This is a genomic window from Phnomibacter sp. (genome assembly GCF_036803085.1).
GTDB lineage: Bacteria > Bacteroidota > Bacteroidia > Chitinophagales > Chitinophagaceae > Phnomibacter.
The window spans coordinates 1-115,343 of the sequence record NZ_DAIRUZ010000001.1 but is presented as its reverse complement, the minus strand read 5'-3'; the positions used below and the strand labels follow the sequence as shown (position 1 = coordinate 115,343).

Genomic DNA, 115,343 nt, shown 5'->3' with positions numbered 1-115,343 from the left:
ATATTAACGGAAAGACATTTACGCAAGGCATTGTATTCGATGCAAAAAAGGGAATATCAAGCGTGGTGAAAATGGGCGACTGGCAGTTTAGCATCATTCAACGGGGTGATAAAACGGGTATCCGTTTGCGGCAGTTGAATCACCCTGCTGTGGCAGCTTTTCACGGCACAGATCGTTTTGCAACAGACACAACGTACAAAGTGCAGGCAACACTGATGAAGCCTGCTTTTCCCAAAACCATTGCCATCAGCAATGTGCTGGGGCAAACCAACGAGCAACCATTAGCAGGTACGTTGTTGTTTACCCTGCATGGCCAATCGTACAGCCTGCAGGCACTTACCGAAGGTGATGAATTGTTCATCTTGTTTGCAGATGACACCAATGGTGAAAGCACTTACGGTGCAGGTCGTTTTTTGTACGCTCCCATGCCCGATGGCAATGGCAAAACAGTGCTCGATTTCAACAAGGCCATCAATCCACCTTGTGCGTTTACACCATTTGCCACTTGTCCGTTGCCGCCCAAGCAAAATCAGTTAACGATGGCTATTGAAGCGGGAGAAAAAGATTACGGACATCATTAAAAAACAGATGGCAAGGCTTTGCTGTGCAAGCCTTTTTCTTGTAACCATGCCAAGGTAAGCGACAATGCTTCATGTAAGCGGGGCATGGCTTTGGCGCTATCGTGAAATACAATGATGCTGCCGGGACGGGTATGTTTTTTGACAGCAGCAAAACAATGCTGCCCATTTTTCTTCGTATCAAAGTCGCCGGTAAGCACACTCCACATCAGCACAGACATGTCAGGATATCGGGAACGGATTTGTGTTGCTTCATCTTTGGTCAGTTGCCCATATGGTGGACGAAATAGTTGGCTATCGATGACGCCGGCAGCTGCATCCACATCCGCCACATAATCACTCGTAGTAGCTTTTCTTCCATTGAGGTGATGCATGGTATGATTGCCCACCGCATGCCCTTCGGCCAAAATGCGTTGATAGATGTCGGGGTGCAGCAGTACATTTTTACCAATGCAAAAAAAGGTTCCCTGCATGCCTGCAGCTTGCAGTTGATCCAGCACAAAAGGCGTGGCTTCGGGGTGAGGTCCATCATCAAAAGTGAGGTACACTTCGTTGCCCTGCAACACCGGCCCCTGCCACTGCAATCCTTTCGGAAACAGCATGCGCAACCACCACGGTGTATGATGCAAGTAAAACATGGGCGCAAGATAGATGATAGATGATAGTTGGTGGTTGATGGTTTGTAGTTGATGGTTGGTCGTTTATCGTTTATCGTTTGTTGTTTGTTGTAAGACTTAGGGTTTCTATTTTACCTCTCCCGGCCTCTCCCAAGGGAGAGGTGACGTAGAATAGAGGCTATTATCTTCGGACTCAGGTCTACAAACTCCTGACTCCTGACTTTCAGTCTTTCGGACTTTCCCTCTTCCCGACATTTCATTACCTCTCCCGGCCTCTCCAAAGGAGAGGTGATGTAGAATGGAGGCTATTATCTTCGGACTCCGGTCTACTGACTCCGGACTCCCAACTTTCGGACTTTCCTTCTTCCCATCTTCCTGACTCCTTTCTACAAACTATCTTTGCCGCCTATGAGTCAGAGAGTAAGAGTTCGTTTTGCCCCGTCGCCTACGGGTGGATTGCACCTGGGTGGTGTGCGTACCGTATTGTACAATTACCTGTTTGCCCGCCAGCACGGCGGCGATTTTGTGTTGCGCATCGAAGACACCGACCAAACCCGTTTCGTGCCCGGTGCAGAAGCCTACATTTTGGATTGCCTGAAATGGTGCGGCCTCGAACCCGACGAAAGTGTGGTGAAGCCCGGCGCTTATGGGCCCTATCGCCAAAGCGAACGCAAGGAAATGTACCAGCAATATGCTCATCGTTTGGTAGAGCAGGGCGATGCCTATTATGCATTTGATACGCCTGCAGAACTTGAAGCCATGCGGGAGCAATACAAAACGCCGGAGAACCCTTCGCCTACCTACAACCAGCAGGTTCGACGACACATGCGCAACAGCCTGAATATGGAGCTGGAAGCGGCCAGAGAATTGATTGCTGAAGGCACTCCGTATGTGGTGCGCATCAAAATGCCGGTAGATGAAGTAATTGGTTTTACGGATATGGTGCGTGGCGAAGTAAATGTGAATACCAGCCAGGTAGATGATAAAGTGTTGCTGAAAGCCGATGGTATGCCTACCTATCATTTGGCGGTGGTGGTAGATGATTACCTCATGAAAATTACCCATGCGTTTCGTGGAGAAGAATGGCTGAGCAGTGCGCCTGTTCACCTGATGCTCTGGAAGAAACTGGGCTGGGAAGACAGCATGCCTGCATGGGCTCACTTGCCGCTGATTATGGGTCCTGATGGTGCCAAACTGAGCAAGCGCCATGGCAACAAATATGACTTCCCCATTTTTGCCATGAACTGGACCGACCCTTTGAAAAATGAATTCACCGAAGGCTTCCGCGAAAGAGGTTTTTTGCCCGAGGCATTTGTAAACCTGCTGGCACTCATGGGTTGGAACGATGGCAGCGGACAGGAAATTTTTACCCTCGATGAAATGGTACAACGCTTCAGCATGGAGCGGGTACACAGCGCCGGTGCACAGTTTGATTTTGAAAAAGCCAAGTGGTACAACCACGAATGGATAAAGCGCAGCACTGCACAGCGTCTGCTGCCTGAAGTGCAACAAGTACTGGCGCAGCATGGCATTACTGATTGTAACGATCAGGTATTACTGCAAGTGATTGACTTGGTGAAAGAACGCTGCACATTACTCCATGATTTTTACGAGCAGTCAGGCTTTTTCTTTCAGGCACCGGCCAGCATTGATACTGAAAGCATCAAAGGAAAATGGAATGAACAGAAGACTTTGTTCTTTACTGAGCTCATCCGCAACTATGAACTGACGCAACTGTGGCAGGCTGCTGATTTGGAACATGCGTTCAAAGAGATTGCTGCAGTGAATGGCTTAAAGCCCGGCGAACTGATGTTGCCCTTCCGCATCATGCTGGTGGGTGGCAAGTTTGGCCCGGCCGTGTTTGATATTGCTGCCATTATTGGTAAAGAAGCAACCATTGCAAGAATTAAACATACGTTGAGTTTGTTGTGAGGTTTTTACCACAGAGGCGATTGAGGTAAACACAGAGGAGAAGGAGTTTTATAATTCATTCACTCATTGACTTCTTTCACTCATTGACATAAAAAAACATCCCACCAGCCTTCGCCAGTGGGATGTTTTTTTATGGTGACTGTATTTCCTAATTAACCAGTCAACTAATTAACCGATCCACTCTATTTCACCGCCAATGCCTTCTCAATGAGGAATTGCAAATTGGCACGGTGTGCACGGCTTTGCTCATCGGGGCTTACAGCAGTAGCCAGTTGTGTTTTAATTTTCTTGAGGGTGCTCAATGCAGCGGCTCTAGAAGCATTGTCGTAGCCGGGAGCTGTGGTAGCAATACCGCTGGCACCTTTTACAAACTCTGTTTGCAAGTTTTGGCGGTACAGGTTTACACCGGTTTTTAAATCGGCGGTAAAAATGGCGCCTACCAAATCACTCATTACATCAGCTACGCTGTAGGTATTGCCATACAAGCTGCTGCTGTTGAGGCGCTGCAAGCTTACGGGATTGAGGATGCGAGACAGAACACTCATTTGCAAACCAATCACGGTGTTTTGTGGCTTAGGATCTTCGGTAGCACCAAAAAAACCGAAACCACGACGCTGTGATTGCAGGTAAGGAAACAGTTGTGCATCGGCATCAAAAGCGTTGGGCGCAAACACATTCTTCGCCAGCAGGCTCATGGCTTTTTTCTGATACGCCACAGGCACTGGTGTAAATGGTTTGTTACCGCTTTGCTGTCCGGGGAAGCTGCGGTCTACATACACACCACCAATGTAGTTGGCCACGGCACCGGCCATTTGACTACGCTGGCTGATAACAGTATAATACCGGCTGCGCAGTTTAGCCCACGATTCGTTGGGGTCTGTGTAACGGTCTTTGAGTTTGCCCAGCATGGTATTCACCAGCTTAAAGCGATCTTCGGCATAAGCCACCATATCGTTACTCATATCGTTCACCATTACACGGGGGTCGATACCGCTACCGGCGCCACGCATGTCGTCTGCATCGTTGCCAAAAGCCAGTTTGGGATCGTTGCTGCGAGACAGGATTTTCTTCAGGCTTTCCTCTTCTGTTGCAGCACTGAATGGCGTGTAACCATATTCAATCGCCCACACATCGTAAGGGCCTACTTTGGTGGTGTAATAATCGCCCTGCTTGCTGCGGTCCAGCGATACGTTTACGGCAGGATAATCCATTACACTACCCTGCAAGCCAAGGCTGCGGGTAATGCTCTTGTTGTGTACTTCGGCGGGGCTCAGCATTTGGCTGGCTTTCATATTGTGGTTAAGGCCGAGTGTATGCCCCATTTCGTGCAAAATGAGGTAATACAAAAACTGCTTGTGCATTTCCGGCACTTCAGCAGCATCTCCATCCAGCACTTCTACAGCAGTGGCGCCGGTCATAAACTGCATGGCCAACTCTTGCGCCATATTGCAGGTAGCCCAATGTTTGTGGGCACCGGCAGGCAGCAATTGCTGTACGGTTTTGTTTTGGGCAAACGCTTCTTCCCAAGAAGTAGCAGCAGCTTTTTCGTACAGCTCACTTTGGATGGGTGTACCGGCACCGCTGCGCCATTCTACGGTAATATCTGAACCCAAAATTTGGCCGGTGCGGGGGTTGGTAAAGCTGGGTCCGATGGCACCGTACGAAGGATAGGCACTGCTCACCCAACGAATCACATTGTAGCGGATATCGGCAGGATCCCAGGTGGCATCATCCGGCATTTGCTTCATCACCACGGCGTTTTTGAAACCCGCTTTTTCAAAGGCTTCGTTCCATTTGTTGCCGGCTTCCATTACGTATGGACGCAGCTCTACAGGCGTGGTGTTTTCTACCCACCACACAATGGGTTCTACCGGTTCGCTGATGGCTGCATTCGGATCTTTCTTCACTAAATGCCAGCGGTTGATCACGTCTTTAAATGGCGTTGGTGACAGAGACGTCATGTCGTCTATTTCCGAACCAAAATAGCCCACCCGTGGATCGTCGCGGCGGGGTCGGAAATCATTTTTCGGCACTTCAATAAAGGAGTGCTGCATCCGCACTTTATTGAAGCGGGCATCAGTAATGTCTTTACCACCCTGGTTGAAAGGCATGGGGTTGTCGTAAGCCAAATCCACCACCACATCGGTGTTGTTGGGATAGCTACGCACACCCGTCACACGGCTTTTCATGGGGTTGAGGCCACCCAGATTGAAAATGGCCGTTGGCGGCAAACCCGGAGGATTCAACGGCTTCACCGGATCGAGTTTTTCGCCTACAAACAAACCATCGGCGGCAATGAGGTAACCGGTAGAATCTTCACCGGCAATTTTTTCAGACAAGAAAACAGCTTCCTGTACATCCACATTGGCCGACTTGGTTACAGCATTGTTGGGGTCGTAAAAGAAGTTGGTGTTTTGAGTTGCAAACTCGACTTTATCGTACACTTTGCGGATAGCAAAAATGAGGGTAGAGCGGTGCATGCTTTGGTTGAGGAACAAACTGGTGGGGCCGCTCAGTGAAAAGCTCTGGTAAATGAATTCCTGACCGAGCTGGTCTTTGCGTACATACAATTGCGTGGTACCTGTGGCAGTATCCTGATACACGGTAAACAAGCCGGCGTGTTTTTTACTCGACTTGATTTTGTCGGCAATAGAAAGTGGTTTGGGAGCAGCCTTTTTAGCGGTGTCTGCCGCTGCGGCCGGAGGGGCAACTACGGCCGTTTTATCATTGCGCTGTGCCATGCTAGTCATGCTCAGCAACAATGCTGCCGGTAGCAACCATTGTGTTGTAGATCTCATAGAGGAATATTTAATTGGTGGACAAATTGCTACAAAATCGGTATTCCCCGGGCAAAATCGGTTAAAAGGTAAAATAGCTGGACAGTAGCCGCATTTCAGCGATGACCATTTGTGGTGAAAGCAATGAAGCAGCGGGTAAATGCAATGGCGGAAAGCAGTTGGCCTCCTACCTTTGTGCAGCTTTGTAACAACAGCACACAACGATTGCAACCTGCTGAGTGAGCATGTTGCTGCTGCATAAAAACTGTACATCATGAACAGACCAATACGGGTACTGGTAGCCAAAGTAGGATTAGACGGCCACGACAGAGGAGCGAAAATTATTGCCACTGCCCTGCGGGATGCCGGCATGGAAGTGATTTATACCGGCCTGCGCCAAACGCCTGAGATGGTGGTAAACGCTGCATTGCAAGAAGACGTGGATGCCATTGGTGTGAGCATTTTGAGCGGTGCTCACATGACCGTTTTTCCCCGCATCAAAAGCCTGATGGATGAAAAAGGCATGCACGATGTACTGCTTACCGGCGGCGGCATCATTCCTGATGACGATAGCAAAACCCTGCAAGACATGGGTGTTGGCAAACTCTTTCAGCCCGGCACCAATACACATGATATTGCCGATTTCATTTTGGCATGGGTGAAGGAGCATCGGAGTTTTTAGAGAAGACCGAAAGTCGGGAAGACGGGAAGTCCGAAAGAAAGAATAATCTCTTTATTCGTGGCAAGGAATTGTTTCGGCGCCTCTGCTGGCGGCGGGCAGTCCGTCTAATGCTGGCGAAATGTATGGTATGCCCAAATCGAGCCCACGAAGAATAAGCAGAATGGCTACAATGCCGGTAAACACAGGCAGCCATTGCCGCATCTTACTGCGATACTTGGCACTCAACTGCGCAGCAAATAATAACAGGAACAACATAAGCGGTGCCGTGGCTATGCCAAACACCGACATAAATGCAGCAGCCGATACTACGCTACCGGTTGCTACTGCTGCACTCAATGCAACATACACCAATCCACAAGGCAACAAACCGTTGAGCATACCCAGCACAAAAGTGGCAGAGTAGGCCCGCTTACCCATCATGGCTCCCATGAGCGGCGATAGTTTGTTACCCATGTAAATGGTAAGCTGATTACTGTGGAATATGGCGGGTTTGAAAATGGTCACAATCGCAAAAAACAACATGGCAACGCCCAGCACCAAACTCAGTGCCTGCTGCCATCCGGCCAGCACCAGTTGCTGGCCAACAATACCAAACAAAGCACCCAATGCCGCGTAGGTAAATGTTTTGCCGCCGAAGTAGGCAAGTATGCCCATACCTCTACCCCATCCATTGGCCGAAGCAAACGGCAGCGATAAAGCAATAGGACCGCACATGCCTACACAATGCAGGCTACCGGCCAGTCCTAAAACCAAAGCGCTGAGGTACAAGGCATCCATGTTCAAAAAGATTATGGTGCGTAATAAATTACCTCGTTGTAATACGGCTTACCTGCGTACTGATATCTAGCTTTCACCGTGTACTTACCAGTCTTCAATTGATTGGCAGGAATGTTCACTAATCCATCGCCTTTTACAGGCACTTTAAAATCGTAGCTGGCATTGTCGGGGCGGTAAAAATGTAATTCACCTTCACCTTCTACAGCAGCCACCGGCAATTGCACGGCTACACCATTATCAGTTGCAGCTATGGTCATGGCTTTGCCCAATTGATTGGCGTTGTTTTTGCCATCAATCACTTGCTGGTATTTCAGTTCTTGTGCGTAGTAATCGGTAGATACCAGATCGTAATTCTGGCGGGTACACAGGTAAACCATGCCGAGCATGAATACCACAAATCCTGTGTACACCAAAAATATTTTGGTTCCCCAGTTCCATTTGATGGTCATAGGCTTGATGTTTTATTCAGTGTATCCCAGGAAGCTGGTCTTCACTGTTCTGATTCGTTTTCCGTCTTTATACACACCAATTTTTACATCAGTGTCGCGGCGTTTAATGGCCGACTTGGGCAGCACCAAAAAGAACGTGCTTTCCGCTTGTCCTTCTGCCGGTGTATGGAGCTGATGGCCACCTACCAGTTTGATGACGCCGGGCAGTTCTTCCACCTTTAATACCACGTCAATATCTTTCACGGTTTTGTTCACCATGTTCAGGTGGTACAAATTACTCAAACTATCTTTTCCTACCTCCTGAAAGAGTTGGCCACGGGCCCGTAGCAATGTTACGTCCACATCGTTGCGGGTAAGCAAGAGCGTTGTTAAACCTGCCAACAGCAATACCAGCACCACCGAGTAAAACTTCATGCGGCCTGTAAACTTGAATGGCTGATTATCGGCCAGCTGTGCTTCGCTGGCGTAGCGTATTAATCCTCTGGGCGACCCCACTTTATCCATCACATTATCGCAGGCATCAATACAAGCGGTACAGTTGATACATTCCAATTGCGTGCCATTTCTGATATCAATACCAGTGGGGCAAACCACCACGCATTGCTTACAATCAATACAATCGCCAAGTTTATTTTCTTCCGTACGACGGCCTTTGCCACGAGGTTCACCACGGTTGTAATCGTATGCAACAATCATAGAGTTATGATCGAGCAACACACTTTGCAATCGGCCATACGGGCAAATAACGGTACAGATAATTTCACGGGCAAAAGCATACACGCCATAAAAAGCAAGGGTAAAAATGACGAGGGCAATAAATCCGCCAACATGTTGTGTTACCGGCTCCTGAATGATTTTGAATAAATCCTCAACACCAATTATGTAAGCCAGAAATGTATTCGCAATTAAAAAAGAGAAAGCAAAAAACAGAAAATGCTTTAGTGTTTTGCGAACAATTTTATTACCATTCCAGGGGCCATTATTCAGTTTGCGTTGTTCATTAGGATTGCCTTCAACCATCCACTCCATTCTACGGAAAATCATTTCCATGAAAATAGTTTGCGGGCAAGCCCAACCGCAAAAAACCCGGCCATAGATCATGGTAAACAGGTAAATAAAAATTACCATGGTTACCATGCCTACGCCAAAGATGAAAAAATCCTGAGGCCAAAAAATCATACCGAAAATCGAGAACTTCCCTTCAACCAAATTTATCTGTAGCGCAGGATTACCATTTATTTTTATAAAAGGCAAAGCAAAAAACAGCACCACATACAGCACACTCAGCACGGTACGGCGGGTGTACCATTTTCCTTTTGGCTGCCATGCATAAATCCAATTCCGTTTTCCGTCCTTGGTTACAGATGGCATCCTGTCGCGAAACGACTCTTCTAACTGCTCAACGGTTGATTTTTCTGTACTCATAATCTGGTATGAATGCCGGCTTGAGGCATTCGTGTGTCAAAGCTATTTAGCAGGAGCTGCGGCAGCCGTGCTATCAGTCACACTGGTTGCACCAGCGGCCTGATTTTCATCATATAATTCTCCTTGAGGCTCTTTGGCATTGGGCGGGTTGGTGCCTTTAAGTGATTTTACATAACTGGCCAGCTGTGCCATTTGCATGGGAGAAAAATCTTCTTTCCAACTACGCATGCCTTTTTCTACCCAACCATATTTAATACTCTTAAATACATCTTTAATATCGCCACCATGTATCCAGTAATTATCGGTAAGGTTTGGCCCAACAGCATTGCCTTCACCGGCGGTGCCGTGGCAGGCTATACAGTTTGCAGCAAACAAAGATTTACCGGAAGCTATGGCACCTGCATCCAGCATCACCACTGAGTTTTCATCTACGTTGCTCGATGTTTTTGCCAGGTATGCTGCCTTCTCTTCTTCGGCTTGCTTCATGGCTATTTGCAGTTCTTCAATTTGCAAAGGCGCAGTGTGAGAAACATGATAACGATACAGATACACAACGGAGAACAAAATGGTGAGTGCAAAAGCGGCAATCCACCATGGTGGAAGTTTATTGTCCAGTTCGCTAATACCATCATAATCATGGCTCAGGTCAATGGCTGCTTCTTCTTCAATCTTAGCCGATTTATTGATTTTGTCCCACCAGCTTACTTTGGGTGCTGCTACTGCATCAACTGTTGCTGCTGTTACTTTTTTCGATTCAATACCAACAAGAAATTTCAACTGATACACCAATACCACCAGAATGATAATTTCTACTGCTATAACCGACACCATCATGTAAAAGGTGAAGGGCGACAAACCGTTGATGCTATTGTCTACTGCAGGTGCAGCTGTAGCAGCAGCATCGGCTGCGGCTTGAGCATTGCCCGTGATGGAAGCCAGCAAACCGGCACCCAGCAACAGTATAACGGTAGCTGCATTGCCGCTGTTTTTTTCGGCACGGGCTTTCCGCAGTTTTGTTCTGAATAAATCGGCGGCATTATTTACCACATTGCCCAGCAGGGCTATGGCTAATGCCAGCATCACCATTATCAGTACCATCACCTGTGCCAGCGGATTGCTGAGGGTGCTGGGTTCTTTGGGTTGCGCTTCTGCTACCTGCGCCAGCAGCAGCATTCCGCCAAACATGGCGAGCCATTTATAATTGAATGTTTTAAGCCTCATATACTAAAGTATTCGATGGGTGAATGATGTTAGTTATCTAATGGCAGTTTACTTTTTTGCTGCCAGCTTTTTTTATCGGCTCCGTACACATAAAATGCAACGCCAATAAAAAAGGTTACAAACAACAGCAAACCGATTAAAGGGTAAATAGACACACCGGTTATGCTCTGCAGATAATTGATAAATTTCATAACTGCTTATTTAATGACTACGGTTTCGTCTTTCACTTTAATGTCTTTACCCAAACGTTGCAAGTAAGCAATCAAAGCAACAATTTCCTTGTTGGGTGCTGTATTGATCTTATCCTTTTTCAAACCATCAGCTATTTGTGCAGCTTGCTTATTCAGGTCGGCTACCGCTATCTGATCGTATCCTGCAGGATATGGCACACCCAATGTTTGCATGGCCCTGATTTTGGCACCGGTTAAGGATGTATCCAAATCATCATCGAGCAACCAGGGATAATTCGGCATCAAACTACCAGGGCTCATCAGCGTTGGCTTCATCATGTGGTTGTAGTGCCAGCTATCAGGATACTTGCCACCAATGCGGTGCAAATCTGGGCCTGTTCTTTTACTACCCCACTGAAATGGGTGATCGTACACAAACTCGCCGGCCTTGCTGTATTCGCCATAGCGGGCCACTTCATCGCGGAAGGGACGCACCATTTGTGAGTGACAGGTATAGCAACCTTCACGAACATAGATGTCACGACCTTCCAACTCCAACGGAGTATATGGTTTTACCGAAGCAATGGTGGGTACGTTTGATTTAATGAGGAATGTAGGAATGAGTTCGAGCAAACCACCAATGGCTACTACTACGAGGCTCACAATCAGCATTTGTACAGGGCGACGCTCAATCCAGGAGTGCCAGAAACTGTAACCGCCATGTGGTACAAAATTCTTTTCGAGTGCAGGTGCTTCGCCATATTCTGTAGGAACGAATTTGCCAGCAGCAATGGTTTTCCAAATGTTTACAACAAGCATAAGGAAACCAATGAAGTACAACGTACCACCTACGCCACGCAAAATGTACATGGGGCGAATGTTGGTTACCGTTTGCAGAAACTGATATTTCAAAGTGCCTTCTGGTGTAAACTCTTTCCACATCAAAGCCTGAGAGAAACCAGCCCAGTACATGGGGATGGCGTAGAGAATTATACCGAGGGTACCAATCCAGAAATGTTGTGCAGCCATCTTCTTGCTATACAAAGGTGTATTCCACAAGCGGGGCACCAAAAAATACAGGGCACCAAAAGTGAGGAAGCCGTTCCAGCCCAACGCACCTACGTGTACGTGTGCAACAGTCCAGTCGGTAAAGTGCGAAATGGCGTTTACGTTTTTCAGGCTCAGCATTGGGCCTTCAAAAGTGCTCATACCATAGCAGGTAAGCGCCACTACAAAAAATTTCAGAATGGGTTCTTCACGTACTTTATCCCAGGCTCCACGCAAGGTCATCAAGCCATTGAGCATACCAGCCCAAGATGGGAAAATGAGCATAACACTAAACACGGTACCGAGGCTCTGTGCCCAATCGGGTAGCGAAGTATATAACAGGTGGTGCGGACCAGCCCAGATGTACAAGAAAATCAACGCCCAAAAGTGTATGATACTCCAACGGTAACTGTATACCGGGCGATTAGCCGCCTTTGGTACAAAGTAATACATCACACCAATGAAAGGCGTGGTAAGGAAAAACGCTACCGCATTGTGACCATACCACCACTGCACCAGCGCATCTTGCACACCTGCATACCAGCTGTAACTTTTTAATGCACTAAAAGGCAGTTCGAAAGAGTTGACAATATGCAACATGGCCACAGTAACCCAGGTGGCTATCCAAAACCAAACAGCTACATACATGTGCCGTTCACGACGCTGAATAATGGTCATGAACATATTAATACCAAACACCACCCAAACAAGTGTAATGGCAATGTCGATGGGCCATTCCAGTTCGGCGTATTCTTTACCCGAAGTGTAGCCTGCCAGCAGTGTAACCGCAGCAGCTACAATAATGGCCTGCCAGCCCCAAAAGTGTATCCAGCCTAGCTTAGGGCTATACATGGATGCCTTCATCAACCGTGGCAATGCATAATAAATGGTCATGTAAATGGCGTTACCTACAAATGCGAAAATCACCGCATTGGTGTGTACCGGCCTTACCCTGCCAAATGTGGTGTAAGCCATGTCGAAGTTGAGTGCAGGAAATGCAATTTGGAATGCAATGAGCAATCCAACGAGCATACCCACCAATCCCCAGATAATGGTTGCGTAGGCAAAGGCTTTTACAAGCCTGTTGTCATAAGCGAATCTCTCAAGTGGTTGTTGCATATTTGATGTAATTAGAGTTTTGTTGTTGGTTGATCGTCGTACAGCATACGCATGGGTGGGCCGTAGCTGTCATCAAACTGACCGCTTTTGGCACTTACTAAAAAGGCTACCAGAAAACCACCTGCTACTAAAATGCTGGCTCCAAGGAGTATAAGTATTACTGCCATCGCTATGCGGATTGATTTACGATTAAAGAGAGTGGTTGGTGGGCTATGGAACGGGGTCAAAACTATTTGGACACACTACGCTGTTGGATGATAGCACTCACTGTGTGCTATGATTTTTGTCATGTTTTAGTCACAACGTGCAATCGAGATACCTTCTCTTTCTCTTTTGCTTCAACAATATAGGTTACTTTAGTTCCTGCGCTGCGTTTTATTGGTAGAACCTAACTTTCTGCGGCCGGTTTCTATACCCAGCCAGGTGATGATGATAATGGATATACTGCTGGATGGCATTAAAATGGCTGCCACCAACGGGCTCATCATTCCCTGAAAAGCAATGGATAAACCCACAACATTGTACAGCAGTGATATGATGAAAGAACCAATCACCACTTTACGGCCACGGTGTGCCATGGCTACAAAGGCATGCAATTTTTCCAGCTTACCGGCATCCAAAATGGCATCGCAACCGGGTGAAAAATTATTGACATCATCCGTAACAGCAATGCCCACATTGGCCACTTTCAACGCACCCGCATCATTGAGGCCATCGCCCACCATCAGTACATACTCACCGTTGAGCTTCAGTGCCTCTATATATGCCAGCTTGTCGGCAGGTGCCTGATTGAATTTTACATCGGCTGGCTTGCCCAGCAATTGCAGAATGTTGTTCTTTTCAGCATCATTGTCGCCACTCAGTACTGCTGTTTTTTTATTGTGCAGCAGTTTTTTCAGCATTTTATCCAATCCATTCCGGTAGTGGTTTTTCAGCAAGAACAGGCCCTGACGACCATCATCCAACTTCCAGGCTACAACAGAAGTATTGCGGTCGAAATGATCTTGCCCCCATACAAACATGGGGCTACCCAGTTTGATGTATTGGTCATTTACCCACGCCTCTACCCCACGGCCTGCATGCTCTTTCACATGTTGCAATGGCTGAGGTTTTACCTGCAGGTATTGTAGCACCGCTTTACTAAGCGGGTGTTGTGTTTGCGCCGCTACCGAAGCCAGCAATTGGCGAAGTTGTTCGTCAAGCGTATCTCCTTTATAGTTAATGTCAAACTGACGGCCATCGGTCAACGTACCAGTTTTGTCGAATACTACCGTAGTAATTTTTACCAACCGCTCTACCACGGCAGCATTGCGTACATACATGCCTGCACGGTCGAATGCCCGTATTACATGCCCGTTGGTAAATGAATTGCTGAGCAGCAAAGTGCAGGGGCATGCTACAATTAAAGCAGTTGTGATGGCTGGCCACATTTTCGTAGGGTCATTTATCCACCAGTAAATGCCTGCAATGGCAGTAAGCGTAAACAGCACCACAGTAAAGTAGCGACTCACCGGATGCACCCACGAATCCTGATTGCTGTCTTCGCTCCGCATACTTTCTTTATTCCACAAATTGGTGAGGTAGCTCTGGCTCACATCTTTCACCAACAGCAGCTCTATTTTACCAGCCATTTGGCGGCCTCCGGCATATATAATTTCGCTGATCTTTTTTTCAACGGGTACACTTTCACCGGTAACAAAACTGTAATCAATAGCTGCTTCGCCCCTTACTAAAATACCATCTGCCGGAATGATTTCGTGGCTATGGATAATAATGCTGTCGCCATTGCGTAATTCGGGCAGTGGCACCGGCACTTCTTTGCCATCCATTAGCTTATTTACGGCTATAGGAAAATAAGAGGTATAATCTCTATCGAAACTCAGTGATTGCTGGGTGCGGTCTTGCAGTATCCGACCAATGAGCATAAAGAACACAATGCCACTCATGCTATCGAGATAGCCGGCACCGGTACCCGAAAAAATTTCGTAGACGCTTCGTGAAAAAGTAATGAGTATGGCCAGCGCAATGGGCGCATCAATATTGAGGAAACGATTTTTTAAACCTGCCCAACCGCTAATGAAAAATTCGGACGCACTATAGAATAAAACGGGCAAACTCAATAACAGGTTGAGGTAGCGAAAAACCGGCGTTAAATCATATGCTTCTTTTACGCCATCGAGCCCAACATATTCCGGAAAGCTCATCATCATAATGTTGCCAAAGCAAAAGCCGGCCACTCCCAGTTTATAAATACGTTCCCGGTTGAAAAGGTTGCGGGGCTTTTTTCCTAAATCGTTAAGGCTGATGTGTGGTTCATAGCCAATGCTGGTAAGGATTTCCGCTACTTTGCGCAATGAAATTTTCTTTTCGTTGAACAGTACCGACACTTCTTTTTTCGGAAAATCGACTCGGCTGTGCGAAATGCCTGCATCCATTTTATACAAATGCTCCAGCAGCCACAGGCAACTGGCGCAGTGCATTTGTGGCAGGTAAAAAATCACTTGCGTTTGTTCGCCATCTGAAAACTGTACCAGCTTTTGACGGATGTCTTCATTTTCCAGAAAGGCAAACTTGTCTTTGCGCACCTGCACCCGCTGGTTAATGCCGGGTTTTTCGGAGCGGTCGTAATAGTCGCAGAGGCCGTGTTGGTTGAGCACCTGATACACAGTTTTACAACCGGCGCAGCAAAAATTTTTATCGTCGTATTGAATAGGCTGTGCGGGCAAATCTTCGCCGCAATGAAAACAGGAAACTTCCGTTTGGGTTGCTGTATCCATAAGTATTGCTGCTGCGTTGGGCTTTTTGTTGTTGTAAAAGAAACAGCCGGTTATAAGGTGCCGGCTGTTTACTGAAGGAACCACTCAACTCTACAGAATGGCTATCAATCGTTAATAGGTATTTAACCGGCCTGCTCCGATGCTTTTTGAATACGGGGCAGCAAAACATTTTCTTTCAGGTAAATGGCTTGTGTAATAAGCTGATCAAGGCTAAACAACTCTTCAAAAAACAGGCGGGTGTCTGTATCCCATTCTGGTTTGAGTATAAAGTTGTTGGCAATGAGGCGAAGCTTTTCTAAGAGGCTGAGAATTTTTTTATTCTTATCCCGAATCATTTGTGCGGGTATCGTTGCTTCTCTGATTCTACCCTTGGCATCGGCCTGTGCTATCAGGGGAAAAAGAATCATGCTGTCATTTCTGATGACTTGTTCCATTTCTTCTTTCAATCGGCCAAACAGCATATGACCAACGCTGAGCTTATCGGGCTCTACATCGGAGTGCTGCATCAGATTCGAATATTCCGCCAAGGTTATCAACGATTGACGGATGGGGGCATAATGCTTTTGTTCTATGTAATGACACAGTTGCGGTGGCGTTAATTCATTCACTTCTACCAGGTGGGATGCCATCATAACAAATAGTTTAGCTTGATACGAAACTATGTTGGCAAAAGCAAGTGCTGCATGACTGCACTCAATTTTCATTATGATTTTTATCAGTTCTGCCTCGGGGTGCTTCAACAAAAAAAGAGAAGCAAAAGCTTCTCTTTTCTATGGCTGGCAAGGCGTTGTATTGTCAGTAGTCAATCATTTAAGTTGGCTACCCTAGATAGTTCACGAACATCTTTAATCGATATTTTTTTACCTGAAAGTTCAATCACTCCTTCCTTATTGAGTTCGCTCAGCAAGCGAATGGCGGTTTCTGTGGCTGTACCAACCAGGTTGGCAATTTCTTCACGGGTAAGTTGTACTGCTATTTGTGTGCTATCAGGCTCGTAACCATAGGTTTCTTTCAAAAAGAGTAGTGTTTCGGCCAGTCTTTCCCGTACAGGCTTTTGCGCCAGGTGGGTCAGCTTTACCTCTGCTTCTCTAAGTTGGTTGCTCAGCAGTTTCATCATTTCAAAACTCAGCGATGAGTCGCTGCGCAAAGTTTTCATGAAAATTTCGCGGGGAATAAAGCACACTTGCGAATCTTCGAGTACAGTGGCTGTGGCATTGTACCGCTCATTTACCAGCATGCTGCGGTAGCCGAGTACATCGCCGTCACGGGCAAGGCGTACAATTTGCTCTTTGCCTTCATCGCCAATAATCGAGAGTTTTATTTTGCCTTTATTCACACAATAAACACCAAATGGATGACCACCTTCATGAAAAATAACCTGACCCTTTTTGTAAACTGAGCACGTTTTAGAATCACTTAAATTTTCTAATGGTTCACCGTGAGTATTGCAAAAAACAGAGCTTTGTCTTTTATCGCAACGGCTACAATCTACGTGCTCGAAAGTCTTCATGGGTTGATGTTTGGTGAATGCTGCTCTTCTGCTTTCAATCAGGCTGGCGCAAAGGAACAGGCAAATCGAATGTTAACCCGCGAAAGTTCATCCTTTCAGTGTAAAAAACAATCAACTGTTTGGTAAAAAACGACGTTAGTTAAACAAAACCTGCCTTTTGTGTCTTCGGCCTGTTGCTGTAGGTTTGAAAAAAAAATTTATGTACCAACAATTGCTTACGGAGATAGCCGAAAATATCCTTACCATCACCATCAACCGGCCCGAAAAACTGAATGCCCTCAACAAGGAAGTAATTACCGAATTGGGGCTGGCGTTGGCAGAAGTGTACACCAATCCAGAAGTAAAAGCAGCCATCATAACCGGTGCGGGTGCCAAGGCATTTGTAGCCGGTGCCGACATCAGCGAATTTGTAGCGTTGGATGCCAGTGCCGGCGCAGCACTTGCACAGCGGGGGCAGGACCTTGTATTTTCAACGATTGAAAATTCGCCTAAACCTATTGTAGCTGCTGTAAATGGTTTTGCACTGGGCGGCGGTTGCGAACTGGCCATGGCCTGTCATTTTCGACTGGCATCAGATAATGCCAAATTTGGCCAGCCCGAAGTAAACCTAGGTTTAATACCCGGCTACGGTGGTACACAGCGTTTGGTGCAACTCATTGGTAAAGGCAAAGCCATGGAACTACTCATGACCGGCAACATGATTAATGCTGCAGAAGCGCAACAATTGGGCTTGGTGAATCATGTAACAACTCCTGAAGATTTGCTTTCTCAAACAAAGGCTTTGTTACAAACCATCATTGCAAAGGCCCCGCTGGCTATTTCCCGCATTATTGATTTGGTCAACACCGCATCGTTTGCGCCAGAAGAAGGCCTGGCAAAAGAAGTCACCCTCTTTGGCGAACTCTTTGATACCGCTGATGCCAAGGAAGGTGCCACGGCATTTTTAGAAAAACGCAAAGCGCAGTTTAGCGGTCATTAGTATTTAAACAATTGCTGTGCATTGGTGGTGGTAGCTGTGGCAATAGCCTCGGCTTCCACACCGTACACCTGTGCCAATGTGCTCACCACATATTGCAGGTAGCTGCTTTCATTACGCTTGCCCCTAAAAGGCACCGGCGTTAAATACGGAGCATCTGTTTCAAGCACAATATGCTCCAGTGGCAGCTTGGCCAGCACCTCTGGCAAGCCGGCATTTTTATACGTAACCACTCCCCCAATGCCCAGCAAAAATCCGAGGTCAATGATTTGTACGGCACTCTCGTAGCTGCCGCTAAAACAATGAAAAATGCCCCTGAGTCCACGGCTTTTATACTGCTTTACCAAATCAATAGTTTCCTGCATGGCATTGCGGGTATGAATAACGATGGGCAGTTCATATTGCAAGGCCATTTCTATTTGCCGGTGAAAGGCATCAACCTGCTCATTGGCAAAGGTTTTATCCCAATAGTAATCGAGACCAATTTCGCCCAACGCTGGAAATGCCCGCTGCTCCAGTTGCCGGGCCACAATCGCCAGCTCATCCAGATAGTTTTCTTTTACCGAACAAGGGTGCAGGCCGGGCATCATGATACACTCAGGAAAAGCCTGCTCCACTTCTTCCATTCGCTGTATTACTTCGCTATCAATACCGGGCATATAAAACCGGGAAACACCAATGGCTTTGGCACGGGCAATCATGTCGGCACGGTCATTATCGAAAGCAGGCTGGTACAAATGAGTATGTGTATCAATAAGCATCATGCGGCGAAAATAAGGCAAACCATTACGGCAGCATTTGGATAGCCCAAGCGTCAAAAAATGTTTTTTATCTTTTTTTTGGCAAAATTTAAACCCTAAAGAAAGCCCTCAGTCCCATTAGCACAAAAACCAATTTAAATGATACGCAAGCCACTGCAACTTGCCCTCGCTGCAACACTGCTTTTTGCCACAGCTACCCTTACCAGCTGTCAGAAACAAATAAACAACGGCACCGAAACTGAAGATGCCAGCACACTCACTTTTGAAGCCACTGAAGACGATGCCGAAGCCGAAGTAACCTTTGGCGATGTAGGCGACCAGGCCATGGGCGCTGATGCCGAAGCCGGCTTGGGACAAATTGAATTGTTTGGTGGCGCCAACACCGGCGGCAACAGCGACCTGCCACTATTGGAAGGCGATGTAACCTACGACCCCAACAATCCCGCCAACCGCTGTTTTACCATTACCGTAGTTCCAAAAGACCCGGGTGTTTTTCCCAAAACCATTACTATTGATTATGGCACTGGCTGCAAAGGCCGCGACGGAAAATTGCGCAGCGGAAAAATCATTACTGTATACAGCAAACCATTGGTAGCACCGGGTGCACAAGCCGTTACCGAATTCAACAATTACTATGTTGATTCAGTAAAAGTGGAGGGACGCCATGTGATTAGAAACAACAGCACATCTGCCGTATTAGTAATGAGCCGACTGGTACAAAATGGCAAACTCACCCGCCCCAACGGTAGCTATGTAAAATGGAATGCTGAGCATACCATTACACAAGTTGCAGGCTTGGGTACTCCACTCTTCCCTCGTGATGACGAATGGAATATTACCGGTGGTGCCCGTGGAGAAACATTCCGCCGCAATATTACCACCACCTGGAGCCGCCAGATTATGGAGCCGCTGCATAAGGCTGCTACCTGCCGCTGGAAAGACAAAGGCGTGGTAAAAGTGACCCGCAACGATCAGACTGCCGTGCTCAACTTTGGCAATGGTACCTGCGATAATAAAGCCACCATTACAAAAGATGGTGTTGTAAAAGAAATCACACTGCGTTAATCCAGCGTCCTGTCTTACCCACAAAAAAACCGGCTCAGTGTTGAGCCGGTTTTTTTTATTTACGGTGCTTTTTCATTTTTCTGCGGATAAATGCTTTTAGCAATGCATAAAAACTGAGCCAGCTTGCCAGTAGCAGGGCCAGCACAATAATCCACGCAGTTTTATTGCCTTCTGTATACATCCGTTGCAGGTAATGCTTTTTCATGGGGGCTGTCCAACGCTGTTGGTATTGCAGATAAATGCTGTCACCCGTAAGCTCAAACAAGGTTTGCATTTGACCCGTAATTACTTTTTTATACTTACGGTCTGCAGGTTTATGCAAATGGTCGTAGTACATGTTGCCGTTGCCAGCATCGTAGAATGGTAAATAGTACCGCAGCGATTGAAGCCCCATTTCTGCTGCAATAGCGGCCATGGTATCTTGCTTTGCATTGCGGTATTGCAGCAATCCAATAATGGTGAAAATGTGCCCGTCGAGAATGCGGGGTGTAGCCACACCCGGAGCTGCAAGCTCTTCGTACCACCAGCCCTGTGGTTCTTGTATGGTAAAGCCACCGCTATCAATAGTACGAAAGCAGCCGTTTACCAATTGCCGGCCAAGTGTGGCATAGCTGGTATCGGGTTGTAATTGCTGCGCTTTAAGTAATACCTGCAACACCATGCCACTCGTCATGCCGCTGGTGTATGGCGCTGGTATAGCGGGGTACCATGCTTGCCGCCATGGGTATGTGTACAATGCTGTATCGCCTTGCACAGTAGCATTGGCCATAAGCCACTGCACACAATGCATGAATGATTTTTTTAGGGCTGCATCTTTTGTAGCCTCATATTGATTAGCATACTCCAATGCATAGTTGGCCACAATGGTAGCGTTGTATTGCTTGCCGGGTGTAATGCCGTTTTCCGTAGCATACACTACGTAGGGTATCCCTTTTTCATCAACAAACTCCGGCGCATAATTAGGAATAGAATCGCCTTTGGCGGCAAACAATAATTTTCGAACAGGTTCTTCCAACGAATCGCCATACTTACCCGCCAGCCAATAAGTAGCCAGTAATGCCAATGGGAGCACCAATATGTAACGAATGATTCTTTTCACGGACGGTTATTTACGCAGTTGCTTACAAAGCGCCCAGCATTTCACGGGCTATTTTGGCAGAAGCTTCGGTATGCTCATTGCCACTCAGCATGTGTGCAATGGTTTGAATCCGTTCATCTGTGCTCAGCACTCTTACCCCTGTTTTAATAGCGTTGTTTTTTTCTTGCTTGTACACAAAGTAATGCGCACCGGCACGGGCTGCAATTTGAGGCTGGTGGGTAATAGCAATCAGCTGGTGCTTTTGCGCCAATGATTGCATGATGATACCGACTTGTCGTGCAGCCTCCCCACTAATGCCTGAGTCAATTTCATCGAAGATTAACGTAGGCATATTTAAGCCACCTGCTACCAAACTTTTTATGCTCAGCATCAGTCGGCTAAGTTCGCCGCCACTCGCTACTTTTTCCAGCGGTTCAAAACGACCGCTTTTGTTGGCATCAAACAAAAACTGAATGGCATCCAAGCCATGCAGTGCCGGAGTAGCCAATGGTTCTAATTTTACTTTTAGCGCTGCATTGGGCATGCCTACTTGTTGCAGCAAAGCTTTTATTGCTGTTTCAAAGTTGGCCAAAGCCTTGCTCCGCAAAGCGGTAAGCTCTTTTCCTGTTTTGCGTACCAATTGCAATGCCGCATCCTGTGCTTGTTGCCATTGCTCAATTTGCTCACTCAAATTGGTAACGGCCTGCAGCGATGCATCCAGCTCCTGCTGAATGGCCAGCAACTCATTTGTAGTAAGTACGTTGTGTTTTTTCAGCAGTTTGTTGCCCATGTTTATCCGGTCCGACAAATGCGCCAGCCGTTCTGCATCCATCTGCACGTTTTCTTCCATGCTTTCCAACTCTGCCGCTATGTCTTTCAGTTCTACCAGGGCCGATTGCAGCCGCTCTTGCAAGGCATCCAACCCTTCAGGACGGGTTTTCAATTGCTGCAATTGTTGCACCACCGTTTTTACCTGTACGGTTACCGGCGCATCGCCATTTTGCATGGTAAAGGCTGCCGAAGCCAGCACCTGCTTGATGCTTTCCGCATTCGACAGTACTTGTATTTCTGTTTCGGCCTCTTCTATCTCATTCGGAGAAAAAGCGGCTTCTTCCAGTTCTGTAAACAGGAAGCGGTGATAGTCGAGTTCTTTACTCACCTGCTGTTGCCGGGCTTGTAGTTGCTGCAACGTACTTTGGGCTTGTGCAAATAACTGGTAGTGTCGCTGATACTGTTGCAGTAGCGTGGCAGTGCCCGCCAGTGCATCAATCACTTTGCGTTGAAAATCGTCTTCACCCAATTCGAGTGTATCAAACTGACGATGCAAATCGACCAATATACCAGCAAACTGGCGCAGCACCTGCAACGTTACCGGCGTATCATTAATAAAACTTCTGCTTTTGCCGGCCGTACTTATTTCGCGGCGTACCACCAGTTGATTGTCTTCATCCAAATCGTTGGCTTGCAACAAAGCCAGCATGGCAGCTTTATCTGTAGGTTGAAAGCTGGCTTCAACCACACATTTTTCTGTGGTGGTAAACAAAACGGCGCTATCGGCACGGTCGCCCAGCACCAAACCAAGGGCACCCATCAAAATACTTTTACCGGCACCGGTTTCACCCGTAATGATGTTGAATCCCGGTTGAAATTCAATCGTCAGCTCATCTATAATGGCATAATTGCGGATATGTAGCTTGCTCAGCATGCTGCGAAAATAGGTAACACGAATTACACGAATTAAGCGAAGGACTCGAATTATGCAAAGGAGTTAAGTATTCTTTGTTCGCCTTTGCGCTTTTGCCCATTCACCAACCGATAAATGACCATTTAACCATTTGACCATAAAAAAGCCGCCTGCAAGTATTGCAAGCGGCTCTTGTGTTGCTTCAGTCGAAGATTATAAATCTCTACCGTGGCACTGTTTGTATTTTTTGCCACTACCACATGGGCATGGATCGTTGCGACCAATTTTTGGACCCACTTGCACAGGCTGCTGTTTTACCGCATGGCCACTGGGATCGTGGTACTCATCGCCGCCAATTTCCTCAACACCGCGGCTATCAAGTTCGGTTTTTTGCTCCCGCAGTTTGCTCAGGTCTGTTTTTTCTTCGCGGCCTTCGCGGATGTCTTGCTGCTGCTCCAGCGGTATACCTGCATGGCAAAGGAATTGTACCAACTCTTTGTTGAGTTCGCTTTCCATGCGGCTAAACAAATTGAAGGCTTCAATTTTATAAATCACCAACGGATCTTTTTGTTCGTAGCTGGCGGTTTGTACGCTTTGCTTCAGGTCGTCCATGGCACGTAGGTGCTCTTTCCACGAATCATCTATCAAACCAAGGGCTACGCTGCGTTCCATAGCATTGGCCAGCTCAGCACCTTGTGTTTGCAGGGTTTTATCGAGGTTGGCCAATACCTGCATGCCTTTGCGACCATCGGTAAATGGTACAATGACATTCATGATATGAGCACCCTGCTGCTGACGAATATTGCTAAATACCGGCAATGCCTGACGAGCTATCTCACCTTTTTTACGCTGATAGTTTTGCATCGCCTCATCGTACAACTTTTGCGCAAGGTCTTTCTCGTTGTCTTTGTCAAACTCCTGCTCCGAAATTTTGGTATCGATAGACAGATTGACGATGGCGCCTAATTTAAAGCCTTCATAATCGTTTTGCTCTTTGAAGCCTGTTACGGTATCGGAAGCAGCGGTAAAAAATGCGTTGTCGATATCCAACGCCAGGCGTTCGCCAAACAGGGCGTGATGACGGCGGGCATAAATCACCTTCCGCTGTTTGTTCATCACATCATCGTATTCCAGCAAACGCTTACGGATACCAAAGTTGTTTTCTTCTACTTTTTTCTGAGCACGTTCGATGCTCTTGGTAATCATGCTGTGCTGTATGACTTCACCTTCTTTGTAGCCCATACGGTCCATGAGCGAAGCAATACGATCGCTACCAAACATCCGCATCAAATCATCTTCGAGGCTTACAAAAAACTGCGATGAACCGGGGTCGCCCTGACGACCGGCACGACCACGCAACTGGCGGTCTACCCGGCGGCTATCGTGGCGTTCGGTACCCAAGATGGCCAAACCTCCGGCATCTTTTACACCAGGTCCGAGTTTGATATCGGTACCACGGCCGGCCATGTTGGTAGCAATGGTAACGTTGCCCGGCATACCTGCTTCGGCTACAATTTGTGCTTCACGGGCATGCTGCTTGGCGTTGAGCACATTGTGCGGAATCTTTTTTACTGTGAGCATCCGGCTAAGCAATTCACTCACTGCTACATCGGTAGTACCAACCAGCACGGGGCGACCTGCAGCACGAAGCTTTTCAATTTCTTCAATTACCGCATTGAATTTTTCCCGCTTGGTTTTGTACACCAAATCTTCTTGATCTTTCCGAATCACATTTACGTTGGTAGGAATGGTTACCACATCCAGTTTGTAAATGTCCCAGAATTCACCGGCTTCCGTTTCCGCTGTACCGGTCATACCGGCCAGCTTGTGGTACATCCGGAAATAGTTTTGCAGTGTTATGGTTGCATAGGTTTGTGTAGCGGCTTCAATCTTCACATTTTCCTTGGCTTCAATGGCTTGGTGCAAGCCATCGCTGTAGCGGCGGCCATCGAGGATACGGCCTGTTTGTTCGTCTACAATTTTTACGGCACCATCCATCACCACATACTCCACATCTTTTTCAAACAGGGTATATGCTTTCAGCAATTGCTGTACAGTATGAATGCGGTCGGCTTTGGCAGAATATTCATTCAGCAGCACTTCTTTTTGCTGCATTTTTTCTTCGGGGGTAGCATCGGCTTTTTCAATGGCTGCCAGCTTCACACTCAGGTCGGGCAGTACAAAAAATTCGGGGTCTTCTGCATTACCGGTGATGTATTGCAAGCCTTTATCTGTAAGGTCTACCTGATTGTTTTTTTCATCGATGTAAAAGAACAATCCCTGGTCCACCTTGGGCATTTCCTTTTGCTGATCGGCGAGGTAGTAGTTCTCGGTTTTCTGCAGTTTTACCTTGATGCCGGGCTCACTCAAAAACTTAATAAGAGCTCCGGTTTTGGGCAAACCACGGTAGGCCCGCATCAGCGCCAATCCACCGTCTTTGGGGTCGTCGTTGCCTTCGGCTATTTTCTTTTTGGCTTCAATAAGGCTGCTGTTCACCACCTTGCGCTGCTCTTCTACCAGCTGCGCCACCCGTGGTTTCAGTAAATGGTATTGTTGTTCATCGCCTTTTGGTACAGGGCCGCTGATGATGAGTGGTGTACGGGCATCGTCAATCAATACGCTGTCCACCTCATCCACCATGGCAAAATGGTGTTTGCGCTGCACCATTTCTTCGGGGCTGTGCACCATGTTATCCCGCAGGTAGTCGAAACCAAATTCGTTGTTGGTACCATAGGTAATATCGGCGAGGTAGGCATTGCGGCGTTCTTCGCTGTTGGGCTGGTGCTTGTCGATGCAATCCACAGTAATACCCAGCCACTCAAATACTGGGCCGTTCCACTCCGAGTCACGACGGGCCAGATAGTCGTTCACCGTTACGAGGTGTACGCCTTCGCCGGCCAATGCGTTGAGGTAGGAAGGCAGGGTACTCACCAGCGTTTTACCTTCGCCGGTGGCCATTTCTGCAATCTTGCCCTGGTGCAGTACAATACCACCAATCAGCTGCACATCGTAGTGCACCATGTTCCAGGTAACGGTTCCACCGGCGGCAGTCCAGGTATTTTGGAAAACGGCGTTCTCTCCTTCTATGGTAATGTATTGCTTACCACGGCCCGCCAGTTGACGGTCGAGTTCGGTAGCTTTGGATACCAGCGTGGTGTTTTCTTTAAACCTGCGGGCTGCTTCTTTAATAGTAGCGAATGCTTCGGGCAGTATCTCTTGCAGCACTTCTTCTATTTGCTTGTCGCGGTCTTTTATCAGTTCGTCTATCTGGCGGTAAATGCCATCTTTCTCCGACAATTGGTCAGTAGGCAATGCCTCGGCTGCTTCTTTTTGGGCCGCTATTTCGGCGTTGATGTTTTCCAGTTTGGCTTTAATACGGGCACGAAAAAGCTGCGTGTTGTGGCGCAGTTCATCGTTGCTGAGCGACTGATATTGCTGGAAAAACTGGTTGATTTTGGCTACCAGCGGTTCAATTTGCTTGACGTCTTTTTCACTTTTACTACCGCCAAAAATTTTCGATAAGAATCCTAACATATAATCGAATTAGTGCCTGAGGCAATGTGTTGGTTATGGTTGAAATGCTGTTGCCCAAAAATCATGCTTCGGTTGGAAAATGAGCCAAACTGTCAGCCTTTTTTGAGGGGCGGTAAAGGTAGGGAAACAGGCATGGCAAAAAAGACCCTTAACGTCGCTTTTATACCCTGCCAAATGGCATTGTGTAAAAGGATGGCCATTTTTCAAGACGATTACTGCAATTTTTCCGATTGCAGGATGGTTGCTGCCGAATAATTTGCTATTTGCAACGGCAGCTGCCCAAGGCATGCTGATTTTTTTAGTAGCACTAAAAACAACCTCATGACAAGCATTCTCGATTTGGTAGGCAATACCCCCCTGGTAAAATTGCAGCACATCAACCCCAACCCCAACGTATCTATTTACGCAAAACTGGAAGGCCACAACCCTGGCGGCAGCGTAAAAGACCGGCCGGCACTCAATATGATTCGCAGTGCCGTGGAGCGGGGCGATATTCGACCCGGCATGCCGTTGATTGAAGCCACCAGCGGCAACACGGGCATTGCATTGGCCATGATAGCCCGCTTGTACAATTTGGAAATTGAATTGGTAATGCCCAGCAACAGCACCAAGGAACGGACGCTGACCATGGAGGCATTTGGGGCGAAAGTAACGCTGCTGGAAGGCATTGAAAAATGCCGTGACTATGCAGAAGCAAAAGCAGCGAGTGGTTCGCATTTTATTTTGAATCAGTTTGCCAACCCCGATAATTATTTGGCCCACTATAAAACCACAGGCCCTGAAATTTTAAGGGATACAGATGGTGCCGTAACACACTTTGTGAGTAGCATGGGCACCACGGGTACCATCATGGGCACTTCCATGTTTTTGAAAGAAATGAACCCTGCGATACAAATTGTAGGATGCCAGCCCACCGAAGAATCTTCGATACCCGGCATACGCCGCTGGCCTGTGGAATACCTGCCTAAAATTTATGATCCATCACGGGTGGACCGCATTATTGATGTGAGCCAGCAAGATGCAACGCTGATGGCGAGAAGACTGGCCAAAGAAGAAGCCATCTTTTCGGGCATGAGTAGTGGCGGTGCTGCATTTGCAGCCATACAACTGGCCAGCGAACTGGAAAGCGGTGTCATCGTATTTATTGCCTGCGACCGCGGCGACCGCTATCTGAGTTCGGATTTATTTGGATAAAAAATTCCTGGCTTATTTGCCTGCTGGTTGTGCTTTCCCATGCTGAATAAGTTGGGCTTCGATGATGCTGAATGCCCTCATAAGATTGAGATAATAGCGGTTGAGCATTTTGGGTATTTGGCGGGAATTGCGTGCAAATAAAGCCCCTGCCCGTGAGCCTACTAAACCGCGGCTATACTTTTCGGCAGACATATTGGGCGACAAGTCGGCACTGCTGGTTACTTCGTGCTCGGGCCAATACCAAAAGGCTATCACCACTCCTGCTTCTGCAGCAATCATTGCAACAGGTGCTCCAATCAACCCGATGGTTGTAACTGCATAACCCGCGGCTTTGCCCCCGGCAGAAACCTTTCTCACTCTAGTAAAATCCAGCGAAATAAAGTCTTTGTCTTTTTTACCCTTGAGGTGCAACTTCAGCTGACCATTTTTAGCATTGAAATCATCGATGGCTTTGCGCACCACACTATCTACCTGAGGTTGCAACTCCGGATTAATTTTTCCTGTAAAATCCCACTCTACACCGAGCGAAGGGGTATTGGCAATTGTCTTCGTTTCATTTACCTGTAAGATTTTGCAGGCACTCAAGAATATAAGGCTGAGTGCCAATAAAGTGATTCTGATATTCACTGTGCTTGAATTTTTCTGCAAAATAAGGGAGCCTACCTTATACAAACTCGTTATGAAAAAGATATGTGCATCAAAATAGCCCCTACCGCTGCATAGCAGCACGTTTCATTTGCGCTGCCAAATCGTGGCCGAGGTATTTTTCAATGGCTGCATGTACGGCGTAAATCACCGGCGTCATTACAATGGCTACTACAAATTTGTAGATGTAGTTGCCCGTGCCTATGCTGAGTAACATGCTCAATGTCCAAGGTGTGCCGTTGGATGGATCTAACGTGGGGCCAACATAAAACGCAATGCCCAGCACCACAAAACTGTCAATGAGTTGGCTCACTAATGTACTGCCCGTTGCCCTGGCCCAAATGGCTTTTTCACCTGTGATGCTTTTGATTTTGTGAAAGACCAGCACATCCAAAATTTGTCCAATCAAAAAGGCGGTGAGTGAACCAATGATAATCCACAAACCTTGCCCGAATACTGCGCCATATGCTGCCTGCATATCATTTACACCTGCATTGGCTTTGCTGCCTACCCACCAATCGGCAGGGGTGAGCCTGATAGCAAAAAAGAACAAGAGAAAAGCAAACGAAATCAAACCTGCTGTGAGGTAACTCAAAAATTTCACTCCTTTTTGCCCGTAATATTCATTGATGATATCGGTCATGATGAATACCACCGGCCAAAGCAATACACCCGCTGTGAGGTTGAAAGAAAAGTCGGAACCGAACAAGCGTAAACTCATGGGCTCCATGCCAAGGGTTTTTTCCAATGAAAAGATTTTGACGCCGATAAATTCAGCTATCAATGCATTGGCAATAAAGAAACCACCAAGAATGATGAAGAGCCGGGTGGCTTTGTTGCGAATGATGTCTTGTATCATGAGCGGGTAAAAATGAGGAGGTACAATTGAGCTAGTGAAGACAGCCCTATAAATGCCAAAAACAACCAATTGTTCGGTGTGCGGCGGCTTTTCCTTTTCCACCAAAACTGCGCCCAGAAATAACCGTTGGCCAACACCGACAATACCCCCAACACAATTACCGTGCTCACCAGCTGCTGCGGAAAGCCCCCGCTATGTTGCCACAGGGCAAACGACACCGTGAGCCAAAAGCAAGTATTGAGGATGATGAGTACTTTTTGCAGCTGTCCGTTCATAGCAAAGTGGATTAGCCAAAGCAGGCAAAATACTATTAATTTGCCTCGCCCCGCCGCAGCGGGTGCTAAATACACAAACAAATGGTGAAGATTGATTTCAAAAAATGGTTGCCACACTTGCTGGCCATCGGTATTTTTCTGGTAGTAACCCTGCTGTATTGCAAGCCAGCCCTCGAAGGCAAAGCCGTGGCACAACATGACCTTACGCAGTGGAAAGGCATGGCGCAGGATGCCTTTAATTATAGAGACGCAAACGGCGTCTTCCCGCTGTGGACCAATAGTCTGTTTGGTGGCATGCCTACGTACAATATTGCTTTCCCCAGCAATGCCTACGTTCCGGCACACATCATCAAAGCCATGTCGCTGTACCTGCCCGAGCCATTCAGTTATTTCTTTTTGGCCTGTGTGTGTTTTTACTTCCTGAGCCAGGTGTTGCGCATCAATCCTTGGATAGGAATACTCGGCAGTATTGGCTTTGCATTTTGCAGCTACGATCCTATCATTATTGCTGTTGGTCATCATACCAAAATGATCACCATGGCGCTGATGCCGGCACTGTTGGGAGCACTCATTTTACTATACAATAAAAAGTATTGGGCAGGCGGTGCACTTACGGCAGCATTTACCGCAGCCCTCATTGTAAACAACCACCTGCAAATCATTTTTTACATGATGATTGTGGTGCTGTTTATGACCATCGCTTATGTCATTCGTTGGATAAAAGCAGGTGAATACAAGCACATGTTTATTGCTGGCAGCATTGCACTGGCAGCTGCAGGCATTGGTGCTCTCACCAGCGCTGTCAACTTATTTACCACTTACGATTATAGTAAAGAAAGTATGCGTGGTGGCAAGGCCAACCTGTTGCCCGTAGCTAAGGCCGATGGAAAAGCCGCCGCTTCTTCAGGTCTCGATGCTGAGTACGCTTTTCGCTGGAGTTATGGCAAGCCCGAAACGCTAAGTTTGTTGGTGCCCAACGTAAATGGTGGTGCCAGCGAATCGCTGGGCGAAGACTCTAAATTTTATGAAGCGTTGATGGGTGCGTTTCAGTCGGGCCAGCTCGACCAACAAACGGCACAACAATTGAGCCGCTTTGGTACCGCTTACTGGGGCGATCAACCTTTTACGTCAGGCCCCGTGTATCTCGGTGCCATTATATGTTTGTTGTTTGCCTTGGGCATGCTCATCAAAAACAATGAGCACCGCTGGTGGGCACTGGCCGCTGTGGTACTTTCAATACTCATGGCATGGGGCAGCAACTTCGAAGGCTTCAACACATTCCTGTTCAACTACTTGCCCATGTACAACAAGTTTCGGGCACCAGCCATGATACTGGTGGTACCGCAATTGTTGTTTGCCATGATAGGTATGATTGGTTTGCAAGCCATTTTGTTTGGCAATGAAGATGCTGCTGCCAAATGGAAAACCGTTCGCATGGCGGGCATATTTACCGGTGGCGTATTGGTGCTGGCGTTGTTGTACTATTTCACCGCCAGCTTCCGTTCTGGCACTGAGCAGGAAATGATGTCGACCATCACCAAGAGTGCTCCGCAAATTGCCGAACCCGCCAAAGCCATCATCAATGCTGCCGGCGAAGACCGCAAGGAACTCTTCATGAACGATTTCTTACGCAGCCTCGCTTTTGCAGGTGCCGGATTCCTGTTGTTGTTTGCTTTTGTAAAAAACAAACTCAACCTGCGCATTGCTATGGCAGGATTACTCTTGTTGAGTTCATTTGATTTGCTGGCCATTGGTCGCCGTTACTTAAACGATGCCAACTTTGAAGAAGCCGACAACACAGAAGCCATGCAATTTGTGGCATCCAGCAATCCGGCACTCAATCAGGTGCTCACACAAATTAAACAAGATCCTGATCCACATTTCAGGGTGTTTAATGTAACCGGCGATGTGTTTAATGATGCATTGACTTCAGCGTTTGTGCGTTCTATTGGTGGGTATCACCCGGCCAAGCTGAGCATTTACCAAGACCTGATTGAATACCAATTGAGCAGCGGCAGTCCCAACATGCAGGTGCTGAGTATGCTCGATACGAAATACTTTATTGTGCCCGGTCAGCAAGGCCCCGAAGTACAACAAAACCCGTATGCTTTTGGTGCTGCCTGGTTGGCCAAACATATCGATTTTGTAAAAGATGCTGCTGCAGAAATGAATGCCCTCAAAGGCAGCAACCTGAAAGACAGCGTGGCGGTGCAAGACACATTCAAAACGCAAATTGCCGCATTGCCACAATGGGATAGCACAGCCAGCATCAAGTTGCAGCAATACCGCAACAACGACATCAGCTATGCAGTGAACACTGCCGGCAAGCCACAGTTTGCCGTGCTCAGCGAAATTTATTACAGCCGTGGCTGGAATGCTTATGCCGATGGCAAACAAGTACCCATTGTAAAAACGAACTACGTTCTCCGCGGTGTAGCCCTGCCCGCCGGTACACAAAAACTGGAATTGAAGTTTGAGCCGGAGAGTTATAAAATGGGATCAAGCATCACCACCATTACTTCTGCTATTGTTTTAGTGCTGTTATTGCTCGGTTTGTACATGCAGTATTTTAGAAAAAGAAGCGAATCATAAATACATGAACGCAACAAAAAGGCTGGATGTTACCATTAGCATCCAGCCTTTTTTTATGTTGTTGATTGACTACAACACTTTATAAAAGAAAGGTTGCTTTTGAATGATGGTTATCACAAAAGGCAATAAGCGCCATACATTTTTTGTGTAGCCCCATGTTTGTTTGAGCTGATTAAATCCTCCCAAAAAAGAATGTAAAAAAGCAATGGGTACCCCCATAATACTTGCCAATAAATGAATGCTGAGATGCAATAGAAACCAGTGCAACCCAAACTGTTTTCTGATGCGTACCATCATGGACAACAGCAATTGAAAACCTTTTCTATCAGACAGGTTGCTGTAGGCATTTGTCTTTGACTGGAAAGCAGTATTAGCAGAAGCACCTTCCAAATGTGTCACCCGCAAATCGCCATACAAACATAGTTTTCCGTACTGCTGCAATCGGCCACACCACTCGCTTTCTTCATGGTACAAAAAAAAGTCTGGATCAAGTGGTCCTGCCTGGAGAATAGCAGACCTTTTTACCATTAAAAAGGCGCCGCTAATCCAGTCTACTTCAGTATCAGAAACGGCTTCTGCTATGCTGGGTTTCTTTACCCCAATTTGCATGGAGAGCCAACGCAGCACCCGGCCGAAATAAGGAATGGCCATTAAAAAATTAAGCCCTCCTGTCAGGTTAAAACTCCCGCTGACCTGTGGGCTCCCATCTGCATATTCAAGTTGCACACCAGCAGCAATCAATTCATCTTTTTGTTGCAATCTTTCGAAGCAAACACCAATGGCATTTTGCCGAATGATGGTATCGGTATTCAACAACAATACTGTTTCGCTCTTGGCCATAGCAATGCCTGCATTGTTGGCTCTGGCAAATCCTTCGTTGGCTGGTAATGCCTGGTATCTAATCTGCGGAAATGATTGAAGCAACCCATTGGCTGCACCATCTTGCGGGCTATTGTCAATCAATATGATTTCATACTCCACCCCTGCAGTTTCCTGCACAATGCTTTGCACACAATTGTACATGAATGCACCAGAGTGGTAGTTGACTAATATGATGGATAAAGCGGGCTGCAATTCGTAAAGATTAACCGAATAATTGAGTAAAAAACAGCTGAACAGTCTTCACCATTTGCAATGCAAAACGCATAAGGCCTTTTACCGGCACGTACAATAAAGTCATCAGCCATTGACGAAATGAAACCTTACGCAGCAGTTGCATGTAATGCGCATACTTCACAGCATGGCCTTTGTTGACCATGTAATGCACACTCAGTTTGCGCAATAGTAAAGCATAATCATCGGGCTGTATTTTCTTTGAGAGTGCATCCAGTTGTTTTTCAATCACCAGCTTTTGCAATACCGCTACATAAGGCATGAACCGCCCGGTAAGTGAGGCCGGGTGAAACCGGTAATAATACAAATCGGCCCGCTGCAAATAGCAATATTGAAACTGCACAAATCCACGCAGGAAGAAATCGTAATCTTCAATCATGAACATGGCAGGATCGTAGCCCTTCAGCACTTGTTGCATGTTGCGTTTGTACAAGAAGCAACCGCCGCATCCTTTCCATGTGGCCACCTGTTGGTTCACATCACCCATTTGCCATATGCCAGTTACTTTTCCATCATCATCTATCAGGGTTTCATCGGCATACACCAGGGTTGCAGCTGGCTGCTGTTGCAATGTTTCCAGCATTACTGCCAATGCATCTTTGTTGTAATAATTATCATCGGATGTCCAGGTGAAATATTCACCATTGGCCAAACCGAACCCCTTGTTCAGCGACATGGGCAACTTCAGGTTTTGCTCGTTGCTTTCCACCCTAATGCGCTGATCTTTTTCGGCAAAAGCATTGGCTATCTCCAAGGTATTGTCTGTAGAACAATCGTTGATGATAATGAGCTCCCAATGCGGATAGGACTGTGCCATGCAGCTTTCAATGGAAGTAGCCAAATACCTGGATCCATTGTAAGTAGGTAGTACTATAGAAATCAACGCCGGATTGCTCATGCCAATTGGGCTTTTACATACTGAACAATGGTTTGCGAAGTAGTGCCATCACCATAAGGATTTACAGCGTTGGCCATGGCAGCGTAAGCTTCATGGTCATGCAATAGTTTTCTGGCTTCGCTTAAAATTACATCCGGATTGGTACCCACCAATTTTGCGGTGCCGGCAGCAATGCCCTCAGTACGCTCCGTTACTTCCCGCATTACCAATACAGGTTTACCTAAGGTTGGGGCTTCTTCCTGCACACCTCCAGAGTCCGTTAATATCAAATAGCTGGCATGCATCAACCAAATCATGGCCGGATAATCAACCGGGTCTATCAAATGAATGCGAGGATGATTGCCCAAGAAACGGAAAACCGGCTCCCGAACATTGGGATTGAGATGTACAGGATATACCATTTGCACCTCCTCATTTTCTTCTACCAGTTGTAACAATGAACGACAGATATCTTCAAACGCCTGCCCAAAGCTTTCACGTCGGTGACCCGTCACCAAGATCATTTTTTTGCTGGCATCAATAAAGGAAAAACGTGCTGCCAATGCCTTGTCATCCTTCACTTTTTCCAAGCCCATGAGTAGAGCATCAATCACGGTGTTGCCTGTCAGCAATACCTGTCCGTGAATATCCTTGTGTTGCAAATTTTCCACCGCCAATGGCGTGGGTGCAAAATGCCAATCTGCAATTTGTCCAATGAGTTTTCTGTTGATCTCTTCCGGAAACGGCGAGTAATGATTACCACTCCGTAAGCCGGCTTCCAGATGTGCTACCGGAATTTTTTTATAGAAAGCTGCCAGCGCCCCGGTAAAGGCAGTGGTGGTATCTCCCTGTACAATCACCAAATCTGGCTGCATGTCATCCAACACTTTTTCCAAGCCCAGCAATGCATCGGCAGTAATATGAAACAGTGTTTGATTCGGCTTCATCATGTTCAGGTCGGCATGCACAGGCAGGCCAAAAAAATCAATCACCTGATCCAGCATCTGACGGTGTTGTGCTGTCAAACACACCAAGGGTTCGCACCAATCATTTTCTTGCTGAAAGGCTTTTACCAACGGGGCCATCTTAATGGCTTCGGGCCGGGTACCGAATATGAACAGGATTTTTTTCTTCATGCTATTACTTCATCTATTTGCTACTTCGATTGCCGGGAAGCAACTATTGTTTCTAATTGTGTGAGTAGTGTTTGTCCCGGATGCGGGTCATACAAATGCATAGCTTTTTCGTGTGCCATTTGCCCAATGCGGGCCCATTCATGTTGCCGTTGCCAGGCCCTTTGCAACGCATCGCTCAGGCATTGTACAGAAGCGGCCGCAGCAATAAATCCATCCACATTATTGGTGATCCACTCAGTGTGTCCGCCTACATCTGTAGCCAGTACCGGCCTGCCGCAAAGCATGGCTTCTACCACTGCCAATGGCATGCCTTCCATTACGGATGGCATCAGCAACAAATGGTTCTGCGACCAAAGTTGCCGTATATCCGCCACTCGTCCATGAAAAGTAATTTTTTCGGCAATGCCGTATAGGGCAGCCAATTGCTCCAAGTAAGGTTGGTCCATGCCTTGGCCATACACGTTGAGGTGCCAGGGCAATTGTTTCCAAGTTGGTTGTGCCAGCGTTTGCAGCATCGTATCCTGTCCTTTGTGCATCACCAGCAGGTTGCCCACCATAGCCACTTGCACTACTCCTTTTTGAAAAGGAGGAAACGGCAACGCCGTGATGTCCGGCATATTCACGGGATTGCGAATGATGCTGCTGTTGTGCAACGCCACCGCCAATGCCTTTTGCGTATTTTGTTTGCTGCGTTCACTTACAAAAAAACAATGGGCTGCTTGCTGAAAAAAATCAGCTAACTGATTTCGCCTATGCGGATGCAAGACTGCATTGTATTCGGGCAAAAAATGAGACAATATAATTTTTGTGGCAGTCGATGTTTTCCACCAATCAAAAATTTCCGGATGCTCAATGGCTGAAAAAGTAGTGCCATTGTAAATAACAAGATCAGGCTTTGCATCCATCAATGATTGAAATGGATTGCGCCATTGGCTTTGCAACAGCAAGCCTGCTTTTTTCAATTGCCTTTTCCACGAAGCTTCAGGCTTTGGCACGTAACCCTTTCTGTACACCAGCTTCAAACCCTTTGCCTGCAAGGCTTTTACCTTGGTGGCTTGCCGAGGAAAACGCAATGTACAGTACAACACTTCGTGCCCTTGTTGCAAAGCTATTTCGGCCATGCTGGCCCATAGCTCTTCGCTGCCGCCCCAAGGTTCGTGTATGACTGAAATGATGCCGATTTTCATACCTGTTTTTTTACTTTTTTCTGGCCAACACCAGGTTGTTCAGGTATAAATCATTAGAGAAAGGAAGAATAGCATTACACAACCATGCAGCTGCGTTCATCATGCTATTGAAAAATAATCTTGCACCACTTCTTATCACAGGAATATTGCGCACCTTGTACAATACATGTAAGTTCCAATAGGTAATGCGCATTTGCCAGAGTGCTTGCACAGAGGTACCCAGTTTTTCTTGCTGTACTACTTCAAACCCATGCTGCTGTAGCAAATGCCGGATGGCAAATGAAGTATAACGGGCAAAATCGTTGGGTTGTTCATGCTCACAAATGGCAAAAGGACAGGTGATGAGCATTTGCCCGCCAGGCTTCAGTACCCGGTTCAATTCATCGAGCATCTCCGGCAGGTTGAATACATGCTCGAACACTTCTGTTGAAAAAATGCTGTCGAAACTATGGTTATCAAATGGCAATGTTTTGCCATCATAGTACACATCAATTTGTTCGTTGCTGTGGTCGTGCCCTTCTCCTTGAAAATCTACGCCGATGTATTCATCTACCGAAAACAAAGACCGGTAAGGTTTGGCACCGCAGCCAAAATCGAGCAGCTTGCCTTTGAGTGCAGGTGCATGTTGCAGCACGGCATGCAGCAAAAGTTTTCTGGTAATCCATGTGGGGGAAGTGATGCCCGGATTGAAAGCCTTTGGAACCGATGATATAGCGGCGGTATAATTCATGAGGGCCAAAACTAACGATTCCATTAATTTGCCCGAAAATCAGGCAATTCAATGGTTATCAAACTCGCCAATAAGGTGTTGGGCAAACTCGGCTACGTAATTACCAAAAAACAAATGGAAGAACCCGTTGCCGGCGATATGATGGGCGATGAACCTTTTATGGAGTTGTACCAACAGGTAAAACCCTATACCATGACCAGCCCCGAAAGGCTGTATGCATTGCATAAAGCAGTGCTCTATACCATTGAGAAGAACTTGCCCGGCGATTTTGTAGAATGCGGCGTGTGGCGGGGCGGCAGCAGCATGATGATTGCCCTTACATTGAAACAACTGGGTGTACAAAACAGGCACCTGTACCTCTATGATACATTTGAAGGCATGAGCGAACCTACCGAGGCCGACAAAGATTTGGCCGGTGGCGATGCAGCACAACTATTAGCTACGCATGATAAAACGGCCGGTATTTGGGCCTTTGCCGATTTACAAGATGTACAGCAAAACATGCAACTCACCGGCTACCCTACTGCAAATATTCATTACGTGCAGGGCAAGGTAGAAGATACCATTCCAGCTACCATACCAGCCGCCATTGCGCTGCTTCGACTGGATACCGATTGGTATGAAAGCACCAAACATGAACTTGAGCATTTGTATCCCTTGCTGGCTCCGCAAGGAGCACTCATCATCGATGACTTCGGCCATTGGCAGGGAGCCAAAAAAGCAGTGCTGGAATATTTTGACAAACAGCCTGTACTGCTGAACAGGATTGATTATACCGGCAGAATTTTAATAAAAACGACTGCATAAAAAACGCTCAGTCTAGTGCTAGTCCTGTCTGGTTGATGCTTTTAACCCGATAGGCTTAGCAGAGCTAAACTTTTGATGGCTGTTAACTCCTCATCTCCATTTGCCAATTACGTATCAAATGTTTTTGCGCCTGGTAAAAACGTATGCAACAGGGAAAGAAGATAAACCTTACCAATTGCTGCAAGTAGCATTTTTTACCCCAAATTCACGACATCATTTGTAAATAAAAAAGGCTTATTTCTCAATCAAACTTATCTTGCTATCAGAAAAAACAATTCCCTTTCCTTTAGTCCTTCCTCGATTTTACAGCTATCAAACATTTCGCACAACTACCTAACAAAATCACACAGTTATTGCAGCATTCATGAGGCCGACTTCATTATTTTGGATACTCTTTCTATTGCAATGGGTTGTACTGCCGGTAACTACAGCAGGACAGACAGCCTCTTTTGTAGCACCTGACACCGTTTGCGTGAGTGCAGCTGTTCAAATACAAAACACCAGCCCATTTGGCCAACCCTATTTCTGGAATTTTTGTGCCGGAGATCTCAATCAAATTCCAACCGCCAATAATTATTCTGTTGCACCCGAATCTACCACACCGGTTTTTATGGATTATGCTTTCGACAAAGGCGAATGGGTTGGATTGGTTGTAAACCATATTAGCGGAACCGTAACCAGGTTCCGCTTTGGCAACAGCCTCAACAACAACCCTACGAAAACAGAGCTTGGCAATTTTGGCATTATGCCACTTTATCTGGAAGGCATTCAAATTATCAAAAATGGCAACCAATGGCTGGCGTTTATTGTAGGTGGCCAGGGTCTTCAATCATCTTTTATCAAACTTGATTTTGGCAGTAGTCTTTTGAATGCACCAACGGCGATAAACTATGGAGTTATAGGCGGCATTGACTTTCCTGTAGACATTTCAATTTTCTATAAAAACGGCAAGTGGCATGGTTTTACTGTTAGTGCCAACAACAACACCTTAACACGTTTTGATTTTGGCAGTGACCTGAATAGTACACCCGTTGCTACCAACTTAGGCAATGTTGGCAACCTACGATTTCCTACAGGCGTTTTTGGCATTGACGACAACAGCAATTATTATTTGTTTGTAGTCAGTCAGGATGACAACCGGATCATCCGATTGAATTTTGGCAACGATGTGACTACTGTACCGGTTGTAAAAGATCTTACCATCAGCAACAATTCCCTCAATGCCCCGAGAGACATTACACTGATACGAGACTGCGGTAATAGTTTCGGCTTTGTGGTCAATGCCAATTCTTCGGCACTCACGAAACTTGATTTTGGCAACTCACTCCTGAATGATGCTCCTGCCGCCACTGATTTAGGTAATATCGGAAACATGAACTTTCCGCATAGTATTTCTACCATTTTCAGAACAGGTAATCAACTTAATTTTTTTGTAACCAATGTGCGTAATAACACGTTCACTGTGTTCTCGTTTGCCAACTGCTCCAGTACAAACATTCCGACTTCCGATGCTTTCAATCCGCCGGTTTATTCGTACAACCAGCCCGGTATTTATAATGTGACCTTACACATGAATGAAGGGCAGGCGAATCAGTCTGTTTTCTGCAAAACCATTGTTGTAATGGAAGCGCCATCAATCGATCTTGGAGATACGCTTACCCAATGTTCAGGCGAGACACTGACTATAGGAAAACAATTGAATGATGCGACAAACTATAGTTGGAATACCGGAGAAACAACAGCTTTAATTCAACCCACCCAACCGGGTTGGTATTGGTTAGATGCGCAATTTCGAAGCGGCTGTTCTGCCAGAGATTCCGTATTTGTTCGCCTGCCACCAAGTGCAATATTTGATTTAGGCATTGATACAAACATCTGCCAAAGCGGTCCTATTACCCTAGATGGCCCACCGGGTATGCTTCGCTATGTGTGGAATGATGGCAGTACTGCCCGATCTATCAACACTTCGGTTGGAGGCACTTTTTATTTAACCGTGACAGATAGCTGCGGCAAGCAATACTCTGATACGATTCGCATCAACAGAGCCCAAAACACCTCGCCTCTTTCTTTAGGAAATGACACTACTGTTTGCGTCAATAAATGGCCAATGTCGGTTCCCAATCAGTACGCAAGATATTTATGGAGCAATGGCGATACGACAAACTTTACCAGCAGTACAGCCAGCGGCACCTATTGGTTAACTGCCTGGGATATATGTGATCAAGCGATGAGTGATACGATTAACATTACACAACACGCTCCTGCTTACACCAATCTGGGCAACGATACATTGTATTGTGGAAATTTTTCACAGACACTCCATGCGAATATGCAAATGCCATCATTTACTTGGAGTACCAATGAAAACAGCTCCAGCATTACAATTACACAGCCGGGTATTTATTGGGCAGAGGTAAAGGATTTGTGCAACAATACTTACAGAGACAGTATTATCATTCGGCAAATGCCCAAGGCCAGTCCGTTTTCACTGGGCAATGATATCCGAAGTTGCGGTGACAGCAGTTTTACACTGACGGGGCCCTCTAATGCCGCCACTTATGCCTGGAGCAACAACTCGCAAAACATCAGCACCCGAATTACTTCACCAGGCGACTACTGGCTTACCATTTCAGATGCCTGCGGTAACAGTTTTGCAGACAGTATAAACTATAGTCAATTACAGGTACCCAACGTTTTCCTCGGTGATGATACCGTGCTGTGTATCAAAAATTCCTTTCCACTTTCTGCCGGAAACGATGGCACCAGCTATTTGTGGAGCACTGGTAGTACAACACAGAAAATTGACATCAGTCAATCTGGTACTTATTGGGTAAAAGTGGTGAATGATGTTGGCTGCGTAGCGGCGGATACCGTAAACTTAAAAATTTCAATGAGCCAGAATATGGGCTTATTTCAAATGCCAACAGCTTTTACTCCCAACAACGATGGGCTAAACGATTGTTTTGGTATAGGTAAATGGGGCGATGTAAAAGTGTACAAGTTTGAAATTTATAACCGTTGGGGAGAATTGATTTTTACCACCACAAAAGCGAGTGACTGCTGGAATGGCAAACGCAATGGTACTGCTCAGCCTTCCGGTCAGTATGCCTACATTGTAGTTGCAGAAACCGCCTGTGGAATTGTAGAGCACAAAGGTTTATTCTCCCTGATTCGCTAGCATTCTCTCGGCATATGTGCTGCTTTCTATTTCTTTGCAAGGCAACACTATGAGCCAAACCACCATTCAACGCCAATCAATTCTGTCTACGCTGGTTATTTTTGCCGGCTTTGGCGTGGGGGCTCTTAACCTCATTGTACTGCAGCCCAAAATTTTGAGTACAGAGCAGTGGGGGCTTACAAGAGTGATTACAGAAGCGGCGGTATTACTGGCCAATGTTGCCACGCTGGGCACTACTCCTGTTATTGCTAAATTCTTCCCCTTTTACAAACGCCACCTACGGCCAAACGAAATAGACTTGCCCGCCATTACCATGGGCTTTTTTGCCATTGGCATGGGCATGGTGTTATTGTTGTTACAAATACTCAAACCACAAATAGTCATGGTATTTGGCAAAAACAATCCGCTGTTTTCGCCCTACTATTTTACGTTGAGTTTGTTCATTCTTTTTCAGGGCACTTTTTTATACATGGAGTTGTATGCCTGGTTTGCCGGCAAAACCATTTTGGCCAATACGCTCAAAGAACTGGTGTTTCGATTGCTCACCACTGCATGCTTGTTACTTTTTGGCTGGCAGATGGTCAGCTTCGATGGCTTTATGCAACTCTTCGCTTGCATTTACCTGCCAGCTACAGCCATTCTCATTTACATGATTCGGAAGCACCATGGGCTCCCCCTCCACTTCCGCATCAGCAAGGTTACCCGCAGGCTCAAGTACAAAATGCTGAGCCTCGGCAGTTTTGTTTTCATGACCACCATCAGCCAGATTGCGTTTGTGGTGTGCGACACTTTGTTTTTGGCCAGCATGTACAATTTCAGCCAGGCGGGTGTGTATGCCGTGGCCCAGTATTTTGGGCAGGTGGTAGAAGTGCCGATGCGCAGCATGCAAACGAGCAGTGTGCCCCTTATTAGCGAATACTGGCGGGCCAAAAACATGACCGGCCTGCTAAGTGTGTACCGCAAAAGCTGCATCAACCTGCTGGTGGCAGGCATGGGTTTGGGCGGCCTTATTTTGGTAAACCTGCACAACATCGAACGCTATTTTCCCAGTGCCTACGCCGCCATGGTGATGCCACTGGCAGTACTCATTGTAAGCCGCTGGATCAACCTGGGCACGGGTCTCAACTCCATGCTCATTCAGCTCTCTACTTTTTGGCGTTTCGATTTTGCCAGCACACTGGTTTATTCTGTTATTGGCATTCCGCTCAACTACCTGCTCATCCGCAACTATGGCATGATGGGCGCTGCACTGGCCAATGTGATTGCCATGAGCATTTACAATGGCATCCGCTTTGTTTTTCTCTGGAAAAAATTCGGGCTGCAACCCTTTACCTGGCGCAATGCCGCCGTGTTGCTGGGTGGCAGTGCTCTCATTGCGGCAGTGTACTTCATTCCGGCATACAGCAATTTGTTTATAGATGGCATTTTGCGCAGCCTGCTGTTTGGTGCCCTCTTCGTGTTCATGGTGCTGCGGTTTCACCTGAGTGAAGAATTGCAAGCCCTGTGGGAAAAATGGCGTACAAAACTGTGGCCTCGGTAAATTGCAGGCCTATGCAAACTGCGCCCCGCATTTCTGTAGCAATCTGTACGTACAACCGGCAAAAATTTATTGGTGCATGTTTGGCCTGTTTGGCCGAGCAAACCATGCCCGCCCATGAGTGGGAAGTGATAGTAGTAGACAATGCCAGCACCGACGATACCGCATCAATCGTAAAGGCATTTATAGCGGCACATCCGCAGCTGCCTTTTAGGTATGTGCATGAGCCGCAAAAAGGTTTGAGCTATGCCCGCAACCGCAGCATTGCCGAAGCCCGTGCCGGCATTGTTACGTTTATTGATGATGATGCAGAAGCCGTGCCTCATTTTGTAGCCAGCATTGCTACTTTTATGGAAGCTCACCCCGAGGCCGCCGGTGCCGGAGGCCGGGTGCTACCCAAGTATTCCGAAAGCCCCGAGCCGGCCTGGATGAACAAATACCTCAACGGTTTTATTGGCCGGGTAGATCATGGCGAACCCATCCGCATTTTTGAAGGCAAGATGAAGTATCCCATAGGTTGCAACATGACCTACCGCAAAGAGCTAATGTTGCAAGCCGGAGGCTTCAACAATCAGTTGACTTTCCGGGGCGATGACAAGCATATCTATCATGCAGTTACGCAGCTCAACAAAGCCGTGTATTTTTTGCCCGAAGCATTGGTGTATCACAACATAGATGCTCACCGCCTCACGTTTGGTTATTTCAAAAAACTGTTTTTGAAAACGGGTAGTGAAGAACGCATACGGGTGGCCATGGAAAATGGAAAAACAGCCGTTGCAAAAAAAGCCGTGGAATATCTCATCAAATGGGGCGCTTCTTTGTTGTTATGGGTATTGTTTGCCCTGAGAGGACAAGAAATTAAAGGCCGGTATACCATGTACTCCCAATGGTTTACCTTAACAGGCTTCTTGAAAAAAGACGTGTTTGTGCGATAAGAAGGTTAATTTTTTGCCGCCTTATAACCGATGATACCAAACGGGGCTCAAATTTGTTATAGATACAACGGCATTGAAAAACGATTAATTGATGATTATGCAATACTTCCGCCATATTTTGACCCTCTGCAGCCTGGCTTTTATAAGTAATAATTTGCTGTCGCAAAAACTTACCTACAGTGAGCCCGACCGCGACGAGGCCCGCCAAATCAATTTTGAAATCATTGGTCAGTACAATAATCAATACCTGATTTATAAAAACTACCGCAGCATCAATTACATTTCGGTGTACAATCAGGAGATGAAGCTGGTGGCCAAAAACGACCTGACTTTTATGCCCGAAAAAACCATAGAAGCCAGTTTTGTAGCCTACCCCGATTATGCTTTTATGTTTTATCAGTTTCAGAAAAAAGGGGTGGTATCGCTGATGGCTGTAAAGCTGGATGCCAATGGAAAAAACCTGACAGAACCTATCACCATTGACACCACCATCATCGGCAATTTTTCCGACGAAAAAATTTACTCCGTTATTGCCAGCGAAGACAAAAGCCAGATCATGGCTTTCCGCATCAATACTAAAAATGAACGTCGCTATCAGTTCAAAACCTTACTGTTTGATAAAGAGCTAAACCTCAAGCACAGCACACAGCAACTGGGACTGAACATGAATGACCGCAACGATTTCCTCACCGACTTTGATATCGACAATAACGGCAACATGGTGTTTGGACGCGGCATCAGGGTGGGCAGCAACGATAACATCACCAAGTTTTTTCTGCTGTTGAAAGCTGCCAATACAGATTCATTTCATACCCGTGAATTGGTACTGAATAATTACAGCCTTGATGAGGTAAAACTGAAAATTGACAACTACAACAACCGGTATCTTTTTACCGGCTTTTACTACCCCGGCCGCAAAACGGTAATTGAAGGTGTAGCCAATGCCATTTTTGACAAAGCTGCCGACAACTGGGTGGTGCAAAACACCGTGCCTTTCGATGCACAATTAAGAGAAGATAACCGCGGCCCCAACACCGCTAAAAATGCTTTCAACGATTTTTACATTCACGACATTACCATCCGTAGCGATGGTGCTTTTCTGATGAATGCTGAAAGCAACTATACCACCAGCCGTGGCAGTATGACCTATAACCGTTGGAATATGTTTAACCCATTTGCGCCCCCTTTGGGTTATTATTCTTGGGGAGGCATGGGTTGGGGTTCACCATGGGGTTTGCGTTCGCCTTGGAGCTATGGCGGCAACGACATTACCCGCTACCACGCCGAAAATATCATCATTCTGGCCTTCGATAAAAATGGTAAAATGCTGCTCACCAATCAGGTGATAAAATCTCAATTAGATGATAACAACAGTGGCATGATTAGCTATCAGGCTGTCAATACCGGCGCTGGCTTGCATTATCTGTACAACGATCAGGAAGCCCGCAACACTGTTTTGGCCTATCAAACACTGACGCCGGAAGGCCGGGTGATTCGCAACCCCACTATAAAAAGCCAAACGAGAGACTATAAGTTTATGCCACGTTTTTCAAAGCAGGTAGATCGCAAAGTCGTTATCATTCCCACATTGTACCGCAATTCGCTGTGCTTTGCCCGTCTCGAATTTTTGAAATAAACGATTGTCATCTTCCTTCAAAGAAAGCCTGCTACCCTTTGTATCAATACCTACATTTGTGCCTTTCACAAAAAGCTGCAACCGTTGATTGGGTATTTTAAAGAAAGGAGTTCGCTGCAAGTGCCTGCACTGTTATTGCTGGCCATCTTACTAAAGGTGGGCTATGTATCGGCACCTGTATCACAACCCATGTACATGCCAGATGGTGGCATGCTGTCGCAATGGCTCAATTCGAATAGCGGCTCTTTCACTCCCGGTTTTTTATTTGGCTTTGGATTGGTAGCATTAATGGCTTCCGTGCTGTATGGTGGTTTTGTAACCAGCAATCGCCGCATGTTTGCACAGCGCCACGTGCTGGTACCCATGAGTATGCTGTTGTTCAGCTCATTGTTTCCTTTTAGCAATGTAATGTTACCTGCACTGCTGGTGCTGCCATTGCTCATTGGCACATTTGCTTCACTCACCCGCTTGTACCAATCAGAGCACCCACGTACAAGCATTATCAACGCAGGTATTTTATCGGGCCTGGGCTACTTGTTGTATCATCCTTTTATTTGGGTTTTGCCCGGTTGTTTTATCGGTTTGGCATTTATGCGGCCGTTCAGGCTGGCAGAGTGGGTACTGCTGCTCGCAGGCATGCTTACGCCGGTTTATTTTGTACTGGCCACAGAGTTTTTGACCAATCATTGGCACCCTGCTTCGCATTTGCCAACATTGGGCCACATACAATGGCCAACTGCCATGTCGTGGTACGGGTGGCTGTGCATCAGCATGGCATTGGTGTGGTTGCTGGCAGGCTTTAACAGTTGGCAGCAGCAAACCCGCCGCATGGTTATTCAAGGCAGAAAAAACTGGTACAGCCTGCTGATGATGGGGCTGTTCATGCTACCCGGACTGCTACTGCCGCAAGGCAATACAGCCGGCATGTTGGCCCTGCTCAGCTTTCCGGCAGGCAGCCTCATGGCCAATGCTTTCGTATCAGAAGGCAAAGGCTTTGGGCAATTGTTGTTCTTCTGGCTGCTGGTAATAGTGGTGGCCGTAGCAGGCTGGGGCTGGAAAACAGGCCTGTTGTAAAAGCCTCCGGAAGGCTACTCATTCTTATTGTTAGCGTTGCGGTTAATCCACAAATCATCGGGCTTGCGGGCCTTGTCTTTGGCGGTGTTTTGTGCCCCTGCCCTAAACAATGCCGTTTTACCGAATTGTTTTTTTATATCGTCAATGGCATTGAATAAAGGCTTGTCCTGCTCCGGATTGTCAAACAAATTCATTTGAAACACATCGGTATCCAGCTGGCTGAGCTTTACACCAATAAGCCGCACTTTGCGGCTTCGGTCATAGGCTTCATGAAACAAAGCCTTGGCTTTGCGGATGAACACCAAATCGGAAGCCGAATGATCAATCACCTGTTGGCGGGTATGGGTCTCGAAATTTTCGTAACGGATTTTGATGGCCACACAACCAGCCAGTTTACCATCCTGCCGTAGTTCGTAGCCTATCTTTTCAGCCAAGCGGCTGATTTCTTTTTCCAGAAATGCAATGTCATTGGTGTCTTCGCTAAACGTTTCTTCGCTGCTGATGCTTTTCTGTTCGTGGTAAGGCGTCACAGCACCATTATCCTGCCCCAGCGATTTGCGGTACAAATCGAGGCCCCATTTGCCCAGCCAATGCTCCAGTTTTTCCGGCCCGTTTTTTACTACATCGCCAATCAAGCGTAAGCCTTTGGCTTGCAGCAGTTCTACGGTTTTGCTACCGCAGCCAGGTATTTTGCCAATGGGCATGGGTGCCAGATAAGCCTGCTCGGTGCCGGCAGGTATTTCTATTTCGCCATTGGGTTTGGCTTCATTGGTGGCTATTTTGCTAATGAGTTTGTTGCTGGCAAGGGCAAATGAAATGGGCAATCCTGTTTCCTGCACTATCGTTTTTTTCAACGACAACAGATACGGGAAAACCGGATAAAACTTGTCCATACCCGTGAGGTCGAGGTAAAATTCATCCACGCTGGCTTTTTCTACCAGCGGCACTTTCGCCAATATAATATCCGTTACCATGCGGCTATAATGGTGATAATGGCCGGAGCCGCTCCATACAAAAATGGCTTGCGGTCAAAGCTTGGCAGCCTGAGCCGTGGGCATGGCACTGTGTACACCAAACTTGCGGGCCTCGTAGCTGGCAGAGCACACCACACCACGGTTGCTGGTGCCGCCCACAATTACGGGTTTGCCAATAAGGTCGGGGTTCAGTAGCCGCTCTACCGAAACAAAAAACGAATCGAGATCAATATGGGCAATGCGGCGGTTGATAGAAAAAGCTTTTATTGTTTGGGAGTGGTAGTTCGCAACGAGAGTTTGCAATTTGCAGTGGGCAGTTTGCAGGAACGCTAATCATCTGTCCAAAAGATAACTGCTGAAAATCCAAATACGTTGATGATTGGAAACTGCGAATTGCAAACTGCAAACTTATTTAGGCATTCAAATAAATCTCCAACAACCCTTCTGGCAACAGTACATGCACGTGCTTTTTTTGCTGATCTATTTTCAGCAGGCTGTCTTCGTGCAGGGGTATCAATACTTCTTTTTCGTTGATGAAAATGGTACAGAGCAATTGGTGCGGTTGTTCAATCACTTCCGCTATTTCGCCCAGCGTTTTCCCATGGTCAATCACCATAAAACCGAGCAGCGAGATGGATGCATGCTTGGCCACATGTTTGTCAAAATCGTCTTTCTTCAGCCACACTTGCTTTTGCAATAAAGCCGTGGCTTTTTCCCGACTATCGATACCTTCTAATTGCACCACTACTTCATCGGGGGCTTTGCCCTTGGCTGCCTGCAAAAAATAAGGCAGTTTGGAACCGCTTTTCTCTTCAATCATCAAGGCGGCCACCCCTTGCAAATCTGTTTTTTTGCCCAGAGCGTGTTGCAAAATCATTTCGCCTTTCAAGCCTACTACGGCTACCAACTTACCCACCGAAACTGTTTCTATCATGGTACAAAAGTATTGGCGATGCACATAAAAAAATCCCGCTCCGATAGAATCGAAGCGGGACGATAATTTGTCTGAACGAGTAATTATTCAGCAGCAGCATCTGCGGCAGGAGCCTCAGGAGCAGCTTCTTGAGCAGGAGCTTCTGCTACAGGAGCGGCGGCTTCTACCTTTTTAATTACTGGAGCCTGACGGCTGTCTTTCACCTGACGGCGATTGGCGGCTGAGCGGCGGGCGTTGTTGGCTTCATGTTCTTCGTGCCAAGCCTGGAATTTAACCATAGCAGTAGCTTCGTCGAACAGACCCAGCTTTACACCACGCAGCAGGTGTTTCAGGTACAATACGCCTTTGAAGCTCAGGATACGACGAACAGTGTCGGTAGGCTGAGCACCTTTGTGCAACCACTCCAATGACTTCTGACGGTCAATTTGAATAGTAGCAGGTACAGTCAGGGGATTGTAAGTACCTAATTTCTGAATGAACTTTCCATCGCGGGGTGAACGGGCATCTGCCACTACGATGAAATAAAACGGACGCTTCTTCGATCCGTGACGCTGCAAGCGGATTTTAACTGGCATCTTAAATAGACATTTAAATGCGTGAAACAATAAATTTTAAAACTCTCCCAATGATTTGGGATGGCAAAAGTAGCGCCCGACGATTATATGAGCAATTCTCTTTTAAAAATGCTTGTCGAAATGGCTATTTTTTGACATTTATCAAAGCGAAAAATTACCCCAAACCCGGCTGGCATGGTTATTCTACGTTGATAAAGGCCACTTTGCCATTACCCATATTAAAAAAGTACCCGCCAACGGCTACGTTGCCTGCATTTACAGTAACCGTAGTTCCGAAATTATTATTGGGGGTAGTAGTACCATCGGTAATAGACCGCTGACGAAGGCAGGCTGTTACTGTACCAAAAGCGCCTTGTGTGGTACCAAGTTTGTACACCAATGCCTGCCCTTGTGCCGCATAGCCATTTACATTTTTACCCGGCATACCTACCACCAGATAGTCTCCATTTAGTGAAACACTGGCGCCAATCATATCCCCATTTTGGGCATCGGATACGGCCACGTCGGCGTGGTAGTTCCAAGTGCCATACTCCAATTTGTACACGTATGCACGTCCTGCACCGGCGATGGAGCCTACGCCAGTTTCATAAGGAGAACCCACTGCCAGATAATTGCCTTTGAGGGAAACACTGGTACCATACTGGCCACCCGTAGCAACCGAGTTGGTATAAAAAGTTAATGCCCACTCAGGATTGCTCTGCCGGTACTTGATGGCCACCACGCCTTTGTTGCTGTTGTTGCCCGGTGCCCCAATGGCTGCAATACCCGTAGTAGCATCAATGGAAACACTGCTGCCGTATTTAGAATTCCCGGTTCCCTGATCCCAGATATCGCGGTAGTCCTGCACCCAATCGGGCAAAAACGAAGCGTAACGCCAAATGTAAATGGCGCCTTCATTGTTGCGGGTGGGCGGCTGGTTTACATACTCTTTGCCAGGTGCGCCAATAATGGCCAATGTGCCATCAAGCGCCACACTGGTACCGAAGTAATCTTCAGCCGCGGCATCACTGGCGGTCATTATTTTTTCCTGTACCCAAGTACTGCCATTGTAGCGAAAAGCATAGGCTTTTCCGGCATCAGCTTTGGAGGGTAAATCAGCGAGGCTGGCTCCTAATACCATTGCAGTGCCGTTTACACTTACACTAAAACCAAAGCGGTCGCCACTGGCACGGTCGCTGGCTTTCAGCAATTGGCGAAAGGTCCAGCTGCCATTTACTTTTTCGTACATAAATACAGCACCGTATTCGCCGTTTTCAAATTGGTCGTGGTGGCCAAAAGCACCTACTGCAGCCCAGTTGCCAGAGATGGATACACTACAGCCATAGCCCTGCCCGAAGAATGAAGTAGGTGGCTGACTATAAGCTGGTGGCAGAGAAGAAGGGTCTCCAAAAAGCAAGGCACTCCAACTGCTGCCATTGTACATCATTACAGTTTGTTTGTCGGTATCGTACACCAGCAAGCCTACGGCTTTTTTGGGCATGGCATTGCGCTGCGCAGAAGTCAGCCGGGGAATGAGCAGGCCCTGTGTGCTACTCTGCACATCGAGGCGGGCCGAAGAGTCTGGCGCATTATTGCCAATGGCAATATTGTTTTGGGCAAATAGCGTTGGTGCCAGCAACAGCATGCAGGCGGTGAGCAGTTGTTTCATGTGAAGATGCGATAAGATTTTTCAGACTAAAAAATGCGGCGCAATGGTAAGCAAAAAAAGAAGTGGCGCCGAATGATCCCGGCGCCACTTGCTTATTATTTTTCAACGACTTATCGACGTCCCATCATGCCACCCATCGGCATTTTGTTCATCATCTTCATCATCTGCTTCATTTGCTCAAACTGCTTCATGAAGGCATTTACCTCTTCCAGTTTTTTGCCGCTGCCTTTGGCAATGCGGTTTTTGCGGGAAGGGTTGATAAGATCAGGATTGGCTCTTTCTTCGGGCGTCATGCTGTGTATCATGGCTTCAATGCCTTTGAATGCATCATCGGGAATATCCAGGTCTTTTACCTGCTTGCCCAAACCGGGTATCATGCCCAGCAAATCTTTCATGTTTCCCATTTTTTTGATTTGCTGAATCTGCTGCAAAAAGTCTTCGAAGTCGAACTGGTTTTTACGGATTTTCTTTTCCAGCTTTTTGGCTTGCTCTTCGTCAAACTGAGCCTGCGCTTTTTCTACGAGAGTGGTAATATCACCCATGCCCAAAATACGCTGCGCCATACGGTCGGGATAGAACACATCGAGTGCATCCATTTTTTCGCCGTTGCTTACAAACTTTATGGGCTTATCTACCGTGTACTGTATGGAAATGGCAGCACCACCCCGGGTATCGCCATCGAGTTTGGTGAGCACCACGCCGCTGAAGTCGAGGCGGTCGTTGAAGGCCTTAGCCGTGTTCACCGCATCCTGACCGGTCATACTATCCACCACAAACAAAATCTCTGTGGGATTCACGGCGGCTTTAATGTTGGCTACTTCGGTCATCATCACTTCGTCTACCGCCAGGCGGCCGGCAGTATCGATGATGACTACGTTTTTATTTTTGGCTTTGGCTTCGGCAATGGCAGCTTTGGCTATGCTCACCGCATCTTTATTCTCCCTGTCGCTGTACACATCCACCTGTACTTGCTCGCCCAGCACATGCAGCTGATCGATGGCCGCAGGGCGATAAATATCGGCTGCTACCAGCAACGGACTTTTCTTTTGGCTCTTGAGATAATTGGCCAGTTTGCCACTGAAAGTGGTTTTACCGCTACCCTGCAAGCCGGCAATTAAAATAACTGCAGGATTGCCGGTGATGTTGAATTCGCTGGCTTTGCCGCCCATCAGTTCGGTGAGTTCGTCTTGTACAATCTTCACCATTTGCTGGCCGGGGCTCACACTCAGCAGTACTTTTTCGCCCATGGCCTTGTCTTTCACCTTATCGGTAAAATCCTTGGCTATCTTATAGTTTACGTCGGCATCTACCAGTGCCCGGCGAATGTCTTTTACCGTATTGGCTATGTTCAGTTCGTTGATGCGCCCCTGGCCTTTAATATTTTTAAACGCCGACTCTAACCGCTCCGATAATGATTCGAACATGAAACTTGATTTTTAATACACAAAGAAAAAAGGATGCAATCAAGCAAGATTACATCCTAAAAATGAGGTGCGAAATTAAGGGAAGGAACCGAACCGAATCAGGTTCCCAAATAAACTTTCAGCAGCTTGGATCGGTTGGTGCTTTGGAGTTTTGCCAGGGCCTTGTCTTTTATTTGCCGCACCCGCTCCCGGGTGAGGTGAAAGCGATGGCCAATGTCTTCGAGGCTCAGTGGATTATCGATACCGATGCCAAAGAAATAGCAGAGCACTTCTTTTTGCCTTTCGGTGAGGGTATTGAGGCTGCGGGTGATTTCTGTTTTCAACGATTCGTGGTGGTCGAGGTTGGCATTGGCCTGATCGGCATTGGGGTTGGCCATCAGGTCTATCAATGAGCCATCTTCACTATCAGAAACGGGTGCATCCATGCTGATATGCCTGCCGCCAATACTCAGTGTGGCAGCCACTTCATCGGTTCCCATTTCCAGCACATCGGCCAGTTCTTCCGGCGTGGGCTCCCGTTCGTACTCCTGCTCCAGCTGGTTGAAAGACCGGGTTATTTTGTTGGTGAGCCCCACTTTGTTGAGCGGCAGCCGTACAATGCGGCTTTGCTCGGCCAGGGCCTGCAAAATGCTTTGGCGAATCCACCAAACGGCGTAAGAAATGAATTTGACCCCCCTTGTTTCATCAAACCGCTGGGCGGCACGAATGAGGCCGAGGTTGCCTTCGTTGATGAGGTCGCTCAGGGTAAGCCCCTGATTTTGATACTGCTTAGCCACACTTACCACAAAACGCAGGTTGGCCCCTACCAGCCGGTCGAGTGCCCGCTGATCGCCTTGTTTAATGCGGATGGCTAATTGAACTTCTTCTTCGGGTGAGATGAGTTCCACCCGACCAATTTCTTGCAGATACTTTTCCAGGCTTTGCGATTCCCGGTTGGTAATAGATTTAGTAATCTTGAGTTGGCGCATACTCATAGAGCAGAATTTTTGGTGGTTGAAAATGTGTGTTTGTTATGGGTAGTAGTTAGTGGTCGTATGCCAAAATCTCGCACTCCGGGGCCTTACTCTCAGTAGGAAAGTTAAGGGATAGTGAAACCCCAATCCAAAAAAAACTAGTGATAAAACAGAAAAATAATCCCGCAAACCCTTGTTTGTGGAGGGTTTCAGGTAATTCATCTCAACAGACGGACCTGTAAAATTTATTTTGAGGCGTCGATTAATTTTCTATTATTGCACCGATCGCAACATTGAACCACAATAACTTCTGCGAGTAGATGACTAAGAAGCAAAAATTCACACTGGAATATCCTGTTAGGTGCTCACCCACCATTTTGTACGAATTTCTGGCAACCTCCAACGGTTTGCAGGAATGGTTTGCAGATAAAGTAGATGATAAAGACAACGTTTGGCTCTTTACCTGGAATGGTAGTACCGAAAAAGCCGAAGTAGTAGAGCAGGAACAAGACAAATTTGTAAAATTTCGTTGGCTGCATGCCCCTTCCGAAGAGTTTTTTGAATTTCGGATTGAAAAAACGGAAGTAAGCAACCAAACAATTTTGGTGATTACCGATTTTGCCGAAAAAAACGAAATCAAAGACCAGAGCCAGCTGTGGGGATATCAGGTGAAAGACCTGTTTCACCGCCTTGGCAACTAGCACTTTTGCAAAGCGGCTACCAATTGCTGGTATGCCTCCGCATAAAATTGAAATGCCTGTACCCATTGGGATACAGGTATTTTTTTTGCAGCTATGTAAAAAACGTTGGCTGCTGTGTCAGTGCAATCCGTATGCTCATTCCACTCAGCATTAGGCAACTCATAATTCCACGGATTGCTGGTGCTGCCGCAAAGCCAACCCTGCTGTTGTAGTTGTGGCAGTATCGGCCTAAATCTTGATGCATACTCACCGGATAGCTGCAAACGGATGCTGAAATGATGCCCCCACCAGAAAAAGCTACGGATGGCAAAATTTCCATGTTTGTCAAAACAACGGGGATAATCGAGCATTACCCACGGCATTTGTTCATACTGCTCCCCTTTCGAAATTTTGGGCTGCCCCAAAAAAGCCTGCGGGTGTTGCACAGTCAACGATGCCGCCTGCTGGCGATACACATCGGCCAGACATCCGAAAATTTCATACACATCAGCAATAATGCGGTGCTTCGTTAAAATGAAAGCATCCTGCGAAGCCAACTGCCATTCTGCAGCTGAAAGTGCTAATTTTGGCGACCTTACGGGCAAATCCATTACACGGAGTGATTAAACAATTAGACAAACTGATACTACGGGCTTTCATCGGTCCATTTCTTGCCACTTTTCTAATCGCCATTTTTGTACTCATCCTGCAATTCTTCTGGCTATGGATTGATGATTTTGTGGGCAAAGGTATAGATATGGCCACGCTGGGCGAAGTAGTGTTGTATGTAGCCGCCAGCTGGGTGCCTGTGGCATTACCACTGGCTATGCTGCTCTCCACCATTATGACCTTTGGCAACCTCGGCGAAAGCTATGAACTCGTTGCCATTAAATCTGCCGGCATATCGTTGCTGAGATTTATGCGGCCCATTTTTTTAGCCAGTTTACTTATTGTAGGTGTGGCTTTTTTATTCAACAACAACATCATTCCTATTGTCAATCTCAAACTGAATAAACTGAAGTACGAGATTGTGTATTCCAAACCAGCATTCGATATTAAGCCTGGTGTTTTTTACGACAACATAGAAGGCTATGTAATTAAACTGGGTAGCAAAGAAAACGACGGGCAGTTGATTAAAGATGTGATCATTTACGAAAAAGGCAACTACCTGCAAGATAATCTGCTGCTGGCCGACAGTGGCTCCATGACGGTGAGCAATGACAAGCGTTTCCTCAAGTTTCACCTGAAGCACGGCACCCGCTACGAAGAACGAGGCATGCGAAGCACTACCAACACTGAACTCATAAGGGTTGGCTTTGATGAATATGAAAAAATATTTGACCTCACCAGTTTTTTCAGGGTACAATCAAACGACAGTTTGTTTAAAGACAACTACCGGATGCTGAGTGTAAGGCAGCTCAAGCATTTTATGGATTCGGTGGTGGTAAAAAAAGATTCACTCAGCAAACGCATTCGCAATGAAGTGAGTGCCAATTTTAGTTTTGCTACGCAATACGACAGTGGTAAACTCAAGCTGCCCATTGTACAAAAAGCCCCAAAAAATTTGCAAGCTATTTTCCCCGATAGTACCAAAACAATACTGGCCGATATGGCATTGTCGAAAATTAATGCAGCTAAAACTTCGATGGATTTATTTTATGCAGACTACAATAGCCGCAGCCGCGAAATAAGGGAGTATATGATTGGCCTGCACCAAAAGTTTGCGTTATCTTTTGCATGCTTTGTAATGTTTTTGATTGGTGCACCGCTGGGCTCCATCATTCGCAAAGGCGGCATTGGCACCCCGCTCGTTTTTGCCGTTATCTTTTTTGCCATTTTCCATTTGCTCAATACTACTGGCGAAAAGCTGGCCAAAGAAGCGGTACTTTCTCCCTTTGTAGGCACTTGGTTGCCTTCCATTGTGCTGGTGCCCATTGGTATTTTTCTGGGTTACAAAGCCATGCGGGATTCGCAGCTTTTCAACAAAGAATTTTACTACAGAACAGCAGTACAATTTAAAAAATTCATCCGGCGCAATGCCACAAAAAATAACGCATGAAAAGAAGACATTTCTTAACCGAAGGTTCGAAAGCTGCTGCAGGTATTGTGGTAGCAGGTGGTGCATTGGCCAGCCTCAGTGCTTGTGGCAATAAGGCTCAAGCTACTGCCAGCAAATTCTATGCAGGCACCCCCGCACTCACACAACGTGCTTTGGGTTATGATTACAATGCTTTGCTGCCCTCCATAGATGCAGCTACCATGGAAATACATTACACGAAGCATGCAGCTGCATACACAAAAAATATGACCGAAGCATTGACTGCTGAAGCTCCTGATACCAAGCAATTAGAAACTTTGTTTGCCAACATGAGCAAGTACAGTGCAAAGCTGCGCAACAATGCCGGCGGCCATTACAACCACGAAAGTTTTTGGCGCTTTATGAAACCCGGTGGTGCGGCTATGCCTGCTGCACTCAAAACCGCCATCGAAAAACAGTTTGGTTCAGCAGCCGACATGCGAACTGCTTTTGCCGCTGCGGGTACGGGCCGCTTTGGCAGTGGCTGGGCTTGGCTGGTAGTAGATGCTAATAAACAATTGAAAATTGGCAGCACCCCCAACCAAGACAATCCGCTGATGGATGTGAGTGAATTGAAAGGCTATCCCATTTTAGGATTAGATGTATGGGAACATGCTTACTATTTGAAATACCAAAACAAACGGGCTGATTACATAGCTGCCTGGTGGAACATAGTAAACTGGGAAGAAGTAAATGCCCGGTACGAGTTTGCACTTAAGTAACGCATCTGTATTGCTGCAACATTAAAACATCAATAATAAACCAATGAAGACAATCACCCGATGGTCGAAAGACATGGCTTTTGAAAGTGAATATGACGGACATGCTATTGAACTAAATGGTGCTACCGGCCCCGACGGTAAGCGACTGGCCTTTAGCCCGAAAGCATTGTTGCTCAGCGGCCTTGCCGGCTGCAGTGGCATTGATGTAGTGGAAATTCTCTCCAAAATGAAAGTGCCTTTTACACAGCTGGAAATAGAAGCCGAAAGCGAACCTGTAGCTGAGCATCCAAAGGTTTTTCAAGACATTATTATTGAATACAAAATTGATGCCGCACCAGCAGATGAAGACAAAGTAAAAAGAGCAGTATCTCTTTCGTTGGAAAAATACTGTGGTGTAGCGGCCATGCTACGCAAAAACAGCGCCATCGTTCCAAAAATAACCTTGATATAAATTTACACAAATGCCTGCACGTGAAGCAACGCTACAATCCTTTCGGATACAACGCTGGATAACATTGGTAGGCGTTGTACTGCTGTTGCTCAAATTTGCAGCGTACTACCTCACCCACTCCGTGGCCATACTTACCGATGCACTGGAAAGTATTGTAAATGTGGTAGCCGGGGGCATCAGTTTGTACAGCTTGTACGTGGCGGCAAAACCCCGCGACAAAGATCACCCTTACGGACATGGGAAGGCTGAATTTTTATCGGCCGGTGTAGAAGGTACACTCATTGCCGTAGCAGGTGTTTGGATTATGTATGAAGCCATTCAAAAATTGTTGCATCCATCGCCTGTGCATCAGTTAGATTTTGGCATTGTGCTCATTGCTATAAGCGGGGTGGTCAACTATTTTGCCGGCATGATTGCTGAAAATACAGGAAGGAAAAACAATTCGCTGGCCATTGTAGCTACCGGTAAGCACCTTAAGAGTGATGCTTACTCCACAGCAGGATTGGTAGCCGGTTTATTGCTACTCATGTTTACCCAATGGCAATGGGTGGATAGTGCCGTGGCATTGCTGTTTGGCTTGCTCATCATCTTCACCGGCATTGGTATTGTACGCAAAAGCGTAGCCGGCATTATGGATGAAGCCGACACCGATTTGTTGCAACAAATGGTAACGCTGCTCAACAAAGAACGCCAGCCAAACTGGATTGACTTGCACAACCTGCGCATCATCAAATACGGCAATCAAATGCATGTTGATTGCCACCTCACCATTCCATGGTACCTCAATGTACACGAAGCCCACGCCGAAGTAGACCTGCTCACCAATGCAGTGCGGCATGAGTTTGGTAGTAGTTTAGAAATCTTCACCCACACCGATGGCTGCCTGCCCTTCAGCTGCCGCATTTGTCAGGTGCAAGAATGCCCACACCGCAAGCAACATTTTGTACGCAGCATTCCGTGGACGCTGCACAATCTTTTTGAAAACAAAAAACACCGCATCGAACATGAAGCATAATATAGCCGCCGCCGTTGACCATACATTACTCAAACCTGGTATGCTGGCCAGCCAGGTTGAGTTACTCTGCGAAGAAGCCAAAACACATGGTTTTGCCGCCGTATGTGTATCACCGCTGTTTGTAAAACAAGCCAAGCAGGCTTTGGAAGATAGCAGCGTAAAAGTGGCTACTGTTATCGGTTTCCCCTTTGGCTACTCGGCCATCGAAGCCAAACTGGCCGAGACCTTGCTGGCAATTGTAGATGGTGCCGATGAACTCGATGTGGTCATCAACTTTACGGCCATCAAAAATAACGACTGGACATTTGTGGCGAATGAAATCAACCACCTGATGCCAGTGATTACTGCCAACAACAGAACCATCAAAGTAATTATCGAAAGTGGCGTTCTCACCGATGATGAAATCATCAAATGCTGCGAAATTTATGGTGCAGCAGGTGTGCATTTTATGAAAACCTCTACCGGCTACGCCGAAAAAGGTGCCAGCGTTCATGCCGTTGAACTGATGCGCAAACACCTGCCTGCCCACATCCAAATCAAAGCTTCTGGTGGCATCAGAGATGCAGCTTTTGCTGAAGCACTAATGGATGCCGGCGCCACCCGCCTAGGTACCAGCAGCGGCATTGCATTGGCACAGGGCAAAGCATCCACTACCCAATATTAACAGGCTGCGCAACAGCTACTACACCCCCACCGTTAAATTTGCAGCTATGAACTGGACTAAATTTTTACCCGTCATTGCAGCCTTGCTCCTGTGCAGCTTCGCATTGCATGCTCAACAAACAGACAGCACCGCTACCGCAGTGGTACATGCCGACCCAAGAGTAAACTGGCTGGCAGAAAAGCAGGCGCAAATCAACAAGGTATCGGTGTACAAAAACAGCGCAGGCCAATGGAAAGGCTACCGGGTGATGGTGCTCAACAGCAACAACCGCGACCTGGCCAACAAAACCAAGGCCGACCTGCTCAAATACTTTCCCGACAAAGGCGTGTACATGGCCTATCAGGCACCGTATTTCAAACTCAAAGCCGGCGATTTTGTAAAACGGGAAGACGCAGAAAAATTCAGGAAAGAACTCAGCAAATATTTTACGGGTAGTTTGTTTGTGATGAACGACATCATTAAAGTAACTGCCGAAGAAGAAGCCAAAATATTAGCCGCCGAAAAAGGCGAAAAAGAATATTAAGGATGACTGTAACTCTACAAGAAATTATACAACAAAAAGCAGCTGCATATCAATCGGACTGCATAGCCATACGCCATCATTTACACAGCCATCCGGAGCTCAGCTATCAGGAATTTGAAACATCCGCTTTTATACAAGTCGAACTCAATAAGCTGGGGATTCCTTTCGTAGTAATGGCTACCACCGGCGTAGTGGCGCTTATAGAAGGCAAGGATCCCGACAGCCGGATCATTGCACTCCGTGCAGATATTGATGCACTCCCCATTCAGGAAGAAAATGATCTGCCCTACAAAAGTACCCGACCAGGCATTATGCATGCTTGTGGGCACGATGTACACACCACTTGCCTGTTGGGCGCAGCCCGCATTCTTCATGAAACAAAAGAACATTGGGAAGGCACGGTGAAACTCATTTTTCAACCCGGCGAAGAAAAAAATCCCGGTGGCGCCAGCCTCATGATTAAAGATGGCGTACTCAGCAACCCCAAACCCGACGGCATTATAGCGCTGCATGTACATCCGGGCTTGCCTACCGGTCAGTTGAGTTTTCGCAGTGGCACCGTTATGGCCAGCGCCGATGAATTGTATTTTACCGTGAAGAGCAAAGGTGGCCATGCTGCTGCTCCGCACCTCACCAGCGATACCATTTTGGCAGCCTCACACTTGGTGATTTCACTACAGCAAATCATCAGTCGCAACAACAATCCTTTCAACCCTTCCGTGCTCAGCATTTCCTCTTTTCAGGGCGGGCATACCACCAACGTTATTCCCAGCGAAGTAAAGCTCATGGGCACTTTGCGCTGCATGAACGAAGAGTGGCGTTTCAAAGCACACGCACTCATTCGCCGCCATGTGCAGCACCTCGGCGAAGCTATGGGTGTAGATATGAGTGTACATATCGATGTAGGCTATCCCACTGTGCTCAACAACGAACGCCTCAACAGCAATGCAAGAGTGTTAGCCGCCACTTATTTTGGCGACAGCCACATTGAAGAAACCGAAATGCGGATGGGTGCCGAAGACTTCGGCTATTATGCCCAGCAAATACCAGCCTGCTTCTTCCGCCTCGGCGTCATGAACGAATCCAAAGGCATTACCAGCGGCGTACATACGCCCACTTTCAATGTTGACGAAGCCGCCATTCAAAATGGCGTCGGCATCATGGCCTGGCTCGGCGCTACACTGCGGTATTAAGACTTTTTAGCTATTGAATAACTCAACATTAAAGCCCCTGTATATGCACGTTATACAATGCATACACAGGGGCTCTCTACTCTTGTACTCATAGCATCAGTCGTTCACGCTGCTCCGGGCTCCGCTACCGCTCCGGCCCCTCCTGCGTCGGGGCTCCCCCTGCACATCGTGCAGCCCTTCAGCTTTCGTAATTCTATTTTGCAAACAGATCTCCAGGCCAACAGCTGTTTTTGCCTGCTCAACATTTGCTATACTTGCAATGTACAACCAACCAGCCATGCAAATCAACGAAGCCCAGCAACAACGCATTGCCAACATGAGCTTTGCATCCGTTTACCCTCACTACATTGCCAAAGTTGAAAAGAAGGGCCGCAGCAAAGCCGAGCTTGATGAAGTCATTCTGTGGCTTACCGGCTACACGGCAGATGAATTGCAAGCCCACATCAACAACAAAACCAACTTCGAAAACTTTTTTGGACAGGCACGGTTACATCCCAATGCCCACCTCATTACAGGCGTTATCTGCGGCTACCGCGTAGAAGACATTGAGCACCCACTGACGCAACAGGTACGCTACCTCGACAAGCTTGTAGACGAACTTGCCAAGGGCAAAAAAATGGAGAAGATTTTACGGCAGTAAAATCAATCAAACCGGTGCACAGCGTATGGAGCCAAATCCACAGAAGTTGATTTTTCTGCAGCCAGTTCGCTTACCAGTTTACCCGTTGCAGCACCCAGGCTCATGCCTACCATGGCATGCCCTGTGGCTACAATACAGTTGCCATATTTTTCCGTTCGACCGATAAAAGGCATACCATCGGCACTGCAAGGGCGGTAGCCATACCATACATCTTTCAATTCAGGTGTCGGTATGTTGGATTCAGGGAAATACCCCTGTGCCGCTTTCACAATGCCCAACACCCGGTTCATGCGGGGCGGTGCATCCAGATTCGTTATTTCCATGGTGCCGCCCAGGCGGGTATGCTGTGCATCAAAGGGTGTCAACGCCACCCGGCCTTCCATCAGCACCGCAGGATGTTGCAGCGGTAGTTCGCCATTGCCAAATACCATGCTGTAGCCACGGCCGCCAACCAACGGCAGCGATACATTCACCAGTTTCGCTACTTCCCTGCTCCACGAGCCGGTGGCAATCACCACCACATCTGCCGACAACCATTCATTGCCTGCTTTCACTTTACTGATGCGTCCTCCCTGCTTCTCTACTTCATCAACTGCAGCATTCGGCACAAAGCGAACACCAGCTTGTCTGAGATGTTTCTGCATTTGCTGCATTACTTTATTGGGATGCAAATGCGCATCGCATTCAAAATACAATGCCCCTTTGATATTGAGTTTTACCTGTGGCTCCATGGCTTGAACTTCATCAGCCGTCAACACACGGGTACCAGCCAAACCCAATGCCAGTGCCTCTTTCACCGTGTGATGCGCATGATGTTCTTTCTCTGCCGTTTGAAAATATTCCAGCAATCCTTTGCGCTGATACGCAAACTCGAACCCTGGCAATGACAACCAGTCTTCATACAGTTTTTTACTCAGCAACGCAATGTCTCGGAGCGGCACCGCATTCTTCGCTACATTTTGCGGTGTAGCATGTTTTACAAATTTCAAACCCCAACTGATAAGCCCCCAATCGAGGCGGGGCTTGATATAAAAAGGGCTCTCCGGATTGAGCATCCAACGCAAGCCCTGGCTAATGATACCCGGCGACGCCAATGGCACAAAGTGACTGGGACAAACATATCCGGCATTGCCATAGCTGCAGTTGTCATTGAAATCGCCCCTGTCCACAATGGTTACATCAAAACCTTCCTGTTGTAAATAGTAGGCACTGCTCAATCCAACAATGCCGCCGCCAATCACTACTGCTGTTGCCATATCACTTGCTGATTAAAATTGTTACTCCACATTGGCCACTATAAATGGCTGTACTGAAATTTCTTGCCACACTCCCTGCTGTATGTATGGCTCATTGTTATACCAATGCTCAAAGTCGGCTTCGGTTTCAAACTGCACAATCATAACACTGCCATTCATTTGCCCCTGTTCGTTGAGCGTGGCGCCACCCACCACAAACTGGCCATTGGCTTTTAGCCGGCTGGCACCGGCCAAATGAAAAGGCCTGGCCTGCATTCTTCTTTCCAATGCATCCGCATCAACTCCATCCTTGGCTATTATCACATACTGTTTCATATCGCATCGTTTATATCACCTGAAATCCATACGCATACGGATCATCGTCAGTATCAATCCAAATATTATTGTAGCCATAAATACGGGCCCAACCTTCAATACTGGGACGCATGGCTGGCTTGCCATGCACCGTCAGTTCTTCCTCAATACGACCAATAAACTTACTGCCAATGATGCTTTCATGAATGAAGGCATCCCCTTTCTTCAATAAGCCTTTGGCATACCACTGCGCCATTCTTGAAGAAGTGCCCGTGCCACAAGGCGAACGGTCAATGGCTTTATCACCATAGAACACAGCATTTCTGGCGGTAGATGTTTTGTCTATCACAGCACCAGTCCATAAAATATGGCTGCAACCATGAATGGTGGGATTATCCGGATGCACAAATTCATATTGTGCATTGATGTTTTTGCGCAGCTCTCTGGCCCATGCTACCAATTGATCGGCGCTGTAATGTTCCAGGCCTTTGAAATTTTTTTGTACATCCACAATGGCATAAAAGTTTCCGCCATACGCTACATCAATCACCAGCTCTCCCAAGCCCGGACATTGTGCTGTCAACTCCGTACTATGCAAAAATGCAGGCACGTTGGTGAGTTTAACGGACTTTACCTTGCTGCCTTCTTGTTGGTATTCAATCATGACCAAACCCGCCGGTGCTTCCATTCGAACAATGCCCGGTGTTTTGGGTTGAATCAATCCTTCTTCAATGGCAATGGTAATGGTGCCAATGGTTCCATGGCCACACATGGGCAAACAGCCACTGGTTTCAATAAACAGCACCGCTACATCATTGGCCGGGTCGTGTGGTGCATACAAAATGCTGCCACTCATCATGTCATGTCCGCGGGGCTCAAACATGAGTCCTTGTCGTATCCAATCATACTCCTGCATAAAGTGCTGGCGCTTTTCACTCATATTAGCACCCTGCAACACAGGTCCACCTTCTTTTACCAACCGCACCGGATTGCCACAGGTATGTGCATCCACACAATGAAATACAGACTTCGGCATACTTATTTTTTCACTTGCTTTTCAGAACATTAAAATGGATACACGATATTAGATTTGCCAATACACGTTAGACTCTCAGAGCATGAACGACTACATCAATGCATGATCGTTCAATTAAGCAATCGCATCTTTCGACAACTGTCCATTAATGCTGCGCAGCAGCTGCAACGGATTGGCATTTTGCAGTTCGGCAGGCAGCCAATGGTCGGGCCAGCTTTGATAGGCAATAGGACGTGCAAAACGCTTGATCGCATCTGCGCCTACAGAAGTAAAACGGCTATCAGTAGTAGCAGGAAACGGTCCGCCATGATGCATGGCGTGGCAAACTTCTACACCCGTTGGCACACCATTCAAAATAAAGCGGCCACATTTTTCTGCGATGGCATCCAGCAAAGCAGTATGCAATTGCAAATCATTTTCCGTACCCATAACGGTAGATGTCAATTGTCCTTCCATAGCATGTGCTACAGCCAGGAGTTCCTGTTCATCAGCACACTGTACCAGCAAACTAAACGGACCAAATACTTCCTGATGCAACAACGGATTGTGTAAAAATGTAGCGGCATCTACAGTGGCAATAGTGGCCACTGCCTGCGCATCATCTGCACTTTCCAAACCCGCTGCCAACAGCGTAATGCCTTGCTGCGCCAATGCTGCAGCCCTTTTAGCCACGTAGGCTTTTTGTATGCCTGCATGCAGCATATTGCCTGCAGGGATAGCCGCAACAGCCGTAGCCAGCGCCGTTGCAAAATTGACTAACGCACTTCCCTTTATGCCCACCAAAATACCGGGGTTGGTGCAAAACTGTCCAACGCCTAATGTAATAGAACCGGCATATGCATTGGCAATACTCACAGCATCCCCGGCCAGTTTTTCGGGCAGCAAATACACCGGATTGACACTGCCCATTTCGGCAAACACCGGAATGGGTTCTTTGCGCTGATTGGCCAGATCGAACAAGGCTTTGCCACCGGCAAACGAACCCGTAAAACCTACAGCCTTGGTGCGTGGATGCAACACCAACGCCTGCCCCACTTCGAATGAGGCACCATGCACGTGTGTAAATACAGCCGCTGGCAAACCACAAGCAGCCACAGCCGCATGTATCATATCGGCAACCAGTTGGCTGGTTTGCGGATGCGCCGGATGTGCTTTTACTATCACCGGACAACCTGCTGCCAAAGCAGTGGCGGTATCGCCACCAGCAGTAGAGTATGCAAAAGGAAAATTACTGGAACCAAACACCACTACAGGACCAATGCCCACCAGCATTTTTCGGATGTCAGGTTTCGCAGGTACTTTCTCGGCATTGGCCGTGTCAATTCTTGCTTCGAGCCAATCGCCCTGCACTGTTGCATCGGCATAGCTACGCAATTGAAAGATGGTCCGCCCCCTTTCACCACGCAGTCTGGCTTCGGGCAAATGCGTTTCGGCCATGGCGGTGTGTATCAACCCATCGCCGCTGTTTTCCAGTGTATCGGCAATGGCATACATCAATGCTGCCCGCTGCTGCAGCGGCACTTTTCTAAATGCAACAGAAGCCGTGTAAGCGGCTTCCATTACGGCATGAATCAGATCAGCGGTAGCGTCTGTATAGTTCATGAAAAATATTTTATTGAATGATGCAGCAATGTAGGCAAATGACAGCGATTGCCCCTACCTACATGGCCTATAATTATACGAATGAGATTACAACGCTATCGACAAATAATCGGGCAACGTTGGACGCACTGCCAGGGCTTTATCGATCACCGATTCAATACGCTGACGCTCCTCACCTACGAGTGTAAGGCGGGGTGCACGTACATACTCGCTGCCAATGCCCACTTTGGCTTCGCACAGCTTGATGTATTGCACCAACTTGGCATGAATATCGAGCTCTAGCAATGGCATAAACCAACGGTAAATAGCCGCTGCTTCTGCAATGCGGCCAGCCTTAACCAGCCTGTAAATGCATACCGTTTCGGCAGGGAAGGCACAGACGAGGCCAGCCACCCAGCCATGTGCTCCCATCACCAGTTCTTCCATGGCGAGGGTGTCCACACCACACAATATTTTCAGGTCGTTGCCAAAACGATTGATGAGTCTTGTGACATTGGTAATATCACGGGTTGATTCTTTCACCGCCTGAATGTTTTTGTATTGCAGCAACGTATCAAACATTTCAGGAGTACAGTCAATTTTATAATCAACGGGGTTGTTGTAAATCAAAATAGGGAGGCTGGTATTTTTAGCCACCGAAGTAAAATGAAACAGGGTTTCGCGGTCGTCGCTTTTGTACCGCATGGGTGGCAACAGCATCAGGCCATCTACACCCCATTTTTCGGCCAGTTGTGCCTGACGAATGGCTTCGTTGGTGCTGCCTTCAGCCACATTCAGCAACACCGGAATTTTACTGCCAAAACCTTTCAGTGTCTCTTTTACCAGCACTTCTTTTTCTGCTTCGGTCAGGGTACTGGCTTCGCCCAATGAGCCACCAATGATGATGCCATCTACACCGGAGCTTACTTGCACATCAATATTATGCAGGTACAAATCCATATCCAGTTGATCATCGGCAGTAAACTTGGTAGTAATAGCGGGATAAACACCGTTCCATTGAGGTTGCATAGCAAAATGAATTTTAAAAGATGATACACAAAACTATTCCGGTTACAATCGTGACAGTTTGCGGCACTTGGTCAATCATTTACCGATATTAACCAGTTTTAGCAATCATTGCATACTTTGCGTTTATATTGGTGAAATGAAGATTATCCCGTTTACCATACCAGTGCCCGATGGCAGCAGCATTCATGTACAGCACGAAGCGTTGCCGGCATTTTATCCGCACCTGCACCGGCACAAAGAATGGCAAATCACCGCCGTTCTGAAAGGAACAGGAACGCTCCTAGCAGGCAATGTGCTCATTCCATTTGAACCCGGGCAACTGTTTGTATTTGGTGCCCAGCTACCGCATGTATTCAAAAGCGACCTGCACAACAATAAAACCAAACGCAAACAGATTTACGCAGAAGCGTACAGCGTATTCTTTAGTACCGATGCAGGGCTACAATCGCTATTGGCACTACCCGAAATGCGCAGCATCGACAAATGGCTGACTAAATACCAGGCCGGCTGTTGCATTCAGGGAAAACAAACCGTTGCTCTCACCGAACTATTGCAACAGGTAGTAAAAGAGGAAGGAGCCAAACGCCTCAGCAGCCTCATCGCATTGATGCATGGGTTAACTACTGCGAAATCGCCAATGGCTTTTGGCGGAAGTCAGCGGGTACTGAGCGATGCTGCGGGGCAGCGCATCAACAACGTGATACAATACACCCTGCAGCATTATACCGGTCATATTGCCATAGCAGATGTGGCCCGCACCATTCATATGACACCGCAGGCATTTTGCCGGTATTTCAAACAACATACCCGCAAAACTTACATCAATTTTGTAACGGAGCTGCGCATACAAGAAGCTTGTAAACTACTGCAACAAGCACAAACAGAAAATGTAAGTGCCGTGGCCTGGCAAACAGGCTTCAACAGTGTACCCAACTTCAACCGGGTGTTTAAAAAAGTAACCGGCACCACCCCGGGCTTGTATGCAGCGAGGTTTAAAACATTTTAATCAGGCTAATGCTGATCTGGATTCATTATCCTTTCAGCAACCAGTCAATACGTTGCGCTGTTTCGATACAGGCACGGCTGTTGTGATACGGACATTTCCAGAAACCGGCACGGTCTTCTTGCATGGCACGACCGCTTTCATCAATGCCCCAGTGCCACTCACCAGGTGATTCGGATTTCAAATGGTTACGGATATACAACCAGCTTTTCACCGATTGCTCCAGCATCAGTTCATTGCCCCCCATGCAATAGGCATGCATAAAACCAACCATGGCCTCTGCTTGTGGCCACCAATGTTTCTCCTTGTTCAATACGCCTGTATCCGTGTGCTGTTCATACCACATGCCGCCATCGTCATCCACACCTTTCATTGCAGCTGTAGCCATCGAAACCGATAACGATGCAACCTGTTGCATCAGCTCTTTGTCTGCAGTACAACAGGCAGCTTCGTACAACAACCATGATGCTTCTATATCATGCCCGTAAGAAATGATATGCGATTGAACCTGCCAATCAACATCAAAAAATAAGTGTTGAGTAAAACGCTGTGGAGAGACTATGTGCTGCTGAAAAAGATGCAACAAATCAATGATAGCCTGTCGTACCTGCTGATTGCCTGTAGCATGATACAGACTACTATACGCTTCCAGTACGTGCAGATGCGTATTCATAGATTTACTCACATTGGCATCTTTATCGCTCAGGCGCAAATCGTCTATGGCAGTAAAGTTTCGGGCAAAGGCTTCGATGTAACCACCTGCATGTACATCTTTACAACGCCCTTCAATCAGGAGAAAAACATCCATGGCAACAGCAGTGGCCTCCGCCGATTGAAAAGTGCTGGCGTAAGTGCTTACCGCATACAAGGCAAACGCCTGCCCATAGGTTTGCTTTCGGTCGTTGAGACATTTCCCTTCGCAATCAACACTCCAGTAAAACCCGCCAAATTGCGGATCGAAAAAATAGTGCCGCAGGTATTGATACAAACGATGTGCGGTTGCAGCATCAGACGCTTTCTTGCGAAAGCTATAAGCGGCTGAGTATGTCCACAGTAAACGGCTGTACAACACCAGGCCCCTTGCTGCCGCAGGTTCTATAGCGCCGGCATGCGTCATGCGGCCATGAAAAACACCTGCATCATCTTGCATATGTGTGCTCCACCAATCCACAATCTCATCCAGCTCTGCTATGCATTGCTGATGATAGGTATGCAGCAATTCCACTTGCAGCGGCGACAAGGGTGGCAGTTGCAGCATGGCTTGTTTAAACGCTTGCATAGAGTGTTGCAGCTACAACTGCCTGAGCATTGTTTTTTTGAATAAGCGACAAAATATTAGCTACCGAACCGGCAGAACGAAATGTGTCAGCAGGTGTATGCATCACATAATCCAGCAGTTGATCAATGCTGCTCACAGCTACATGCATGCGGGTGTCAGAGGAAGCATAATAAATCAATACACGACCATCCTCATCGGCAATCCAACCATTGCTGAACAATACATTGGACACATCACCAATGCGTTCTTCGCCTTCCGGCGCCATAAAATATCCGGCAGGTTTGTATATCACTTTGCCAATATCTGCCAAATCTGTCATAAACAGATACAACACATAACGAAGTCCTGCTGCAGTATTACGTACACCATGTGCCAGGTGCAACCAACCATGTGCTGTTTTGATGGGTGCTGGCCCCAACCCGTTTTTCAATTCATATACCGTATGGTACATTTTTTTATCCAGTAGTAGTTCTTCAGTAATAACCGCCTGTTCCATACTTGTCGCAAATCCAAGTCCGATACCACCACCTCTGCCGGCATCAATAAAGCCATCTTGCGGACGGGTATAAAACACATACTTACCATCCACAAACTCGGGATGCAATACCACATTGCGTTGCTGTGGAGAAGGCGTCACCAAATCGGGCAAGCGTTCCCATGTTTTTAAATCGGTGGTGCGTACAATGCCGCACTGTGCTACCGCCGACGACTGATCAGAAGCTGGTACACCTTTAGCTTTTCTTTCTGTACAAAACAATCCGTAAATCCAGCCATCTTCATGCTGCACCAATCGTATATCGTAAACGTTCGTATCAGGATCATACGTTTCAGGAATGACACAGGGTGTATCCCAAAAACGAAATCCCTGAATGCCATCCTCACTTTCTGCAATCGCAAAAAATGATTTGCGGTCGGCACCCTCTACCCTGGCCATCAGTACATATTTGTTTTGCCACTTCATGGCACCGGCATTGAGCACTGCATTCACAGCAATGCGTTCCATCAAATAAGGATTGTCTTCCGGATTCAAATCATATCGCCACTCCAGCGGCACATGTGCTGCTGTGAGTACAGGATGTGTGTATCGTTGAACAATTCCGTTCGTACCGGCACAGGCCTCATTGGGCCGATGCAACAGCAACTCATGCTGTGCAGTCAGTTGAGCCAAACGGCTGTAAAAGTTTTCTTTCATGCTTGTCTTTTTATGTGCTAATCTTCCAGTTTATTCCACCAGGTGTATTTCAGCACCATTACAATAACCGTTAATACTGCGATGGTGATGAGCAATGGCAGCTTCATCCACAATACAATGTACATGGGCAGTATGGTAAGGCAGCACTGTGCTATGATGCCCAACACCACATTGAACATGTCGAGTTTGAATCTTTTATTGGCTACAAAATCGGGCTGCTCTTTCAATAGCACTTCATGCACCGGCTTCCAAAAACCCCATGGTTTTACGGTACTGTAAAAACGTGTAAGCGTAGCCATGTCTGTTGCCGGCGCTGTGTAGGTACCTATCAAACAACCTGCAATAGAAATCACAAACAACAATGGCCAGATGTACAAAAACAATCCGTCGTACAGCTTCAAAAAAACAAGTGCCGAGCCAATGCCACTGGCCATGCCCCAAAAAAAGCCATTGGCATTAAAGCGCCACCAATACCACTTCATCAGGTTGGCCGCAATATAACCGCCATACAAACCGCCCACTATCCATTGCAACACACTGTTGACGTCTTTGGCAAAAAAGCCAAGTACAATGCCTATAACCACCACCAAAACACCTACGATGTAATTGGTACGAATGATTTGCGTGTTGCTGGCCTCCGGACGGATATAGCGCAAATACACATCATTGACGATGTAGGCCTGTGCGGCATTGAGGGTGCCGGAAAATGTACCCATAAATGCACCCAATAAACCTGTGAGTACAAGACCTAAAATACCTACGGGTAAAAACTGATTGACAGCAGCAGGCAAAATTCTTTCAAAGTCTGTTCCCGACTCGCCGGCCAAATTCAATTGCGGAAAATACAGCAATGCCAACACCGTTAATCCTATGACCATGGAGTAACGAACCGGGAGCAATATGATGGACACAAAACCGGTCATCTTGCTGGCTTCCTTTGGCGAACGGGTCGACAATATTTTTTGCATGTCGTAGTTCGGCGCCGGGCCGGCCAAACTGGCAAATACCCCTTTGAATAACATCATCATGAAAAAGATGCCGAACAATTCAAAACCATCGTTGGCAATTTTTTCATTGGCAGCAGGCACAATGGCTGACCAATCAAGATTGAGGTGCCAACCAAAAAACGGATTGAGCCAACCTTCAGGCACATGCAGCGGCTGTGTACTACTATGCAAATGTTGCATGGCAATGATGGCAATGGCCACACAAGCCACCGTCATGATGACGTACTTGATAACATCACCCAATACAATGCTGTGCATGCCACCCAATATAGAATAGAACATGGCAAACAGCGTAAATACAATTCCGTAGAAATGTGCCACATATCCTGCCGGCACATCAAAAGGCACATACCCTTTCACTACTTCCCACGGCACAAATATTTCCATGAATTTACCCAAACCAATAAAACCATAGGCCAGAAAACCAAAGCAACCAATGAGGGCAAATACCACCACCACATGGTGCGAACCTTTCACGCCCTTGCCTTGTGTACCAAAGCGGGTAGCCAGCCACTCAGCACCGGTATTGGCATTGGAGCGACGCAACCACTTCGATAAAAACATCATCATGAATACCTGATTGAACACAGGCCACAACCAAGGAATCCAGATACTCTTGAGCCCGTACACAAAACACAGCGACACCATCCACATGGTTCCGCTGATGTCAAACATATCGCTGGCATCACTCAGGCCCAACATATACCAGGGCAGTTTTTTGCCGCCCATGAGGTAGCTCTCTTTGTTTTCACGTGCTTTTTTGCGCATGTAAAAACCAATAAACACCATGGTGGCGAGGTAAGCCAGCACAATCGAAATATCCAGCCATTGTAATTGTATCATCTCTTACGCTTATTCACTTTTTGATTGGCCAGTTTTTGTTGAAACAACATCACGGGGTGCTGATAGAATCGAAGAAAATCGGCCGCCGATACCTGCCCTGCATAGGGTCCGTAATAATGCATTTTGCCTGTGGAAGGCATATAACCATGATTGCGCCACACCAACACATACGACAATGGATACCTTTCCACAATGGGCAACAACACGGTTGTCCACCATTGCGGATCGGGTACAGCTTCCATGCCTGTTTCAGCAAGAGCTGCAATTTTCTTGTGCGACTGTGCCGTAGCACACAATACCTGCACCCGCTGCTGCATGATTTGTATAAACTGCTGCTTTTGTGCTACCGGTTCATGCTGATACTGATCGAAGCTCATCACATCCACCACATCATCACCGGGGTAATATTGTAGGAAAGCCTGTGCATCGGCAAACTCGGCTGTGTTGTATACATACAGCAAATGATGGAGCTTTTTTTGCTCCCGCAAATACTGTACCGTATAGCGCCACAATTGCTGTATATTTTCTGCTGTTGCATTGTTTTTACACCACCAAAACCAGTTGCCCGTTACTTCATGAAAGGGCCGAAACAACACAGGAATATACCTGCCGTTGTCATCTTTCAGGTCTTGCATAAATACAGCTACTTTATCGAGCCAGCTATTGAACACTGCATGCTTACTGCCACCGGGTAAAATGGATGCAACAGTGCCATGTGTGGTATCCCATGCCGAGCCACCTGTAAGCGGATTGCGCAAATGCCAGCTGATGGTGATAACAGAACCGGCTGCATGCACCTGACGGATGTATTGCTTCATGCTATCAAAGGGTACATCATCCAAATTTTTAGCAGCATCTAATTCCAGGTGACCAATATCCCAGCCCATCAACCCCGGATGTTCACCTACCACTGTGGCCACATCACTTTTACCCGGAATGCCTTTCCAGCCTACACCATAGGCCAGTGCATCCTGATGGCCAAAAATGCGGTACTTCGACTGCAAAGTATAGAGCCGTTGAAACAACCGCTTGGCTTCTTTGGTAGCATGCTTATCCGACACCTGCTGTGCGGATGCCGGCAATAGCCAGCCTGCACAACAGCCTACACACAACACAACCCAAAACTTCCGTATCCTTTTCAGCATTCTGTTATTTTAATACAAGCCAATATCATCTACATAAATCTGACGGGGGAAAGTGGCCGTTCCGCTAAACTCATTGAAAATAATCTGCGTAATGGTAGCCGGATTATTGAAGTTGGTAAACGGCAACTGATAATCTATCCATTCATTCGTTTTGGTAACCGTAATGGTGTAAGTAGCCGCTGTAGAACCGTTGAGGTAAATCCGCACTTTCTTGTTCAAAAAATTATCCGGCGCATACATCGAAAACTTCACTCCCTGATAGCCAGTAGTACTGAGTGCTGCTGTTTTCACCAAGCGTAAAAAAGACCAGGCAGCTTTATACTCAATCTTCAGGGCGTTGGTTCCTCTGCGTACAGGCGTCGTCACAGTAGCATCATAGGTTACATTGGCCGATGATGGGCTGTAAGTCCAGCCAGCGGGCAAGCCATCGGTAAACACTTCGTACTTAAACCCGAAGATTTTGGAAAATTGAACCGTACCACTGGGCGTCGTTACAGTAATATAAGCCGTCGTAATGCCAGCAGGAATTTTCACTTTGATTTCCTCTTTGGTATTGCTTACAATTTCGGCCGGCGTATCGCCAAACTTCACACTGGTAACACCACCAAAATAATAACCGCGGATGGTGATTTCCTGATTGGCAGCACCCGCCATCGGCTCTACAGACAATATCTCAGGAGCCGGTTGCAAAATGCGGAAATTGTAAGTAGCAGTCCCATACTTGGTAGTGACAGTGATAGGGTTATCGGCAGGTGCCGGCAGTGTGGGAGGAATCTTCACCGTCACCGATGTATCATCGGCATAGGTCAAGGAATCTGCAGCTAATACTCCACTAAAATCAACCTTGTACGTGGTGGCCAAATGCTGGCCTTTGATGATGATCCAATCGCCATAGTTGACAGATGTCTGCTGCACTTCACGATTGGTGAGGTACGTAACACCTGAGATTTCTGGTGGTGCGGCTGACGCATCCAGCTTGTCCTTATCGCAGGCATTCAATGCACTGAGCAGTAGCAGCGGCAACAGCCGGTAGAGGTTATGCAAATTGTTTTTCATAAATAAGAAGGTAGTGATGGATGAAGAAATTTACCAACCGGGATTGTTTTCTGTAATCATCGGATTGGAGTTCAGTTCAGCCTGCGGAATAGGCAGCAACAGATTGCGCAAACTCCGCACTTTGGAAATATTGTTTTGTCCTGCAGAAATTTTGTTCATTACCTGCAGGTAGATACCCCAACGCATTAGATCGAAGCGACGAACACCTTCGAGGGCAAATTCCCGGGCTCTTTCAGCAATCACAAAACTTCTGAATTGCTCCTGCGTCATACCGGCGGGTGCTTCTGTAGCGGCTGCACGGGTACGTACAGCATTCAACTGCTTGTAGGCTTCTGTTGTCGGGCCGCTATTGGCTTCATTCGCAGCTTCTGCATACGTAAGCAAAACTTCGGAATACCGCATCAGCGGATAATGCGCATCACTGTTGGCCACAGTGGGATCGTTCACATCGGCGTATTTGATAACATATGCCCTATTATCTGTTGTGCCATTGTTGTTGTAGGTTACACCATTTACAATACGGTACAAATCGGCCTGCCACGAAGGGTAGTAATACTTAGTGCCCGTGTTGGTTTCATAGTTGTGTGCTACACCATCCAATGCACGTTTGTCTTTGTCTTCGTAATCGGAATAATGGTTGTTGGTTACCCACACCGCACCACGGCCAAACGTAGAGTAAGCAGAAAAATAAATACTCAGGTTATTGACAAACTGGGTGCCTGCCTGCGATTGCAGCATCCACATATGTTCCTGCTTGTTGCGGCCCGCCTTGCTCCACAGTTCTTTCCAGCTGGTAAACAAACTGTATTCACCACTGCTGATTACTTCCATGGCTTTATCCCGTGCCAGTTCAAAATATTGTTTGGTATCGAGACCTTCTAAACCTGCCACCACATTTTTTGTATGCACATACACCGCATTGTCTTGACCACCACGCACCGATACCGTGCCCGATGCCACGCCACCCGATGCCATAGTGAGATACACTTTGGCCAGCAATCCCTTTGCCAATCCACGGGTGGCACGGCCGGGCTCACCAGCCTTGCTATGACCAACCGGGAACAACATCGTTTCGGCCAGCTTCAACTCATCAATAATTACCTGGTACACTTCTTTCACCGGTGTACGGGGCACAGCAGCATTCGCATCTGCCGACAATGATTTCAAACGTACCGGCACAGGCCCGTACAACTGCACCAGCTGAAAATAAGACCATGCCCGCAAGAAGTGGGCTTCACCCATAATGCGGGTTTTAATCTCGGGGTCTATTTGTGTTTCAATATTGGCCACATTTTCCAGCACGGTATTGGCACGGGCAATGATGCTGTAGCACCCCACCCATGGTCCGTTCACACCCCAATAACCTTGCGGGTTGCCGGCGCCACTGGTACCCAAAAACCAGTCTACACCAGATACATGATCGTCATCCAACACCGTAAGATTCCAAAACGGCTGTAGATACATATCATAGGTGTATAGAGCGTTGTACACCCCATTGATGGCGGTTTTAGCGTCGCTTTCATTTTTGTAAAAGTTTTCCGGCGACAAAAACGAAAACGGTTTTTCTTCCAGCTCTTTGCTACAGGCGCTGAGCAACAACATGCCCGTGAGTGCAGCCAGTATCGTTTTTATTTGTATACTCTTTTTCATTCCTCTTTCTTTTTTTGACGTGCACAATTAGAAGCCGCAACGAATGGTCAAATTGTAGGTTCTGGCATTGGGATAACCACCCAGGTCTACACCAAACAAAGCAGGATTATCACCATAGCTGTTCACTTCCGGATCAAAACCTGTGTACTTCGTAAATGTGTACAGGTTATTAACGCTGGCTACCACCCGGATGGAGTTGATACCCTTCACCAGCTTCTTGGGCAACGTGTAGCCCAATGCTACATTCTTGATGCGGACAAAACTGCCATCTTCAATAAAACGGCGGGAGAACAACAGTGTACGCCAAAACTGACGGATGGCCTTGGGTTCAGTAGCCATGCTGTTGTCTTTGCCCTGCGTCCACGCACCAGCCAGCATCTCTTCGCTGATGTTTTTAGACGAACCGATATTGCCATTGAACACTTTGTTCATGTTCACCACGTCATTGCCCTGCACCCCATTGATAAAAATGCTGAGGTCGAAATTTTTGTAGCTGAAGTTGTTGATGAAACCAAAAGTGTAATCGGGGTTTACATCACCAATCACCATTCTATCAGTGGCCGCAATGGAAGTAGGATCATTGTCGAGGTTCAGATATTTCACTTCACCAATCATACGGCGTATGATGGCCCAGGGCTGATTCACATACACCATCGAATTACGCACTTCTGCTTCGTTGTCGTAATAGCCGTCTTCCACATAGCCATACAAAGCACCAATGGGCTGACCCGCTACCTGAATAAACGGTGCATCACGGGTAGAAATATTGCTGGCAAATTGCTCCTTCACATCGCCACCCAAACTCAGGATTTTATTGCGGTTGAAAGCAATATTGGCATTGGCTTTCCACTGAAAGTTTTTGTTTTTTACAATCAAACCTTCTACCGACAACTCAAGGCCTTTGTTTTCTACAGAACCAGAGTTGCGCAGCTGGCGTTGAAAACCTGTAGAAGCCGGCGTGGTGATGTATTGCAGCAAATCATCTGTTCTTTTTACATACGCATCGGCATGCAACTGCAGGCGGTTGTTGAACAAGCCCAAATCGATTCCGGCATTGTACGCAGTAGTGGTTTCCCACTTCAATCCGGGGTTCGCAGGACCGGCATACACGTCATCGGCCAATCCGGTTTGTGTAGTACCGTTGAATGTGTAGTTGTACACTGCCAACTTCGACAGCGAAGCATAAGAACCAATACCCTGATTGCCGGTTTGACCATAGCTCAACCGCATGGTGAGGTTAGAAATTGCTTTTGATTTTTGTAACCAGTTTTCCTGATGCAACTTCCACGCTACTGCAGCAGACGGGAAACCAGACCACTTGTTGTTTTTACCAAACTTGCTGGAACCATCCTGCCGGTATGAAAGCGTTAGCAACAGTTTGTCTTTGTAGGTATAATTGATACGGCCCAAAAATGAAATCAGTGTAGACTGATACTTGTTGGTAATGATGGGCAACACCTGCTCAGCAGATTGCATGTTTTCATTTTGCAACAAATCGTTGGGGAAAGTTTTCGCTTCCGCTCTTTTTGATTGACCATTGGTTCTTTCAAATGTAGACGCACCCATTACATTAATGCTGTGATTGTCTAGTTTCTTGTTGAAAGTCAGGATGCTTTCCGACACCATGCTGGTCCAGATATTATCCGCCTTCAATGCCGAACCTTTTACGCTAAATCCTTCAAACACAGTCCGGGGATAATACTGATCTCGGGTGTTGGCACCGTAGTTAAAACCCAGGTTCTGCCGAAACTTGAAGTCTTTCAAAAAACTGACTTCAGCATAGTTGGAAGAAAAGATGGTGTAACCCGTCACCCGGTTGAGTACATCTCTTGAATAAATAACGGGGTTCGTAATGAAGAAGCCTTCACCGGTACCATCAAATTCTTCTTCTTGCTGAATGGTAGGCGGATAAGTAAGTGCAGAACGAATAACGCCGGCACTGGCCGCATCCGATTTATCTGTACCGGTTTTTACACCATTGGTTCGAGAGTTGGCAATAGACGTACTGGTGCCCACTTTCACAAATTTGCCTACGTTTCGATGCAGGTTGGCATTTAAACCAATCTTTCTGAAATCAGATTGAATGATTGTACCCTCCTGATTGAGGTATTGAAAAGACAAACTGTGGCTGCCAGACTCTGTAGCACCCGATACATTCAATGCATACTGCTGCGAAAACCCTTTTCTGAAAATGGCATCCTGCCAGTTGTTCTTGTCGCTACCCAACGAATCAATTTGCTCGGGTGAGTAAGGAATGTTGTACGAAGTGCCATCATAATAGTTGGCATTTTCGTACGAGAGATTTTGATAGCGGGCAAAGTCTTGTGGCGACAGCATCGGTAGCTTGCGGCTTACTTCTGCCATGCCCAAATTCACCGTGAGTTCTACACGGTCTTTGCCCAGCCTGCCCTTGCGGGTGGTAATGAGCACCACACCATTGGCACCACGAGAACCGTAGATAGCCGTTGCCGAAGCATCTTTCAAAATGTCGATGGATTCAATATCGTTGGGGTTAAGAAAGGCCAACACATTCAGCGTTTGCTTTTCATCTTCACCTATAGATGCAGGTGTGCCACCACTGTTGCTGTTGTTGAACGGCACACCGTCTATCACATACAAGGGTTCAGTACCACCTAAAAAAGAATTGGAACCACGCACCCGAATGCTGAGGCCGGCACCTGGTGCACCATCATTTTGTGTCACGTTTACACCGGCCAGCTTTCCCTGCATGGCTTGTAAAATATTAGTAGGGTTGTCCCGCAACAAATCTTCTCTGGTAAGGCGTTGCACCGCACCGGTAGCATCCGTTTTACGAACACTACCATAACCAATCACCACCACATCACCCAAAGCACTGGCCTGCGTTTTCAATTGCACGGTTACATTTGTTTTTCCCTGAATAGGCAGCTCCACCGTTTCCATGCCCACATACGACACCAGCAATATTTTGCCCGTGGCCGGCACTTCAATCGTAAACGCACCCTTGGCATCGGTGAGGGTTGAAATGGCTATTTGCTTTACCGAAACGGTAGCACCACTCAATGCAGCGCCTTGTTCGTCAGTAACCTTACCGGTTACTTTTCTTATTTGCGCCTGAGCTTCGTATAGCACGAAAAGACACAGCAGCAAACAACACGACATGAATTTTCTCATACAGCAAGATTGTTTGTTCAAATGTAGATTTCGAATGAACCTATTAAATAGTACTATTTTATCCAATAATTGTACTTTTCTGAAAATCAGCATCAATCTCATCGCAATTATCTTACTTCACACACTGTAATAACAGCCTAATTCAAGCTCATTCCGTCAGGTTGATGTAGCATTCAAAAATGATATTATTTTATCATGGCCAATCAACGAAACATCCTGAAAGAAATTACTCCGCTTACGGCAAGCGACTGCTTTACCATTTTCGAACGTACCAAAACCGAGTTCGATTTTCCCCTGCACTATCATGAAGAATATGAACTCAACTGCATCTTAAATGCAAAAGGAGCCAAACGCGTCATTGGCGATCATATTGAAGTGATTGACCAGGCGGAGTTGGTATTGGTGGGCCCTAACCTGCCGCATGTTTGGAAAACACATCAATGCAAAAGCCGTGATATACAAGAAATCACCATTCAGTTTCACAAAGACTTGTTTGACGACAAAATGCTGCGACGCAATCAACTGCATTTTATCCGCGACATGTTCGACAAATCCACACGGGGCATTCTCTTTTCCAAATCTACCATTCAGCAAATCAGTCCACGGCTGAAACAACTGCGCACCAAACAAGGGTTTGATTCGGTGCTCGAACTCATGTCCATTTTACACGACCTCTCCATTTCCAGAAACATGCGCATTTTATCCAATGGCAGTTTCAACAATGTACAAAGCAGCTACACCAGCCGCCGCGTAGAAAAAGTGATGGAGTACATGAAGCAAAATTTTGACAAACCCATAGCCCTCGCTGATGCCGCCAAACTAGCCAACATGACACAGGTTTCTTTCAGCCGCTTCTTCAAATCTCACACCGGCATCAGCTTTATGGACAACCTGCTCGAAATACGACTGGGCCATGCCTCAAGATTACTAATAGATACGCATCAGCCCGTTGCTGAAGTAGCTTATCACTGCGGCTTCAACAACATATCCAATTTCAACCGCCTGTTCCGCAAAAAGAAAAACTGCACCCCAAAAGAATTCCGTGAAAATTACAGTTACGAAAAACGTGTGTTTATATGAGAAAGACATTAGTACAATGCAATTGGATATTACCAGCCCTCTGCATGCTGCTGGCCACAAAAACCTATACCACACATGCACAAACCGCCGCACCATTTGCCAATGAAATTGCGTGGTTTAAAAAACAGGATTCTATCAAACCTACACCACGCAAACCCATCCTTTTTATTGGCAGCTCCAGCTTTACCAACTGGAAAGATGTGCAGGATTATTTCCCGGGCTATCCCATTCTCAACCGCGGCTTTGGCGGTTCTTCGCTGCCGCACTTACTGCTCTATGCCGATGAGATTATTTTTCCATACAATCCCAAACAAATTGTGATTTACTGCGGTGAAAATGACTTTGGTGGCGGCCCACACATTACTGCCGACAGCATCCTTACTCGCTTCAAAAGATTACACGATTACATCCGCAGCAAAATGCCCAAAGTGCCCATTGTTTACATCTCCATGAAGCCCAGTCCCTTTCGGCAAAAAGTACTCCCGCAAATGCAAGCCGCCAACGAGCTCATCAAAGCCTTTGCCAACCGCACCAAAAGGCTCGAATACATTGATGTGTACAGCCACATGCTCAACGCAGATGGCAGTATTAGGGAAGACATTTTTCTGTCGGACAAATTACACATGAACAAACAGGGCTATGCCATCTGGCAACCACTCATCGCCCCTTATTTACGTCGATAATTGTTGTTATATCAGTACATCATGATTCATCGTTTTTTATGGAGCAGCATGCTGTGTATGGGCATGCTCACTGTTGTAGCTCAAAAGAATGTCAGCAAGCTCTATGCAGCCAATCATCCAAACATCCGCATCACCGGAAGAGTGAGTGATGAACAACCGCAACAGCCTCGTTTTTGGGCACCGGGTGTGTATATTGAATTGGCATTTCGTGGTGATACCTGCACCGTGCTGCTGGGCGACGAAATGAAATGGGGCACCAGTCACAACTGTGTGGAAATACAGGTAGACAATGAACCCTCATACAAAGTATGGCTCAAAGAAAAAGATAACGTACTACGCATTACAGCCAGCAAGAAACAACCTGCACACCGTGTAATCATCACCAAAAACACAGAAGCAGAAATGGGCTACCTCGAACTTCGGGGTATTCGCTGCAACAAACTGCTCCCCTTGCCCAAAGCCCCCACTCGCCGCATCGAATTGTATGGCAACTCCATTACCTGCGGCTCCGGCATGGACATGCAAAACATACCCTGCAATACTGGTCAATGGTACGACCAACACCGGGCCTACATGGCATACGGACCGCTTACGGCAAGAAAATTGAACGCCCAATGGCAACTCTCATCCGTGTCTGGCATTGGGCTCATACACAGCTGCTGTAATAAAACAACCGTTATGCCGCAGGTGTACGACAAAATCAACATGACAGACAACGCCCTGCCATGGAGCTTTAGCCGCTACCAGCCCGATGTGGTAACCATTTGCCTCGGTCAAAACGATGGCATTCAAGATTCTCTTGCCTTTACCAACGCCTACCTACAACTGCTGCAACAAATGCAACAGCATTACCCCAAGGCTACATTTATTTTACTCAATAGCCCAATGGCGCATGCAGAACTCAACACTGTATTGCAACGCTACATACTGGCGGTGGTGCAGCAAAGCCGGCAACTGGGCATCAGCCGCATCACCCATTACTTCTATCGCCAGCGCTATGCCAGCGGCTGCGATAGCCACCCTACCATGGCAGAGCATGCACAAATGGCCGAAGAATTGAGTGCATTTGTAGCACAAACAATGGGCTGGAAATAAACAGGCGAAACAACTTACAGTAGCTATCAAAGGCCAGATAAAAAAACGATCAACTGCAGTGGCTAAAACTTAATCATTAGCCACAAGCCCTGCAGCTACAGTAAATTATTTGCAAAAAAGTATTGCTTCTTACAACTCATTTGCACAAGTTGGTTTGGCAAATACCGGGAATAAAGAAGAAATGTCTTTTAACAAATCCTACCACTTGCCAGTCATTCATTCGGTGTCCAATAGCAGTCTTAGTATTCAGAAATCCATAAAAAAATGACACCATGTACAACAGAATCTTTTCCAATCAGCTCCGTTTTTTTATACTCACCTGCTGTTGCTTTGCACTCTCCTTTCAGGGTATAGCACAGGAAAAAACCTACCAGTTATCGAGTCATATTCTGGACATCTCGACCGGCAAACCAGCGGCAGGTGTTACCATTACCCTTTCTAAAAAAGAGAACAATGATCAATGGAAAATCATTGACGAAAAAAAAACAGATGCCAATGGGCGGATTAAAGATTTTCTACCGCAAACGAGCAATAATCTTGGTATTTACAAACTCACCTTTCACACCAAACCTTACTTTAAGCAACTTGGTCAACAGTCATTTTATCCCTTCATTGAAGTAGTGTTTGAACTGGCAGACAATGAACATTATCACGTTCCTATTACCCTCTCAGCTTACGGTTATGCCACCTACCGGGGTAATTAATGGTGGGTATCATCTTGAGCCTTCCATCAACAGTCATCACACAAACATGATCAGCAGTTCAAAAGCCAGAAGCAAGTAAACACGAAAGATTATTTACCAAATCTCAAAAAGACCAATGCGAACATACGCATTGGTGTTTTTTTATAGCGGTAAAAGTCAGCCCGTGTATTCTTATTCGCCAGTAAATGTTTATTTTAACCCATTGATTAAAAAAACAAGCAAATAGCCCTGAAATACCAGCTACGGTGACCATAAAAACACTTGCAGTCATTTAGGCGCAGTTTTTGTTTCAAGCTTCCTTACAACCTCAACAAACGCTGTTTCGGCATGCTGCTAACCTTTGTATTCTCTTCAATACTACCCCCACTGCGGACATCTGTGCTGATATGTATTTTGGTGTGCTATGTAAGCACCGCCTTCGCACAGCCCCCCGGCCCGGCCGATACCATCCGCAGTAGCTTTGGCTTTGCCCTGTGCCCCGGCACCAGCACCCAACTCAGCCTCAACCTGCCCAATGGACCTGCCAACCCGGGCTACTTATGGCAAAGCGCCGCAACACTTGCCGGGCCTTGGACAACAGTTAGCTCGATAGCCACGGCCACGGTAAGTACGCCACAGTGGTACAGAGTCTCGCTTATCATCGGCGGAAATCCAATTCCTTACGATACCATTCAAATCACCCAATTACCCAAAACAACACCCGACTTTACTTTTTCACCTGCTGGCAGTTGTGCCAGTGTGCCCGTCTTTTTTACCAATACCACGCCGGGTAGCGGCAATACCTATGCATGGAGTTTTGGCGACCCCAATTCGGGTGGCAACAACAGCAGCAACGCCACCAACCCCAGTCACCGCTTTGTGGGCACTGTAGGCAATAGCACTCAAAATTTTCCCGTAAAACTGGTGGTCACCAACAGCAATGGTTGTAAAGATTCGGTTACCAAAACAGTGAATATGTTGGAAACACCGGGAACTCAGTTAGGAGGTACTGGGAATAGACAATATCAAGGTAAAACCTATTTTGCAATATGCACCAACAATTCCGGAACAATCAGTGTAACGAATCAATCTACGACCAACAATACAAACTACAAAATCATCTGGGGTGATAATTCAACCGACTTTACTAGTAATTCTTTTGCAACCACTTCTCATCTATATGCCGTTGGTATCTACAATTTGAAGTTTATTGTTACTGGACAAAATGGTTGCGTTGACACAACAGATTATGGAGTTTTTGTAGGAAGTAATCCAGCGGTAGGATTAGGCAATCCTGGTAACACATCAATTTGTACTGGCAGTTCTCTGACTTTCCCAATCTTTAATACAAGCCAAAACACACCAGGCACAATATATACGGTCACTTTCAATGATGGCAGCAATAGTCAAACTTTTCCTCACCCTGCACCAGCTAGCATTACACACTTATTTACTAAAACCTCCTGCGGCACCACCAGCGGACAGTTTGCTAATTCTTTTTCGGCTTCCATTACAGCATCTAATCCTTGTTTTCAATCATCCGCTACCGTTGAACCTATTAGTGTATCAGACAGACCCCAACCAGATATTGAAGTTTTACCAAAAGACACCGTTTGTGTTGGTGTAGTACAAATAAGAGCCAGATTAGGATCTGGCAAATATGTAAACGGAAGTAATTGTGATAATGGAAAAGTAATATGGAAAATTGCTCCGGCAACTGGATTTACTATTTCGGCTGGTTCTCGGGGGAATGATTTCGGTCAAAATGATCCCGATTTATGGCAAAGTGGAACAGAGAATATTTCTGTTAACTTCAATACACCTGGTATCTATCAAATTACCTTACGTATCGGAAACCCTGTTTGTGGATTTAAGGATACCGTAAAAACCATCTGCGTAAATCCAACACCCGTTGCAGCCATGAGCCTCGACCAAACCGAAGGCTGTGCCCCCATGGTAGTAAACGCCAGCAGCGTGGGCAATCAACCGCTCTGCGGTGTGATTGGCTACAACTGGACGGTGAGCTATGCTTCGGTAGCTGGCTGTGTGCCAAGCGGCAGTAATTATAGCTTGCTCAACGGCACCACGCTTACCAGTGCAGCGCCGCGGTTTCAGTTCAATAATCCGGGCCGCTATCGCATAACCCTCACCACCAATTTTGGCAATGGCGCTTGTACATCTGCGCCTGTTTTCATGGATGTACTGGTAAAAGCGAAACCTGCTGCCACGCTGGCTTTCAGCAATCCCATTTGCCAAAATCAAAGCATTACGCCTACCGCCATTACCAACCTTTGTACGTCAACCAATCCTGCCACCTATGCCTGGAGTTTTCCCGGCGGCAATCCCACAGGTTCTACACTTGCCTCACCGGGCAATGTCATCTACAATACACCCGGAAATTATACCGTAAGCCTTGCTGTAACCAATGATTGCGGCACTACAACTGTCAGCAATCCGTTGACCGTGAATCCTGCCCCGGATGTAACCGTTCCTGCCAACGTAGTGGTTTGTGCCGGGCAAACGGTGGGTCCGTTTACTTTTAGCAGTACGCTTGCCGGCACCAGTTTTACCTGGACCAACAACAACAGCAGCATTGGCTTGGCCGCCAATGGCAATGGAAACATCGGCAGTTTTACAGCCATCAACAACGGCACTGCGCCTGTAACTGCCACCGTAACCGTTAGGCCGGTCAATACTTGCAACGGCCCAACACAATCTTTTACCATCACCGTCAATCCACGTCCGTTAGCACCGGTTGTCAGCAACCTCAATTATTGTGTGGGTGATGCCGCCACGCCATTAACAGCAACTGCTCTCAATGGCCACAGCCTCAATTGGTATACAGTAGCAACAGGTGGTACCGCATTGGGCACAGCCCCAACACCCACCACATCAGCACCGGGTACTTTCACCTGGTGGGTAAGCCAAACCAACAGCGCCAACGGCTGCGAAGGCCCGAGATCTTCCATCACCGTCACCGTACGCATGGTGCCGGTCATTACCATTACCAGCAGCAACCCCACCACTTGTGGCTCATCCACAGGCAGCATCACGATTAACGGATTGACGCCACTCACTAGCTATACGGTTTCCTACACCCGCAACGGTGCTCCCGTTAGCACCAATACATCATCCGATGTATCAGGACGCATTGTACTCAACCTGCTCAATGCAGCCGTGTACGACCAAATTCGGGTAGCCACCGGCGGCTTCTGTCCTTCCTTGCCGCAAGGCCCCATATCCCTCAGCGATCCTAATCCACCAGCAGTACCCGTAGCAGCCAACAATGGCCCGGTTTGCTCAGGCAACAACCTCAACCTCACTGCCATTTCATCTACTACGGGTGTAACATACAACTGGAGCGGCCCGGCCGGCTTTAGCAGCAATCAGCAAAACCTGGTCATCAACAATGCACAACTCAACCGTGCCGGTACTTATAGTGTTACGGCCATTCTCAATGGTTGCGTTTCTGCAGCAGCAAGCACAACAGTCGTCATCAATCAAACACCTGTACTCACAGCTGCTGCCAATAGCCCGGTGTGTGAAAACGGCACCATCCAACTCAATGGCACTGTGGCACCTACAGGTGGCATTGTGGTTTGGAGCGGCCCCAACGGGTTTAATGCCACCGGTCTCAACGCCAGCATTGCCAATGCTTCGCTGGCAGCCAGCGGCACCTATACTCTTACGAGTTCTTTAAACGGATGCCCGGCCACTCCCGCAACGGTCAACGTATTGGTGCGGCCAACACCTGGCATCACCAACACCGTTGTTACACAGCCCACCAGCTGTACCGTGGCCGATGGCAGCATTACCCTGCAAGGGTTGATCGCTTCCACTACTTATCAGGTCAACTATACTTTCAACGGCAATCCGCAAACCCGCAACCTTACCGCCAACGCCAGTGGCCATGTGGTCATCAGCGGATTGGCACCCGGCAACTATACCAACATTCGGGTAACACTCAATGGTTGTGTGTCGAACAATGCGAATGATGCAACACTCGTAGCCCCCAACCCGCCACCGACGCCTGTAGCGGCCAACAATGGCCCCGTATGTACCGGCAGCAACCTGCAACTATCTGCCACGAGCACAGCTACGGGCATCACCTACAGCTGGACAGGTCCCAATGGTTTCAGCAGCAATCAGCAAAATCCGGTACTGAGCAACGTAACCACCAACAACGCTGGTATCTACACCGTTACCATTACACAAAACGGTTGTGTATCTGCCCCGGCTACCACCTCCGTTGTGATTCAGGCTGCTGTGAGCAACAATACCATTGCGGCCAATCAAAACATTTGCATCAACACTACACCAGCGCAGCTTACGGGTAGCACACCTGCAGGTGGTGGCGGTACCATGCTGTATGCCTGGGAAATGAGTACCGATGGCGGCAACAGCTGGCAAACCATCCCCGGCGCCAACAGCATTAATTACCAACCGGGCGTATTAACGCAAACCACCCGCTACCGCAGAGTTGTCACCACATCGCTGTGTGCAGGCCCGCAAAGCAGCAACAGCAATACAATAACCGTTACAGTCAACCCCAATGCAGTGGCCGTGTTGAATGCCAACCAAACATTGGGTTGTGCTCCATTCATCTTAACGCCCAACAACATTTCGGTGCAGCACTTTGCTACCCGCAATGGCAGCTATCGCTGGTATGTCAACAATGTATTGATTGGAAGCAGCCAAAGCTTCCCCGGCTATACCATCAGCGGCAGCGGACAAACCGTCACTATCAAAGTAGTAGCACAGAGTTTGTTTGGTTGCTTGTCTGATTCCGCAACTGTTAACATATCAACCTTTGCCGGCCCTACACCGTCATTTACCCTGAGTGATACCGTGGGTTGCGGGCCGTTCGATATTACCATCAACAACACAACGGCCAACAGCAGCGCCTTTACCTACCGCTGGGATTTTGGCAACGGACAAACCAGCACCGCTGCACAGCCGGGCACCATTCGCTTTGCCATCAACCCCAACCGTGGGGATACCGTGTACACCGTTACACTCAAAGCCACTGCCGGTTGTGATACCATCGTGGCCACACAAAAAATCAGGGTTCGTGCAAGACCAAGAGCATTGTTTACACCCGACAAAAGCATTGGCTGCAGCCCTATGACCGTTACATTCAACAACAACAGCGCCGGCAGCAATGCCAGTTTCATTTGGGATTTTGGTGATGGCTCACCACGCATTTCCAGCAATGCGCCAAGCCTTTCGCATACGTTTACCACAGGTGTGCTCGATACCTTCTTTGTTCGCCTCTTTGCCAGCAACGATTGCGGCACCGACACAGCCACTTTTGCCATTGTGGTCAATCCCAACCGCATCCGCCTCGACATGGCCGTGAATGGCAATGAACTCTTTGGTTGTGTGCAACACACCGTTCGGTTCATCAACAACACCACTGGTGCCAACCGCTTTGTATGGAATTTTGGTGATGGCTCTCCCATCCTCACCAGCACCAAAGGGTTTGATACGCTGGTGCATGTGTACACCCAGCCGGGTACCTATACAGTTACGCTTGATGCCAGCAATGGTTGTAGTGATACCAGCACTACCGAAACCATTACCGTGGTGCAAGGACCCACCGTTTCCTTCACCGCAATGCCTGCACAAATCTGCATTGGTGATTCTGTAAGCATCACCAACACCAGCACCGAATCGCTGGCATGGGCCTGGAGCTTTGGCGATGGCAGCAGCAGTAGCCTGCGCAATCCGGGTAAGCATTTGTACACGCAGGCAGGCAACTACCGCATTGTATTGCGTGGCACCAAAATTTTCCCGCAGGGTTTTGGCTGTACCGATAGTGCAGTAGCCAACATACAAGTGCAGGCGCCTACGGGCAGCTTCCAATACCGCAGTGGTTATTACTGCCAAAACCAAAGCATACAACTGGAAGTACTCAACAGCAATGGCAACAGGTATATCTTCTATCCCGGCAATGGCGATAGCATCATCAGCAATGCCAGCAACGTTACCTATCGCTATACTGCTCCCGGCAGGTATGTTCCTTCGGTAAAAGTGTTTGCCGGCAATTGTACCATATTACTGCCCGGAACCGATACAGTGTTTGTTGACCGTATCAAAGCCGGCTTCCGCTACAGCATCAATCAAAGCTGTGGCAGCACTACAATAAGCTTTACTGATACCAGCAGTGTATTTCTCGGCCGTGCACAAATCAGCTGGCGCTTTGGCGATGGCAGTACAGCCTCTTCCCCAACCGTCAACAAAACATTCCTGCAGGCGGGCACCTATCGGGTAGTAATGCGCATTACGGGCATCAGTGGTTGCGAAGACTCTGCCCTGCAAGTCATAGATGTGCCTGTACAACAGGTGCCTTCCATTGCCATACAAGGCGATAGCACCGCTTGTATCGGACAGCCATTTATGCTGCAAGCGATGAGCAATACTGTAGGTAATATTCAATACAACTGGAACTTTGGCAACAACCAGCAAGCTACCGGCAGCACTGCCAGCACCCGCTATTTTACTGCAGGTACCGCTACAATCCGCATGATTGGCCGTACCGATTTTGGCTGCGCCGATACGGTGTACAAAACCATCCGCATCAACCCCACACCTGTAGTGGTAGCCAGCAACGATGCGAAAATTTGTTTGGGACAGAGTACGACGCTGCAAGTTCGGGGTGCCAACAGTTATACCTGGAGTCCGCAGCAATCGCTGAGTTGTAATGATTGCAGCAGCACCGTTGCTTCGCCCACACAAACCACGGCCTATGTGGTGACTGGCAGCAATGCTTTTGGTTGCAGCAATACAGACACCGTGCTGGTAACGGTGGTACAACCTTTCCAGGTAAGTGTATCGCCCAATGATACCATTTGCTTCCCGCAAAATGAATCGGCCCAACTGTTTGCCACTGGTGCCAAGCGTTATGTTTGGTCGCCTGCTGTGGGTTTGAATGCGAGCAATATTCCCAACCCCATTGCACGGCCAGCCAGCACCACTGCATACACCGTGATTGGTTATGATGACGACAATTGCTTTACCGATACTGCTTTTGTAACAGTAGCGGTGGGCTACCTGCCCACACTGGAAGTGGGCACAGGTAGTCTTGTTGTTGCAGGTACTGCGGTTACCCACAATCCCATCATTACCAACGGGCCCATAAAGCGCTATACCTGGACACCAAACAAAGACCTGAGTTGCAATAACTGCCCCAATCCGGTGGCCACCATCAACAACAATATTTTGTATCGCCTCAGCATTGAAAACATTTACGGCTGTTTGGCAACAGACACGATTAGCTACACGGTTCAGTGCAAGCAAAACGAACAAGTGTATGTACCCAATGCGTTCAGCCCCGATGGTGATGGGGTGAATGATGTATTGATGGTACGGGGCAAAGGCCTGAGCATGGTGAAATCCTTCATCATTTTCAACCGCTGGGGACAGGTGGTGTTTGAAGCGCAAAATTTTGCTGCCAACGATCCTACCGCAGGTTGGAATGGCATCATGAAAAACACGGGTAAAAAAGCAGCGCAGGATGTGTATGTGTATCGGGTGGAAACCATTTGCACAGCAGGCGGCACTTTTACCCAAACCGGAAACGTTACCTTATTTTACATGCAATAACAGCAGCCACACATGCGTACACTTTTCATACGACTACTGATGCTGCCACTGCTGTTGGCATCGGCGCCACTGCTGGGGCAAGACATTCACTTTACCCAATTGTACGAATCGCCGTTTTTGCGCAATCCTTCGCTGGCGGGCATTTACAACGGGCAGCTGCGGGCATCGGCTGTGTTTCGCAACCAATGGCAAAGTGTAACGGTGCCGTACAAAACCATGGGTGCTGCGGTAGAATACAAACTCAATGGTTTGTGTGAAGATGATTTAGAAAACATCAACCTGGGCATACAGGTAATGCGGGATGAAGCCGGCGACAGCAAACTGCAACGGACGCAGCTACAGGCAGCCATCAGCTACCGCCGCAAACTCAGCAACCAACTCTACATAGCCGGCGGTTTTTTGGCGGGGCCGGTAAGCAGCAGCTTCGATCCTCGTGGCTTGAAATGGGACGATCAATTTGTCAATGGTGTGTTCGACCCAACACAACCAACACGGCAACCCATCATCAACTCTGGCAGAAATTATTTCGATTTGAGTGCCGGGCTTTCGCTCAATGGTGGTAACCAGTACGCATCTATGCAATGGTATACAGGTGTGGCTTTGCACCACATCAACAAACCATCCGTTGGCTTTGGTGCTGCCAACAGTATTGATAGCAAACTGCCCATGAAACTCACCCTGAGTGGCGGCTTGGCTACAGCCATCAATGATATGGATGACCGCATTATTTTTCATGCCGATGTGATTTGGCAGCAGCCACACAACGAAGTACTCATCAGTACCCTGTATAAAAAATGGCTGTACAACGAAACCGGCGAAAGCGACCAGGGCGTAAGCCTTACCATGGGTGCCATTTATCGTTGGGCCGATGCGATTTGCCCCGTCATAAAACTCAACTTCAATCAGTGGAGTGTGGGGGCCAGTTATGATGCCAATATTTCAAAGCTCACCGTGGCTTCACAATTGCGGGGAGGCTTCGAATTTACTTTGCTCTACCGCATCATGGGTGGCGCCAGAGATTGCGTTCGTACGGGTTGCAAATTTGATTAGCGCTTCCAGGCATTAAACCACCAAGACACAAGGATTGCACGATGAACACAATGTCAATTAACTCGAAAATACTTTGTGCCCTTTGCGCCTTCTTCGAGTCTTCGTGGTCAAGTATTTACTGCAATGCCAGTCCTTTGTAATCTGGCACATGGCACAGTACTTTTTCAAACTGTGCAAACTCATGCACTTCATGCAGGGTAAGCAACACCACAGATGACATACCGGCCCTTTCAGCACTCTCCACTCCTTTGGGCGAATCTTCGTACACCACACAATGCTGTGGCGCCACCTGCAATGCCGCTGCACACTTGAGATAGGTTTCCGGGTCGGGCTTGCTTTGCTGCACATCATCGGCACTTACCAATGCATCGAAGTAGTGCCGGATGTGCAAATTGTCCAACACAAAATCGATATTGAACATAATAGCGGCAGAACCAATGGCCATGCGGATTCCTTGCATTTTAGCGGCTTCCAGATAATCGCCCAAACCATCGAGCAGTTTCAGCTGCGGTTTAAATGCGGCCTGATATGCTTCTTCTTTGGCATAGCTCATGGCTGTTTTTTCTGCAGCTGAAAAACGACCGGGGAAAATACGTTCCAGCAATTCATCATTCTTGCCATAGCACTGCAGTTTTACTTCTGCAAGGCTCAGCGCAGCGCCATGCGAACAAAGTATTTCATGCCATGCTTGTATATGATAATGCATGTCATCAATCATGGTACCGTTCAAATCGAACAGGTAAGCTTTGGTATTGCTGGCGTTCATAGTGGCGCAAAGAAAACAAGATGCAACCGCTCTACAAAACCACAACGCCTGCCATCAGAAGACAGCAGGCGTTGTTGCATGTATTCAATCTACGTATTTACCAGAGATAAGCATACAAGGCAGTAATGATGAGCAAAATGGCTACAATCATGACTGTATGAATGGGCTGTACTTTGAACATGGCTTTATCCAGTACAAAGGCTTTTTGTTCGCCACCTTTGCCTACCAGGCTCAGTACAATCATCACCAGCATGGTAAAGAAGAACGACCAGCCCATGTTGATTTGGAACGGAATTTCATAAGCCCCTTTACCATTCGGGAAAGCGGTGTACAGCAAGGTTTCTGTACCAAAAATATTGATGGCATAGCTGTTGAAGAATATTGCCAGCAAGAAACCGGTAAGCAAACCGGCCACGGCTGCAGTACCCGTAGTACGCTTCCAGAACATACCCAAAATAAACATGGCAAATACACCCGGACTAATGAAGCCGGTATATTTCTGAATGAAAGTAAAACCACCTTCGCCACCAATGCCCAACAGGTCTTTCCAGGTAAAGGCAATGGCCAATATCATAGCTACCAATACCGTTAATCGGCCAACCCAAACCTGTTTGTTTTCATCCGCTTCTTTGTTCAGGTATTTCTTGTACACATCCAACGTGAAGATGGTAGAAATGCTGTTGAGCTTACCCGCCAATGAGGCAACGATGGCAGCGGTTAAAGCCGCTACAGACAAGCCTTTCAGCCCTTCGGGCAAAAAGGCCAGCACAGAAGAATAGGCGGTGTCTTTTACACCATTAAAACCTTCGAGGCCGCCATTGCGATGCAACACATACGCTGCAATACCGGGCAACATCACGATGATGGGCATCATCAGTTTGAGGAAGGCGGCAAACAAAATACCCGTACGGGCAGTTTTTAAATCTGCGCCCAAAGCACGTTGGGTAATGTACTGGTTACAACCCCAGTAATTGAGGTTTACAATCCACTGTCCGGCAAAGTACATGGTGATGCCGGGCAGCAGCAGGTATTTGTTGATATAGTTTTGTGAAGCAGCATCGCCGGCAAGTGCCGCAGATACGGTGCCGGAATCTGGCTTCGACAAAATCATCTTGAAGTGATCGGGAGAATCTTTGAACAACATTTTCAAACCGGCAATGGCATCATGACCCAAACCAAATGATTCACTCACTTTGGTAAGTGCCAGATAAGTAGTAGCCAAACCACCCAGAATAAGAACACCTACCTGCAACACATCGGTAAAGCCAATCACCTTCATGCCACCAAGCGTAATGATGAGGCCCATTACAGCCAGTGCAATCATGATGAAATGCAAGTACTCACCACCCGCCAATCCATTGATGGCCACTGCACCGAGATACAAGATGGATGTAAGATTGACAAACACATACAAGAACAACCAAAATACCGCCATAATCAGCGCCACAGATTCATTGTACCGTGTTTTCAAAAACTGCGGCATGGTGTAAATCTTGTTTTTGAGATATACCGGCATAAACCAAACTGCAATGATGATAAGGGCAATAGCGGCTATCCATTCGTAGGCAGCCACCGCTGTACCTACAAAAAAGCCATCACCACTCATGCCAATAAATTGCTCCGCAGAAATATTGGAGGCAATGAGTGAAGCACCAATGGCCCACCAGGTAAGCGAACCTTCTGCCAGAAAGAAATCATGCGTAGCAGAAGTTTCTTGTTTTTTCTTCTTGCGATAAATCATGTATCCATAGGCAGCCAGCAACACGAAGTAGATGCCGAACACTATGAAGTCAGTCATCACTAATTTGTTATTCATAATCGTTGTAAAGGAAAGTGAGAAAAAAGTGAACCACCAATGTTAGGGAAAATACCTTGCACAGATGGTTCTTTTAAAGGGGTTATTTGTAATACACTTCGCTCCAGCGCAGTTCGTTTTTCAACTGATAGAGATCGGTGTTTTTACCAATGCGTACATACTCAATGCCGGCAATGTCTGCAAAGTCTTCCATGTGCTCAGCCGTGAGGTTTTGACTGTAGCAGGTGTGGTGTGCACCGCCTGCCAATATCCAGGCAGCACAGCCATCGTGCATGTTGGGATAAGGCTTCCACAACACACGGGCCACAGGCAACTTAGGCAGTTCTGCAATCGGGTCAATGGCTTCCACTTCATTTACCAACAAACGGAAACGATTGCCCATGTCTACAACCGATGCATTGATAGCCGGGCCAGCTGCACTATTAAATACCAGGCGAACAGGATCTTCTTTTCCTCCAATACCCAACGGATGAATTTCTACATTGGGTGTATGGCTGGCAATGCTCTCACAAATTTCCAGCATATGTGAGCCCAGTACCAACGGATTGGCCGGGTCAAAATGATAGGTATAATCTTCCATAAAACTATTGCCACCGGGCATGCCCCGGCCCATCACTTTCATGGCCCGTACAAGAGCTGCAGTTTTCCAATCGCCTTCGCCGGCAAAACCGTACCCCTTACCCATCATGCGTTGTGAAGCTATACCTGGCAATTGTTTCATGCCATGCAAATCTTCAAACGTATCACTATAGCCTTTGTAATTACCATCTTTCAAAAAGTATTCGAGGCCCAATTCGATACGGGCCGCATCACGCAACGATGCATATTGTGTCCCCTCTTTTTTGAGGCTGGCCGTTACCGTGTAAGTGTCAAAATATTCCCGCACTAGTTTATCTACATCAGCATCGCTTACTGCATCAATTACTTTTACGAGGTCGCCAATGCCGTGAGTGTTGACACTAAAACCAAACTGCATTTCTGCTTCCACTTTGTCGCCATCTGTTACGGCCACATACCGCATGTTGTCGCCAAAGCGAACAAAACGGGCACCCTGCCAATCGTTCCAACCCGCAGCAGCTCTTGTCCACGCATTGATTTTAGCAATCACCACCGAGTCTTGCCAATGGCCTACCACTACTTTACGATTCAGGCGCATACGGCTCATGATAAAACCAAATTCACGGTCGCCGTGTGCACTCTGGTTCAGGTTCATAAAGTCCATATCAATTTCACCCCACGGAATATCGCGGTTGAATTGGGTATGCAAATGCAGGAGTGGCTTGTGCAAAATCTTCAGGCCACGTATCCACATTTTTGCCGGTGAAAAAGTATGCATCCATGCAATGAGACCGATACACTTCGACGAAGCATTCGCTTCGGCGCAAATGGCATAAATCTCTTCTGGTGATTTTACAGTTGGTTTAAACACCACACTCACAGGTATATCTGCGGCATGCAGCGAAGCGGCAATTTCCTGCGAGTGGGCAGCTACCTGACGCAGGGTTTGCTCGCCATATAAATCCTGGCTTCCTGTTAAGAACCAAACTTCTAATTGTTTTAAATCTGTCATAGTTGAAGGAATAAAAAAGTGAACGACTTATTTTGGTTGGCTGTTCGCCAAAGTTTGTTGTGTAATAATTTGTACATCGGCAATTTGCTCGGGCAGCCACAACATCATTTCGCCTTTGCCCCTGTTGGCCCAGGCATAGTAAGGAATGGCTACAAAAGGTTGCGTAACGGTCTGCACATTGCTGCCGTTTATCTGTAAGGCATTCGCTGTACTTTTCAACAGCATTACACCATTGAGCATGGCTGGCTCCCAGCTACTGGTAAACGATGCTTGTGCCGGCAATATCAAATTGGCAGCACGACCATTGTTATCTGCCCATTCGGCGCAGTACATCAAAGGACCACGTTGCAAGGCTACCTTCCCCGCATTTTCGGTAAGCTTATTATTAGCGGCTACCCGCTGTACATCCATGGGTAATTTCAAGGTAACTACATCACCCTTTTTCCAGTTGCGTTGCAACACAGCATATCCTTTCTCCAAGCTCAGTGGCACCGCAGTACCATTTACAAAAAGCTGCACCGGCGCTGCATTGGCGGGTACAAAACGATATAAATCGGATGGAATGGCTACTTGCTGTGCCCAGCCGGGGATGCGCATTTTCAAAGCAAAATTGAGTTCCCCTTTAGCCGGCGTAATCACAAATTGTAAATCGCCATCCCAGGGGTAATTGTTTTTTTGCTCAATGCTCACCTGCTTTGTATTGATGCTGAGTGAAGCCATGCTGTTGATGAACAAATTGACATACACATCACTGCCACGTTGTGCATACATATATCCCGGCACTGAAGGCAGCAAACGGGTCATATTGGTAGGGCAGCAACTGCATTCAAACCAACCTGCACGTTCTCTTTCCAGTGCTGAGTGATTAAAGTTGTTGGTCACCTGCATGGCATTGGTGTAGAAAAAAGATTTACCATCGAGACCAACGCCCGAGATTAAACCGTTGTACAGAATTTTTTCCAGCACATCCATGTACTTAGCATCGCCATGCAATTGAAACATGCGTTGGTTCCAATACACGTTGGCAATGGCGGCACAGGTTTCGTTGTAAGCCGTGCCATTGGGCAGTTCATAATTGTTGCCGTAGCGTTCGCCACTCGACACTGCTCCTGCACCACCTTGCACATACAATTTCTTACTCACCAAATTTTGCCAGATGCTGTCTACTGCATGTAGCAACAAACTATCGCCGGTGAGTGCAGCAACATCGGCTACGGCGGCGTATAAATAACCGGCTCGTACGGCATGGCCTATGGCTTCACGCTGCTGTGTTACAGGCAAATGATCTTGCCAGTACGCACCATTGCGCCAAGGGTCGTTGCTCTTTGCATCGTAGCCTTTGTAGTGGCCTCTTTCTTCAATAAAAAAGCGGGCCGTTTCTAAATACGCTTTGTTGCCCGTAATGCGATAGAGTTTCACCAATCCCATTTCCACTACCTGATGGCCGGGAGCAACATGCAGTTTGTCCTTACCAAAAACATGGCAAACGAGGTCCGCATTTTTCAACGCAATGTTGAGCAAATTTTTTTTGCCTGTAGCTGCAAAATGAGCTGCTGCAGCTTCATACAAATGACCGCTGTTGTACAACTCATGGCTGAGCTCTCTTTCTTTTTCCCAACGGTTGGGGCCAGCCCAGGCATGCGGTTGTGCCGGATTGATGGTGCGGGCCGTGTACAAATACCCATCCGCTTCCTGCGCCTTACTCACTTTGTCAATCAGCGTATCAATGTAAGCTTCCAGTTGTTTATCCGGAAACAAACTCAGCGAAAAAGAAGCGCCTTCAATGGTTTTGTAAATGTCTGTATCATCAAACGGAAACGTAGTGCAAAACTTACCCGATTGTGCCGCGGCCATTTCGAAGTTGCGAACACGGCCCGTGCTTTCACATCGTTCAAAAGAAGCCGGAATGGTAACGGTATGATTGACTTTGATTCGGGGCAACCAAAACTGATCACTCAGCTGTATTTGTGTAAACGGAACAGCAGTGTAAGGATAATCCCGCTGCTGCGCAAAAGTCGTCACACTCATAACTACACATAAGAAGCTGAGCTGCCAACGACGATGAATCTGTTTAACACGCATACATTCAGTTTTACTAATGCTATTGATTACTGACCGTAGTAACTATCTGGTCCGTGCTTGCGTTCATAGTGTTTCCGAATCAACGCATCTTTTAACCGCGGCGCTTTCGGATTGATTTGTTCGGTGAGCAATGCCATTTGTGCCACCTGCTCCAGTACAGCACTATTGTGCACGGCTTTCGCAGCATTTTTACCCCAGGTAAATGGTGCATGATTGCCCACCAATACCATTTCTACTTCTTCGTAGCTAAGGCCTTTGGCAGCAAAGCAATTCATGATTTGAAAACCGGTTTCATGTTCATAATTGCCTTGAATCATTTCATCACTCATAGGTGGTGCACATGGGATATCGACAGTGTTGTAATCGGCATGCGTGGTACCAAAAATGGGAATATCCCGCTGCGACTGTGCCCACGATGTAGCATAGGTAGAATGCGTATGCACAATGCCGCCAATTTTTTCCCAATGCTTGTACAACACAGCATGGGTCAATGTATCAGAAGAAGGGCGCAAATCGCCTTCCACCGTTTTACCTTCAAAATCGACGATCACCATTTTGCCGGGTGTCAAATCTTCATAGGCTACACCACTGGGTTTTATGGCGAACACACCAAGGCTGCGATCGGCAGCACTCACATTACCGAAGGTAAACAGCACCAGCCCCAGCTTGGGCAACTGCATGTTGGCTTCATAAGCCTCTTGTTGTATGTGTTGATACTTACTCATTGAAAAATCATTTACCATCAAGACACAAAGAAGGCACCGAGTCCACTCACTGTTGTGTCAAGTGCAGGATGTTGAATTAATTAATGTATAACCTGCGCCTCCATAAACGCACCTACTTTTTTATACTGTTCGTAGCGTTGCTGATACAGTGCCACTTTTGCTGCATCAGGTTCGTACACCGTATCAAAACCTTGCCCCATAGCCTGCATAGCATCTTCCACTTTGTTATAAATACCAGCCGCTGTAGCGGCAAACATGGCAGCCCCCAATGCACAGGTTTGTTCGGAACGGTGAATGCGGATGGGCATGTTCATTACGTCGGCCATCATTTGCATAACGAACGGCGATTTACGAGCCACACCACCTAAACCAATCAACCCTTTTACGGGAATGCCTTGCTCCTGAAAACGTTCTACAATGGCTTTGGCACCAAAGCAGGTAGACTCAACTACTGCCCGAAACAGGTGTACTGCATCGCTACCTAAATCCAGGCCCGTTATAGAAGCAGTGAGCAACTGGTTGGCATCAGGCGTTCTGCGTCCGTTGAACCAGTCTACTGCCAACTCACTGTGCACAGTCACTTCTATTTTTTCAGCGGCTTTGCTCAGCGCAGGTATAATGGCATTTTCCGTTTCCTGTATGAGTTGTTGTTTGGTAGCTTCATCCAGCAAATTGGAGTTGGCCAACAATGTTTGCAGCGGCCAGCTAATCAATCTTTTGAACCATGCATACGCATCGCCAAATGCAGACTGACCAGCCTCCAAACCAATCATGCCGGGTATAACAGAACCGGGTACTTGCCCGCAAATGCCTTTCACCAATTTACCGGCTACTTCATTGGCTGGCGCTACCATCATATCGCAGGTAGAGGTACCCATTACCTTGCTCAGGTGATACGGTTCAATTTGTCCGCCAACAGCACCCATATGAGCATCGTAAGCGCCTACACCTATTACCACTGTTTCGGGTAAGCCCAATCGTTGTGCCCATTCTTTACTAATGATGCCTGCTGCTTCGTTGGAGGCGTATGTGTCTTTGAACAACCTTGTAGTGATACCGTCCAATACAGGATCGAGTGTAGCAAAAAATTCATTGGGGGGTAAACCATCCCATTCTTTCGCCCACAAAATTTTATGGCCTGCAGCACACACGCTGCGTTTCATTTGATGCACGTCATTGCCACCTGTAAGCAAGAAAGGAATCCAATCGCAATGCTCTACAAATGAGTAAATATTGTTGCGAACGGCTTCATCTGCACGAAGTACATGTAAGAGCTTGGCCCAAAACCATTCGCTGGAATAAATACCGCCCACAAACTGCAGGTAATTGGTTTCAAATTTTTCGGCATGAGCATTTATTTCCGCAGCTTCACCTACACCAGTGTGGTCTTTCCACAGTACAAACATGGCGTTGGGATTTTCTTCAAAACCCGGCAACATAGCCAGAGGTGTACCATGCTTATCAGTACCCACTGGTGTAGAACCGGTGGTATCAACCGACAATGCTTTGATGTTGGCCGCTACTGATGCACCAACTTTTGCTACGCAATTTTTAATGGTCGTTTCCAAGCCTTCTACATAATCCAACGGATGCTGGCGAAACTGGTTTGCCTGCATGTTGCAGTACAATTGCTTTTGCCATCTTGGATAATAAAAAACATCGGCCGCCAGTTCTTCACCGGTCTTTGCATTTACGATGATGGTTCGAACAGAATCTGAACCATAATCAACGCCTATCACATACGACACTTCGCTATACATGTTGGTCATTTTATCGGCACTACTATTGCAGCGTAATTTTATACTTCGTTACTGTGTGGTATTTTTCGCCCGGCTTCAAGAGTGTTGAAGGAAAAGCAGGCTTGTTGGGTGAATCGGGAAAATGCTGTGTTTCCAGACAAAGCGCCGCATGTTGTTGAATCGGCTGTCCACTGCTGGTTTTAACACTACCATCCAAAAAATTACCACTGTAAAATTGCAAACCGGGTTCAGTGGTGTACACTTCCAATTTGCGGCCGCTGATGCTGTCGCTCAAAGTAGCTACCAGTTCCAAGTCTGCACTGGTGCGGTTCAGCACAAAGTTGTGATCATAACCACCGGGTACTTGTGCAATGCGTTCGCCAATCTGGTGGGGTTGCAAAAAATCAAACGGACCATCTTTCACCGCCTTCAATTCGCCAGTGGGAATAAGGCCTGCTTCAACAGGTGTGTACTTATTTGCATGCACCTGCAACTGATGGCTAAGTATGGTATTGGCTACATCACCGGTAAGGTTGAAGTAGCTGTGATTCGTCAAATTCACCGGTGTTGTTTTGTCGGTCTCTGCACTGTATTCCATCAGCAGTTCGTCAGTATCGGTTAAGGTGTACACCACGGTGATAGACAAGTTGCCGGGATAACCTTCTTCACCATCTTTACTCAAATACGTAAGGGTTAGTGATGCTGTACTATCCGAAGGCTGTGCATCCCACACTACTTTATCATATCCCTTGTTGCCACCATGCAGGTGTTGCTTGCCATCGTTGGCAGCCAGTTGATAAGTGGCAGTATCAATTTTGAAAGTGGCATTGCCAATCCGATTGCCATAGCGGCCAATGATGGCACCGAAGTAAGGAGGCTTTGCCAGATAACCACTGAGGCTATCAAAACCGAGCACCACATTGCTTTTGTTGCCCTTTTTATCGGCAGTAATCCATGATGTAACAATGCCGCCGTAATTGGTAATTTTTACCTCTACCCCATTTTTATTAGTAAGCGTGTACAGCTTCACTTCTTTGCCATCTACAGTACCCCAATTGATGCTGCTAACAGCCTTGCTGGTTGTGGTTTCTGTAGTAGGCTCAGTAGCAGATTGGCAAGCGGCCAACATCAACACGAGGCCAAGCATCCAGGAGATTTTTTTCATAGCATGTTTCGTTTTCAGTAGGGAGATGTGTAATTATTTTTTTAGCGCAATGCGCAGCAATACAAAAGAATAAGGTTTCGCTTCGTAGGTAAATGTTTTGCTCTTGCACAAAACGGTAGTCTGCACAGGCACAATGTTATCCGGCTGATCAAAACTGTTGGCCGCCATCAAATCGGGATGCTGCAACAATGTTTGCTGCACCATTTTTCCCTGCATTTTTACACCGGCAATGTCTATGGGCAGCGTTTGAGTTGTTGCCGACACATTTGCAATTTTTATCAGAAGCACTTGTGTATTGGCGTCAATTACAGCGCTGGCATACAAGCTGTCTTTACCAGCCATTACTGCGCCATTGCGACTGATGGTCACAGCATGTGTGCCCTTGTTGAGTGCATACATTTTTTGCACCTGATAGCTGGCACTGCCAATCACTTGCTGGTTGTTTACCCAAATCAAATCAGGGTTCCATTGCCAGCCTTCCACGTGTGCAAACAGCGGTGCATACGAAGCCATTTGCACTACATCAGCATTGCGTTCTAAGCCAGTCAGAAAAGCCGCTTCACTCAATGCTGCCTGCCAGTTGTTTCTTTTTTCTGCGGTCTGTTTGCTGTCGCTGTGTGCCGCATACTCACCGGCAAATACTTTTGAACCGTTTCTGGTGTAAGCATCGTAGCGGGATGCATTGCTCAAAAACCAATCCGGCTTGCGGTAGTAATGTTCATCTACAAAATCAACCTGCATGGCCCGCAATGATTGATTAAGAAAATCGAAGCGTTCCCCTACAGGATCGGTGCCAGAACTGGCAATAATTTGAATACCGGGATACTTGCTGCGAATGGCCTTGGTAAATGCCTGCAAACGTTCTACATATTGTGGTCCCCAGTTTTCATTACCTATGCCAATCATTGTAAGATTGAATGGCGCCGCATGCCCCATGGCGGCCCGCTTTTTACCCCAAACAGTATTGGTATCACCATTGGCAAATTCAACCAAATCCAATGCATCCTGTATGTAAGGATCGAGTTGATCCATAGGTACCAATTCTGCAGAATTGAACTGGCAGGCCATACCACAATTTAAAATGGGCAATGGTTTAGCGCCGATGTCTTCCGCCAGTTGAAAATATTCGAAGAAACCCAACCCAAACGTTTGAAAATAATCGGGTGCCGGGCGATGTGCAAACTCAACGTTCCAGCGGTTCATGATGAGCTGGCGTTCTTCGATGGGGCCAATCGTTTTTTTCCATTGATAACGATTGTTCAAATCAAATCCTTCTACAATACAACCGCCGGGAAAACGAATAAATCCGGGCTTCATATCGGCCAGCAGCTGTATCATATCAGCCCGCATGCCTCCCGGTCTTTTTTTCCAGGTGTCTTCCGGAAACAGCGAAATCATATCCAAATCAATACTGCCCCTGCCTGTAAACGTTATTCTGAATTTTGCTTTGGCATTTGTAGCCGTGGCGGTAAAACTGGCGGTAAACTTCGACCACTTTCCGGCAGATACAGCAGGCTGTATAATTGCACCGCCGAGTGTTTTGCCAAGTGTATCAATCAGCTCCAGCTGCATGCGTACATCCGTTTGGTTATCGGCATGTTGATAGAGGCAACTGAAATCATACCGTAAATCTTTTTTTACAGCCATGCCACGGAAGCCCTCGTTCGTCATGCTTAGTACACTACCGGCAACATCTGTAGCCTGCACCCGAATAAAACGTGGATTGTTGGTATTGGCTTGTTGACGGTTCTGCACGGTAATTGCTCCCTCTCTGAATGGCTTGTTGTCCAGCTTCCAACCCATGAGTGGCTTCTGAAATTCGAAGGAGCGGTTCTTAATCATTTCAGCATAAATACCGCCATCGGCTCCCATGTTGATGTCTTCAAAAAACACGCCCCACATGTTGGGCGAAATACTGGCAGTTTTAATGGCCGGATTTACAACAATGGGTTGTGCCATCAGTGGTATACTGAAAAAACAAAGCAATCCGGTTACAATCTGTACTAATCTGTTGTGCATGATTATTCATTTACTGCCAGCACCACTACAGATAATGGCGGCATCGTTACTTCCAAATTGTTTCCAATCAACCTGGCGCCATTGAAAGCAGCAGGTTGAATACGGTTCGGCGCATCAAAATCATTAAAGGTTTGTAGTGAAGCAGCTGTCAATATTTGACCGCTTACTTTCTTGTACGTTGCGCCGTCTACATTCAATTTTACGGTGTTGCTTTTAGTGGCATCAATGTTCACCAATGAAATATGCGTTACACCAGCTTTATTTTTTGATGCACTGATGGAAATAGCAGGCAATTGCGCCGCCCCCAATGTATAGTTGGTTGCTGTTTGTGCCTGTACGGGTATGAGTGTTGCATCCTGATGCACATTGTACATCTGCATTACATGATAAGTAGGTGTCAAAATCATTTTGGCACCCTTGGTTAAAATCACCGCCTGCAACACGTTTACTGTTTGTGCCAAATTAGCCATACGTACCCGGTCTGCATGGTTATTGAAAATATTGAGCGTAGCGCCTGCAATCATGGCATCACGCATGGTGTTTTGCTGATACAAAAAACCAGGATTGGTGCCGGGTTCTACATCATACCAACCACCCCATTCATCTACCAGCATCGCCACTTTTTTCTTCGGATCATATTTATCCATTACCGCAGCATGCTTGGTCACCAGCTCTTCCATATACAAAGCCGATTTCATTGTATTGAAGTAATCTGCCTCTGTAAACTGTGTGGCTGAGCCTTTCTTGTTCCAGTTAATAACTGCATAATGATGTACGCCTACACCTTCCAGCATGTGGTGCGGAATATCCCGCATCATCACTTCCGTCCAATGGTAATTATCGCCATTGGCACCCGATGCAACACGGAAAATTTTATCATCATTATTCCAACTGCTCATGAAGGTGGCGTACTGCTTGTAAATGTTTGCATAGTATTCCGGTGTCATATTGCCACCACAACCCCACACTTCATTACCAACGCCCCAGTATTTTACACTCCACGGTTTTTCTCTTCCGTTTTGTGCCCGCCATTTACTCATGGGCGATGCATTGGCCGGGGCACTTACATATTGCACCCAGTCAGACAATTCTTGCACCGTACCACTGCCCACATTGCCCGCCAGGTATGGCTCAGCACCAATGCGTTCGCAGAGGTTGAGAAAATCATGCGTACCGAAGCTGTTGTCTTCAGTAACACCTCCCCACCAACGGTTGACGATTGACGGACGATTGGCTTTGGGCCCCACACCATCTTTCCAATGATAGGTATCGGCAAAGCAACCGCCGGGCCAGCGTAGGTTGGGCACTTTCAGTTGTTGTAAAGCCGCAATGATGTCGTTGCGAACACCATCAGTGTTGGGTATTACCTTATTGGTATCACCCACGTAAATACCATCGTAAATACAACGGCCCAGGTGCTCCGCAAAATGACCGTAAATGTGGCGGCTAATGGTAGTGGTGGCTTTGGCAGGTTGCAGCAAAACCTGATGCTGCGCAATGGCAGCGCTGCCCGAAAGAAAGGCAACAGCAACCGTGAATACTATTTTTTTCATGTGGTTGGCGCTTAGCAATGCATTGGTTGAAAATCGCCATCATGTACAACCTTCCGATACCTTTGCTAAATAAACATTGTTATGACCGGCCAAAGGAATGCTGTGCCTGATTGCCTTTCGAAAGTAACAGTTCTCTTTTAATTGTCAAAACAACAATTATTATTTATTTTAGCACACACGAATGGCTGTAGCAACAGCTGCTCTATCAACGAAGAATACCAACGATTTATGCCTGCTTATCCCCAAGTATCTACTTATCATGTGGCCATCGACTGTATTGTTTTTGGCTTTGATGGTCAGCAATTACAACTACTGCTCATTAAAAGGGGCCTCGAACCCATGAAAGGCAAGTGGAGTTTGATGGGTGGCTTTGTACAACCCGATGAAAGCACCGACGATGCTGCCAACCGGGTACTAAAACAACTCACTGGCCTGGAAGGCATTTACCTGGAACAGCTGCACAGCTTTTCTGCGCCAGACCGCGACCCGTTTGCACGTACCATTTCCATTGCCTATTTTGCCCTCATCGATATCAAACAATATCAACAGCAATTGACAGATGATTATCAGGCTGCTTGGTTTTCAATGAAAGAAATCCCTTCCCTAATTTTCGACCACAATCAAATGGTGAAAATGGCCCGCCAGCGTTTACGCTATAAAGCGGCCAGCCATCCGGTGTTGTTTGAATTGCTGCCGCAAAAGTTCACCTTACCGGTACTGCAAAATCTGTTTGAAGATATGTACGAAACCGAATTTGACAAGGGCAACTTTTCCCGCAAAATGCTCTCTACCGGGTTACTGCTCAAACAAACAGACAAAGACAAAGGCAGTTCCAAAAAGGGTGCCTTTTATTACAAGCTCGATAAAAAGAATTACAAGAAAAATTTCCACCAGCTTTTACGAATAGTACCCAATGCACATGAGCTTATCTAAATAGAAATATTTTTATGACGCAGGTGTCAGCAGAGTGTTTCTACTGCAGCATAAACTTACAGTACAGACAGCATTTTATGCGCAATCTTCATAAAGAACCGTTACATTGTAGCATCATTTCATTGCTTGAATTTTTGATTCTATGAAAATAAGTTTTCATGGTGCAACCCGCACCGTTACTGGCTCCAAACACATTGTACACCTGAATGATGGCCGCAAAGTATTGCTCGACTGCGGCATGTTTCAGGGTATGGGAAAAGAAACCGTTGGACTGAATTCTAACTTTGGATTTGTACCTACAGATATAGATGCTGTAGTACTCAGTCATGCACACATTGATCATAGTGGATTGCTCCCGAAATTGGTGCAGCAGGGCTACCTAAAGTCTATCCATTGTACACCGGCCACCAAAGATTTGGCTACCTTACTCATGGAAGACAGTGCCGGCATACAAGCCAACGATATAAAATATTTAAACAAACGACGCAAACAAGAGGGTCGTCCTCCCCTTGAACCATTGTACACAGAAGATGATGCTAAAGCAGCCAGTGCATTGCTCATCGAGCATCCGTATCAGGAATGGTTTACAGTTATAAAAGATGTAGAGTGCATGTTTACAGATGCAGGCCATATTATTGGCAGTGCTTGTGTACACTTACGAATTCAAGAAGATGGTGAAACTAAACACCTAACTTTTAGCGGAGATATTGGCAGATACAGAGATGCAATTTTGCGTAGCCCAGAAACCTTTCCGCAGGCTGATTATATCATTATGGAGAGTACGTATGGCAATAGCTTGCACAACGATGTCTATTCTTCCATAGATGTACTGCTGGAGTGGATTACAAAAACATGTTTGCAGAAAAAAGGTAAGCTCATTATACCTGCATTCAGCGTTGGACGTACGCAGGAAATATTGTATTTCCTCAATCAGCTTGAATTGGAAAAACGCCTGCCCCCCATTGATTATTATGTAGATAGCCCCCTTAGTAGTGAGGCAACGCTGGTAGTGAAAAATCATCCTGAAAACTATAATGAATCATTGCAGGAAGTATTGAAGACAGACCATGATCCGTTTAAGTTTAAAGGCCTGCATTTTATAGGCAGTGCAGAAGAAAGCAAACAGCTGAACTATCGCAAAGAACCCTGTGTAATCATTAGTGCCAGCGGCATGGCAGAAGCCGGCCGTGTGAAGCATCACATTAGCAACAACATTCAAAACAGCCGCAACACCATTTTGCTGGTTGGCTATTGTGAACCCAGATCGTTGGGTGGAAGATTGAAACTGAAACCTAAAGAGGTAAATATTTTTGGCCTGCCACACGAAGTGCATGCCGAAATTGGTGAAATGCGCAGTATGAGTGCCCATGGCGATTACGACGACATGCTGCAATGGTTGGCTTGCCAGCAAACCGACCAGATTAAACGCCTGTTTTTGGTACATGGCGAATATGATGTACAAATACAATTTGCCGACAGGCTGAAACGCAAAGGCTACAAACATGTAGAAATTCCAGAGCAACACAGCGAATATGTTTTATAAAAATCATGTGCTGCTATGACGGCTGTGTTGTTATTCATCATCATGAGCAATCACAAACTCATCGTAGTAAATACGCACCAGCATAATGAATAAACTAATGAGCAGCGGGCCGAAAATAAGGCCGAGAAATCCAAACATATTCAACCCAATAATTACACCAAACACTGTGATGATTGGATGAATATCGGCCATGTATTTCTGCAACACAAATCGAAATACATTATCGCTACCGCCAATTACAATGAGGCCCCAAAAGGTGAGCCAGTAACCATTTGTGGTATCGCCATTGGCAAAAGTGAGAATAGTAAGCGGCACCCATGCAGCCATAGTACCTACAAAAGGAATCACTGACGCTATACCAGTAATCACTCCCCAAAGCATTGGCTTATCTATATCAAACATGTAGTAGCCAATCATGGCCACCACACCTTGTACTGCACCCAATACAGGTATACCCACTGTATTGCTTACCACTACTTCCCGCACTTCTGAAAGTAACCTCGAAGTGTTGGTGTGTTTCATAGGTAAATTATTGCGCAGCCAGCGTTCCATTTCCCCATTTTTTACCAGCATGAAATACAGCAGAAAATACATAATGAATAAATTGGTAATGGCATTCAGCGTGGCAGCAATCATTGATCCACCCCAATTAGCTACATAACCAGGTATTTTTTTTACGGCATCTGTGCTTAAAATATCCAGGCTGTATTTGTCATGTAAAAACTGATCAATGCTTTGAACGGCAGCCTCTAGCTTGCTGGTGTCTTGCAGCAATGGCTTCAGAGCATCTATCAGTACATTTACTACCCAAGCCAACGGCAACACAATAACCACTAACGATAAAACCATCATGAGTACCGCCACCAGGGTTACCGGCCATTTTTTGTGGTACACCAGAAAAAATAATGGCATCCGCATGAGCATGTACAAAGCCAGTGCACCCAAAAAAGCGCCAAGCATAAAACTCATTTGCGCATACAACAAATACCCAAGGCCCACTACAATCAGCAACAGCAATATTTGCCGAATGGTTTTGGGATGGATTTGATCGGGATGCAACATAATGTGGTTTATTCCAAACCTACAGCATCCATCAAAAGAAACCAAAATCAGAGCTTTGTAATTACAATTCCTTTTTCTTTGTCACTCATTTTAATACCTATGAACAACCGTTCTGAAGTTTTTAGAGCCGTAGAAAAGCAGTTGTCAACTGCAGGCTTTCGGATTGCCGACAAAGATTTTGACAGACCATGGGGGGGCTTTTTCGTCATTGACGAAACGCAGGCAGACCTGTTTATAGAAACTTATTTTCCTGGCTACACCAAGGAAGAACTGATGATTGGCGAAAAACTTAGTCCGAAGTTTTTGGTAGTGGCACCAAATAAAAGGCTGAGCTGGCAATACCATTTTCGCCGTGCAGAAATATGGCGGGTGGTAAGCGGACCCATTAAAGTGGCCATCAGCGAAACAGATGAAGAAACGCCCGGCCAGTTTTATGAGGATGGCAATATCATTGTGCTGAGCAAGGGTACACGCCATCGCCTTATTGGTGCTCCAGAAAATTATGGTGTAGTGGCAGAAATATGGCAACATACTGATCCGGAGCAACCCAGCGACGAAGATGATATCATTCGACTTCAAGATGATTTTGGCAGAAGCCCCCTGTAGAAAAAAGTTTTGATGAATGGTTTTCACATTCCACTGCTGATTAATTAGATTTGTTTTTCACTTAACACAAATACATACCCCATGAGAAAAGCATTACCCCTGTTGATGGCAGCCATGCTGCTGATTGTAAGCACCACCCAGGCTGCATTTACACCTTATGTGAGCACGGCTCCAACTTACAAAAGTGAGTTGTTTGTAAATGAAAACATTGCACAGCAATTCGCCGGCAACCTCGAAGGATTTATCAAACTCACCCCTGACGAGTATCAAAAGCTCACTGGTCAAAAGCTTTCATTGAAAGAAAAGATTCAACTGAAAGCTGCTCAAGCCATGGTAAAAAAGCAACTTAAAAAAGCAGGCAATAGCAGCATTCCCAAAGGCTTGTATATTGTACTTGCCATCTTTGGATTTGGCTGGTTAGCCATGGGCATTATGGACAACTGGAGTGGCAACAATTGGTGGATTAACCTGATTCTGACATTCCTCTTCTGGCTGCCGGGTCTTATTCACGCCCTTGTAGTTATGAAAGATTACTATTAATCGAAATTGTTAGAACAATAAAAAAAGACCATGCATTACTTGCATGGTCTTTTTTTATTGCATTCTCGAAAAATGCTGGTGGATAGCTCTAACGTAATTTTACCACACCATAAAATCTACAGGCCCCTTACGTTTGTTTTCAACCGCAGGTCTTTAGAAGAAGCGCCGATCATGATGCGAAAATCGCCGGGCTCCAACACCGCTTTTCCATCGAGGTTTATCATGCTCAGCATGGCCGGCGTAATGGTAAAGCTAACCGTTTTGCTTTCGCCTTTGCGCAATGCAATGCGTTGAAATCCTTTCAGCTCCATCACCGGCCGTGCCAACGAAGCCAACTCGTCGCGGATATACAACTGCACCACTTCATCGCCATTCATGTTGCCGGAGTTGGTTATATCAACACTCAGCTCAACAGATGCTCCCGCTCTTATGCTGGGAGAAGAAAGCCGCAGATTGCTGTATGTAAAAGTCGTATAACTCAAGCCAAAGCCAAACGGAAACAAGGGTTCTCCACTGAGGTTGTGATAATCATCGCCGCGACCGGTGGGCAGGTGCCAATAGCTCAGCGGCAATTGCGACTCATGCACAGGAAAAGTTATGGGCAACCGGCCAGCAGGATTGCGTTTGCCCAACAATACATCTGCCACTGCATGGCCGCCTTCTTCGCCGGGATACCACAGCATCATCACGGATTTCACTTTATGCAACCAACGCTGCATGGTAATGGCACTGCCTCCTACCAACAATACGGTTACAGGTTTGCCGGTGGCTGCCAATGCTTCTATCAATTCTTCCTGATGGCAATCGAGGCTGAGGTAAGCACGGTCTTGAAATTCTCCTTCATGAATACCCGCAACTACCACAACTGCATCGCTGCTTTGCGCCAGTAGCAAGGCTTCCTGCTGCAATTGCTGCCAATGATTCAAAACATCTTTATTCCACACTAAACGAATGTGGGCATTGCCCACTGGTTCTTTAAACTCAATGCGAACACGTACCGATTTACCTGCAGCAAAAGCATAAGGTTTCAACAAAGTATGATAGCTGCTTTTCTCCCAGGCATCTACATGCAGCACATCATTCAAATACAATCGATACCCATCGTTGCCATCAAGGCCAATGGCGATGCTGTCAGTCACATCTGAGGTGATCTCACCTGTCCAGCGGACTGCGAAGAAATCTCTTTGTAGCGCAGCATCCGGTGCATACAAAGTCCAATGAAAGTCGACCTGCGCATCTGTTCTTTCTAACACAGGTTTGCCACTCAGCTCCATATTGTTATAATACGATGCCTGCAAACCCGCTGCTTTTTTCCCATCTTTCAGATGCGATAAAACTGAAGCAGGCACTACGTTCCATTCTTTCAATGCCCTGGAATAACCCGGCACAAACCGAACCGTCGATTGGCCTTTTAATGCAGTTTGCAAACCATCAAGAATACTCACCTTGCCATTGCCCGGGCCGCTGTATCCGCCAAGCCTTGCAGCAACGGCATCTTCGCCAATTACTGCGAGTCGTTGTACTTTTTGCAACGGCAGCATGCCGTCATTTTTGAGCAACACAAAACTTTTAGCAGCCGCTTCACGGGCTATGGATTTATGCCGGGCAATATTGATGCTATTGGCTATTACATTTTCATCTACATAGGGATGTTCAAACAAACCCAGCTCAAACTTGATACGCAACACCCGCCGTACTGCCGCGTTGATGATGGCTGTATCAATACTGCCATCGAGAAAAGGCGGCATAAACAATTTGTGATGTGCATAATCGGTTTGAAAAATAACATCCAATCCGTTCTGTATCGACAGAGCACTGCTCTGCGGATAATCTTTTCCGGTCATATGCAGCACGTTGGCACCACCCACGGCTGAAGCATCCGAAATCACAAAGCCTTTGAACCCTTGTTCTTGCTTCAACCATTGGTTCAATATCCAGTTGTTGGCTGTAGCTGGCTGTCCATTTACACTGTTGTACGAAGTCATCACACTGCGGGTGCCAGCCAGTGCAAATGCTTCCTGAAAAGGCAACAAATGTGTTTGGCGCAAAAACCATTCACTCCAGTAAATGGGATAACTATCGCGGCCGCCATCGCCTACATTGGCGAGTAAATGCTTGGGGGTTGTTACCACACCCATTTGCTCAATGGGCTGCATGAACGCAATGCCCATTTGTGCACTCAGCCAAGGGTCTTCACCGTAGGTTTCTTCTACCCTGCCCCAGCGTACATCGTTGGCCAGATTGATAACTGGTGACAACACTTGCCGAATGCCTCTTGCCTTTGCTTCTTTGCCAATGGCACTGGCCACAGAACGCATCAAAGCTGTATCCCAGGTGGCAGCCAAACCAATGCTTTGCGGAAATGCAGTTGCACCAGCTCTCACCAAACCATGCAGGGCTTCATCAAATGGAATGATGGGAATGCCCAGCCTGCTATGGGTGATAAAATACTGTTGTTGGCGGTTAATTTTCAATGCCAGCTCACGGGCATTTTCGGTAGCATTGTATTGGAGCATTTGCCCTGCAGCATTCGCCGTTTGGCCACTGGCACTCACCTGAAAACCAAATATACCGTGCTTGTATTGCTGCTCTTCGCCGGGCTTTACTTCGCCGGGTATCATGAAGAGCTGCCAAAACTTTTCCTCGGGTGTCATGCGGCTGAGCAAATCGGCCACCCGCTGCTCTACTGGTAACTGCGCATTTTTATAAGGCTGCGCCAACACAGCCAGAGAGCTGCTTGCAAACAGCAATATCCACATCAGTTTTTTCATCATCAATACATTATGGCGCAACTATTTGAAATACCCAAGCCCATGCATTGGGTGGTGCTGCAACCAAAGACTTTGGAATGTTGACCACAATGCCTTTTTCAATTACCGTAAACGAGAGTTTCTTTGTACTTCCCAACAACTGTACGGCAGTTACTGTACGCTTGGGTGTGTACGGAATGAGCACAGTGGCGGGCATTGCTGTTTCATTTTCCGGCACCTGATAAATGGCAAATACTTCATTCGTTTTTTTGGTGAATACCCATGGACCTGCAGACGGCAATTGTGGATCAGCTTCGGCAGCATAAATAGCCGAACCGTTTTGTTGCATCCAACTCCCAATTTGTTGCAGGCGCTGGTAGGCAGTACTGTCCCATTCGCCATCGGGCCGTGGGCCTACGTTTAGCAGCAGGCTGCCATTTCTGCTCACAATGCTGGTGAGTAGATGAATCACTTTTCTCGCCGGCTTGTATTCATCATTGGGCACATGACTCCATGAATTGCCCAGTGTCATGCAACTCTCCCATGGGTAGGGCAAGTATTGATTGGGCACACTCTGCTCGGGGGTAGCGTAGTTTTCATATTCGCCCGGCACGGTTCTGTCTACAAACAACATACCCGGCTGATGCTGCCGCACTTTGGCCGCAATAGCCTGCATATCAATGTCCTGATCGTAGGCAATGGTACGCTGCCACTCCACCGCAGTATCGATGCTGTGCTTGGGACGAACCCAGCCACCATCGAGCCAAAAAATATCTAACGGTCCATAGCCAGTGGCCAGCTCCAGCATTTGATTGTGTGTAAATGTTTTGTAAGCATTCCACCGCTCCGGATATTTTGCCGGATTGTAACTCACATTGCGGTCTTTGGGTGGAAAATAACGCCACCAATAATCGGGTGTGTGCCAATCGGGCTTGCTGAAATACGCCCCAATCATGAACCCTTTTTTGCGAAACGCATCAAACACTTCTTTGGCCACATTGGCTTTAGGATGTGTACTGAATGGCGAAGAAGAATGTGTAATGCGATAGTCGGTGTATTTACTATCGAACATGCAAAAACCATCGTGGTGCTTGGTGGTAAACACCATGTATTTCATACCGGCTGTTGCGGCTGCATCGGCCCACTTATCTGGATTAAACAGCACAGGATTGAACTGTTGCTGCAAACCTTCGTATGCTTTTTTGTAAGCGAACCAATCGTTGGCAAAAGGGCCGCGGCGTATGCACCAGTTTTCATCTTCGGGGCACAGGCTCCAGCTTTCTACAATGCCCCATTGGCTATAGGTACCCCAATGCATGAGCAGGCCAAATTTAAGCTGCTTCCATTGTGCCAGCTTGGCTGCTACCAACTGATCGGATGGTGCAATGTATTTGGCACTCAGGTTGTGCTCTTGTGCTTGTGCCATGGCACAACTAAGCCCTGCAAAAAGAAGTATGGTAACAATGCGCATGCCGTACACTATTAAACAATTGCAACGATACCCATTTCTGCAACGGGAATGAAACGGAGTTATTCAAACTGTGTACAACTACGGCTGAGCTACTGCAACAAAGACGGCTATTCGCTTTTGGTAACACTGGTTCGAACAGTGCGGTATTTTTTGGGCGACATGCCAATGATTTTGCGAAAGCGTTTCGAAAAATAATACGGATCATCGAAGCCCATGCTGAAAGCAATGTCCTTAATGGCCCTGTCACTAAAATCGAGCTGCTGGCAGGCTTTCTGCATTTTCATTTGCAAAAAATAATCGATGGGAGCATACCCTGTTTTTTGCCTGAAGAGGCTGGAAAAACGTGACACCGAATAGTTGTAACGTTTGCTTAAATCAATAAGCGATAGATTATCGTTGATGTGCTCTTGCATAAACAAAATGGCGCTGTCTACACAATCAAGACTTTCTTTTGATGTGGCTTCGTAGTGCCGATCGTTGTACAAAAACAAGCTCAAAAACTGCGACAAACAAAGATTGGCGAACAGCAGGTTATCACTACTATAACCCAGCTCCAGCGTCTTGTACATTTTCGAAAACAACGGTAAAATTTCGCCGCTGTTGCGAACATGCTGTGGTTTAAAACAGCGCTGCACCGATTGCATGCTGTTCATTTCGGGCAAGGCTTCGCCACTAAAATGAACCCAGTAAATAGTCCATGGATGTTCTTCATCGCTTCCATAAGCATGCTCTGCATGTTGAGGCAAAATGAAAAATTCGTTGGGGCCTACTTCGAAGCGTTGCTTGCCCAACTGGTACCAGCCATGGCCATCTACACAATAAAACAAGAAGTTTTCAGGAAGCCCTTTTTTACGATAGGTATAGTGGCCCTTGGCTTTGGGATAATGACCAATAGAACAAATGTGCAATTGGCTATGCACTGGATTGTTTTGCACTTTGCCCTTTAGTACAATCCGGGGAATTTCAATGCGCTGCCGGCCAACGCCGTACCAGATATTTTTATGTGAACCTTCTTTATTGTCTTTCATGGCAACCGCAACAATTGGCTGAAAAATTAGGAAAAAAGCAGGAGGGCAAGGTCGGTTATCCAACAAAATGATGCCAAATCTTCCACGCATACGATTGAGTAACCCATGCAGCCTGCATTCAGCAGTTGCGCAGTACATTCGGGCAACAAACAACACAGAAAAATTGCCTTATGAAAATGACACTTCGTTTGTACAGCCTTTTGCTGATGCTGTTGGCCAGTATCAACGGCATAGCCAAAGTAAAACTCCCCTATTTTTTTGCCGACAACATGGTATTGCAACAGCAAACTAATGCGGCCATTTGGGGTTGGGCAAAACCCGGCGCCAGCATCATCATCCAAACTTCATGGAACAAAGCCAAATACACAACCACAGTTGATGCACAGGGCAAATGGAAAACAGCTGTAGCCACACCAGTTGCTGGCGGTCCATACACTATCAGTATCAGCGATGGTGAAGCCATCACCTTGCAAAACATTTTGATTGGCGAAGTATGGTTGTGCAGCGGACAAAGCAATATGGAAATGCCCATGAAAGGTTTTCGTGACCAACCCATACTCGGCAGCAACGATGCTATTTTCAATTCGGCCAACGATCAAATCAGGTTGTACACCGTACCCCGTGCTGTACAGCGGTTGCCACAAGATACCAGCAAGCAATCTGCATGGAAAATTTGCAACGCCGAAACAGTTGGCGGTTTTAGTGCTACTGCCTATTTCTTTGGTAAAATGCTGCAAGAAAAACTGAAAGTGCCTGTGGCTCTCATCAACATTAGCTATGGCGGCTCACCAGTAGAAGCATTTATGGATGCTGCCAGCTTAAAGGCTTTTCCTGAAATTGCTGTGCCTGCTGCCAATGATACCAACAAGCTCAACAACAGAAATGCGACTGTACTATACAATGGAATGTTGCATCCGTTTTTAGGCTTCAGTATTCGCGGTGCTATCTGGTACCAGGGCGAAAGCAACAACGAACGTGCTGCGCAATACGAAAAACTGTTTCCTGCATTTGTGCAGCAAATAAGAGCACAAAGCAAGCAAGGCGATTTTCCATTTTACTATTGCCAGATTGCACCCTACAATTATTTCAATTTCGGCGTTGTAAATACAACTGCGGCCAACTCTGCCTATCTACGGGATGCACAGCGCAAAGCACTCAAAACAATTCCTAATAGTGGCATGGCGGTCCTAATGGATTTAGGCGAAGAATTCAACATTCACCCGGCAGACAAAGCTACTGGCAGCAAAAGGCTGGCCTATCTGGCACTGGCCAATACATACGGCCTCAAAGGCTTTGCTGCCGAAAGCCCTGCGTATGAATCTATGCACATCAATGGTAACAGTATTACGCTGAAATTCAGCCATGCACCCAACGGGCTGACTCCCTACGGCAAAAAACTAATGCAGTTCGAAATTGCAGGCCCCAACAAGGTTTTTCGTCCGGCCACAGCAGTTATCAATGCAGGCAATGTCGTTGTGTCTTCACCAGAAATTCCAAATCCGGTAGCTGTACGCTATGCGTTTAAAGATTTTGTGGTAGGAGAATTATACAACACGGAAGGTTTACCTGTTTCCAGTTTCCGTACCGACGATTGGTAAAAGTGGATGCACATTACAGACAGAAATGTTTCATCCACATCTAAGTAAAGTGTAACAGAAACTAAAAGGTGGAAAAGGTAAAAGTCACTGGATATTGAAAACACACATTTTTTAATACCAAATGAGTCAATTCATTTAAGGAATATTAATCCAATGTGATTATTGCTGTTGGGTGTACAATCATCTTCTACAATCACCTTCACATGATTGTTGCAGGATTCTTGGTGTTG

At 46.9% G+C, this 115,343-nt stretch carries 91 protein-coding genes and 1 pseudogene (1 of these 92 running past the window's edge); 34 read left to right on the top strand and 58 right to left on the bottom strand.

From position 1 onward, the window contains the following. Positions 1-581 carry the 3' portion of a DUF1684 domain-containing protein gene (locus V7Q13_RS00460; protein WP_333798716.1) on the top strand. Its footprint begins 313 nt before the window's first position, so 581 of the gene's 894 nt are visible here — the last part of the coding sequence; its start codon lies off the left edge, out of view; its stop codon occupies positions 579-581. On the opposite strand, the gene V7Q13_RS00455 is transcribed toward V7Q13_RS00460, so the two are convergent. Next, on the bottom strand, positions 578-1,216 hold the full coding sequence (locus tag V7Q13_RS00455; protein WP_333798715.1) for a polysaccharide deacetylase family protein: 639 nt from the start codon (positions 1,214-1,216) through the stop codon (positions 578-580). The two genes, V7Q13_RS00460 and V7Q13_RS00455, sit on opposite strands and share 4 nt — an antisense overlap. A 387-nt stretch (positions 1,217-1,603) precedes the next feature. Here V7Q13_RS00455 and gltX point away from each other — a divergent pair, with 387 nt between their 5' ends. After that, positions 1,604-3,127 (top strand): glutamate--tRNA ligase, encoded by a 1,524-nt coding sequence (gene gltX / locus V7Q13_RS00450; protein WP_333798714.1) that lies wholly within the window; start codon positions 1,604-1,606, stop codon positions 3,125-3,127. Between the two features lie 182 nt (positions 3,128-3,309). Here gltX and V7Q13_RS00445 read toward each other — a convergent pair whose 3' ends face one another. After that, positions 3,310-5,925, bottom strand: coding sequence for a zinc-dependent metalloprotease (locus tag V7Q13_RS00445; protein ID WP_333798713.1), 2,616 nt, complete (start codon positions 5,923-5,925; stop codon positions 3,310-3,312). Between the two features lie 253 nt (positions 5,926-6,178). Here V7Q13_RS00445 and V7Q13_RS00440 point away from each other — a divergent pair, with 253 nt between their 5' ends. Continuing rightward, entirely contained in the window at positions 6,179-6,586 is a 408-nt protein-coding gene (locus V7Q13_RS00440) for a cobalamin B12-binding domain-containing protein (protein WP_333798712.1), read from the top strand. Positions 6,587-6,637: 51 nt separating this feature from the next. On the opposite strand, the gene V7Q13_RS00435 is transcribed toward V7Q13_RS00440, so the two are convergent. The 10 genes from V7Q13_RS00435 to V7Q13_RS00390 form a co-directional block, all read right to left on the bottom strand. After that, a complete protein-coding gene (locus V7Q13_RS00435; protein ID WP_333798711.1) occupies positions 6,638-7,363 on the bottom strand; it encodes a sulfite exporter TauE/SafE family protein in 726 nt (241 codons plus the stop codon). An 11-nt stretch (positions 7,364-7,374) separates the two neighbouring features. Beyond that, positions 7,375-7,812: a FixH family protein gene (locus tag V7Q13_RS00430; RefSeq protein ID WP_333798710.1), complete on the bottom strand. Its 438-nt coding sequence runs from the start codon at positions 7,810-7,812 to the stop codon at positions 7,375-7,377. A 12-nt stretch (positions 7,813-7,824) separates the two neighbouring features. After that, positions 7,825-9,237 (bottom strand): cytochrome c oxidase accessory protein CcoG, encoded by a 1,413-nt coding sequence (gene ccoG / locus V7Q13_RS00425; RefSeq protein WP_333798709.1) that lies wholly within the window; start codon positions 9,235-9,237, stop codon positions 7,825-7,827. 42 nt (positions 9,238-9,279) lie between these two features. Continuing rightward, positions 9,280-10,458, bottom strand: a complete 1,179-nt coding sequence (locus V7Q13_RS00420; RefSeq protein WP_333798708.1) for a cbb3-type cytochrome c oxidase N-terminal domain-containing protein — start codon at positions 10,456-10,458, stop codon at positions 9,280-9,282. Between the two features lie 29 nt (positions 10,459-10,487). Next, the gene (locus V7Q13_RS00415) at positions 10,488-10,649 is read right to left on the bottom strand and encodes a CcoQ/FixQ family Cbb3-type cytochrome c oxidase assembly chaperone (RefSeq protein ID WP_333798707.1); all 162 of its coding nucleotides are present in this window, start codon (positions 10,647-10,649) and stop codon (positions 10,488-10,490) included. A 6-nt stretch (positions 10,650-10,655) separates the two neighbouring features. After that, positions 10,656-12,794 (bottom strand): cytochrome-c oxidase, cbb3-type subunit I, encoded by a 2,139-nt coding sequence (ccoN, locus tag V7Q13_RS00410; protein WP_333798706.1) that lies wholly within the window; start codon positions 12,792-12,794, stop codon positions 10,656-10,658. Between the two features lie 11 nt (positions 12,795-12,805). After that, positions 12,806-12,961 (bottom strand): cbb3-type cytochrome oxidase assembly protein CcoS, encoded by a 156-nt coding sequence (ccoS, locus tag V7Q13_RS00405; protein WP_333798705.1) that lies wholly within the window; start codon positions 12,959-12,961, stop codon positions 12,806-12,808. Between the two features lie 189 nt (positions 12,962-13,150). After that, the gene (locus V7Q13_RS00400) at positions 13,151-15,571 is read right to left on the bottom strand and encodes a heavy metal translocating P-type ATPase (protein ID WP_333798704.1); all 2,421 of its coding nucleotides are present in this window, start codon (positions 15,569-15,571) and stop codon (positions 13,151-13,153) included. A 122-nt stretch (positions 15,572-15,693) separates the two neighbouring features. Further along, on the bottom strand, positions 15,694-16,203 hold the full coding sequence (locus tag V7Q13_RS00395; protein WP_333798703.1) for a hypothetical protein: 510 nt from the start codon (positions 16,201-16,203) through the stop codon (positions 15,694-15,696). A gap of 170 nt (positions 16,204-16,373) precedes the next feature. Continuing rightward, positions 16,374-17,081: a Crp/Fnr family transcriptional regulator gene (locus tag V7Q13_RS00390; protein WP_333798702.1), complete on the bottom strand. Its 708-nt coding sequence runs from the start codon at positions 17,079-17,081 to the stop codon at positions 16,374-16,376. Between the two features lie 199 nt (positions 17,082-17,280). Here V7Q13_RS00390 and V7Q13_RS00385 point away from each other — a divergent pair, with 199 nt between their 5' ends. Continuing rightward, positions 17,281-18,060 (top strand): enoyl-CoA hydratase/isomerase family protein, encoded by a 780-nt coding sequence (locus tag V7Q13_RS00385; protein ID WP_333798701.1) that lies wholly within the window; start codon positions 17,281-17,283, stop codon positions 18,058-18,060. On the opposite strand, the gene V7Q13_RS00380 is transcribed toward V7Q13_RS00385, so the two are convergent. Continuing rightward, positions 18,057-18,821, bottom strand: a complete 765-nt coding sequence (locus V7Q13_RS00380; protein ID WP_333798700.1) for a TatD family hydrolase — start codon at positions 18,819-18,821, stop codon at positions 18,057-18,059. The genes V7Q13_RS00385 and V7Q13_RS00380 overlap by 4 nt on opposite strands. Before the next feature lie 135 nt (positions 18,822-18,956). Between V7Q13_RS00380 and V7Q13_RS00375 the strand changes: the two genes are divergently transcribed. Then, a complete protein-coding gene (locus V7Q13_RS00375) occupies positions 18,957-19,883 on the top strand; it encodes a hypothetical protein (protein WP_333798699.1) in 927 nt (308 codons plus the stop codon). Between the two features lie 55 nt (positions 19,884-19,938). On the opposite strand, the gene V7Q13_RS00370 is transcribed toward V7Q13_RS00375, so the two are convergent. The 4 genes from V7Q13_RS00370 to V7Q13_RS00355 form a co-directional block, all read right to left on the bottom strand. Continuing rightward, on the bottom strand, positions 19,939-20,982 hold the full coding sequence (locus V7Q13_RS00370; protein ID WP_333798698.1) for a D-glucuronyl C5-epimerase family protein: 1,044 nt from the start codon (positions 20,980-20,982) through the stop codon (positions 19,939-19,941). Positions 20,983-21,004: 22 nt separating this feature from the next. Next, positions 21,005-22,666 carry a DNA repair protein RecN gene (gene recN, locus V7Q13_RS00365; protein ID WP_333798697.1) on the bottom strand — a complete coding sequence of 554 codons (1,662 nt, stop codon included), beginning with the start codon at positions 22,664-22,666 and terminating at the stop codon, positions 21,005-21,007. 192 nt (positions 22,667-22,858) lie between these two features. Continuing rightward, positions 22,859-26,179: a preprotein translocase subunit SecA gene (secA, locus tag V7Q13_RS00360; RefSeq protein ID WP_333798696.1), complete on the bottom strand. Its 3,321-nt coding sequence runs from the start codon at positions 26,177-26,179 to the stop codon at positions 22,859-22,861. A 33-nt stretch (positions 26,180-26,212) separates the two neighbouring features. Then, the gene (locus tag V7Q13_RS00355; RefSeq protein WP_333798695.1) at positions 26,213-26,467 is read right to left on the bottom strand and encodes a hypothetical protein; all 255 of its coding nucleotides are present in this window, start codon (positions 26,465-26,467) and stop codon (positions 26,213-26,215) included. A 33-nt stretch (positions 26,468-26,500) separates the two neighbouring features. Here V7Q13_RS00355 and cysM point away from each other — a divergent pair, with 33 nt between their 5' ends. Beyond that, complete coding sequence (gene cysM, locus V7Q13_RS00350) at positions 26,501-27,373, top strand: cysteine synthase CysM (protein WP_333798694.1); 873 nt, start codon at positions 26,501-26,503, stop codon at positions 27,371-27,373. 12 nt (positions 27,374-27,385) lie between these two features. On the opposite strand, the gene V7Q13_RS00345 is transcribed toward cysM, so the two are convergent. From V7Q13_RS00345 to V7Q13_RS00335, 3 genes are all read right to left on the bottom strand, one after another. Then, on the bottom strand, positions 27,386-28,000 hold the full coding sequence (locus tag V7Q13_RS00345; protein ID WP_333798693.1) for a hypothetical protein: 615 nt from the start codon (positions 27,998-28,000) through the stop codon (positions 27,386-27,388). An 82-nt stretch (positions 28,001-28,082) separates the two neighbouring features. Further along, complete coding sequence (locus V7Q13_RS00340; RefSeq protein ID WP_333798692.1) at positions 28,083-28,877, bottom strand: queuosine precursor transporter; 795 nt, start codon at positions 28,875-28,877, stop codon at positions 28,083-28,085. After that, positions 28,874-29,152, bottom strand: coding sequence for a hypothetical protein (locus tag V7Q13_RS00335; RefSeq protein ID WP_333798691.1), 279 nt, complete (start codon positions 29,150-29,152; stop codon positions 28,874-28,876). The genes V7Q13_RS00340 and V7Q13_RS00335 overlap by 4 nt, the downstream gene beginning before the upstream one ends. An 81-nt stretch (positions 29,153-29,233) precedes the next feature. On the opposite strand from V7Q13_RS00335, the gene V7Q13_RS00330 reads away from it, so the two are divergent. Further along, on the top strand, positions 29,234-31,744 hold the full coding sequence (locus tag V7Q13_RS00330; protein ID WP_333798690.1) for a YfhO family protein: 2,511 nt from the start codon (positions 29,234-29,236) through the stop codon (positions 31,742-31,744). A gap of 69 nt (positions 31,745-31,813) precedes the next feature. On the opposite strand, the gene V7Q13_RS00325 is transcribed toward V7Q13_RS00330, so the two are convergent. Genes V7Q13_RS00325 through V7Q13_RS00305 form a run of 5 tightly spaced genes read right to left on the bottom strand, consistent with a single transcriptional unit; the run spans position 31,814 to position 36,811 of the window. After that, positions 31,814-32,818: a glycosyltransferase family 2 protein gene (locus V7Q13_RS00325; RefSeq protein ID WP_333798689.1), complete on the bottom strand. Its 1,005-nt coding sequence runs from the start codon at positions 32,816-32,818 to the stop codon at positions 31,814-31,816. Between the two features lie 10 nt (positions 32,819-32,828). Beyond that, the gene (locus V7Q13_RS00320) at positions 32,829-33,755 is read right to left on the bottom strand and encodes a glycosyltransferase family 2 protein (protein WP_333798688.1); all 927 of its coding nucleotides are present in this window, start codon (positions 33,753-33,755) and stop codon (positions 32,829-32,831) included. Further along, on the bottom strand, positions 33,752-34,870 hold the full coding sequence (gene wecB / locus V7Q13_RS00315; RefSeq protein WP_333798687.1) for a non-hydrolyzing UDP-N-acetylglucosamine 2-epimerase: 1,119 nt from the start codon (positions 34,868-34,870) through the stop codon (positions 33,752-33,754). The genes V7Q13_RS00320 and wecB overlap by 4 nt, the downstream gene beginning before the upstream one ends. Positions 34,871-34,890: 20 nt before the next feature. Further along, positions 34,891-36,057 carry a glycosyltransferase family 4 protein gene (locus V7Q13_RS00310; protein ID WP_333798686.1) on the bottom strand — a complete coding sequence of 389 codons (1,167 nt, stop codon included), beginning with the start codon at positions 36,055-36,057 and terminating at the stop codon, positions 34,891-34,893. Positions 36,058-36,067: 10 nt separating this feature from the next. Beyond that, complete coding sequence (locus V7Q13_RS00305) at positions 36,068-36,811, bottom strand: class I SAM-dependent methyltransferase (RefSeq protein ID WP_333798685.1); 744 nt, start codon at positions 36,809-36,811, stop codon at positions 36,068-36,070. Between the two features lie 27 nt (positions 36,812-36,838). On the opposite strand from V7Q13_RS00305, the gene V7Q13_RS00300 reads away from it, so the two are divergent. From V7Q13_RS00300 to V7Q13_RS00275, 6 genes are all read left to right on the top strand, one after another. Then, the gene (locus tag V7Q13_RS00300; RefSeq protein ID WP_333798684.1) at positions 36,839-37,594 is read left to right on the top strand and encodes a TylF/MycF/NovP-related O-methyltransferase; all 756 of its coding nucleotides are present in this window, start codon (positions 36,839-36,841) and stop codon (positions 37,592-37,594) included. 472 nt (positions 37,595-38,066) lie between these two features. Beyond that, a complete protein-coding gene (locus V7Q13_RS00295) occupies positions 38,067-40,772 on the top strand; it encodes a gliding motility-associated C-terminal domain-containing protein (protein WP_333798683.1) in 2,706 nt (901 codons plus the stop codon). A 49-nt stretch (positions 40,773-40,821) separates the two neighbouring features. Next, on the top strand, positions 40,822-42,312 hold the full coding sequence (locus V7Q13_RS00290) for an oligosaccharide flippase family protein (RefSeq protein ID WP_333798682.1): 1,491 nt from the start codon (positions 40,822-40,824) through the stop codon (positions 42,310-42,312). Between the two features lie 11 nt (positions 42,313-42,323). Then, complete coding sequence (locus V7Q13_RS00285; RefSeq protein WP_333798681.1) at positions 42,324-43,244, top strand: glycosyltransferase; 921 nt, start codon at positions 42,324-42,326, stop codon at positions 43,242-43,244. 97 nt (positions 43,245-43,341) lie between these two features. Further along, complete coding sequence (locus V7Q13_RS00280; RefSeq protein ID WP_333798680.1) at positions 43,342-44,880, top strand: hypothetical protein; 1,539 nt, start codon at positions 43,342-43,344, stop codon at positions 44,878-44,880. Positions 44,881-44,964: 84 nt separating this feature from the next. After that, a complete protein-coding gene (locus V7Q13_RS00275; protein ID WP_333798679.1) occupies positions 44,965-45,954 on the top strand; it encodes a DUF6427 family protein in 990 nt (329 codons plus the stop codon). Between the two features lie 14 nt (positions 45,955-45,968). On the opposite strand, the gene V7Q13_RS00270 is transcribed toward V7Q13_RS00275, so the two are convergent. From V7Q13_RS00270 to V7Q13_RS00240, 7 genes and pseudogenes are all read right to left on the bottom strand, one after another. Then, positions 45,969-46,658, bottom strand: coding sequence for a DNA polymerase Y family protein (locus V7Q13_RS00270; RefSeq protein ID WP_333799366.1), 690 nt, complete (start codon positions 46,656-46,658; stop codon positions 45,969-45,971). Between the two features lie 75 nt (positions 46,659-46,733). Continuing rightward, positions 46,734-47,231 (bottom strand): annotated as a pseudogene (locus V7Q13_RS00265) (DNA polymerase Y family protein); the annotation flags it as partial. A 109-nt stretch (positions 47,232-47,340) separates the two neighbouring features. Next, on the bottom strand, positions 47,341-47,862 hold the full coding sequence (gene rimM / locus V7Q13_RS00260; RefSeq protein ID WP_333798678.1) for a ribosome maturation factor RimM: 522 nt from the start codon (positions 47,860-47,862) through the stop codon (positions 47,341-47,343). Positions 47,863-47,945: 83 nt separating this feature from the next. Then, on the bottom strand, positions 47,946-48,437 hold the full coding sequence (rpsP, locus tag V7Q13_RS00255; protein WP_333798677.1) for a 30S ribosomal protein S16: 492 nt from the start codon (positions 48,435-48,437) through the stop codon (positions 47,946-47,948). Between the two features lie 178 nt (positions 48,438-48,615). Continuing rightward, complete coding sequence (locus V7Q13_RS00250; protein ID WP_333798676.1) at positions 48,616-50,085, bottom strand: FG-GAP repeat protein; 1,470 nt, start codon at positions 50,083-50,085, stop codon at positions 48,616-48,618. 110 nt (positions 50,086-50,195) lie between these two features. After that, positions 50,196-51,509: a signal recognition particle protein gene (ffh, locus tag V7Q13_RS00245; RefSeq protein WP_333798675.1), complete on the bottom strand. Its 1,314-nt coding sequence runs from the start codon at positions 51,507-51,509 to the stop codon at positions 50,196-50,198. Positions 51,510-51,607: 98 nt separating this feature from the next. After that, positions 51,608-52,483 (bottom strand): sigma-70 family RNA polymerase sigma factor, encoded by an 876-nt coding sequence (locus V7Q13_RS00240; protein ID WP_333798674.1) that lies wholly within the window; start codon positions 52,481-52,483, stop codon positions 51,608-51,610. A 299-nt stretch (positions 52,484-52,782) separates the two neighbouring features. On the opposite strand from V7Q13_RS00240, the gene V7Q13_RS00235 reads away from it, so the two are divergent. After that, the gene (locus V7Q13_RS00235) at positions 52,783-53,163 is read left to right on the top strand and encodes an START-like domain-containing protein (RefSeq protein WP_333798673.1); all 381 of its coding nucleotides are present in this window, start codon (positions 52,783-52,785) and stop codon (positions 53,161-53,163) included. Here the strand turns inward: V7Q13_RS00235 and V7Q13_RS00230 are convergent. Further along, entirely contained in the window at positions 53,160-53,753 is a 594-nt protein-coding gene (locus V7Q13_RS00230) for a hypothetical protein (protein WP_333798672.1), read from the bottom strand. The two genes, V7Q13_RS00235 and V7Q13_RS00230, sit on opposite strands and share 4 nt — an antisense overlap. An 8-nt stretch (positions 53,754-53,761) precedes the next feature. Between V7Q13_RS00230 and V7Q13_RS00225 the strand changes: the two genes are divergently transcribed. The 8 genes from V7Q13_RS00225 to V7Q13_RS00190 all read left to right on the top strand — a co-directional run bounded on the left by V7Q13_RS00225 (position 53,762) and on the right by V7Q13_RS00190 (position 60,427). Continuing rightward, positions 53,762-55,201 (top strand): LptF/LptG family permease, encoded by a 1,440-nt coding sequence (locus V7Q13_RS00225; RefSeq protein WP_333798671.1) that lies wholly within the window; start codon positions 53,762-53,764, stop codon positions 55,199-55,201. After that, entirely contained in the window at positions 55,198-55,941 is a 744-nt protein-coding gene (locus tag V7Q13_RS00220; RefSeq protein ID WP_333798670.1) for a superoxide dismutase, read from the top strand. Before V7Q13_RS00225 ends, V7Q13_RS00220 begins: the two co-directional genes overlap by 4 nt. 43 nt (positions 55,942-55,984) lie before the next feature. Continuing rightward, complete coding sequence (locus V7Q13_RS00215; RefSeq protein ID WP_333798669.1) at positions 55,985-56,392, top strand: OsmC family protein; 408 nt, start codon at positions 55,985-55,987, stop codon at positions 56,390-56,392. Between the two features lie 10 nt (positions 56,393-56,402). Next, positions 56,403-57,407 (top strand): cation diffusion facilitator family transporter, encoded by a 1,005-nt coding sequence (locus V7Q13_RS00210; RefSeq protein WP_333798668.1) that lies wholly within the window; start codon positions 56,403-56,405, stop codon positions 57,405-57,407. Then, entirely contained in the window at positions 57,397-58,071 is a 675-nt protein-coding gene (deoC, locus tag V7Q13_RS00205) for a deoxyribose-phosphate aldolase (RefSeq protein ID WP_333798667.1), read from the top strand. Before V7Q13_RS00210 ends, deoC begins: the two co-directional genes overlap by 11 nt. Positions 58,072-58,117: 46 nt before the next feature. Beyond that, positions 58,118-58,594 (top strand): SPOR domain-containing protein, encoded by a 477-nt coding sequence (locus V7Q13_RS00200; protein ID WP_333798666.1) that lies wholly within the window; start codon positions 58,118-58,120, stop codon positions 58,592-58,594. Between the two features lie 2 nt (positions 58,595-58,596). Beyond that, positions 58,597-59,787, top strand: coding sequence for a M20 metallopeptidase family protein (locus V7Q13_RS00195; protein ID WP_333798665.1), 1,191 nt, complete (start codon positions 58,597-58,599; stop codon positions 59,785-59,787). 277 nt (positions 59,788-60,064) lie between these two features. Then, a complete protein-coding gene (locus V7Q13_RS00190) occupies positions 60,065-60,427 on the top strand; it encodes a DUF2200 domain-containing protein (protein WP_333798664.1) in 363 nt (120 codons plus the stop codon). 2 nt (positions 60,428-60,429) lie between these two features. Here the strand turns inward: V7Q13_RS00190 and V7Q13_RS00185 are convergent, their stop codons facing one another. From V7Q13_RS00185 to V7Q13_RS00165, 5 genes are all read right to left on the bottom strand, one after another. Then, positions 60,430-61,683, bottom strand: a complete 1,254-nt coding sequence (locus tag V7Q13_RS00185; protein ID WP_333798663.1) for an NAD(P)/FAD-dependent oxidoreductase — start codon at positions 61,681-61,683, stop codon at positions 60,430-60,432. 21 nt (positions 61,684-61,704) lie between these two features. Then, entirely contained in the window at positions 61,705-61,998 is a 294-nt protein-coding gene (locus V7Q13_RS00180) for a YciI family protein (protein WP_333798662.1), read from the bottom strand. Between the two features lie 10 nt (positions 61,999-62,008). Then, entirely contained in the window at positions 62,009-63,013 is a 1,005-nt protein-coding gene (locus V7Q13_RS00175) for a 4-hydroxyproline epimerase (RefSeq protein WP_333798661.1), read from the bottom strand. 114 nt (positions 63,014-63,127) lie between these two features. Then, complete coding sequence (locus V7Q13_RS00170; RefSeq protein ID WP_333798660.1) at positions 63,128-64,615, bottom strand: aldehyde dehydrogenase (NADP(+)); 1,488 nt, start codon at positions 64,613-64,615, stop codon at positions 63,128-63,130. An 87-nt stretch (positions 64,616-64,702) separates the two neighbouring features. Continuing rightward, the gene (locus V7Q13_RS00165; protein WP_333798659.1) at positions 64,703-65,623 is read right to left on the bottom strand and encodes a dihydrodipicolinate synthase family protein; all 921 of its coding nucleotides are present in this window, start codon (positions 65,621-65,623) and stop codon (positions 64,703-64,705) included. A gap of 136 nt (positions 65,624-65,759) precedes the next feature. On the opposite strand from V7Q13_RS00165, the gene V7Q13_RS00160 reads away from it, so the two are divergent. Next, positions 65,760-66,629: an AraC family transcriptional regulator gene (locus tag V7Q13_RS00160; RefSeq protein ID WP_333798658.1), complete on the top strand. Its 870-nt coding sequence runs from the start codon at positions 65,760-65,762 to the stop codon at positions 66,627-66,629. 25 nt (positions 66,630-66,654) lie between these two features. On the opposite strand, the gene V7Q13_RS00155 is transcribed toward V7Q13_RS00160, so the two are convergent. The 7 genes from V7Q13_RS00155 to V7Q13_RS00125 are packed head-to-tail and all read right to left on the bottom strand — an operon-like array spanning position 66,655 to position 77,951. Continuing rightward, positions 66,655-67,905, bottom strand: a complete 1,251-nt coding sequence (locus V7Q13_RS00155) for an AGE family epimerase/isomerase (RefSeq protein ID WP_333798657.1) — start codon at positions 67,903-67,905, stop codon at positions 66,655-66,657. Next, entirely contained in the window at positions 67,892-69,097 is a 1,206-nt protein-coding gene (locus V7Q13_RS00150; RefSeq protein WP_333798656.1) for a glycoside hydrolase family 130 protein, read from the bottom strand. Before V7Q13_RS00150 ends, V7Q13_RS00155 begins: the two co-directional genes overlap by 14 nt. Before the next feature lie 17 nt (positions 69,098-69,114). Continuing rightward, a complete protein-coding gene (locus tag V7Q13_RS00145; protein WP_333798655.1) occupies positions 69,115-70,947 on the bottom strand; it encodes a sodium:solute symporter family protein in 1,833 nt (610 codons plus the stop codon). Continuing rightward, entirely contained in the window at positions 70,944-72,092 is a 1,149-nt protein-coding gene (locus tag V7Q13_RS00140; protein WP_333798654.1) for a glycoside hydrolase family 26 protein, read from the bottom strand. The genes V7Q13_RS00145 and V7Q13_RS00140 overlap by 4 nt, the downstream gene beginning before the upstream one ends. A 9-nt stretch (positions 72,093-72,101) precedes the next feature. Further along, entirely contained in the window at positions 72,102-73,148 is a 1,047-nt protein-coding gene (locus tag V7Q13_RS00135; RefSeq protein WP_333798653.1) for an IPT/TIG domain-containing protein, read from the bottom strand. A 30-nt stretch (positions 73,149-73,178) separates the two neighbouring features. Further along, on the bottom strand, positions 73,179-74,798 hold the full coding sequence (locus V7Q13_RS00130) for a RagB/SusD family nutrient uptake outer membrane protein (protein ID WP_333798652.1): 1,620 nt from the start codon (positions 74,796-74,798) through the stop codon (positions 73,179-73,181). 27 nt (positions 74,799-74,825) lie between these two features. Then, positions 74,826-77,951, bottom strand: a complete 3,126-nt coding sequence (locus V7Q13_RS00125; RefSeq protein ID WP_333798651.1) for a SusC/RagA family TonB-linked outer membrane protein — start codon at positions 77,949-77,951, stop codon at positions 74,826-74,828. Between the two features lie 195 nt (positions 77,952-78,146). Here V7Q13_RS00125 and V7Q13_RS00120 point away from each other — a divergent pair, with 195 nt between their 5' ends. The 6 genes from V7Q13_RS00120 (at position 78,147) to V7Q13_RS00095 (ending at position 90,147) form a co-directional block, all read left to right on the top strand. After that, on the top strand, positions 78,147-79,031 hold the full coding sequence (locus V7Q13_RS00120) for an AraC family transcriptional regulator (protein ID WP_333798650.1): 885 nt from the start codon (positions 78,147-78,149) through the stop codon (positions 79,029-79,031). Further along, positions 79,028-79,714, top strand: a complete 687-nt coding sequence (locus V7Q13_RS00115) for a GDSL-type esterase/lipase family protein (RefSeq protein WP_333798649.1) — start codon at positions 79,028-79,030, stop codon at positions 79,712-79,714. Before V7Q13_RS00120 ends, V7Q13_RS00115 begins: the two co-directional genes overlap by 4 nt. Positions 79,715-79,735: 21 nt before the next feature. Continuing rightward, positions 79,736-80,809, top strand: coding sequence for a GDSL-type esterase/lipase family protein (locus V7Q13_RS00110; RefSeq protein ID WP_333798648.1), 1,074 nt, complete (start codon positions 79,736-79,738; stop codon positions 80,807-80,809). Positions 80,810-81,081: 272 nt separating this feature from the next. Next, positions 81,082-81,513: a hydroxyisourate hydrolase gene (gene uraH / locus V7Q13_RS00105; protein ID WP_333798647.1), complete on the top strand. Its 432-nt coding sequence runs from the start codon at positions 81,082-81,084 to the stop codon at positions 81,511-81,513. Between the two features lie 327 nt (positions 81,514-81,840). Further along, positions 81,841-89,097, top strand: a complete 7,257-nt coding sequence (locus tag V7Q13_RS00100) for a PKD domain-containing protein (protein ID WP_333798646.1) — start codon at positions 81,841-81,843, stop codon at positions 89,095-89,097. Positions 89,098-89,109: 12 nt separating this feature from the next. Beyond that, the gene (locus V7Q13_RS00095) at positions 89,110-90,147 is read left to right on the top strand and encodes a PorP/SprF family type IX secretion system membrane protein (RefSeq protein ID WP_333798645.1); all 1,038 of its coding nucleotides are present in this window, start codon (positions 89,110-89,112) and stop codon (positions 90,145-90,147) included. Positions 90,148-90,262: 115 nt separating this feature from the next. Here the strand turns inward: V7Q13_RS00095 and V7Q13_RS00090 are convergent, their stop codons facing one another. From V7Q13_RS00090 to V7Q13_RS00050, 9 genes are all read right to left on the bottom strand, one after another. Next, complete coding sequence (locus V7Q13_RS00090) at positions 90,263-90,913, bottom strand: HAD family hydrolase (RefSeq protein ID WP_333798644.1); 651 nt, start codon at positions 90,911-90,913, stop codon at positions 90,263-90,265. A 97-nt stretch (positions 90,914-91,010) separates the two neighbouring features. Continuing rightward, positions 91,011-92,729 (bottom strand): sodium:solute symporter family transporter, encoded by a 1,719-nt coding sequence (locus V7Q13_RS00085; RefSeq protein WP_157477442.1) that lies wholly within the window; start codon positions 92,727-92,729, stop codon positions 91,011-91,013. A gap of 82 nt (positions 92,730-92,811) precedes the next feature. Then, complete coding sequence (gene araA, locus V7Q13_RS00080; RefSeq protein WP_333798643.1) at positions 92,812-94,299, bottom strand: L-arabinose isomerase; 1,488 nt, start codon at positions 94,297-94,299, stop codon at positions 92,812-92,814. Between the two features lie 27 nt (positions 94,300-94,326). Further along, on the bottom strand, positions 94,327-96,381 hold the full coding sequence (locus V7Q13_RS00075) for a glycoside hydrolase family 127 protein (RefSeq protein ID WP_333798642.1): 2,055 nt from the start codon (positions 96,379-96,381) through the stop codon (positions 94,327-94,329). A 26-nt stretch (positions 96,382-96,407) separates the two neighbouring features. Further along, complete coding sequence (locus V7Q13_RS00070; RefSeq protein ID WP_157477438.1) at positions 96,408-97,106, bottom strand: L-ribulose-5-phosphate 4-epimerase; 699 nt, start codon at positions 97,104-97,106, stop codon at positions 96,408-96,410. 80 nt (positions 97,107-97,186) lie between these two features. After that, positions 97,187-98,875 carry a ribulokinase gene (locus V7Q13_RS00065; protein ID WP_333798641.1) on the bottom strand — a complete coding sequence of 563 codons (1,689 nt, stop codon included), beginning with the start codon at positions 98,873-98,875 and terminating at the stop codon, positions 97,187-97,189. Between the two features lie 13 nt (positions 98,876-98,888). Further along, positions 98,889-100,010, bottom strand: a complete 1,122-nt coding sequence (locus tag V7Q13_RS00060; RefSeq protein WP_333798640.1) for an aldose epimerase family protein — start codon at positions 100,008-100,010, stop codon at positions 98,889-98,891. A gap of 33 nt (positions 100,011-100,043) precedes the next feature. Continuing rightward, positions 100,044-102,029 carry an alpha-L-arabinofuranosidase C-terminal domain-containing protein gene (locus tag V7Q13_RS00055; RefSeq protein ID WP_333798639.1) on the bottom strand — a complete coding sequence of 662 codons (1,986 nt, stop codon included), beginning with the start codon at positions 102,027-102,029 and terminating at the stop codon, positions 100,044-100,046. A gap of 2 nt (positions 102,030-102,031) precedes the next feature. After that, positions 102,032-103,582: an alpha-N-arabinofuranosidase gene (locus V7Q13_RS00050; RefSeq protein WP_333798638.1), complete on the bottom strand. Its 1,551-nt coding sequence runs from the start codon at positions 103,580-103,582 to the stop codon at positions 102,032-102,034. A 228-nt stretch (positions 103,583-103,810) separates the two neighbouring features. Here V7Q13_RS00050 and V7Q13_RS00045 point away from each other — a divergent pair, with 228 nt between their 5' ends. Continuing rightward, a complete protein-coding gene (locus V7Q13_RS00045) occupies positions 103,811-104,515 on the top strand; it encodes an NUDIX hydrolase (protein WP_333798637.1) in 705 nt (234 codons plus the stop codon). Positions 104,516-104,657: 142 nt separating this feature from the next. Then, entirely contained in the window at positions 104,658-106,058 is a 1,401-nt protein-coding gene (locus tag V7Q13_RS00040) for an MBL fold metallo-hydrolase (protein WP_333798636.1), read from the top strand. A 30-nt stretch (positions 106,059-106,088) separates the two neighbouring features. Here V7Q13_RS00040 and V7Q13_RS00035 read toward each other — a convergent pair whose 3' ends face one another. Beyond that, positions 106,089-107,120: an AI-2E family transporter gene (locus V7Q13_RS00035; RefSeq protein ID WP_333798635.1), complete on the bottom strand. Its 1,032-nt coding sequence runs from the start codon at positions 107,118-107,120 to the stop codon at positions 106,089-106,091. Positions 107,121-107,219: 99 nt separating this feature from the next. Here V7Q13_RS00035 and V7Q13_RS00030 point away from each other — a divergent pair, with 99 nt between their 5' ends. Both V7Q13_RS00030 and V7Q13_RS00025 read left to right on the top strand, forming a co-directional pair. Continuing rightward, entirely contained in the window at positions 107,220-107,726 is a 507-nt protein-coding gene (locus V7Q13_RS00030) for a hypothetical protein (protein WP_333798634.1), read from the top strand. 81 nt (positions 107,727-107,807) lie between these two features. After that, positions 107,808-108,266, top strand: a complete 459-nt coding sequence (locus tag V7Q13_RS00025) for a YqaE/Pmp3 family membrane protein (RefSeq protein WP_333798633.1) — start codon at positions 107,808-107,810, stop codon at positions 108,264-108,266. A gap of 116 nt (positions 108,267-108,382) precedes the next feature. On the opposite strand, the gene V7Q13_RS00020 is transcribed toward V7Q13_RS00025, so the two are convergent. The 3 genes from V7Q13_RS00020 to V7Q13_RS00010 form a co-directional block, all read right to left on the bottom strand. Then, positions 108,383-111,040, bottom strand: coding sequence for a glycoside hydrolase family 3 C-terminal domain-containing protein (locus V7Q13_RS00020; protein ID WP_333798632.1), 2,658 nt, complete (start codon positions 111,038-111,040; stop codon positions 108,383-108,385). A 7-nt stretch (positions 111,041-111,047) separates the two neighbouring features. After that, positions 111,048-112,487 (bottom strand): alpha-L-fucosidase, encoded by a 1,440-nt coding sequence (locus V7Q13_RS00015; protein ID WP_333798631.1) that lies wholly within the window; start codon positions 112,485-112,487, stop codon positions 111,048-111,050. A 107-nt stretch (positions 112,488-112,594) separates the two neighbouring features. Beyond that, complete coding sequence (locus tag V7Q13_RS00010) at positions 112,595-113,515, bottom strand: AraC family transcriptional regulator (RefSeq protein WP_333798630.1); 921 nt, start codon at positions 113,513-113,515, stop codon at positions 112,595-112,597. A gap of 170 nt (positions 113,516-113,685) precedes the next feature. Between V7Q13_RS00010 and V7Q13_RS00005 the strand changes: the two genes are divergently transcribed. Then, the gene (locus V7Q13_RS00005; protein WP_333798629.1) at positions 113,686-115,113 is read left to right on the top strand and encodes a sialate O-acetylesterase; all 1,428 of its coding nucleotides are present in this window, start codon (positions 113,686-113,688) and stop codon (positions 115,111-115,113) included. Positions 115,114-115,343: the final 230 nt, after the last annotated feature.

Excerpts from the sequence above, each read along its gene's own strand:
- V7Q13_RS00455 (WP_333798715.1), bottom strand. The coding sequence starts at position 1,216 with ATGTTTTACTTGCATCATACACCGTGGTGGTTGCGCATGCTGTTTCCG.
- gltX (WP_333798714.1), top strand. The coding sequence starts at position 1,604 with ATGAGTCAGAGAGTAAGAGTTCGTTTTGCCCCGTCGCCTACGGGTGGA.
- V7Q13_RS00445 (WP_333798713.1), bottom strand. The coding sequence starts at position 5,925 with ATGAGATCTACAACACAATGGTTGCTACCGGCAGCATTGTTGCTGAGC.
- V7Q13_RS00440 (WP_333798712.1), top strand. The coding sequence starts at position 6,179 with ATGAACAGACCAATACGGGTACTGGTAGCCAAAGTAGGATTAGACGGC.
- V7Q13_RS00435 (WP_333798711.1), bottom strand. The coding sequence starts at position 7,363 with ATGGATGCCTTGTACCTCAGCGCTTTGGTTTTAGGACTGGCCGGTAGC.
- V7Q13_RS00430 (WP_333798710.1), bottom strand. The coding sequence starts at position 7,812 with ATGACCATCAAATGGAACTGGGGAACCAAAATATTTTTGGTGTACACA.
- ccoG (WP_333798709.1), bottom strand. The coding sequence starts at position 9,237 with ATGAGTACAGAAAAATCAACCGTTGAGCAGTTAGAAGAGTCGTTTCGC.
- V7Q13_RS00420 (WP_333798708.1), bottom strand. The coding sequence starts at position 10,458 with ATGAGGCTTAAAACATTCAATTATAAATGGCTCGCCATGTTTGGCGGA.
- V7Q13_RS00415 (WP_333798707.1), bottom strand. The coding sequence starts at position 10,649 with ATGAAATTTATCAATTATCTGCAGAGCATAACCGGTGTGTCTATTTAC.
- ccoN (WP_333798706.1), bottom strand. The coding sequence starts at position 12,794 with ATGCAACAACCACTTGAGAGATTCGCTTATGACAACAGGCTTGTAAAA.
- ccoS (WP_333798705.1), bottom strand. The coding sequence starts at position 12,961 with ATGGCAGTAATACTTATACTCCTTGGAGCCAGCATTTTAGTAGCAGGT.
- V7Q13_RS00400 (WP_333798704.1), bottom strand. The coding sequence starts at position 15,571 with ATGGATACAGCAACCCAAACGGAAGTTTCCTGTTTTCATTGCGGCGAA.
- V7Q13_RS00395 (WP_333798703.1), bottom strand. The coding sequence starts at position 16,203 with ATGATGGCATCCCACCTGGTAGAAGTGAATGAATTAACGCCACCGCAA.
- V7Q13_RS00390 (WP_333798702.1), bottom strand. The coding sequence starts at position 17,081 with ATGAAGACTTTCGAGCACGTAGATTGTAGCCGTTGCGATAAAAGACAA.
- V7Q13_RS00385 (WP_333798701.1), top strand. The coding sequence starts at position 17,281 with ATGTACCAACAATTGCTTACGGAGATAGCCGAAAATATCCTTACCATC.
- V7Q13_RS00380 (WP_333798700.1), bottom strand. The coding sequence starts at position 18,821 with ATGATGCTTATTGATACACATACTCATTTGTACCAGCCTGCTTTCGAT.
- V7Q13_RS00375 (WP_333798699.1), top strand. The coding sequence starts at position 18,957 with ATGATACGCAAGCCACTGCAACTTGCCCTCGCTGCAACACTGCTTTTT.
- recN (WP_333798697.1), bottom strand. The coding sequence starts at position 22,666 with ATGCTGAGCAAGCTACATATCCGCAATTATGCCATTATAGATGAGCTG.
- secA (WP_333798696.1), bottom strand. The coding sequence starts at position 26,179 with ATGTTAGGATTCTTATCGAAAATTTTTGGCGGTAGTAAAAGTGAAAAA.
- V7Q13_RS00355 (WP_333798695.1), bottom strand. The coding sequence starts at position 26,467 with ATGCCTTGGGCAGCTGCCGTTGCAAATAGCAAATTATTCGGCAGCAAC.
- cysM (WP_333798694.1), top strand. The coding sequence starts at position 26,501 with ATGACAAGCATTCTCGATTTGGTAGGCAATACCCCCCTGGTAAAATTG.
- V7Q13_RS00340 (WP_333798692.1), bottom strand. The coding sequence starts at position 28,877 with ATGATACAAGACATCATTCGCAACAAAGCCACCCGGCTCTTCATCATT.
- V7Q13_RS00335 (WP_333798691.1), bottom strand. The coding sequence starts at position 29,152 with ATGAACGGACAGCTGCAAAAAGTACTCATCATCCTCAATACTTGCTTT.
- V7Q13_RS00330 (WP_333798690.1), top strand. The coding sequence starts at position 29,234 with ATGGTGAAGATTGATTTCAAAAAATGGTTGCCACACTTGCTGGCCATC.
- V7Q13_RS00320 (WP_333798688.1), bottom strand. The coding sequence starts at position 33,755 with ATGAGCAATCCGGCGTTGATTTCTATAGTACTACCTACTTACAATGGA.
- wecB (WP_333798687.1), bottom strand. The coding sequence starts at position 34,870 with ATGAAGAAAAAAATCCTGTTCATATTCGGTACCCGGCCCGAAGCCATT.
- V7Q13_RS00310 (WP_333798686.1), bottom strand. The coding sequence starts at position 36,057 with ATGAAAATCGGCATCATTTCAGTCATACACGAACCTTGGGGCGGCAGC.
- V7Q13_RS00305 (WP_333798685.1), bottom strand. The coding sequence starts at position 36,811 with ATGGAATCGTTAGTTTTGGCCCTCATGAATTATACCGCCGCTATATCA.
- V7Q13_RS00300 (WP_333798684.1), top strand. The coding sequence starts at position 36,839 with ATGGTTATCAAACTCGCCAATAAGGTGTTGGGCAAACTCGGCTACGTA.
- V7Q13_RS00290 (WP_333798682.1), top strand. The coding sequence starts at position 40,822 with ATGAGCCAAACCACCATTCAACGCCAATCAATTCTGTCTACGCTGGTT.
- V7Q13_RS00285 (WP_333798681.1), top strand. The coding sequence starts at position 42,324 with ATGCAAACTGCGCCCCGCATTTCTGTAGCAATCTGTACGTACAACCGG.
- V7Q13_RS00280 (WP_333798680.1), top strand. The coding sequence starts at position 43,342 with ATGCAATACTTCCGCCATATTTTGACCCTCTGCAGCCTGGCTTTTATA.
- V7Q13_RS00270 (WP_333799366.1), bottom strand. The coding sequence starts at position 46,658 with ATGCCCATTGGCAAAATACCTGGCTGCGGTAGCAAAACCGTAGAACTG.
- rimM (WP_333798678.1), bottom strand. The coding sequence starts at position 47,862 with ATGATAGAAACAGTTTCGGTGGGTAAGTTGGTAGCCGTAGTAGGCTTG.
- rpsP (WP_333798677.1), bottom strand. The coding sequence starts at position 48,437 with ATGCCAGTTAAAATCCGCTTGCAGCGTCACGGATCGAAGAAGCGTCCG.
- V7Q13_RS00250 (WP_333798676.1), bottom strand. The coding sequence starts at position 50,085 with ATGAAACAACTGCTCACCGCCTGCATGCTGTTGCTGGCACCAACGCTA.
- ffh (WP_333798675.1), bottom strand. The coding sequence starts at position 51,509 with ATGTTCGAATCATTATCGGAGCGGTTAGAGTCGGCGTTTAAAAATATT.
- V7Q13_RS00240 (WP_333798674.1), bottom strand. The coding sequence starts at position 52,483 with ATGAGTATGCGCCAACTCAAGATTACTAAATCTATTACCAACCGGGAA.
- V7Q13_RS00235 (WP_333798673.1), top strand. The coding sequence starts at position 52,783 with ATGACTAAGAAGCAAAAATTCACACTGGAATATCCTGTTAGGTGCTCA.
- V7Q13_RS00230 (WP_333798672.1), bottom strand. The coding sequence starts at position 53,753 with ATGGATTTGCCCGTAAGGTCGCCAAAATTAGCACTTTCAGCTGCAGAA.
- V7Q13_RS00220 (WP_333798670.1), top strand. The coding sequence starts at position 55,198 with ATGAAAAGAAGACATTTCTTAACCGAAGGTTCGAAAGCTGCTGCAGGT.
- V7Q13_RS00215 (WP_333798669.1), top strand. The coding sequence starts at position 55,985 with ATGAAGACAATCACCCGATGGTCGAAAGACATGGCTTTTGAAAGTGAA.
- V7Q13_RS00210 (WP_333798668.1), top strand. The coding sequence starts at position 56,403 with ATGCCTGCACGTGAAGCAACGCTACAATCCTTTCGGATACAACGCTGG.
- deoC (WP_333798667.1), top strand. The coding sequence starts at position 57,397 with ATGAAGCATAATATAGCCGCCGCCGTTGACCATACATTACTCAAACCT.
- V7Q13_RS00200 (WP_333798666.1), top strand. The coding sequence starts at position 58,118 with ATGAACTGGACTAAATTTTTACCCGTCATTGCAGCCTTGCTCCTGTGC.
- V7Q13_RS00195 (WP_333798665.1), top strand. The coding sequence starts at position 58,597 with ATGACTGTAACTCTACAAGAAATTATACAACAAAAAGCAGCTGCATAT.
- V7Q13_RS00190 (WP_333798664.1), top strand. The coding sequence starts at position 60,065 with ATGCAAATCAACGAAGCCCAGCAACAACGCATTGCCAACATGAGCTTT.
- V7Q13_RS00185 (WP_333798663.1), bottom strand. The coding sequence starts at position 61,683 with ATGGCAACAGCAGTAGTGATTGGCGGCGGCATTGTTGGATTGAGCAGT.
- V7Q13_RS00180 (WP_333798662.1), bottom strand. The coding sequence starts at position 61,998 with ATGAAACAGTATGTGATAATAGCCAAGGATGGAGTTGATGCGGATGCA.
- V7Q13_RS00175 (WP_333798661.1), bottom strand. The coding sequence starts at position 63,013 with ATGCCGAAGTCTGTATTTCATTGTGTGGATGCACATACCTGTGGCAAT.
- V7Q13_RS00170 (WP_333798660.1), bottom strand. The coding sequence starts at position 64,615 with ATGAACTATACAGACGCTACCGCTGATCTGATTCATGCCGTAATGGAA.
- V7Q13_RS00165 (WP_333798659.1), bottom strand. The coding sequence starts at position 65,623 with ATGCAACCTCAATGGAACGGTGTTTATCCCGCTATTACTACCAAGTTT.
- V7Q13_RS00160 (WP_333798658.1), top strand. The coding sequence starts at position 65,760 with ATGAAGATTATCCCGTTTACCATACCAGTGCCCGATGGCAGCAGCATT.
- V7Q13_RS00155 (WP_333798657.1), bottom strand. The coding sequence starts at position 67,905 with ATGCAAGCGTTTAAACAAGCCATGCTGCAACTGCCACCCTTGTCGCCG.
- V7Q13_RS00150 (WP_333798656.1), bottom strand. The coding sequence starts at position 69,097 with ATGAAAGAAAACTTTTACAGCCGTTTGGCTCAACTGACTGCACAGCAT.
- V7Q13_RS00145 (WP_333798655.1), bottom strand. The coding sequence starts at position 70,947 with ATGATACAATTACAATGGCTGGATATTTCGATTGTGCTGGCTTACCTC.
- V7Q13_RS00140 (WP_333798654.1), bottom strand. The coding sequence starts at position 72,092 with ATGCTGAAAAGGATACGGAAGTTTTGGGTTGTGTTGTGTGTAGGCTGT.
- V7Q13_RS00135 (WP_333798653.1), bottom strand. The coding sequence starts at position 73,148 with ATGAAAAACAATTTGCATAACCTCTACCGGCTGTTGCCGCTGCTACTG.
- V7Q13_RS00130 (WP_333798652.1), bottom strand. The coding sequence starts at position 74,798 with ATGAAAAAGAGTATACAAATAAAAACGATACTGGCTGCACTCACGGGC.
- V7Q13_RS00125 (WP_333798651.1), bottom strand. The coding sequence starts at position 77,951 with ATGAGAAAATTCATGTCGTGTTGTTTGCTGCTGTGTCTTTTCGTGCTA.
- V7Q13_RS00120 (WP_333798650.1), top strand. The coding sequence starts at position 78,147 with ATGGCCAATCAACGAAACATCCTGAAAGAAATTACTCCGCTTACGGCA.
- V7Q13_RS00115 (WP_333798649.1), top strand. The coding sequence starts at position 79,028 with ATGAGAAAGACATTAGTACAATGCAATTGGATATTACCAGCCCTCTGC.
- V7Q13_RS00110 (WP_333798648.1), top strand. The coding sequence starts at position 79,736 with ATGATTCATCGTTTTTTATGGAGCAGCATGCTGTGTATGGGCATGCTC.
- uraH (WP_333798647.1), top strand. The coding sequence starts at position 81,082 with ATGTACAACAGAATCTTTTCCAATCAGCTCCGTTTTTTTATACTCACC.
- V7Q13_RS00100 (WP_333798646.1), top strand. The coding sequence starts at position 81,841 with ATGCTGCTAACCTTTGTATTCTCTTCAATACTACCCCCACTGCGGACA.
- V7Q13_RS00095 (WP_333798645.1), top strand. The coding sequence starts at position 89,110 with ATGCGTACACTTTTCATACGACTACTGATGCTGCCACTGCTGTTGGCA.
- V7Q13_RS00090 (WP_333798644.1), bottom strand. The coding sequence starts at position 90,913 with ATGAACGCCAGCAATACCAAAGCTTACCTGTTCGATTTGAACGGTACC.
- V7Q13_RS00085 (WP_157477442.1), bottom strand. The coding sequence starts at position 92,729 with ATGAATAACAAATTAGTGATGACTGACTTCATAGTGTTCGGCATCTAC.
- araA (WP_333798643.1), bottom strand. The coding sequence starts at position 94,299 with ATGACAGATTTAAAACAATTAGAAGTTTGGTTCTTAACAGGAAGCCAG.
- V7Q13_RS00075 (WP_333798642.1), bottom strand. The coding sequence starts at position 96,381 with ATGCGTGTTAAACAGATTCATCGTCGTTGGCAGCTCAGCTTCTTATGT.
- V7Q13_RS00070 (WP_157477438.1), bottom strand. The coding sequence starts at position 97,106 with ATGAGTAAGTATCAACACATACAACAAGAGGCTTATGAAGCCAACATG.
- V7Q13_RS00065 (WP_333798641.1), bottom strand. The coding sequence starts at position 98,875 with ATGACCAACATGTATAGCGAAGTGTCGTATGTGATAGGCGTTGATTAT.
- V7Q13_RS00060 (WP_333798640.1), bottom strand. The coding sequence starts at position 100,010 with ATGAAAAAAATCTCCTGGATGCTTGGCCTCGTGTTGATGTTGGCCGCT.
- V7Q13_RS00055 (WP_333798639.1), bottom strand. The coding sequence starts at position 102,029 with ATGCACAACAGATTAGTACAGATTGTAACCGGATTGCTTTGTTTTTTC.
- V7Q13_RS00050 (WP_333798638.1), bottom strand. The coding sequence starts at position 103,582 with ATGAAAAAAATAGTATTCACGGTTGCTGTTGCCTTTCTTTCGGGCAGC.
- V7Q13_RS00045 (WP_333798637.1), top strand. The coding sequence starts at position 103,811 with ATGCCTGCTTATCCCCAAGTATCTACTTATCATGTGGCCATCGACTGT.
- V7Q13_RS00040 (WP_333798636.1), top strand. The coding sequence starts at position 104,658 with ATGAAAATAAGTTTTCATGGTGCAACCCGCACCGTTACTGGCTCCAAA.
- V7Q13_RS00035 (WP_333798635.1), bottom strand. The coding sequence starts at position 107,120 with ATGTTGCATCCCGATCAAATCCATCCCAAAACCATTCGGCAAATATTG.
- V7Q13_RS00030 (WP_333798634.1), top strand. The coding sequence starts at position 107,220 with ATGAACAACCGTTCTGAAGTTTTTAGAGCCGTAGAAAAGCAGTTGTCA.
- V7Q13_RS00025 (WP_333798633.1), top strand. The coding sequence starts at position 107,808 with ATGAGAAAAGCATTACCCCTGTTGATGGCAGCCATGCTGCTGATTGTA.
- V7Q13_RS00020 (WP_333798632.1), bottom strand. The coding sequence starts at position 111,040 with ATGATGAAAAAACTGATGTGGATATTGCTGTTTGCAAGCAGCTCTCTG.
- V7Q13_RS00015 (WP_333798631.1), bottom strand. The coding sequence starts at position 112,487 with ATGCGCATTGTTACCATACTTCTTTTTGCAGGGCTTAGTTGTGCCATG.
- V7Q13_RS00010 (WP_333798630.1), bottom strand. The coding sequence starts at position 113,515 with ATGAAAGACAATAAAGAAGGTTCACATAAAAATATCTGGTACGGCGTT.
- V7Q13_RS00005 (WP_333798629.1), top strand. The coding sequence starts at position 113,686 with ATGAAAATGACACTTCGTTTGTACAGCCTTTTGCTGATGCTGTTGGCC.